The sequence below is a fragment of the Shewanella sp. ISTPL2 genome, assembly GCF_013283205.1.
Lineage (GTDB): Bacteria > Pseudomonadota > Gammaproteobacteria > Enterobacterales > Shewanellaceae > Shewanella > Shewanella oncorhynchi.
Window position 1 is genome coordinate 3,964,308 of record NZ_JAAPAV010000001.1, and the last position, 115,343, is coordinate 4,079,650.

101 protein-coding genes and 9 tRNA genes (2 of these 110 cut by a window edge) are annotated in these 115,343 nt (G+C 45.5%); 67 read left to right on the top strand and 43 right to left on the bottom strand.

From position 1 onward, the window contains the following. From HUB64_RS17430 to HUB64_RS17450, 5 genes are all read left to right on the top strand, one after another. On the top strand, nucleotides 1-153 hold the 3' end of the coding sequence (locus HUB64_RS17430) for an ATP-binding cassette domain-containing protein (protein ID WP_173497491.1). It extends 630 nt beyond the left edge of the window; only the last 153 of its 783 coding nucleotides appear in the window; its start codon lies beyond the left edge, outside the window; it ends in the stop codon at nucleotides 151-153. Beyond that, nucleotides 150-1,151 (top strand): siderophore ABC transporter substrate-binding protein, encoded by a 1,002-nt coding sequence (locus HUB64_RS17435; RefSeq protein ID WP_368039639.1) that lies wholly within the window; start codon nucleotides 150-152, stop codon nucleotides 1,149-1,151. Before HUB64_RS17430 ends, HUB64_RS17435 begins: the two co-directional genes overlap by 4 nt. A gap of 154 nt (nucleotides 1,152-1,305) precedes the next feature. After that, entirely contained in the window at nucleotides 1,306-1,596 is a 291-nt protein-coding gene (locus tag HUB64_RS17440) for a DUF2607 family protein (RefSeq protein ID WP_028761491.1), read from the top strand. Between the two features lie 85 nt (nucleotides 1,597-1,681). After that, a complete protein-coding gene (locus HUB64_RS17445; protein ID WP_173497492.1) occupies nucleotides 1,682-3,853 on the top strand; it encodes a TonB-dependent siderophore receptor in 2,172 nt (723 codons plus the stop codon). Next, nucleotides 3,843-5,099: a DUF1624 domain-containing protein gene (locus HUB64_RS17450; protein ID WP_168822774.1), complete on the top strand. Its 1,257-nt coding sequence runs from the start codon at nucleotides 3,843-3,845 to the stop codon at nucleotides 5,097-5,099. Before HUB64_RS17445 ends, HUB64_RS17450 begins: the two co-directional genes overlap by 11 nt. Nucleotides 5,100-5,193: 94 nt before the next feature. On the opposite strand, the gene dpsA is transcribed toward HUB64_RS17450, so the two are convergent. After that, nucleotides 5,194-5,661 carry a DNA starvation/stationary phase protection protein DpsA gene (gene dpsA, locus HUB64_RS17455; protein ID WP_028761488.1) on the bottom strand — a complete coding sequence of 156 codons (468 nt, stop codon included), beginning with the start codon at nucleotides 5,659-5,661 and terminating at the stop codon, nucleotides 5,194-5,196. Between the two features lie 243 nt (nucleotides 5,662-5,904). On the opposite strand from dpsA, the gene HUB64_RS17460 reads away from it, so the two are divergent. Beyond that, nucleotides 5,905-6,270: a hypothetical protein gene (locus HUB64_RS17460; RefSeq protein WP_173243221.1), complete on the top strand. Its 366-nt coding sequence runs from the start codon at nucleotides 5,905-5,907 to the stop codon at nucleotides 6,268-6,270. Nucleotides 6,271-6,425: 155 nt separating this feature from the next. Next, nucleotides 6,426-6,905, top strand: coding sequence for a GNAT family N-acetyltransferase (locus HUB64_RS17465; protein WP_173248570.1), 480 nt, complete (start codon nucleotides 6,426-6,428; stop codon nucleotides 6,903-6,905). Between the two features lie 176 nt (nucleotides 6,906-7,081). On the opposite strand, the gene lipA is transcribed toward HUB64_RS17465, so the two are convergent. The 14 genes from lipA to leuS all read right to left on the bottom strand — a co-directional run bounded on the left by lipA (nucleotide 7,082) and on the right by leuS (nucleotide 21,244). After that, nucleotides 7,082-8,047, bottom strand: coding sequence for a lipoyl synthase (gene lipA, locus HUB64_RS17470; RefSeq protein ID WP_063883372.1), 966 nt, complete (start codon nucleotides 8,045-8,047; stop codon nucleotides 7,082-7,084). Next, the gene (lipB, locus tag HUB64_RS17475; protein ID WP_173243224.1) at nucleotides 8,044-8,697 is read right to left on the bottom strand and encodes a lipoyl(octanoyl) transferase LipB; all 654 of its coding nucleotides are present in this window, start codon (nucleotides 8,695-8,697) and stop codon (nucleotides 8,044-8,046) included. The genes lipA and lipB overlap by 4 nt, the downstream gene beginning before the upstream one ends. A gap of 93 nt (nucleotides 8,698-8,790) precedes the next feature. Next, the gene (ybeD, locus tag HUB64_RS17480) at nucleotides 8,791-9,057 is read right to left on the bottom strand and encodes a DUF493 family protein YbeD (protein ID WP_006082758.1); all 267 of its coding nucleotides are present in this window, start codon (nucleotides 9,055-9,057) and stop codon (nucleotides 8,791-8,793) included. A gap of 121 nt (nucleotides 9,058-9,178) precedes the next feature. After that, nucleotides 9,179-10,354 carry a serine hydrolase gene (locus HUB64_RS17485; protein WP_028761483.1) on the bottom strand — a complete coding sequence of 392 codons (1,176 nt, stop codon included), beginning with the start codon at nucleotides 10,352-10,354 and terminating at the stop codon, nucleotides 9,179-9,181. Nucleotides 10,355-10,495: 141 nt separating this feature from the next. After that, on the bottom strand, nucleotides 10,496-11,341 hold the full coding sequence (locus HUB64_RS17490; RefSeq protein ID WP_131523223.1) for a septal ring lytic transglycosylase RlpA family protein: 846 nt from the start codon (nucleotides 11,339-11,341) through the stop codon (nucleotides 10,496-10,498). Continuing rightward, nucleotides 11,325-12,401: a lytic murein transglycosylase B gene (mltB, locus tag HUB64_RS17495; RefSeq protein ID WP_173497493.1), complete on the bottom strand. Its 1,077-nt coding sequence runs from the start codon at nucleotides 12,399-12,401 to the stop codon at nucleotides 11,325-11,327. Before mltB ends, HUB64_RS17490 begins: the two co-directional genes overlap by 17 nt. Nucleotides 12,402-12,417: 16 nt before the next feature. After that, nucleotides 12,418-13,524 carry a rod shape-determining protein RodA gene (gene rodA / locus HUB64_RS17500; RefSeq protein WP_028761480.1) on the bottom strand — a complete coding sequence of 369 codons (1,107 nt, stop codon included), beginning with the start codon at nucleotides 13,522-13,524 and terminating at the stop codon, nucleotides 12,418-12,420. After that, the gene (mrdA, locus tag HUB64_RS17505) at nucleotides 13,521-15,377 is read right to left on the bottom strand and encodes a penicillin-binding protein 2 (RefSeq protein ID WP_168822786.1); all 1,857 of its coding nucleotides are present in this window, start codon (nucleotides 15,375-15,377) and stop codon (nucleotides 13,521-13,523) included. Before mrdA ends, rodA begins: the two co-directional genes overlap by 4 nt. A 61-nt stretch (nucleotides 15,378-15,438) precedes the next feature. Continuing rightward, the gene (gene rlmH, locus HUB64_RS17510; RefSeq protein ID WP_006082752.1) at nucleotides 15,439-15,909 is read right to left on the bottom strand and encodes a 23S rRNA (pseudouridine(1915)-N(3))-methyltransferase RlmH; all 471 of its coding nucleotides are present in this window, start codon (nucleotides 15,907-15,909) and stop codon (nucleotides 15,439-15,441) included. Beyond that, entirely contained in the window at nucleotides 15,909-16,238 is a 330-nt protein-coding gene (rsfS, locus tag HUB64_RS17515) for a ribosome silencing factor (protein WP_006082751.1), read from the bottom strand. The genes rlmH and rsfS overlap by 1 nt, the downstream gene beginning before the upstream one ends. 107 nt (nucleotides 16,239-16,345) lie before the next feature. Continuing rightward, entirely contained in the window at nucleotides 16,346-16,996 is a 651-nt protein-coding gene (gene nadD / locus HUB64_RS17520) for a nicotinate-nucleotide adenylyltransferase (RefSeq protein WP_173497494.1), read from the bottom strand. Nucleotides 16,997-17,020: 24 nt separating this feature from the next. Beyond that, entirely contained in the window at nucleotides 17,021-18,052 is a 1,032-nt protein-coding gene (gene holA, locus HUB64_RS17525) for a DNA polymerase III subunit delta (protein WP_173497495.1), read from the bottom strand. A gap of 17 nt (nucleotides 18,053-18,069) precedes the next feature. Next, a complete protein-coding gene (gene lptE / locus HUB64_RS17530; protein WP_028761476.1) occupies nucleotides 18,070-18,564 on the bottom strand; it encodes an LPS assembly lipoprotein LptE in 495 nt (164 codons plus the stop codon). 100 nt (nucleotides 18,565-18,664) lie between these two features. Then, on the bottom strand, nucleotides 18,665-21,244 hold the full coding sequence (gene leuS / locus HUB64_RS17535) for a leucine--tRNA ligase (protein ID WP_173497937.1): 2,580 nt from the start codon (nucleotides 21,242-21,244) through the stop codon (nucleotides 18,665-18,667). 121 nt (nucleotides 21,245-21,365) lie between these two features. On the opposite strand from leuS, the gene HUB64_RS17540 reads away from it, so the two are divergent. Next, complete coding sequence (locus HUB64_RS17540) at nucleotides 21,366-21,866, top strand: zinc ribbon-containing protein (RefSeq protein ID WP_173497496.1); 501 nt, start codon at nucleotides 21,366-21,368, stop codon at nucleotides 21,864-21,866. Between the two features lie 104 nt (nucleotides 21,867-21,970). Here the strand turns inward: HUB64_RS17540 and HUB64_RS17545 are convergent, their stop codons facing one another. The 7 genes from HUB64_RS17545 to miaB all read right to left on the bottom strand — a co-directional run bounded on the left by HUB64_RS17545 (nucleotide 21,971) and on the right by miaB (nucleotide 28,974). Beyond that, nucleotides 21,971-22,630: a methyltransferase gene (locus tag HUB64_RS17545; RefSeq protein WP_173497497.1), complete on the bottom strand. Its 660-nt coding sequence runs from the start codon at nucleotides 22,628-22,630 to the stop codon at nucleotides 21,971-21,973. Between the two features lie 188 nt (nucleotides 22,631-22,818). Continuing rightward, entirely contained in the window at nucleotides 22,819-23,322 is a 504-nt protein-coding gene (locus HUB64_RS17550) for a type II secretion system protein (RefSeq protein WP_173497498.1), read from the bottom strand. Between the two features lie 10 nt (nucleotides 23,323-23,332). After that, a complete protein-coding gene (gene lnt / locus HUB64_RS17555) occupies nucleotides 23,333-24,907 on the bottom strand; it encodes an apolipoprotein N-acyltransferase (RefSeq protein ID WP_173497499.1) in 1,575 nt (524 codons plus the stop codon). 6 nt (nucleotides 24,908-24,913) lie between these two features. Next, nucleotides 24,914-25,789 (bottom strand): CNNM family magnesium/cobalt transport protein CorC, encoded by an 876-nt coding sequence (gene corC / locus HUB64_RS17560; protein WP_006082742.1) that lies wholly within the window; start codon nucleotides 25,787-25,789, stop codon nucleotides 24,914-24,916. Nucleotides 25,790-25,829: 40 nt separating this feature from the next. Continuing rightward, nucleotides 25,830-26,291: an rRNA maturation RNase YbeY gene (gene ybeY, locus HUB64_RS17565; RefSeq protein WP_105251690.1), complete on the bottom strand. Its 462-nt coding sequence runs from the start codon at nucleotides 26,289-26,291 to the stop codon at nucleotides 25,830-25,832. Beyond that, the gene (locus tag HUB64_RS17570) at nucleotides 26,281-27,330 is read right to left on the bottom strand and encodes a PhoH family protein (RefSeq protein WP_173243248.1); all 1,050 of its coding nucleotides are present in this window, start codon (nucleotides 27,328-27,330) and stop codon (nucleotides 26,281-26,283) included. The genes ybeY and HUB64_RS17570 overlap by 11 nt, the downstream gene beginning before the upstream one ends. Nucleotides 27,331-27,549: 219 nt before the next feature. Continuing rightward, on the bottom strand, nucleotides 27,550-28,974 hold the full coding sequence (miaB, locus tag HUB64_RS17575; RefSeq protein WP_173243250.1) for a tRNA (N6-isopentenyl adenosine(37)-C2)-methylthiotransferase MiaB: 1,425 nt from the start codon (nucleotides 28,972-28,974) through the stop codon (nucleotides 27,550-27,552). Nucleotides 28,975-29,339: 365 nt separating this feature from the next. Here miaB and HUB64_RS17580 point away from each other — a divergent pair, with 365 nt between their 5' ends. From HUB64_RS17580 to HUB64_RS17625, 10 genes are all read left to right on the top strand, one after another. Next, on the top strand, nucleotides 29,340-30,617 hold the full coding sequence (locus tag HUB64_RS17580) for an FAD-dependent monooxygenase (RefSeq protein WP_173497500.1): 1,278 nt from the start codon (nucleotides 29,340-29,342) through the stop codon (nucleotides 30,615-30,617). A gap of 165 nt (nucleotides 30,618-30,782) precedes the next feature. Beyond that, nucleotides 30,783-31,370 (top strand): aminoacyl-tRNA hydrolase, encoded by a 588-nt coding sequence (gene pth, locus HUB64_RS17585; protein ID WP_028761467.1) that lies wholly within the window; start codon nucleotides 30,783-30,785, stop codon nucleotides 31,368-31,370. Between the two features lie 139 nt (nucleotides 31,371-31,509). Beyond that, entirely contained in the window at nucleotides 31,510-32,601 is a 1,092-nt protein-coding gene (gene ychF / locus HUB64_RS17590; protein WP_173497501.1) for a redox-regulated ATPase YchF, read from the top strand. Between the two features lie 208 nt (nucleotides 32,602-32,809). Continuing rightward, a tRNA-Met gene (locus HUB64_RS17595) sits at nucleotides 32,810-32,886 on the top strand. Between the two features lie 94 nt (nucleotides 32,887-32,980). Then, nucleotides 32,981-33,065 (top strand) — tRNA-Leu (locus HUB64_RS17600). Between the two features lie 60 nt (nucleotides 33,066-33,125). Further along, a tRNA-Gln gene (locus HUB64_RS17605) sits at nucleotides 33,126-33,200 on the top strand. 24 nt (nucleotides 33,201-33,224) lie between these two features. Then, nucleotides 33,225-33,299 (top strand) — tRNA-Gln (locus tag HUB64_RS17610). A gap of 2 nt (nucleotides 33,300-33,301) precedes the next feature. Further along, a tRNA-Met gene (locus tag HUB64_RS17615) sits at nucleotides 33,302-33,378 on the top strand. A 75-nt stretch (nucleotides 33,379-33,453) separates the two neighbouring features. Next, nucleotides 33,454-33,538, top strand: a tRNA-Leu gene (locus tag HUB64_RS17620). A 40-nt stretch (nucleotides 33,539-33,578) separates the two neighbouring features. After that, nucleotides 33,579-33,653, top strand: a tRNA-Gln gene (locus HUB64_RS17625). A gap of 208 nt (nucleotides 33,654-33,861) precedes the next feature. Here the strand turns inward: HUB64_RS17625 and HUB64_RS17630 are convergent. Beyond that, entirely contained in the window at nucleotides 33,862-34,578 is a 717-nt protein-coding gene (locus tag HUB64_RS17630) for a hypothetical protein (protein WP_173248574.1), read from the bottom strand. A 469-nt stretch (nucleotides 34,579-35,047) separates the two neighbouring features. Here HUB64_RS17630 and HUB64_RS17635 point away from each other — a divergent pair, with 469 nt between their 5' ends. The 7 genes from HUB64_RS17635 (at nucleotide 35,048) to secF (ending at nucleotide 41,760) form a co-directional block, all read left to right on the top strand. Beyond that, nucleotides 35,048-35,644 carry a PepSY-associated TM helix domain-containing protein gene (locus HUB64_RS17635; RefSeq protein WP_173243256.1) on the top strand — a complete coding sequence of 199 codons (597 nt, stop codon included), beginning with the start codon at nucleotides 35,048-35,050 and terminating at the stop codon, nucleotides 35,642-35,644. 16 nt (nucleotides 35,645-35,660) lie between these two features. Further along, entirely contained in the window at nucleotides 35,661-36,173 is a 513-nt protein-coding gene (locus HUB64_RS17640; protein WP_173243258.1) for a DUF2271 domain-containing protein, read from the top strand. A 55-nt stretch (nucleotides 36,174-36,228) separates the two neighbouring features. Continuing rightward, nucleotides 36,229-37,047, top strand: coding sequence for a DUF4198 domain-containing protein (locus HUB64_RS17645; RefSeq protein WP_028761462.1), 819 nt, complete (start codon nucleotides 36,229-36,231; stop codon nucleotides 37,045-37,047). A gap of 298 nt (nucleotides 37,048-37,345) precedes the next feature. Then, nucleotides 37,346-37,822 (top strand): transcription elongation factor GreA, encoded by a 477-nt coding sequence (gene greA / locus HUB64_RS17650; RefSeq protein ID WP_028761461.1) that lies wholly within the window; start codon nucleotides 37,346-37,348, stop codon nucleotides 37,820-37,822. A gap of 398 nt (nucleotides 37,823-38,220) precedes the next feature. Continuing rightward, a complete protein-coding gene (locus HUB64_RS17655; RefSeq protein ID WP_173243261.1) occupies nucleotides 38,221-38,814 on the top strand; it encodes a hypothetical protein in 594 nt (197 codons plus the stop codon). Nucleotides 38,815-39,040: 226 nt separating this feature from the next. Next, nucleotides 39,041-40,855, top strand: coding sequence for a protein translocase subunit SecD (gene secD, locus HUB64_RS17660; RefSeq protein ID WP_173243264.1), 1,815 nt, complete (start codon nucleotides 39,041-39,043; stop codon nucleotides 40,853-40,855). A 2-nt stretch (nucleotides 40,856-40,857) separates the two neighbouring features. Beyond that, nucleotides 40,858-41,760 carry a protein translocase subunit SecF gene (gene secF, locus HUB64_RS17665; RefSeq protein WP_173497502.1) on the top strand — a complete coding sequence of 301 codons (903 nt, stop codon included), beginning with the start codon at nucleotides 40,858-40,860 and terminating at the stop codon, nucleotides 41,758-41,760. Between the two features lie 89 nt (nucleotides 41,761-41,849). On the opposite strand, the gene yhbY is transcribed toward secF, so the two are convergent. Beyond that, the gene (gene yhbY / locus HUB64_RS17670; protein ID WP_006082725.1) at nucleotides 41,850-42,149 is read right to left on the bottom strand and encodes a ribosome assembly RNA-binding protein YhbY; all 300 of its coding nucleotides are present in this window, start codon (nucleotides 42,147-42,149) and stop codon (nucleotides 41,850-41,852) included. Between the two features lie 90 nt (nucleotides 42,150-42,239). On the opposite strand from yhbY, the gene rlmE reads away from it, so the two are divergent. From rlmE to rpsO, 14 genes are all read left to right on the top strand, one after another. Further along, entirely contained in the window at nucleotides 42,240-42,869 is a 630-nt protein-coding gene (gene rlmE, locus HUB64_RS17675) for a 23S rRNA (uridine(2552)-2'-O)-methyltransferase RlmE (RefSeq protein WP_006082724.1), read from the top strand. Between the two features lie 29 nt (nucleotides 42,870-42,898). Then, nucleotides 42,899-44,869, top strand: a complete 1,971-nt coding sequence (gene ftsH / locus HUB64_RS17680) for an ATP-dependent zinc metalloprotease FtsH (protein WP_049821780.1) — start codon at nucleotides 42,899-42,901, stop codon at nucleotides 44,867-44,869. 212 nt (nucleotides 44,870-45,081) lie between these two features. Continuing rightward, complete coding sequence (gene folP, locus HUB64_RS17685; protein ID WP_028761455.1) at nucleotides 45,082-45,915, top strand: dihydropteroate synthase; 834 nt, start codon at nucleotides 45,082-45,084, stop codon at nucleotides 45,913-45,915. An 80-nt stretch (nucleotides 45,916-45,995) separates the two neighbouring features. Then, nucleotides 45,996-47,333, top strand: coding sequence for a phosphoglucosamine mutase (gene glmM, locus HUB64_RS17690; RefSeq protein ID WP_028761454.1), 1,338 nt, complete (start codon nucleotides 45,996-45,998; stop codon nucleotides 47,331-47,333). Between the two features lie 194 nt (nucleotides 47,334-47,527). Further along, a complete protein-coding gene (tpiA, locus tag HUB64_RS17695; RefSeq protein ID WP_006082720.1) occupies nucleotides 47,528-48,310 on the top strand; it encodes a triose-phosphate isomerase in 783 nt (260 codons plus the stop codon). A 1-nt stretch (nucleotide 48,311) separates the two neighbouring features. Then, on the top strand, nucleotides 48,312-48,647 hold the full coding sequence (gene secG / locus HUB64_RS17700) for a preprotein translocase subunit SecG (RefSeq protein ID WP_028761453.1): 336 nt from the start codon (nucleotides 48,312-48,314) through the stop codon (nucleotides 48,645-48,647). Nucleotides 48,648-48,658: 11 nt separating this feature from the next. Continuing rightward, nucleotides 48,659-48,745 (top strand) — tRNA-Leu (locus tag HUB64_RS17705). 82 nt (nucleotides 48,746-48,827) lie between these two features. Beyond that, nucleotides 48,828-48,904: transfer RNA gene (locus tag HUB64_RS17710), tRNA-Met, on the top strand. A gap of 173 nt (nucleotides 48,905-49,077) precedes the next feature. Then, nucleotides 49,078-49,533 (top strand): ribosome maturation factor RimP, encoded by a 456-nt coding sequence (gene rimP / locus HUB64_RS17715; RefSeq protein WP_006082718.1) that lies wholly within the window; start codon nucleotides 49,078-49,080, stop codon nucleotides 49,531-49,533. Nucleotides 49,534-49,562: 29 nt separating this feature from the next. Further along, nucleotides 49,563-51,062 carry a transcription termination factor NusA gene (gene nusA, locus HUB64_RS17720; protein WP_028761452.1) on the top strand — a complete coding sequence of 500 codons (1,500 nt, stop codon included), beginning with the start codon at nucleotides 49,563-49,565 and terminating at the stop codon, nucleotides 51,060-51,062. Nucleotides 51,063-51,087: 25 nt separating this feature from the next. Then, the gene (infB, locus tag HUB64_RS17725) at nucleotides 51,088-53,730 is read left to right on the top strand and encodes a translation initiation factor IF-2 (RefSeq protein ID WP_173497503.1); all 2,643 of its coding nucleotides are present in this window, start codon (nucleotides 51,088-51,090) and stop codon (nucleotides 53,728-53,730) included. Between the two features lie 57 nt (nucleotides 53,731-53,787). After that, nucleotides 53,788-54,246 (top strand): 30S ribosome-binding factor RbfA, encoded by a 459-nt coding sequence (rbfA, locus tag HUB64_RS17730; protein WP_105251700.1) that lies wholly within the window; start codon nucleotides 53,788-53,790, stop codon nucleotides 54,244-54,246. Then, nucleotides 54,246-55,211: a tRNA pseudouridine(55) synthase TruB gene (gene truB / locus HUB64_RS17735; protein ID WP_173497504.1), complete on the top strand. Its 966-nt coding sequence runs from the start codon at nucleotides 54,246-54,248 to the stop codon at nucleotides 55,209-55,211. The genes rbfA and truB overlap by 1 nt, the downstream gene beginning before the upstream one ends. A gap of 148 nt (nucleotides 55,212-55,359) precedes the next feature. After that, the gene (gene rpsO, locus HUB64_RS17740; protein WP_028761447.1) at nucleotides 55,360-55,629 is read left to right on the top strand and encodes a 30S ribosomal protein S15; all 270 of its coding nucleotides are present in this window, start codon (nucleotides 55,360-55,362) and stop codon (nucleotides 55,627-55,629) included. A gap of 191 nt (nucleotides 55,630-55,820) precedes the next feature. Here rpsO and HUB64_RS17745 read toward each other — a convergent pair whose 3' ends face one another. After that, nucleotides 55,821-57,875: a bifunctional diguanylate cyclase/phosphodiesterase gene (locus tag HUB64_RS17745; protein ID WP_173497505.1), complete on the bottom strand. Its 2,055-nt coding sequence runs from the start codon at nucleotides 57,873-57,875 to the stop codon at nucleotides 55,821-55,823. Between the two features lie 195 nt (nucleotides 57,876-58,070). Between HUB64_RS17745 and pnp the strand changes: the two genes are divergently transcribed. From pnp to deoD, 11 genes are all read left to right on the top strand, one after another. Then, on the top strand, nucleotides 58,071-60,170 hold the full coding sequence (gene pnp / locus HUB64_RS17750; RefSeq protein WP_105251702.1) for a polyribonucleotide nucleotidyltransferase: 2,100 nt from the start codon (nucleotides 58,071-58,073) through the stop codon (nucleotides 60,168-60,170). 192 nt (nucleotides 60,171-60,362) lie between these two features. Continuing rightward, nucleotides 60,363-61,265 carry a lipoprotein NlpI gene (gene nlpI / locus HUB64_RS17755; RefSeq protein WP_168822816.1) on the top strand — a complete coding sequence of 301 codons (903 nt, stop codon included), beginning with the start codon at nucleotides 60,363-60,365 and terminating at the stop codon, nucleotides 61,263-61,265. Between the two features lie 99 nt (nucleotides 61,266-61,364). After that, the gene (gene prfC / locus HUB64_RS17760; RefSeq protein ID WP_105251704.1) at nucleotides 61,365-62,945 is read left to right on the top strand and encodes a peptide chain release factor 3; all 1,581 of its coding nucleotides are present in this window, start codon (nucleotides 61,365-61,367) and stop codon (nucleotides 62,943-62,945) included. 91 nt (nucleotides 62,946-63,036) lie between these two features. Then, complete coding sequence (locus HUB64_RS17765; protein ID WP_173497506.1) at nucleotides 63,037-63,240, top strand: hypothetical protein; 204 nt, start codon at nucleotides 63,037-63,039, stop codon at nucleotides 63,238-63,240. Between the two features lie 10 nt (nucleotides 63,241-63,250). Then, nucleotides 63,251-64,015: a TatD family hydrolase gene (locus HUB64_RS17770; protein WP_173497507.1), complete on the top strand. Its 765-nt coding sequence runs from the start codon at nucleotides 63,251-63,253 to the stop codon at nucleotides 64,013-64,015. 176 nt (nucleotides 64,016-64,191) lie between these two features. Continuing rightward, complete coding sequence (locus HUB64_RS17775; protein WP_105251707.1) at nucleotides 64,192-65,487, top strand: NupC/NupG family nucleoside CNT transporter; 1,296 nt, start codon at nucleotides 64,192-64,194, stop codon at nucleotides 65,485-65,487. Nucleotides 65,488-65,834: 347 nt separating this feature from the next. Continuing rightward, the gene (locus HUB64_RS17780; RefSeq protein WP_113939307.1) at nucleotides 65,835-66,674 is read left to right on the top strand and encodes an outer membrane protein OmpK; all 840 of its coding nucleotides are present in this window, start codon (nucleotides 65,835-65,837) and stop codon (nucleotides 66,672-66,674) included. A gap of 421 nt (nucleotides 66,675-67,095) precedes the next feature. Beyond that, nucleotides 67,096-67,866 (top strand): deoxyribose-phosphate aldolase, encoded by a 771-nt coding sequence (deoC, locus tag HUB64_RS17785; protein ID WP_173497508.1) that lies wholly within the window; start codon nucleotides 67,096-67,098, stop codon nucleotides 67,864-67,866. Between the two features lie 184 nt (nucleotides 67,867-68,050). Continuing rightward, nucleotides 68,051-69,382: a thymidine phosphorylase gene (gene deoA, locus HUB64_RS17790; RefSeq protein WP_173243376.1), complete on the top strand. Its 1,332-nt coding sequence runs from the start codon at nucleotides 68,051-68,053 to the stop codon at nucleotides 69,380-69,382. A gap of 9 nt (nucleotides 69,383-69,391) precedes the next feature. Beyond that, nucleotides 69,392-70,606, top strand: a complete 1,215-nt coding sequence (locus tag HUB64_RS17795) for a phosphopentomutase (RefSeq protein WP_006082702.1) — start codon at nucleotides 69,392-69,394, stop codon at nucleotides 70,604-70,606. A 91-nt stretch (nucleotides 70,607-70,697) separates the two neighbouring features. Continuing rightward, nucleotides 70,698-71,408: a purine-nucleoside phosphorylase gene (gene deoD / locus HUB64_RS17800; RefSeq protein WP_113939310.1), complete on the top strand. Its 711-nt coding sequence runs from the start codon at nucleotides 70,698-70,700 to the stop codon at nucleotides 71,406-71,408. A gap of 183 nt (nucleotides 71,409-71,591) precedes the next feature. Here deoD and HUB64_RS17805 read toward each other — a convergent pair whose 3' ends face one another. Beyond that, nucleotides 71,592-72,662 carry a YtjB family periplasmic protein gene (locus HUB64_RS17805; protein ID WP_217363104.1) on the bottom strand — a complete coding sequence of 357 codons (1,071 nt, stop codon included), beginning with the start codon at nucleotides 72,660-72,662 and terminating at the stop codon, nucleotides 71,592-71,594. A gap of 43 nt (nucleotides 72,663-72,705) precedes the next feature. Here HUB64_RS17805 and serB point away from each other — a divergent pair, with 43 nt between their 5' ends. Further along, entirely contained in the window at nucleotides 72,706-73,686 is a 981-nt protein-coding gene (gene serB, locus HUB64_RS17810) for a phosphoserine phosphatase SerB (RefSeq protein ID WP_173497509.1), read from the top strand. Between the two features lie 115 nt (nucleotides 73,687-73,801). Continuing rightward, nucleotides 73,802-74,788 carry an alpha/beta fold hydrolase gene (locus tag HUB64_RS17815; RefSeq protein WP_173497510.1) on the top strand — a complete coding sequence of 329 codons (987 nt, stop codon included), beginning with the start codon at nucleotides 73,802-73,804 and terminating at the stop codon, nucleotides 74,786-74,788. Here the strand turns inward: HUB64_RS17815 and HUB64_RS17820 are convergent. Further along, nucleotides 74,785-77,166, bottom strand: a complete 2,382-nt coding sequence (locus HUB64_RS17820) for a PilZ domain-containing protein (protein ID WP_173497511.1) — start codon at nucleotides 77,164-77,166, stop codon at nucleotides 74,785-74,787. The genes HUB64_RS17815 and HUB64_RS17820 overlap by 4 nt on opposite strands. A 100-nt stretch (nucleotides 77,167-77,266) precedes the next feature. On the opposite strand from HUB64_RS17820, the gene radA reads away from it, so the two are divergent. Then, on the top strand, nucleotides 77,267-78,631 hold the full coding sequence (gene radA / locus HUB64_RS17825) for a DNA repair protein RadA (RefSeq protein ID WP_113939314.1): 1,365 nt from the start codon (nucleotides 77,267-77,269) through the stop codon (nucleotides 78,629-78,631). 81 nt (nucleotides 78,632-78,712) lie between these two features. Here radA and HUB64_RS17830 read toward each other — a convergent pair whose 3' ends face one another. Next, nucleotides 78,713-79,084, bottom strand: a complete 372-nt coding sequence (locus HUB64_RS17830; protein WP_173243387.1) for a PilZ domain-containing protein — start codon at nucleotides 79,082-79,084, stop codon at nucleotides 78,713-78,715. 694 nt (nucleotides 79,085-79,778) lie between these two features. Here HUB64_RS17830 and HUB64_RS17835 point away from each other — a divergent pair. After that, the gene (locus HUB64_RS17835; protein ID WP_105251716.1) at nucleotides 79,779-81,131 is read left to right on the top strand and encodes an NCS2 family permease; all 1,353 of its coding nucleotides are present in this window, start codon (nucleotides 79,779-79,781) and stop codon (nucleotides 81,129-81,131) included. Between the two features lie 62 nt (nucleotides 81,132-81,193). On the opposite strand, the gene HUB64_RS17840 is transcribed toward HUB64_RS17835, so the two are convergent. The 3 genes from HUB64_RS17840 to HUB64_RS17850 all read right to left on the bottom strand — a co-directional run bounded on the left by HUB64_RS17840 (nucleotide 81,194) and on the right by HUB64_RS17850 (nucleotide 84,723). Further along, nucleotides 81,194-81,625, bottom strand: a complete 432-nt coding sequence (locus HUB64_RS17840; protein WP_113939315.1) for a CBS domain-containing protein — start codon at nucleotides 81,623-81,625, stop codon at nucleotides 81,194-81,196. A gap of 115 nt (nucleotides 81,626-81,740) precedes the next feature. Continuing rightward, on the bottom strand, nucleotides 81,741-83,627 hold the full coding sequence (locus HUB64_RS17845) for a lysophospholipid acyltransferase family protein (RefSeq protein ID WP_173497512.1): 1,887 nt from the start codon (nucleotides 83,625-83,627) through the stop codon (nucleotides 81,741-81,743). Continuing rightward, nucleotides 83,617-84,723, bottom strand: coding sequence for a UDP-2,3-diacylglucosamine diphosphatase (locus HUB64_RS17850; protein WP_173497513.1), 1,107 nt, complete (start codon nucleotides 84,721-84,723; stop codon nucleotides 83,617-83,619). Before HUB64_RS17850 ends, HUB64_RS17845 begins: the two co-directional genes overlap by 11 nt. Before the next feature lie 860 nt (nucleotides 84,724-85,583). On the opposite strand from HUB64_RS17850, the gene HUB64_RS17855 reads away from it, so the two are divergent. Beyond that, complete coding sequence (locus tag HUB64_RS17855) at nucleotides 85,584-86,000, top strand: hypothetical protein (RefSeq protein WP_173497514.1); 417 nt, start codon at nucleotides 85,584-85,586, stop codon at nucleotides 85,998-86,000. Between the two features lie 179 nt (nucleotides 86,001-86,179). Here the strand turns inward: HUB64_RS17855 and HUB64_RS23085 are convergent, their stop codons facing one another. Together HUB64_RS23085 and HUB64_RS17860 are read right to left on the bottom strand one after the other, a co-directional pair. Beyond that, nucleotides 86,180-86,320 (bottom strand): hypothetical protein, encoded by a 141-nt coding sequence (locus HUB64_RS23085; RefSeq protein ID WP_217363105.1) that lies wholly within the window; start codon nucleotides 86,318-86,320, stop codon nucleotides 86,180-86,182. A gap of 483 nt (nucleotides 86,321-86,803) precedes the next feature. Further along, complete coding sequence (locus tag HUB64_RS17860; protein ID WP_173497515.1) at nucleotides 86,804-88,162, bottom strand: YjiH family protein; 1,359 nt, start codon at nucleotides 88,160-88,162, stop codon at nucleotides 86,804-86,806. 706 nt (nucleotides 88,163-88,868) lie between these two features. Here HUB64_RS17860 and HUB64_RS17865 point away from each other — a divergent pair. Next, complete coding sequence (locus HUB64_RS17865; RefSeq protein WP_173497516.1) at nucleotides 88,869-89,582, top strand: hypothetical protein; 714 nt, start codon at nucleotides 88,869-88,871, stop codon at nucleotides 89,580-89,582. A gap of 36 nt (nucleotides 89,583-89,618) precedes the next feature. Here HUB64_RS17865 and HUB64_RS17870 read toward each other — a convergent pair whose 3' ends face one another. Next, complete coding sequence (locus HUB64_RS17870; RefSeq protein WP_173497517.1) at nucleotides 89,619-90,506, bottom strand: U32 family peptidase; 888 nt, start codon at nucleotides 90,504-90,506, stop codon at nucleotides 89,619-89,621. A gap of 37 nt (nucleotides 90,507-90,543) precedes the next feature. Then, the gene (locus HUB64_RS17875; protein WP_173497518.1) at nucleotides 90,544-91,554 is read right to left on the bottom strand and encodes a peptidase U32 family protein; all 1,011 of its coding nucleotides are present in this window, start codon (nucleotides 91,552-91,554) and stop codon (nucleotides 90,544-90,546) included. 138 nt (nucleotides 91,555-91,692) lie between these two features. Here HUB64_RS17875 and HUB64_RS17880 point away from each other — a divergent pair, with 138 nt between their 5' ends. Next, nucleotides 91,693-92,226, top strand: a complete 534-nt coding sequence (locus HUB64_RS17880; RefSeq protein ID WP_173497519.1) for an SCP2 domain-containing protein — start codon at nucleotides 91,693-91,695, stop codon at nucleotides 92,224-92,226. Between the two features lie 109 nt (nucleotides 92,227-92,335). Here the strand turns inward: HUB64_RS17880 and HUB64_RS17885 are convergent, their stop codons facing one another. From HUB64_RS17885 to yegQ, 3 genes are all read right to left on the bottom strand, one after another. Next, a complete protein-coding gene (locus tag HUB64_RS17885; RefSeq protein WP_173497520.1) occupies nucleotides 92,336-94,225 on the bottom strand; it encodes a S8 family peptidase in 1,890 nt (629 codons plus the stop codon). Nucleotides 94,226-94,746: 521 nt separating this feature from the next. Continuing rightward, nucleotides 94,747-94,998, bottom strand: a complete 252-nt coding sequence (locus HUB64_RS17890; RefSeq protein WP_006082676.1) for a YfhL family 4Fe-4S dicluster ferredoxin — start codon at nucleotides 94,996-94,998, stop codon at nucleotides 94,747-94,749. 4 nt (nucleotides 94,999-95,002) lie between these two features. Further along, nucleotides 95,003-96,370, bottom strand: a complete 1,368-nt coding sequence (gene yegQ, locus HUB64_RS17895) for a tRNA 5-hydroxyuridine modification protein YegQ (protein ID WP_105251727.1) — start codon at nucleotides 96,368-96,370, stop codon at nucleotides 95,003-95,005. A 328-nt stretch (nucleotides 96,371-96,698) separates the two neighbouring features. Here yegQ and HUB64_RS17900 point away from each other — a divergent pair, with 328 nt between their 5' ends. Both HUB64_RS17900 and HUB64_RS17905 read left to right on the top strand, forming a co-directional pair. Next, nucleotides 96,699-97,541, top strand: a complete 843-nt coding sequence (locus HUB64_RS17900; protein ID WP_028761421.1) for an HDOD domain-containing protein — start codon at nucleotides 96,699-96,701, stop codon at nucleotides 97,539-97,541. A 90-nt stretch (nucleotides 97,542-97,631) separates the two neighbouring features. Beyond that, complete coding sequence (locus tag HUB64_RS17905; RefSeq protein ID WP_173497939.1) at nucleotides 97,632-99,125, top strand: bifunctional diguanylate cyclase/phosphodiesterase; 1,494 nt, start codon at nucleotides 97,632-97,634, stop codon at nucleotides 99,123-99,125. 206 nt (nucleotides 99,126-99,331) lie between these two features. On the opposite strand, the gene HUB64_RS17910 is transcribed toward HUB64_RS17905, so the two are convergent. Next, the gene (locus tag HUB64_RS17910) at nucleotides 99,332-99,763 is read right to left on the bottom strand and encodes a thioesterase family protein (protein ID WP_173497521.1); all 432 of its coding nucleotides are present in this window, start codon (nucleotides 99,761-99,763) and stop codon (nucleotides 99,332-99,334) included. A gap of 351 nt (nucleotides 99,764-100,114) precedes the next feature. On the opposite strand from HUB64_RS17910, the gene HUB64_RS17915 reads away from it, so the two are divergent. Next, nucleotides 100,115-101,095, top strand: coding sequence for a chemotaxis protein (locus tag HUB64_RS17915; protein WP_105251730.1), 981 nt, complete (start codon nucleotides 100,115-100,117; stop codon nucleotides 101,093-101,095). Between the two features lie 152 nt (nucleotides 101,096-101,247). Here HUB64_RS17915 and HUB64_RS17920 read toward each other — a convergent pair whose 3' ends face one another. Continuing rightward, nucleotides 101,248-102,504, bottom strand: coding sequence for an adenylosuccinate synthase (locus HUB64_RS17920; protein ID WP_173497522.1), 1,257 nt, complete (start codon nucleotides 102,502-102,504; stop codon nucleotides 101,248-101,250). Nucleotides 102,505-102,644: 140 nt separating this feature from the next. Here HUB64_RS17920 and HUB64_RS17925 point away from each other — a divergent pair, with 140 nt between their 5' ends. Then, nucleotides 102,645-103,535, top strand: coding sequence for a LysR family transcriptional regulator (locus tag HUB64_RS17925; protein WP_028761417.1), 891 nt, complete (start codon nucleotides 102,645-102,647; stop codon nucleotides 103,533-103,535). A gap of 28 nt (nucleotides 103,536-103,563) precedes the next feature. On the opposite strand, the gene HUB64_RS17930 is transcribed toward HUB64_RS17925, so the two are convergent. Both HUB64_RS17930 and HUB64_RS17935 read right to left on the bottom strand, forming a co-directional pair. Next, nucleotides 103,564-104,388, bottom strand: a complete 825-nt coding sequence (locus tag HUB64_RS17930; RefSeq protein ID WP_173497523.1) for an ABC transporter substrate-binding protein — start codon at nucleotides 104,386-104,388, stop codon at nucleotides 103,564-103,566. A 316-nt stretch (nucleotides 104,389-104,704) separates the two neighbouring features. Beyond that, nucleotides 104,705-105,139: a PACE efflux transporter gene (locus HUB64_RS17935; protein ID WP_168822865.1), complete on the bottom strand. Its 435-nt coding sequence runs from the start codon at nucleotides 105,137-105,139 to the stop codon at nucleotides 104,705-104,707. Nucleotides 105,140-105,229: 90 nt separating this feature from the next. Here HUB64_RS17935 and HUB64_RS17940 point away from each other — a divergent pair, with 90 nt between their 5' ends. Beyond that, nucleotides 105,230-106,117 carry a LysR family transcriptional regulator gene (locus HUB64_RS17940; protein ID WP_105251732.1) on the top strand — a complete coding sequence of 296 codons (888 nt, stop codon included), beginning with the start codon at nucleotides 105,230-105,232 and terminating at the stop codon, nucleotides 106,115-106,117. Nucleotides 106,118-106,210: 93 nt separating this feature from the next. Here the strand turns inward: HUB64_RS17940 and HUB64_RS17945 are convergent, their stop codons facing one another. After that, complete coding sequence (locus HUB64_RS17945; protein ID WP_028761413.1) at nucleotides 106,211-106,834, bottom strand: TetR/AcrR family transcriptional regulator; 624 nt, start codon at nucleotides 106,832-106,834, stop codon at nucleotides 106,211-106,213. A 418-nt stretch (nucleotides 106,835-107,252) separates the two neighbouring features. Between HUB64_RS17945 and HUB64_RS17950 the strand changes: the two genes are divergently transcribed. The 5 genes from HUB64_RS17950 to HUB64_RS17970 form a co-directional block, all read left to right on the top strand. Then, nucleotides 107,253-108,491 (top strand): efflux RND transporter periplasmic adaptor subunit, encoded by a 1,239-nt coding sequence (locus HUB64_RS17950; protein WP_173497524.1) that lies wholly within the window; start codon nucleotides 107,253-107,255, stop codon nucleotides 108,489-108,491. Between the two features lie 13 nt (nucleotides 108,492-108,504). Next, complete coding sequence (locus HUB64_RS17955) at nucleotides 108,505-111,663, top strand: efflux RND transporter permease subunit (RefSeq protein ID WP_173497525.1); 3,159 nt, start codon at nucleotides 108,505-108,507, stop codon at nucleotides 111,661-111,663. A 443-nt stretch (nucleotides 111,664-112,106) separates the two neighbouring features. Next, nucleotides 112,107-112,784, top strand: coding sequence for a methylamine utilization protein (locus tag HUB64_RS17960; RefSeq protein WP_173497526.1), 678 nt, complete (start codon nucleotides 112,107-112,109; stop codon nucleotides 112,782-112,784). Then, nucleotides 112,774-115,080, top strand: a complete 2,307-nt coding sequence (locus HUB64_RS17965) for a GGDEF domain-containing phosphodiesterase (RefSeq protein ID WP_173497527.1) — start codon at nucleotides 112,774-112,776, stop codon at nucleotides 115,078-115,080. The genes HUB64_RS17960 and HUB64_RS17965 overlap by 11 nt, the downstream gene beginning before the upstream one ends. A 76-nt stretch (nucleotides 115,081-115,156) precedes the next feature. Beyond that, nucleotides 115,157-115,343, top strand: the beginning of a protein-coding gene (locus HUB64_RS17970) for a DUF3034 family protein (RefSeq protein ID WP_173497528.1). 695 nt of this gene lie beyond the right edge of the window; only the first 187 of its 882 coding nucleotides appear in the window; it begins with the start codon at nucleotides 115,157-115,159; the stop codon falls past the right edge of the window.

Genomic DNA, 115,343 nt, shown 5'->3' on the forward strand with positions numbered 1-115,343 from the left:
CAAGGCGTTGTGCACTGCGCTGGACCCGTTGAAGAGGTCGTCACAGCACAAAGGTTAAAAGCACTGTACGAACTGGATCTTGAGGTGCTGAAAACGAACCAAGGAACAGTATGTAACTATTTCAACTTCAACTTACAAGGAGAATACAAGTGACGTCGAAATGTAAAAGCGGTACTAAAGTGATGGCGATTCTGTTATTTAGCTCGGCTTTTTTGCTGGCCTGCGATAATAAAACCGAATCAGTACAACTTGCATCATCGGATACGAGTGCTTCAACGGCTGAGTTGGATTTTGCCCCGATAGAGGTAGAGCATAAGCTGGGCACTACTGTTATTACAAAACGGCCAGTACGCGTTGCGGCCCTAGATATGAATGAAGTCGACTATCTCGAACAGTTGGGTATTCCCATTGTCGGTATGCCAAAGGATTTTGTTCCTTATTACCTGAAAGATTACAGCAACAATAGTGATATCGTTGATTTAGGTGCTATCGTTCAACCCAATATGGAACGTATTTATGCACTTAAACCCGATTTGGTGCTGATGTCATCCGTTCAAGCTAGTCATTATCAAGCGCTTTCCAATTTGGCACCAACCATTCATTTGGATATTGATTACCAAGACAGCAACAGCGATTACTTTGATATAGTCACAAAACACTTATTGATGCTGGGTAAATTATTCGATAAGCAAACCTTGGCAAAACATAAAGTGGATGAACTGGAAACTAAGATCCAAGCCGCCAGAATGGTCATTAAGGACAGGCCAGAAAAAGCATTGGTGGTGCTACATAATAATGGCGCTTTTCGATTTTTAGGTATTCGTTCACGCTATGGGTTCATTTACAGTGCGCTAGGGGTTAAACCCGCTAGCTTATCAGAGCAGATGGGATTGCACGGTCAACCTGTATCAAGCGAGTTTATTCTTGAAAACAATCCCGACATCATTTACGTGGTTGACAGAACCGCAGTGATGGAGCGAAGCCCAGTATTGGATAAACAGTCCATAGATAACCCTCTCTTGCGTGAGACCAATGCTTGGAAGACGGGGAATGTTATTTTTGTGGATCCAGAGGCTTGGTATATCACAGGTGCGGGCATAACATCCCTTAATATCATGATTGATGATGTGTTAAAGGGTTATGTAAAGTAGCAGGCTGCAAATAGTCTATGGACGGCATAGCTAATGACTCATGAGATAAGTTACCTCTTGTAACATTTAAGCCCTACGGCTTAGGTAAATCGGTTTGCAACTTTAGTAGTGCTTAACATACAATCGCCTGCCAAATTATCTGAGGAAGTAGGGTTTGAATAGTGTGATACAAACAAGACGCACCCTAGCAATATGGCTTGCAGCCATATTGGTGCTATTGTCTGTTGCCATTGCTGTTCACAGTGTTTCCCATGCTAGTGAAGACTCCAAGGCCAATTGTTCGCTGTGCTTACATCAGCACCAGTTGCAACATGCGCTAACCAGTACACCCTTTCATTTTCAACTCGCTCAGCAGGGTTATATCTCGGTTGAGTTTCAGGCCGTTTCCTTTAAGCGACCTTTTAGTCGTTTCTTCAATAGTCGTGCTCCGCCCATAACAGCATAAGTTACTGTTTATTCAATTTATCTTAATTAACTTTGAGCGCCTTGGCTTAGCTAAGGCGCCCATGCTGTTTATTTTCGGAGTGAAAATGACTTCTTTTTATGCCCCTAAGCGCACTGCGCTGTTGCTGGGCGCTTTGTTTGTGCTCAATCCTATTTCAATGTTGTTGGCCGCAGAAAGCAGCCAATCGAGTTCACAAGCTATTGATACTGTGAGTGACGCAGTGCTTGACACTGATATTGAACGTTTAAGTATCCACTATCGCCAAGCCTATCGTGGCAATGTGTCCTCAACTGAACTTCCCCAAGCGATCAGTGTGTTAGACGAGCAATTGATAAAAGATGCGGGGCTGACGCGGTTTCAAGATGTACTGGACTATTCTGCCAGTGTGGCGCGGCAAAATAATGGCGGCGGCTTATGGGATAGTTTTTCCCTACGAGGCTTTCCGGGCAACGAAAACATGCCATCGGGGTATTTAATCAATGGCTTTAATGGTGGCCGAGGTTTTAGTGGTCATAGAGATTTATCAAACGTTGCCTATGTCGAGATTTTAAAAGGCCCAGGTTCGGCACTTTATGGCCGCTCGGAACCCGGTGGCACAGTCAATATTGTGACTAAGAAACCTCAGTATCAAACCAGTGGTTATTTAAAAGCATCGGCTGGGAGTTTCGACCAATATCGGTTAGAAGGTGATGTGACCTCAGGTTTAACCGATAACTTGGCATTTCGGATTAATGGCGCTTGGCAGGAACACGATAGTTTTCGTGATTATGTGTTTAGCGATAAAAAAATCGTTACGCCGTCTATGCGTTGGCAGATTTCCGAAAAAGCTTCCTTGCTGTATGAAATGGAATACCTCAAGCAGGAACAGCTATTCGATCGCGGCATTATTGTGCTCAATAACGATATTAATACCGTACCACGCTCGCGTTATTTAGGTGAACCTAATGATGGCGCAACGGAGGTGAATGCCACAGGGCATCAGCTGACCTATGACTATGAATTAAATGATGATTGGTCATTAACTGCTGGCTATAACTATCGAGACTCTAGCTTGAAGGGGTATTCGTCTGATGCCGAGTTAGCAAAGGGGCGGCAATCGCTATTTGATGATGATCGCACGCTGACTAGGCAGCACAGATATCGTGACTACGCCTCTGAGGATAATTCGCTGCGTCTAGAGTTAAGTGGTCATGTGGATACGGGTTTTATTCGTCATAATTTGCTGCTTGGTGCCGATGCCTATCACTACAATTTGAAGACAGGACTGTATCGTTATCGGGGCAAAAAAGGTGAATACGCCATCGATATCTATACCCCTCAATACGGTGGGCCTCAGCCAGAGGTGAGTTTGTTGTATGAGAATAACGAGACTCAAAAGGCGTGGGGGACCTATCTGCAAGATCAAATGGATTTAACTGAAAAGTGGAAGCTGCACCTTGGGCTAAGGTTCGATAGTTATCAGCAAGATATCAGTGAAGTCGCGAAAGATACTCTGTCAGAGCAAACCGATAGTCGAGTCAGCCCCAAGGTAGGTCTGGTGTATTTATGGTCCGATGCCTTAAGTTTCTATAGCTCTTATTCTGAAGGCTTTTTACCGCTTTCTGGAACTGACTTTGCGGGTAAGCCCTTCGAAGCGGAAGAGAGTCAGTCGGTTGAACTGGGGATGAAGTTTAATGGTACTTGGTTAAACGATCTTCCTATAAACGGTAGTTTAGCCGTGTTCGATGCTCAAAAGAGCAATATCTTGACCTCAGATCCTATCAATGTTGGTTTTTCTGCCACCTTAGGTAAAGCTAAAAGTAGCGGGGTTGAACTCGATTTAGCCGCCGAACTGACGGAGGATTTACAAGCAAAATTATCCTATGCCTATCTTAATACCCGTACCGCCAATGACAGCTTGAATCCTGATTGGGGCGTGCTCATTCCTGCAGGCAGTCCACTGGTGAATGTGCCAAAGCATACCGCGAGTGTGATTCTGAAACAGGATTTGAATAGGCTTTCTATTGATGGTCATCTAGGGCTTAGCTGGCGTTATGTGGATTCGCGTCTCGGTGATTCTGCCGATCCGAGTTTTCAATTGCCTTCTTATCAGTTAGTTGGGTTGTTTATGAACACCCACTTAAGCGACAACTTAAGCCTTGGAGTGAATCTGGATAACTTACTGGATGAACATTACATCGCGAGTAGCTATTCCGCTCTTTGGGCCGTGCCGGGTGAGCCACGTAGCATTAAAGTGAGTGTTAGCTATGAATTCTAATATCAGCGCTAACCCAGCGTTATCTTCAGGTTTTGCTGAGCAAGAACTGGGTCGTTCTATTGGCCGCACCCGGATTAATAGTATCGATATGATGCGCGGCATGGTGATGCTTATCATGTTACTCGACCATGTGCGGGAGCGGTTTTTCTTTCACATGCAGGTGAGCGATCCTATGGATTTGAGTTCGACCTCTTGGGGGCTTTTTGTGAGTCGCTTTGCCGCCCATTTTTGTGCGCCGGTCTTTGTGTTCTTAACCGGGGTTTCTGCATGGCTTTATGCCAATCGTAGCCATGGCGAGCCACGTTCAGCACGTATGTTTTTGATTAAACGCGGGCTGTTTTTAATCGCGCTGGAAATTTTAGTGATTAACTTCTCTAACCTCTCTTGGATGGTCAGCTATTACACCCTTTGGTTGCAGGTGATTTGGGTGATTGGTCTGAGTATGTTAGCGCTCGCTGCGCTGATAAACCTGCCTAGACCTTGGATGGCCCTTTTAGGATTTGCGATTGTTTTTGGCCATAATCTGTTGACGCCAATTGGTTTTCAGCCCAATGAGTGGGCTTACGGTCTGTGGACCATATTGCACGACCGCGGTTATCTCGTCAGCGAAGGTGCGCTTAGGGTTAAGGTGAGTTATCCCGTGCTGCCTTGGATTGGGGTGATTTTACTGGGTTATGTTGCAGGGCCTCTTTTTAGTAATAAACCGAACGGAAGCCATCTTGATACATTGGCTCGCCAGCAAAAGCTGCTGTTTTTAGGGATCAGCTGTTGGGTACTTTTTGCGGTACTACGTGGGTTTAACCTTTATGGCGAAACCTTGCCTTGGCAGTCGGGGGCACATTTGGGTGAAACCTTAATGTCGGTATTCAATTTAACGAAATACCCGCCATCATTAAGCTTTTTACTGGTGACCTTAGGCGGCATGTTTTTTTGCTTAGTGGCCTTTGAGCGGTATTTTGCATCAAGTGGGAAAGTGGGTGGGAGATTAGCGCGAGTGGGCCATGGGTTGTCTGTGTTTGGCTCAGTCCCTATGTTCTTCTATATCTTACATTTGTACGTGCTGTTACTGCTTTATACTTTAGCGAAATTCATCTTTGGCGCAAACCATGGTGAGTACTTTGGCGTGAGCAATATAGGATGGGTTTGGTTTATCGCGGGCGTGTTAGCCATCGCATTGTATTATCCCGTTAAGCGATTTAGCGAGTATAAAAAACACAGCACTCAGGCTTGGATTAAGTACCTCTAATCTATTCTGTTTGATCAAGCTTTAAAGGCAAAAGTCGCCAAGTGTTTACTTGGCGACTTTTTTGCTTTGGTCAGAGCAATAATCTATTTAGCAATTATTCTGCGAGTAAGCTGCGTAGCATCCAGGCATTTTTCTCATGCAGTTGGATGCGCTGGGTGAGTAAGTCCGCAGTCGCCTCATCATTCGCTTGATTTACCAGCGGATACAAGGCTCTGGCATTGCGGATTACTAGCTCCTGATCGCTTAATAGTTCGCGGATCATGGTTTCGGCTTGAGTGACACCTTGATCTTCTTTTATCTCGGTTAGCGCGGCATAGGCTGAATATGAGCCGAGTGCTCTGGCGCCTAATGCACGTACACGCTCTGCGATAAGGTCGACCGCAAGGGCAAGTTCGGTATACTGCTGTTCAAATAGCAAGTGTAAGCTAGTGAACATTGGGCCAGTAACGTTCCAGTGAAAGCTATGGGTCTTAAGGTAAAGACTGTAGCTGTCAGCCAATAGTTGGTTTAGCCCTGCGGCGATTTCTTCTCTGTGAGCTTGATTGATACCTATGTTAATCATGGCGTTTTCCTTCTATTGTCTTACTGAGTGTGTTTAGTCTAATCTTCTGATATTAAATGTAAAATGAGTAAATTAGATTTTGTAAATCTATAAATTCGATTGAACTTCCGAGTGTTAAATCTCGTAAGCGATAAAGCCAGATATCATCTCCTTTCGCCGTGCTGCAGTAACAATGCCATGGCAGAACTGCTATCCTAGCGGCATATTGTGAGTCGATACTTTAATTGAATAAAACTGACCTTAATGAATAAATCAGCCTATTTAACCGCCATGAATGTGACAACTTGGCGAGTGCGCGACACTAAGGTGAAACCTTATTTAGTGATTTGGGATGAAAACGGTGAGTTACCAGAAGCAGAGCCGCTTATTGACGCTGTGCTAAAGCTTATCGACATAAAGCGTGACGAATGTGATTTTGACTGTGAGCCCCATACGGGTAAACAGATCGTTTGGGATCTGCGACGTCACAAAGTTAGGCCACGTACCGCATGGTTAGTGTCTGAGCCGTTGGCCGATTTATTGGTGGGTTGGCAGGCTAAAAGCGCGCTCTGGCAGCAGATTTACCAATGGCGCGACCAAGTTAGCGGCCAAGCGCCAAGCAAGTCTTAAGCTCTACTCGTAAATACATTAATAACCAATACTTTGGAATACCGGCGTTGAACATCCCACCAGTAGATAGTCTATTCACAACACCATTCGCAGCACAATTGACAGCAGGTTTGCCTGTTGAGCTTGTGGCTCTCACGCTTGAAGATGTTCCCCAAATGGCGCAGCTTGAATCCTTGGCCCATAGCCATCCCATGAGTGAGGGGAATCTTGCCGATTGTTTTGGTCACTTGTACCGTGTCCTAGGTTTAAAGTTGAGTGCTCACTTAGAGGTAGATGTAAATACTGAGGCAAATATTGACGTCGTTTCGGATTCAGATACTTATCACGTCGAAGGACTCTTAGGGTTTGCGATAGTGCAGCAAATTATCGATGAAGTGACTTTATTGGATATTTGCCTATTACCGAGTCAGCAGGGCAAAGGTTACGGCAAGTTATTACTTAAGGCTGTGATGATATCGGCCAAGGTATCGGGCGCTGTGGTGCTTATGTTAGAAGTGCGAGAGTCTAATCTCGGCGCCCGTGCTTTATATCAAAAGGCTGGCTTTATTGAATCGGGACGTCGCAAAGGTTACTACCCGATAGAGGGCGGTAAAGAAGATGCTATCTTGATGGATTTAGCGATAACCCAAGAATAAGCAGAGCATTAGCGTTCATGTCGTATAACGACAGCTATACGAACCACTCTTCATAAACAACAGTCATAAATAATAGTCATAAAAACAGCCAATAAAAAACAGCGCCTAAGCGCTGTTTTTCTATTTTAATAACCTTGAAATCTACATCACCTAAGCTCTGTATCTAAGCAAGAAGGTTATTTCACTTCTTTACCTTGGGCTTGCAGGTCCGCATGGTAGCTTGAGCGCACTAATGGGCCACAGGCTGCATGGGTAAAACCTAACTCATCGGCTAAGGCTTTAAGCTCATCAAATTCCGCTGGCGGCACATAACGTTCAACCGGTAAGTGGAACTTAGACGGCTGTAGGTATTGGCCTAAGGTCAGCATTTCAACGTTGTGGGCGCGCAAGTCACGTAATACTTGAGCGATTTCTTCGTTGGTCTCACCCAATCCCATCATCAGGCCTGATTTAGTCGGCACATTGGGATGACGTTCTTTAAAGCGTTTGAGCAGATCGAGCGACCATTGGTAATTCGCACCTGGGCGCGCTTTACGATAATGCATGGGCGCCGTTTCTAAGTTGTGGTTAAACACATCAGGCGGCTCAGTCGATAAAATATCTAAGGCAGCATCGATACGACCACGGAAATCAGGCACTAAGGTTTCGATCTTGATGTCAGGATTTAGTTTGCGGATCTCACGGATACAATCGGCAAAATGCTGGGCGCCACCATCACGTAAATCGTCACGATCTACAGAGGTAATCACCACATATTTTAGCTTCATATCGCGGATAGTTTGCGCCAATTTAACTGGCTCTTCAGCATCAGGCTTAAGCGGACGACCATGGGCCACGTCGCAGAATGGGCAACGACGAGTACAAATCGCACCCAAAATCATAAAGGTTGCTGTGCCGTGGTTGAAGCATTCAGCGAGGTTAGGGCAAGAGGCTTCTTCACAGACAGAGTGCAGGCCATTTTTACGCAGCGCTTGCTTGATGTCTAAAATGCGTTGATTCGATGCCGGCAGTTTAACCCGTAACCAATCGGGTTTACGCAACATAGTGTCGCGCTCTGATGGGACGATTTTGACCGGAATACGAGACACTTTATCGGCATCTCTTAGTTTTACTCCGGGTTGTAAACGTTCAGGCCTATTCATGACGCTGCTAATCCTTGATGATGAACTAGGTGTTGATAGCCCAGTAATTGGCTAAAAGTAATAGTAAGTTGCTCGCCCGCTTCAATCACGGTTTGTGGTCCGCCAAGTGCTTTGCATTGCACCATTTCAAGACCGGCATAACCACAAGGGTTGATGCGGCGAAATGGTGCTAAATCCATATCGACATTAAGGGCTAATCCATGGAATGAACAGCCTTTACGGATGCGTAATCCGAGGGAGGCAATTTTACGTTCATCCACATATACGCCCGGCGCATCGGCCTTGGCATAAGCGTTAATTTCGTACTTGGCGAGCATATCGACAATGCTTTGCTCTATATGAGTAACGAGTTGACGCACGCCGACTTTACTACGTTTTATGTCGAGAAGAGGGTATACCACTAGTTGTCCAGGGCCGTGGTAAGTGACTTGGCCACCACGGTCCACTTGGATCACAGGAATATCGCCAGCATTCAAAATATGCTCGCTTTTACCAGCTTGGCCTTGGGTAAACACGGGTGGGTGTTCTACTATCCACAGCTCATCTGGGCTCTCACTATTACGCGTGTCAGTGTAGTGCTGCATAGCATGCCACACTGATTCGTAATCTTGTTTTCCAAGATGCCGAATGTGCAAAGTCGTGTCTTGCAAGGGCAACCTCTCCCCTTAGAATTGAGTGGCGCTATTATACGCCTCTTGACCATAAATGTAAGACAGATCACATTTCATGGCCTTGAGGAATATTTATAGTACGCGGCGTACGCCTTCGATGGCGGCAAGTTCAGTGTACAAAATTTCGATATGGTCTTTGCTGGTCACTGTCACGCGGATAGTAATGGAGTGATAGCTACCTTTGCTCGACGTTTTTGTCGAAGGTGAATAATCACCCGGTGCATGTTTTTGTACCACAGCCACGACTTTGTCAGTTAGCGTTTCGTGGGCTTCACCGACGACCTTAAAAGGAAATGCGCAAGGGAAATCCATCAGTTCATCAAATTTAGTGTCTAACATACTCAGTACTCTTAGCGGCTATATTGGGATATATATGGTGGCGATTATACCCGATTCAAGGGCGATGCACTCCCCAAAAAAATAAAGCCACCCTAAGGTGGCTTTATTTATGGGACTTAGCTTAGCTAAACCATCCAGAAAACATCTGCTTAAAGTAATCGACTAATTTACTAAACCAGCTACCTTCGTTGACTTCTTGCAACGTCACCAGTGGGAACTGGGCAATGTCTTTACCATCTAGTTGGAAGAATAGACGGCCTACAGTTTCACCTTTTTTCAACGGTGCATCTAATGGCTTAGTCAATTCGAAGTTTGCTTTCAAGTCTTTACCGCGGCCACGGCTGATCGTAATAGGTGTATCAGTTGCGACGCCTAAATCAACAGTGCTCTTGTCACCGTACCATATTTGTTGGGTTGTGAAGCTATCACCCGCTTTGTAAGGCGTGACAGTTTCAAAGAAACGGAAGCCATAGGTCAGTAACTTTTTACTTTCAGCTTTACGGGCTGATTCACTTTGAGTACCCAGAACCACAGAAATCAAACGCATGCCGTCTTTGGTTGCAGATGCGACTAAGTTGTAACCTGCACCAGAGGTGTGGCCTGTCTTGATACCGTCCACGCTCATGCTGTTATCCCACAACAAACCATTACGGTTATATTGTTTGATACCGTTGAAGGTATAAAATTTTTCGCTATAGATGCGGTATTCTTCTGGAACGTCGCGGATTAAGGCTGCACCTAACAATGCCATATCATAGGCAGTTGTTTTGTGGTTTTCTGAGTCTAATCCATGGGAGTTTTCGAAGTAGCTATCACGCATACCCAGCTGTTTTGTCCATGAGTTCATCATGTCAACGAAGGCGCCTTCGGTGCCAGCGATATGCTCTGCCATAGCTACACACGCATCGTTACCCGATTGGATGATGATACCGCGGTTTAAATCCCCGACTTTAACGGTAGTTCCAACTTCAATGAACATCTTAGAGGAGTCAGAGAAGTTTTTAGACCAGGCATTTTTACTGATAGTCACATCATCATCGACCGAGACATTGCCCGCTTTGATTTCTTGACCTATGACATAACTGGTCATCATTTTAGTTAAGCTGGCTGGGTTAAGGCTTTCATAAGCGTTACTCTCAGCGATAATCTGGCCCGAATTATAATCCATCAAGACGAAAGCCTTGGCGGCCACTGCTGGTGCATCAGGTGTAATAATAGGCTGCGCAGCATAAACGGGGAGAGACACACTGGAAATTAGCAGCAATGTTTTAATGGGACTTTTTACAAAATTCATCATTAACTTGGCACGTCTTTTGGTTGTATTAAATGGAAAGGATTCGAGAAGATCTCCAACAGTGTACCACTTTCTGACTGTGGGTTTTAGTGAAGGTTCCTTCATCTCTATTTTTAAATCAATTCTGGTCCGAGCAAACAGTGATTACTCATGGACTATATAGCCCTCAGGAAACCCATTTTGCTGGACGTTATTGAGCAGTTTGTCTGCTAATTCAGGTTGGCCTATGGGGCCGAGCTGTAGTCTAAACATATTGTTTGCGGCTTGTACACGGGTCTTTACCTGATATTTTCGCTCCAGATTTTTCGCCATGGTATTGAGTTTGGCTTTATCTTTCGATGCGACTAACTGAATGTAATGATTACCTGTATCTTGCGCGCTGGCAATAGCCGAATTAGTGGCCGCGACACTGCCGACATACACCACATCGAGTTTGATCCGCGCGGTTCCTTTGCCGAGCATGCCGAGTTTATAGGCCGCGGCGTAGGAGACGTCGAGAATACGGTCTGAGTGGAATGGCCCGCGATCGTTGATACGAATGATCACTTGCTTATTGTTATCTAAGTTAGTGATCCGAGCATAACTTGGCAGTGGCAGCGTTTTATGGGCACCTGACATGGAATACATGTCATAGGGTTCGCCATTGGATGTCTCATAGCCATGAAATTTTTCACCGTACCATGAGGCACGGCCCGTTTCACTAAAACCTTGGCCTGTGTTCATCACAGTGTAAGACTCGCCGTAAACCGTATAAGGCTTGTTACCGCGGCGACTATAGGGCTCGTACTTAGGCGTGGCATTTGGCACATGATCCACATTGGGTGGATTGAGTGGCAGCTTGTCATTCTTTAGCGAATAGCGCCCCTTGTTGGGGTCCATATTTTTTTTGTTTGTGCTGGAGCTAGCTTGGTTTGGGCTCGAAGAACACGCAACAAGTGTGAAGCACGCAACCAAAGCGACAAGCTGTAAAAGATTATTTTTTAGCGGCATGCTGTTCCTTTAATTGTTGGCTAAATTGATAAACGGCCATTGAATACAAAGGACTGCGATTATAGCGAGTGATTACATAAAAATTGTTTAAGCCAAGCCAATAATCATCGTGATCGGCTTGTTCCAGTTTAATGAGTAAGGCTTTTTGCGAGACATCCAAGTCCCTCGCATCAGCCAAGGACAAGGTTGGCGTTAGAATATTGGCGACTTTATAATTGAGCTTTTCGCCTGCCCATACTTTCGCTTTTGGCGCTGTTTGGCTGCTATTGACCAGCGGCAAAGCAACGGGTGCATTGGCTTGCCAACCGTGTTCATGGAAATAATTGGCAACACTGCCAATCGCATCCTCTGGGCTTTGCAATAAATCGCGGTTACCACTGTTATCGAAATCGACGGCGTAATGGCGGTAACTTGAGGGAATAAACTGCCCATAACCCATGGCACCCGCATAGGAGCCTTTGAGGGTATTGATATCTAAGTGCTCTTCTTTGACTAATTTCATCAACTCACCAAATTCCTTGCGGAAAAAGGTGGCGCGAGGCGGATAGTGAAAACCTAAGGTATAGAGGGAATCAATTACAGGGTAATTACCTGTGAACTGGCCGTAGAAGGTTTCAATCCCAATAATGGCAACGATAATCTGTGGGTCGACTTGGTACTTAGCCGCCGCTTTAGCAATGGTTTTCTCGTGTTTTTTCCAAAAAGCGAGCCCAGCATCAAGACGTTTTTCTGTTAAAAAAATCGGGTAATACACATGCCAAGGTTTTGCTTCCCATGGACGGGTCATCGCATCGATAACCCCTTGGTTGTATTTTGCTTTGTCTAGAAAAGCGAGCACTTCTGTCCGAGTAAAACCTTGTTTTACTTGAGCTTGGATAAACTCTTCTTTGAGCTCAGCGGGAGTTGCGGGTACTAGTACTTTATCCACTGCGGGAGCCACTGGGGTGCTTGAAGCGGGTGCCTGCGCGGGTGTCGGTTCATTTGCCGTGGTGCATGCGACTAAGTATGAACTTAAACACAGTAAACCGAGTGGAGCCAAATAAGCTCGGAGAGTAGGCATAAAAAAGTCCCTAAAATTATCTATCTACGAAACGTCTATGGGTATGAATGCTCATAAGAATGCCAAACCCTGTCATCAATGTCAGCATGGAGGTTCCACCATAACTGACAAGGGGCAGTGGTACACCTACCACGGGCAGGATACCTGAAACCATGCCAATATTCACAAAAACATAAACGAAAAACGTCAGCGTGATACTGCCAGCCAGTAGACGAGCGAAACTGGTTTGTGCGCGGGAGGCGATGACTAACCCACGCCCTATGATGTAAAGGTACATAATTAACAGTAAGATACTGCCAATTAAACCAAATTCTTCACCGATCACCGCAAAGATAAAGTCGGTATGGCGCTCGGGAATAAACTCAAGCTGTGATTGAGTGCCTTCGAGCCAACCTTTGCCCCAAAGTCCACCTGAGCCGATAGCGATTTTCGACTGGATAATGTGATAACCCGCGCCGAGGGGATCTTGCTCTGGATCGAGCAAGGTTAATACCCGCGTTCTTTGGTAATCGTGCATCAAGAAATACCAAAGGATAGGCAGGAAGGCGAGTACTGCTGCGATAAAGCTGCCAACAATAATCCAGCTCATGCCCGATAAAAACAGCACGAAAATCCCCGATGCAGCCACCAAAATTGAGGTGCCTAAGTCGGGTTGTTTAGCGATCAATAGGGTTGGTACGAGTAAAATCACTCCTGCGCCAGCGAGGTAACGTTTCTTGGGGGGAAGAGGGAACTTACTGATATACCAAGCCATAGTGATGGGGAAGGCGAGTTTAATAAGCTCTGATGGTTGGAACTCCATAAAGCCTAAGTTCAACCAGCGCTGCGCGCCTTTATTGATTTCACCGAAAAAGTGTACCCCAAGCAGCAAGACAACCCCCGCAAGATAAATGGGTAATGCCCAACGTTTAAGCGCTTCAGGATTGATTTGTGCCATGGTAAACATGATGCCTAGCGACAACACCATACGGAATAGTTGTCGTTCCATCATTTCTAAATCTGCACCGCTGGCAGAATAGATGACAAACAGGCCAAAGCCCATCACAGCTAATAGTCCGAGCAATAATGGCAAGTCTATGTGCAAGCGTTGCCAGATGTTTTGATATTGGCTATGGGTACTCATGGTATGGGTTTCCAAGTATCTCTAAGCATATATTCATCGAGCATAGCTCGAGCGACTGGGCCAGCATTTGCGCCGCCCCAACCTGCGTTTTCCATCACGACGGCGAGGACGATTTTAGGATCCTCGAAGGGCGCATAGGCCACAACTAAGGCATTATCGCGGAAATGTTCGGCAATTTTACTGGCATCGTATTTAGTATTTTCCGCCACGCCGATGACCTGTGCAGTACCGGTTTTCATTGCGGCAGTGTAAGTGGCATCGGTAAAGCGTGACTTATTTGCAGTTTGGCGCATAGCTTCGTTGATGATGTTCCAGTTACGGGGATTTTTAAGTTCAATTGGCGGTAACTCATTAATCGGTGAGTCAATTTTGGCGGTATTGTCTTTAATGGATCTCAGCAGATGTGGCGGGAGACGGCGGCCTTTGTTGGCCATAATCCCAACGGCATTAGCGAGTTGTAATGGAGTTGCCGTCCAATAACCTTGGCCAATACCTACGGAAATGGTGTCGCCTATATACCAAGCTTGATTGTACTTTAAGCGTTTCCATTCTTTGGATGGCATATTGCCAGCCGATTCTTCAAAGATATCAATCCCTGTATTTTGGCCAAAGCCAAATTGTTCCATAAAGCGGGCGATATGATCGACACCGACCTTATAGGCTAACTCATAGAAAAAGGTATCGCAGGATTCTACAATCGCGCTATAAACGTTGACCCAGCCATGCCCCCAGCGTTTCCAGTCGCGGTATTTACGTTCAACACCAGGTATTTGCCAAAAACCGGGATCCCACACTCGGGTACTCTCGCTAATGGCTTTCTCATCAAGGCCTAACAGTGCGAGGTGAGGCTTGATGGTAGACGCAGGTGCATATTGACCTTGAGTCGCACGGTTGATCAAAGGGCGGGATTTATCATTGAGTAACGCACTGTAATCTTTGCTATTAATGCCTTGTACAAACTGGTTTGGATCATAGCTTGGGCTCGATACCATAGCTAATACTCCACCGTCACGGGGATCGATGGCAACAATAGAACCGCGCAGACCTGTGAGTAGTTCCACCGCTTTTTGTTGCAGCTTGAGATCTAAGGTGAGGTAAATATCTTGCCCCGGCTCTGGCGGAACAATTTTTAAGGTGCGAATGGCGCGGCCGCGGTTGTTCACTTCTTCTTCTAAGTGTCCGGGTTTACCATGCAGCAAGGATTCATAAAATTTTTCAATGCCTTGCTTACCAATGTCTTTGGTTGCCGCATAGTTTTTCCACAGATCGCTGCGTTCAAGTTGGGCGCGATCTCGGGTGTTAATTTTGCCTACATAGCCCAGCACATGAGTGATTTGCGCGCCGTAGGGATAGTTACGTTTAAGACCCGCTTCGACCGAAATACCCGGAAATCTGTGTTGGTTAACACTGAAAATGGCCACTTGTTCTTCGGTGAGCTGGTTTTTGAGTGTTAGCGGTTTGAAACGGCGATGAAATTTCAGGGCGTCAGTAAAGGTTTCGCGCTCGTCATCGCTGATCTCAATTAACTTGCCGAGTTCATCTAAGGTCTCTGACATGTTACTGATTTTTTCGGGCACGAGATCGAGGGAATAAAAGGGTAAATTTTCAGCTAAAAGTATGCCGTTGCGATCGTAAATGAGACCACGACTAGGGGCAATTGGAACAACACGGATGCGATTATCATTTGAGCGAGTTGCATAATCTTTATAGGATTCAACCTGTAAATGATAAAGGTTGGTGACTAGTACGCTAAATAGAGCGAAAACGCAAAAAAAAGTGAAAAGCGCCCTGCGCTTAAAAAGAGACGCCTCGGCGGCGTGATCATGCATTGTTATCCGCTTTTTTGGCGACACTTATGCTATCTCCGGCTGATCCCATGACGGGTGGTTGACACTCGTTAACATCAAGATCCCGCTATTCTCTATGGTAGGGGTGATTCGTGTTCACGCTCCACGCGCGGTACAAACTTTCGGCAACCACCACCCGTACGAGTGGGTGAGGTAAGGTTAATGCCGAAAGACACCAACTTTGGTTTGCCGCTTCTTTGCAAGCTGGCGCTAATCCTTCAGGTCCACCAATCAGTAAACTGACGTCGCGACCATCGAGTTGCCATTTAGTCAGCGCGGTTGCTAGCTCGGGGGTCGTCCAGTTTTTGCCGGGGAGATCTAAGCTAACAATATGATTGCCTTTGGGAATGGCCGCCAACATTTGTTCGCCTTCTTTTTGAAGTATCCGGACAATGTCGGCATTTTTCCCCCGCTTTCCAGCGGGTATTTCGATAAGCTCCAGCGCCATATCACGGGGAAAACGGCGCTGGTATTCTTCGAAACCACGGGTAACCCAATCGGGCATCCGTGTTCCTACTGCGATGAGCTGTAACTTCATCAGTCTTGCTTTTCTGACCAGAGCTTTTCAAGCTGGTAGAAATCACGGGTTTGATCTTGCATAACGTGCAGGATCACATCGCCCATGTCCACAAGAACCCATTCGCTGCTTTCGCGGCCTTCAACACCTAAAGGTGGAATACCGGCTTTTTTCGCTTCAACCACAAGGTTTTCAGCGATAGCTTTAACGTGAGTCTTTGATGTACCTGAACATATGACCATGTAGTCAGTGATGTTAGATTGCTTGCTGACATCCAGAACAACAACGTCTCTGGCTTTCAAGTCGTCGATCTTGTCGACAACAAACTGTTTTAATTCCGCGCTCTGCACGCTGGCGTACCTCATTAATTTTAAATAGCGCGGTAGTATACCAGTGTTGCTGCTGGGAATACATTGTCATTGGCAGTTGAGTTGGCGATATCTGCTTACGGTTCGAGCTAAGGTAAGTAAAGTCGTTGATTTTTGATGTAATCTAGCGTGACGGGCATGAGTAAATCGGTGGGCATTTCGCCTTTTGCCAGTTGTTCGCGGATTTGAGTTGAAGAAATATCCTGTGGCGTAATTGTCACAGGGAAAATCTGCCCACAGTTTTTATGGACACTGCGAGTACGACCTTCCACTGTCCCTTGGGGCGCTTGACTGCGGGCCGTCAATACCTGTTGCATAGGATGCTCTGCATCGAGCTGCCAACCCGGGCGCTGGCAGACAACGAGATGGGCAAAGTCGAATAGGCGTTGCCACTCATGCCAGCTTTTTAATTGGATGAAAGAGTCCATCCCCATGATAAAAAACAGCTCATCTTCAGGATGTAAGGCTTTCAGTTGCTCAAGGGTGACCACTGTGTAGGAAGGCGTGTCGCGTTTGGCTTCGATGTCGCACAGTGCAAATCCGTCGAGTTGCTGACAGACATCAGCTACCATTTTGAGGCGCTGTGTTGTGGTTAAGTTCGGCTGCTGTTTATGGGGCGGAATATGGTTCGGCATCAGCAGGATTTTATCCAAGGCTAATGCTTGCTTCACTTCAATCGCAGGACGGATATGACCATAGTGTATCGGGTCAAAGGTGCCGCCTAATATACCAATACGCATATCAACTCTTTGGTTAATCAATGATTAGTCTATGGCTATATGTGCTAGGTGCCGATGGGCTCTAGGATCAAATAACAGACACAGGTGGCTCAGACCAGTCCAATCCTCTTTACCCTGCTGCTTTAAGTTGAGCTCAAGTTTCGAGGCAAGGGCGAGCATATGTTCGAGTTGTTCAAGGCTGAGTCGTTGCAGCGCCGCTTGATACAGTGGTTTACGTTTATCCCAAATTCGATGTTTACCCCAGAGTGCACTCAGCGCAACGCCTTGGGTTTGCTCGCATTTCAAATTGAATAACAAACCGAGTTCTTTAAACAAGGCCCACAGCAGGATAGGTAAGGCAGTGCCTTCGCCATTGAGCTGGGCTAGCATGTGCTGCGCGCTATCCTGTTTATTATTTAATAATGCATCCGTGAGTTGGAATACGGTGAAGCGCGACTGATCTTCAAAATAGTGGCCCAGTTCGTCAGCACTGACGGGTTTTGTTGGGCTCAGGAGTTGCAGCAACTGCATGGCTTGATCGGCAGCCAGTAAATTCCCTTCATACAGAGAATGCAGCATAGCACGGGCATCAGGCTGCAGATTGAGCTTAAAGTGCTTGATGCGGCCATCGAGCCAGCGCATAAACTGCTCGCCCTCTGGCGTGGCGCAGGGCAGATACATGCCATGGGCATCTAAGGTCTTAAACCATTTACTGTTGGTTTGCTCTGTGGCGAGCTTTGGCCCTTCGATAATCAACAGCATATCGGGATTGGGCGTCTGCAATAGGGCTTGCAGTGTGCTTGAGCCTTCGGCACCGGGCTTAGCTTGGGGAAGGGTTAGCTCAATCAAGCGTTTACTGGAAAACAGGCTCATGGCCTGCCATTCCTGAGTCAGATCGTTCCAATTAAAGCCCGTCTCTTGAATGAGTTGGACTTTTTCATCGAATCCCTGACGCTTGGCGAATTGGCGGATCTGATCTTTGGTGGTTTCAATCAACCAAGGATCATCCCCAAAAATCAGATAACAAGGAAATAACTGGTTAAGGTGGCGGGAGAGTTGGTCTGGATAGACTCTCATTTAATGATAGCCCCGCATTAATTCACCTCAGTACTGGCCATTGCCTGCAGAATACGATCGGCAGCTTGGATACGCATTTCCTTCGTCAGCAATTCCATTTCACGACTCTTTGCCAATGCGGTACGCGGATCGTCTAAGTAGTCGCGGCGAATTTCAACCTTGAAAGGCTGCGCTTCTTTGCCCGGCAGTGCCACAGCAAATTCGACTAAATAAATTAGCTCATACTCGGCGACGTTACCTGTGGGGTACAAAGATAATGTCGAGCGTTCAAGGGAGTCGGTGATTAGCCTTAATACTGGAACGTCATCGGCGGCGTCGACAACTTGGATATTGTTCAAGCGCAGGCGTTCACGCACCAGACGGGTGAGTTCACTGTATTCATCCACGCTGCTCAAACTCAAATGATTGAGGGCATCAGGGATCTGATAACTGCGTTGAAGCTTAAAACCGCAACCAGCACTGGTCATAATGACCAGTGCCATGATTGCGAAGCATATGCGTTTGATTAGCATAGATTTCGCGGTTTCCTATTCGTGGTATACCCTACAGGCTTGAAGTTGCAGCTATGCTGCAACTTCATTGGCTTTGAGTATAGCGAGTTATTAGCAGCCGTTAATTGGCCACTATGCTGAGCAGTTTGCCCGGCACATAGATCACTTTACGTACTGTCAGGCCGTCTAGGTATTTGATCACGTGTTCATCACTCATGCCTAAGGCTTCTACTGATTCTTTATCAGCGTCGGCGGCTACTGTGATTTTTGCGCGAACTTTACCGTTAACTTGCACAACGATGAGCTTGCTGTCTTCAACTAGCGCAGCTTCATCAACGACTGGCCATTGGCTGTCTTCGATGTTGCTTGCATTACCTAACTCGTTCCACAGGTTAAAGCTCACATGCGGAATGATAGGGTACAGCAAACGTACGATGGCCGATAAGGCTTCGCCAATAATGGCGTTGTCTTGACCTGTGGTTTGTGGTGCTTTTTGCAGATGGTTCATCAGTTCCATCACGGCGGCAACCGCAGTGTTGAACATCTGACGGCGGCCGATATCGTCGGTCACTTTCGCGATCGTCTTGTGGACCTCACGGCGCAGCGCTTTTTGCTCGCTTGTTAACTTGCTGACATCTAAGGCTTCGCTATTGTCTTGGGCGATATACTCGCTTGCAAGTTTCCACAGACGTTTAATGAAGCGGTGTGCGCCTTCAACGCCAGACTCTTGCCATTCCAGAGTTAATTCTGGTGGTGAGGCGAACATCATAAATAGGCGAACCGTATCTGCGCCGTATTTTTCGACCATGACTTGAGGATCGATACCATTGTTTTTCGACTTAGACATCTTGCACATGCCGGTATAAACCAGCTCGTTGCCGTCTTTGTCGATAGCCTTAGTAATACGGCCCTTGTCGTCTTTTTCTGTAGTCGCTACATCTAAAGGCGAAACCCATACACGGGCGCCTTTTTCGTTGATGTAGTAGAAAGCATCGGCCAACACCATGCCTTGGGTCAGCAGTTGTTTGGCTGGCTCGTTAGAGTTAACCAGACCTGCATCACGCAGCAACTTGTGGAAGAAGCGGAAATATAACAAATGCATACAAGCGTGTTCGATACCGCCAATGTATTGATCCACAGGTAGCCAGTAGTTGGCTTTAGCAGGATCTAACATTTCGTCTGCATGCGGGCTGCAATAACGGGCGTAATACCAAGACGATTCCATAAAGGTATCGAAGGTATCGGTTTCGCGCAGCGCATCTTGGCCATTAACTTGGGTTTTTGCCCATTCTTTATCGGCCTTGATTGGGCTTTGAATCCCGTCCATCACGACATCTTCTGGCAGCAATACTGGCAGTTGATCTGCTGGCGTTGGGATCACAGTGCCGTCGGCTAAGGTCACCATAGGGATTGGTGCGCCCCAGTAACGCTGACGTGAAACACCCCAATCGCGCAGGCGATAGTTGACTTGGCGCTTGCCTTTACCTTCGGCGACTAACTTGTTAGCGATGGCATTAAAGCCCGCTTCAAAGTCTAAACCGTCGAACTCACCCGAGTTAAACAGTACGCCTTTTTCGGTATAAGCGGTTTCGCTAATGTCCACTTCGCCATCAACAGGCTTGATCACAGCTTCAATCGCTAGACCGTATTTTTTTGCAAATTCAAAGTCACGTTGGTCGTGGCCTGGAACTGACATCACAGCGCCTGTGCCATAGTTCATCAACACAAAGTTAGCTGCCCAAATTGGGACTTGCTTACCAGTGATCGGATGAATGGCGAAAAGCCCTGTAGCGACACCGCGTTTTTCCATGGTCGCGAGTTCGGCTTCAGATGTTGTGCTGTTTTTGCACTCATCGATAAAGGCGGCAAGCTCAGGATTGGTTTGCGCGGCGATTTCAGCTAATGGATGACCTGCGGCAATCGCCACATAGGTCACGCCCATTAAGGTATCTGGACGCGTGGTATAGATATCGAAGCTTTTATCGTGACCTGCGACGCCGAAGGTCATTTCCACACCTTCGCTGCGACCAATCCAGTTGCGCTGCATGGTCTTAACCTGTTCAGGCCAGCCATCTAAGGTATCGATATCGTTTAATAATTCTTCTGCATAGGCAGTGATCTTAATAAACCACTGTGGAATTTCTTTTTGTTCCACAGGGGTATCACAGCGCCAGCAGCAACCGTCTTGAACTTGCTCGTTCGCCAGTACGGTTTCATCGTTTGGACACCAGTTGACTGAAGCTGTCTTTTTATAGACTAGGCCTTTCTCGTACAACTTAGTGAAGAACCATTGTTCCCAGCGATAATATTCAGGGGTACAAGTGGCGATTTCACGGCTCCAATCGTAACCAAAACCCAGCAATTTCAGCTGGTTCTTCATGTATTCTATGTTTTCATAGGTCCATGGTGCAGGCGCAGTCTTGTTGTTAATTGCGGCATTTTCTGCGGGCAAACCAAAGGAGTCCCAACCAATAGGCTGGAGCACGTTTTTGCCTTGAAGACGTTGAAAGCGTGCAACTACGTCACCTATGGTATAGTTGCGTACGTGTCCCATGTGGAGTCTGCCAGAAGGGTACGGAAACATCGAAAGGCAATAAAACTTTTCTTTGTTTGCGTCTTCAGTGACTTCGAAGGTTTTGTTGTCATGCCAGTGCTTTTGCACTAAGGCTTCAATTTCTGAGGGATTATATTGCTCTTGCATCACTCTATTTCCGGCAGTGCCGCCTATTATTGGATCTAACGCCATATCAGCGCGAGTAAGATCTGCATAGAATAAACTAGAAGCGATGCATTAAAAAGGTTCGTATGAAGGAGTATTGGTTATGAATGATAGAAGTAACGCGTTACTAGGACTGTATCAAGCCTTAATTACCGAAGTGAAATCTCAATTTTCAGAAGATAACACTATGACTGTAAAGAACTTATTCAATTCTGTCACTCAAGGTAAGGAGTATTTACGTCTTAAAGAACAGGCAGGGGAAGATGAACTCGCTTTAGTCGAACAATTCTTAAAGCGTGATATTACGAGTTTTCTCCGTGAGCAGAACGCGGATAGTTTGAGTCATAGCCCAACCGTGATTACTTTAGAGAATACGCTTTGGCATTGGCTCAGTGAAATCACCGACCGCAGCCAAGTAGAATGGCATGAGTTAACGCAAGATTTTAAGCACCAAGGCTACTACAAAAGTGGTGACATAGTGAATCAGGGCATCATGGTGTGCACTAACTGTGGCAATGAAATGAGTATTGAATTTCCAAGTCCCATCCCAGATTGTCCAGAGTGTGATCATGAAGAATTTACCCGCGAGCCGCTAACGCCTTAATCAAGGTGATGATGTTATGCAGCTAAAACGACGCCTCTGCGTCGTTTTTTTTAGAGTTCTATTAGACCTAAATGGCTCATATCTGCATTAATTAGGCTGTTATATCAATTGTTGGTACGAGAGTAGTTGAGGATTTGACCGCCAAAGGGCGCTAATAAAAATTCAGTGTGAATGGGTTTATGTTGCGTGTGTTCGTAACCTAAGGTCACCATACGTTTACTGAATTTTGCATGATTACCACGGCCTGGATCGACTAAGACTACATCACAAACCGGTTTAGCATGCTGCTCAATAAATTGTGACAACAGATCGGCATGCTCTTGTTCGTACAAGAGATCGCTACCGATGATCAGATCAAATAAGCCTAAATTCGTTTGTGCATCTGCCCATCCTGTTCGAACAAACGGAATCGCACGACCATGATTTAAATCGACATTTTGCTTAAGGAAATTTTCCGACTCGGGGTGATAGTCGGTTGCTGTGATGTCGGCATGTCTGTGGTTTAGCACTAGACTTGCCAGCCCTATACCGCAGCCAACTTCAAGAATGCGTTTATTATCAATTTGATAATCGGCCATATGATGGGATAGCACTTGGCTAGACGGCCAAACTATGCCAAATAATGGCCAAGTTGCGGAGGAAATACCGAGCTTTTCAGCTTCGCCATCTAGGTCTTCAAATTCTTGGTTATTTCTTAGGGTTCTGACATGAATGTCGAGATCCCCAAATTCGTGGGTTTGGTAGCGCACGCGAAGCTGTGCCATAGAGTTGCCTTGACTATGTACCTTGGTTAAGGAACGAGGTAATGGTACCAATCATATTGGCTATGCAGACACAGTCACTGTGATTGGTATAAGGCCACGTCTAATCGTTCACCTTAACGTGGAACGCGCAATCAGCCTAATGTATTCGCAGACAATTGCGGGATAACACAGGTCAACTGAGTGTCAGCCTAACAACCTTGGGTGCTGATATCATATTGCGGCGCAGTGTTGGCATCGCTGGCTTGGGTGTAGCGGAAATAGCATTGGTCATCATTCACTAAGGAATTGTTGTTAAGATCGTAACCTATGTAAGTGATATCAACGCCTTGATATTGGATGATAAGTTTATCATCTGAGGTGATCCAGTTTTCCACATCAGTATTATCGAGGTAACCCCATTTCAATCTGGTATCGGGCGTGCCATCACCATTGAGGTCGATATCAATAATATCATCGCGCCCAGCTACCGCTTGGCTTAGTAGGCTAGGCATTTGGGTTTTTGAGTAAGCAAGCATATTGGCTGTTTTAACGCTGGCTTGTACTTGGCTTAAGGTTTGTACCCGCGCTTCTTTACTTAAACCGATAAATCTAGGCGCGGCGATCACAGCCAAGATCCCAAGCACAATAATCACAACGACAAGTTCAATTAAGGTAAAACCTGCCACATCTTGTTTATTGACTTGGTAATGCATGGCCTCAATCCTATTGCGTTTTAAAACGTCGGGCAAGACCGAGTAGAACGATTAAACCACAGAGTATCAGTAGGGGCATTTGGCCTAATTTTGCAAACCAAGTTTGTCCTGTGACTAATGGAATAGTTGCACTTAGCACGCCTATTTCAAACTGTGGTAATGACGCTGTGATATTGCCATGCTCATCGACTATGGCTGTCACGCCATTGTTGGTTGTGCGTAATAGAGGCCGACCCAATTCAACCGCGCGCATTTGAGCGATTTCCATATGCTGTAATGGCCCATTTGAGCTACCAAACCATGCATCGTTAGAGACAGTTAATAGTATATCTGTCCCTTGATTAACGTTGTCGCGCAACTGTTCCGGAAAGGCTATTTCATAACAAATCGCGGGCGCGATTTTATGGCCTAGGGCGCTGAGGTTCGGCTGTTGATATTCGCCTCGTGTAAAGGACGACATGGGCAAATTAAAGAAAGGTGCTATCGGGCGCAGCAGCGTTTCAAAGGGGACAAACTCGCCAATTGGCAACAGATGGTGTTTCTTAAATTGATTGCTACCATCGCCCTCATAGTCTGGGCCTGCTTGTTGTTTCTGATTATGATTACCAAGCACAATCAATGAATTATAGAACTCATTGTTTTGATGGCTAATAATGCCTGTGATAATTGAGGTATGGTTTAGATTGGCGACTTTATTGGCGTTATCTAAAAAGTCCTGCACCATAGATTCTGGCGCTGGAATTGCTGCTTCTGGCCAAATAATGATATCGGCATCCAGATGTTCGCGGGATAAATCCATGTATTTTAACAGCGTCGGCCACAGGGCATCGGGTTCCCACTTCATGCTTTGGGGAATATTGCCTTGTACCAGTGCCACTTTAACATTTTCACCCGTAGGATGAATGTCCCAAAGTTTAGGCGCAGCCCACACGGCCAGAATGCTGAGCGGCAGTAAAAGCAGTAAGCTCTTATAACGCTTAGTAAAACAAAGCGCTAATGCACCAGCGAGCATGGCCAATACAAAACTTATTCCCAGTGTGCCTATGATGCTGGCAAGGGGTTTTAGCGGCCCTTGAGTTTGCGAGTAACCCGCCCATAACCAAGGGAAGCCTGTCATTACCCAGCCACGAGCCCATTCGGTCAAGGTCCATAACGCGGGGAATAGGGCGAGATTACGCCAAAGACCAAATCGAGTTTCACCATCATGGCTCAGCGTTTTAGTTAACCAAACCAGCGCTAAACCAGTTAGCGCGGGATACAAGGCTAAATACAAGGCTAGCAAGGCCATTAACCCAACGGAGGCAATGAGCGGCATACCACCAAAGGTATCCATGCTCACGTGAACCCAGCTGATCCCTACGGCAAAACAGCCAAATCCAAAGCTTAACCAATAGTAAAAGCTTGCCTTAGCGCTCAGCGTTCGGCTGTGCCAGAGGGCAATCGCCATGGCAAACGGATAGATTATCCAAATGGAATAAGGCGCAAATGAAAGCGCCGTACTGGCGCCAAGGGCAAATGCCAGTACGAGTCTCAAAGCACTAGGTTGGGACTGTTGTTGGGCAAAAGCCCTGATTTTTTTTAGCACGAGTGATTATTCTACGTCTTCGCCAGTATTAGGATCGGGGAGTTTAACTCTGAGTTGGATTAAACGCCTAGTGTCAGCATTGATGACTTTAAATTCTATGCCTTCAATGATGATGCTCTCGTTACGTTCTGGCAGATGGCCAAAGGCGTGTGAGACTAAGCCACCGACGGTATCAAACTCTTCATCGCTGAATTCAGTGTTGAATTCTTCGTTGAAATCTTCGATTGGCGTCAAAGCTTTAACCATATAAACCGTGTTACCAACTTTGCGGATCTCGGTTTCTTCAGTGCTATCGTGGTCGAATTCGTCTTCAATTTCGCCGACAATTTCTTCAAGAATATCTTCGATAGTCACAAGACCCGATACGCCGCCGTACTCGTCAACCACAATCGCCATATGGTAGCGTTGAGAGCGGAATTCTTTTAGCAGAACATCGACGCGTTTGCTTTCGGGCACAACCACGGCGGGACGGATCACGCGATCCAGTGAGAAGGGCTCATCACTGTTGGAGAAACCGTAAGGGATCAAATCTTTGGCAAGCAATATGCCTTCGATATGGTCTTTATCTTCGTTAACGACGGGGAAGCGCGAGTGACCTGAACCAATCACAGTCGCAAGTAACTCTTCGACCGAGTTGTCTATCTGGAGGGCGACAATTTGAGCTCTTGGGATCATGATATCCCGAACACGCATATCAGAAACGTCTAATACACCTTTTATCATCTCGCGGGTGTCTTGGGTGATCAAATCGCGCTGCTCGGCACCATCAATCACATCAACTAGATCTTCGCGATTTTGAGGTTCGCCCTGAAATAGCTGACTTACTCTATCAAACCAACCTTTCTTGTGGGCGTTCGTACTAGGGGGGATATCGTCACTCATAGTTTTCTCATTAGCTTTTGATAGGGATTATCTTAGCTAATTATTGTTCCTTATATGGGTCAGTAAAACCTAAGCTTTCAATGAGTTGAGTCTCTAATGACTCCATCTCTTCGGCTTCTTCATCATCGATGTGATCATACCCTAGCAGATGCAAGCAACCATGTACAACCATGTGTGCCCAGTGCGCTTCTAGTGGTTTTTGTTGTTCACGGGCTTCATTTTCAACGACTGCCGCGCAAATGACAAGATCTCCGAGTAAAGGAAGTTCAATTTCTGGTGGTGCTTCAAAGGGAAATGACAGTACATTGGTCGGTTTGTCTTTACCGCGATAGGTATTGTTGAGCATTTGGCTCTCGCGGCTATCGACGATACGTATGGTTAATTCAGCTTCATCCATGCTATTGCCAATTGCGGTAGTGACCCAAAGGGCGAATTGTTCGTCCGTTGGCAGCCACTCACTGGTGCTGGCATGTTGAATATCTAAGGCTAACTCAAGACTCATGTGTTGCGGCTTCCTGCTGTTGCTTTTGGTACTGGCTTTCTTTTTTGGCTTTTAAGGTTTGCTCTTTTAACTCGAAGGCTTCATAGGCTTCAACGATACGGGCAACCACAGGATGGCGCACTACATCTTGGGAGACAAAAAAGTTAAAGCTGATTTCTTCGACTTGGCTTAACACTTCAATCGCGTGACGTAGTCCTGACTTTTGATGTTTAGGTAAGTCGGTTTGAGTGATGTCGCCTGTGATCACCGCGCGGGAGTTAAAGCCGATACGGGTAAGGAACATCTTCATCTGCTCGATTGTGGTGTTTTGGCTTTCATCGAGAATAATAAAGGCATCGTTCAAGGTACGACCGCGCATATAGGCAAGCGGTGCCACTTCTATTACATTTTTCTCGATGAGGCGTTCCACTTTTTCAAAGCCAAGCATTTCGAACAGGGCATCGTAGAGCGGACGCAAATAGGGGTCTACCTTTTGACTTAAGTCACCGGGTAAGAAACCGAGTTTTTCACCCGCTTCCACTGCAGGGCGAGTCAGCAGAATGCGGCGCACTTCTTGGCGCTCTAACGCATCTACTGCCGCTGCTACGGCAAGGTAGGTTTTGCCCGTTCCTGCAGGACCAATACCGAAGGTAATATCGTGACGCGTAATATTGGCCACATATAAGCTTTGATTCGGATTGCGTGGCTTAATGACACCGCGGCGGGTTTTGATATTAATACCGCTGTCGTCGTTAGCGTCTGCTTGCTCTAGGGCAATGGCCGCTTGAATGGCGATATGGACTTGCTCAGGCTCAAGATCGGGCGTGCTGCCTTTCACCGTTTGGGTCTCGATGTAGAGTTCTTTGAGTAAGTTGTTGGCGCTTAAACAATTGCGTGGCAGTCCGGTGATCTGGAAATGATTGTTCTTACGGACGATTTCAACGCCAACGCGACGTTCTATCTGCTTGATATTGTCATCGAATGGACCGCACAGTGAAGCCAAACGGCGTGTTTCTGCGGGTTCGATATACAGATTCATGGTAGTTAATTTACTGGACAAATAGCACTCCCAATAGCGAATAAGAAAGCAAGGTACGAGGTTGGTTAACCATCGCAAGATAATTTTAGTTTACGAGCCATAGCCGATAATTGCTAACGGAAAATAGCAATTGCCTCGGTAGACTTAAATAAAAGTGCGTTAAAGCAAAAGGGCGACTAAGTCGCCCTTCTTTATATAGGTACTGATATCGGTACTGTTTAAGTTAAGCCGATTTAACGCTTATGGCTTAAATTGAGTCACACCCAGTTCATCATCTTGCTTGCGCTTGGCCAGAATTTCTGCAGGGCGCAGGCTACGACGTAGATCCATTTCATCTTCGCCGCGAATAAAAGTACCACGCAGTGAGTTAGTGTAAACGTCGACGATTTCGACATCCACGAAAGTACCAATGTGTTTTGGCTGACCTTCGAAGTTCACCACTCGGTTGTTCTCAGTACGGCCGCGCAGTTCCATAGGATTCTTCACCGATGGTCCTTCAACCAGAATACGTTGCACTGTGCCCATCATGTGGCGGCTGTAGCGCATGGCTTGCTGGGTGATGCGGTCTTGCAGAATCGCCAGACGTTGTTTTTTCTCTTCCATATCGACGTTATCGGGTAAATCTGCCGCTGGCGTGCCCGGACGTGCGCTATAGATAAAGCTGAAGCTGTGGTCGAAACCTATGTCTTCAATTAACTTCATGGTATCGGCAAAGTCTTCTTTGGTTTCGCCAGGGAAGCCAATGATAAAGTCCGAGCTGATTTGAATCCCTTCACGGGCTTTACGCAGGCGGCGGATGATTGACTTATATTCAATCGCCATATGGCCGCGTTTCATCGCTGTGAGAATACGGTCAGAACCCGATTGCACTGGCAAGTGCAAGAAGCTTACAAGCTCAGGGGTATCTTCGTAAACGTCGATGATATCTTGTGTAAATTCAATCGGGTGACTCGTCGTGAAGCGGATACGGTCGATACCGTCGATGGCTGCCACGAAGCGCAGTAATTCCGCAAAAGTACAAATTGCGCCATCGTGAGTTGCGCCGCGATAGGCATTCACGTTTTGGCCTAGCAAGTTTACTTCGCGCACACCTTGCTCTGCCAATTGGGCGATTTCAAGGATAATATCGTCCGATGGACGGCTGACTTCTTCGCCGCGAGTATAAGGCACAACACAGAACGAGCAGTATTTGCTGCAACCTTCCATGATAGACACAAACGCGGTTGGGCCTTCGGCGCGTGGCTCTGGCAGACGGTCGAATTTTTCGATTTCAGGGAAGCTGATATCGATAACCGCTTTGTCGCCACGGCGCACTTGCTCGATCATCTCGGGCAGACGGTGCAATGTTTGTGGTCCGAAAATAATGTCGACACATTGGGCTCTGTCTTTAATGGCTTTGCCTTCTTGTGAGGCAACGCAGCCGCCCACGCCAATAATCAAATTGGGATTTTTATCTTTAAGCGTCTTCCAGCGTCCTAGCTGATGGAACACTTTTTCTTGCGCTTTTTCGCGGATAGAACAAGTGTTGAGCAGGAGAATGTCTGCCTCAGACGCTTCTTCAGTCAAGGTATAACCTTGGTATTCGCCTAACAGATCAGCCATCTTGGATGAGTCATACTCATTCATTTGACAGCCCCAAGTCTTGATATGGAGTTTCTTACTCATCAGTTGTGTCGCCCTAAGATGACCAATAAAAATAGCGCGACATTTTACCTGCTGTTACGGCTGCTGACCAGCTTTGTCCACACTTTTAGCTGTTGGCTTTTGCCAAGGGCGATACCCTCACAAATGCTAGGTTTTTATTGTTCGGCTGCATTTGGGCAAGATTAATATTGTTAACAGGTTGAGCTTTCGTTATTTCCAGCAAACTATTCGGGCTTGAATGCCTATGTCTTCACGGATTTCGAATCGAAATGCGCTCAACATTTCCGTGGTATCTTGATATAAGGCATAATCAAGCGGGTTTGTGAAAAGTCGCTTAAGCAGAAATACAGAAGGGCTTAAAGGTGGTAACTAAGGTGGAAAGTAGGATGAGCCAGATTGAAGAGACACATGCACAGATGATATCCGACACCACAGATTCTAACGTGACTCATTCTGACGTTACTCATGCTGAAGGCACTCATGCTGAAAGTACTGAGTTCGACGTCATTCTTGTCGGCGGCGGCATGGTTGGTGCGGCGACGGCAATTGGATTAGCCCAACAGGGTTTGCAAGTGGCGGTGATTGAATCTTTTGCGCCAGAGGCTTATCAAGCCGAACAGCCATTAGATGTGCGAGTCTCGGCCATCAGTGTTGCTTCTGAAACGCTGCTTGAACGTCTTGGCGCCTTGGACTCATTGCTCAAGATGCGTAATGTACCTTATTTGGGCTTAGAAACTTGGGAGCTCGATGGCTGTATCACCCAATTCCACTGTTCGCAAATTGGTGCCAGCCATTTAGGTCATATAGTCGAAAACCGTTTAATCCAACTCGCCCTGTGGCAACAGATGACACAATTAGCTGGCATCACCTTATATTGTCCCGATAAAGTGGTGGCATTTGCCCGCGATAGCGACGGTGTGAGCGTGCACTTACAGTCAAATAGTAAACTGACCGCTAAGTTGTTGGTTGGCGCCGATGGTGCTCACTCGCAGGTACGTCAATGGGCGGGAATTGGCATTTCGGGTTGGGATTACGCTCAATCGGCCATGTTGATTAATATCAACACCGCACAGGGGCAACAGGATGTGACTTGGCAGCAGTTTACGCCCAAAGGACCGCGTTCATTATTACCTTTACCTGGCAATAACGCTTCGCTGGTGTGGTACGACGATGCCAATCGAATTAAGCAGTTAATGCAGCTTAATAATAAACAGCTTGCAGATCAGATAAGAGTGCATTTCCCAGCGCGTTTGGACGCTGATTTTACCGTTGAGAATAAAGGCAGTTTTGGCCTCACTCGTCGGCATGCCCAGCGCTACTATAGTCAGAACGTGGTGATTTTAGGCGATGCCGCCCACACCATTAATCCCCTCGCTGGCCAAGGGGTGAACCTTGGGTTTAAGGATGTCGAAGCGTTTTTGGCGGTCATCAAGGATGCATTAGCCCAAGATAATATCTGGTGGTCGAATGAGGTGCTTGCCCAATATCAGCGCAAACGTTATCGCGATAATCAATTGATGATGACGGCGATGGATTTGTTTTACGCCGGTTTTAGCAACGATTTTCTGCCGCTAAAGCTGCTGCGTAATGGCGCGTTAAAGTTGGCAAACATCAATTCTCCGCTCAAAAAGACTGTCCTTAAATATGCTATGGGGCTTAATTAACGCTTTGTTGTTCTGTGTTCTGACCTTATGTTCTGCTCCTGTCCGATGACGTGGCATTTGTTGACTTGGGGTTTGAGTGCTAAAATGCCGCGTTTTTAGCTGGTATGGTCAGTTCAGTTGGCGCTTTGCGCGGCTGTCATCGACGAAATAACGATATTGAGTGTCATGAGCGAAATAAAATTAATAGTTGGTCTGGCTAATCCAGGTGCTGAATATGCACACACTCGCCATAATGCGGGGGCTTGGTACGTTCTTGAGTTAGCGAGAATTTGCGGCGTGACTTTAGTGGCCGACAGTAAGTATTTTGGCTTGACTGCCAGAGCCGTATTGCACGGTAAAGATGTCCGCTTATTGATCCCAACGACTTATATGAATTTAAGCGGTAAAGCGGTTGGCGCTTTGGCGAATTTTTTTCGTATCACGCCGGAAGAGATTCTGGTCGCTCACGATGAACTCGATCTGCCGCCCGGTGTGGCTAAGTTTAAGCTCGGTGGCGGTCATGGCGGCCACAATGGTCTGAAAGATATTATTGCTAAACTGGCTAACGATAAAAACTTCTACCGTTTACGCTTAGGTATCGGTCATCCCGGTGATAAAAATCAAGTGAGTGGTTACGTACTGGGAAAAGCACCTGCTAAAGAGCAAGAACTTATCGAGGCGGCGATAGATGAAGCCGTGCGTTCTACCGAAATTTTGTTTAAACAAGACATGGTGAAAGCCATGAACAGATTACACTCCTTTAAAGCGGAGTAGGTTTTGCCTTTGGCGAGACTTAAGTGTTAAGTGATTCAAGTGATTTAATTATTCAGTAATGTGCTGCCATAGGGCAGGACGACTAAACCTCGCTGATGAGTGTGACTTGTCAGCCAATAATCGAGAGAAAGGTAAGCATATGGGTTTTAAATGCGGCATTGTTGGTCTTCCTAACGTAGGTAAATCAACGCTTTTTAATGCGTTAACTAAGGCTGGCATCGAAGCGGCTAACTTCCCGTTTTGTACCATTGAACCTAACACTGGTGTTGTACCTGTGCCGGATCCACGTCTGGATGCGTTAGCTGCGATTGTGAATCCACAACGTGTGTTACCTACCACCATGGAATTCGTGGATATTGCGGGTCTTGTGGCTGGCGCATCTAAAGGCGAAGGCTTAGGTAACAAGTTCCTCGCTAACATCCGTGAAACCGATGCCATTGGTCATGTAGTACGTTGTTTTGATGATGACAACATTGTTCACGTTGCTAACAAGGTTGACCCAGCTGGCGATATCGAAGTCATCAATACTGAATTAGCGTTAGCTGACTTAGACAGTTTAGAGCGTGCGGTTCAGCGTCAGCAGAAACGTGCTAAAGGTGGCGATAAAGACGCTAAGTTTGAAGTAGAAGTATTAGAAAAAATGCGCCCCATTTTAGACGAAGCTCAAATGTTGCGTTCAATGGATTTATCGAAAGAAGAACTGGAAGCGGTGGCTTACCTGAACTTCTTAACCTTAAAGCCGACCATGTATATTGCTAACGTTGCGGAAGATGGTTTTGAAAATAACCCGCACTTAGATGCCGTTCGCGCCATTGCTGCCACTGAAAACGCTATCGTTGTTGCAGTATGTGCGGCGATTGAATCTGAACTGGCCGAGATGGAAATCGAGGAGCGCGATGAGTTCATGGCGGATCTGGGTATCGAAGAACCAGGTTTAGATCGTGTGATCCGCGCAGGTTATGAATTACTGAATCTGCAAACCTATTTCACCGCAGGCGTGAAAGAAGTGCGTGCTTGGACTGTGCCAGTGGGTGCGAGTGCTCCGCAAGCGGCAGGCGTTATCCATACCGATTTTGAACGCGGTTTTATCCGTGCCCAAGTGATGGCATTTGACGACTTTATTGCCCACAAAGGTGAAGCTGGCGCGAAAGAAGCCGGTAAGTTACGCGTGGAAGGTAAAACCTATATTGTTAAAGATGGCGATGTGATGCATTTCCTGTTTAACGTATAACAAAGCTTATTCACGCTGTAAGTCTCGATAAATTAAGCTAAGTATGGGCAACAAGGTGTTATTTAGCACATCTGTTGCTCAGTTTGGTGAAGTAATAGCCGAACAGCTTAACCTAAGGGAAATAGCGAAAAAAAGCTGTTGACCTAGATACCTCGAATAAGCATAATACGCCCCGTTCCTCGCTGAGAGGGGCGCGTAATATCGATGTGGCAATGTAGCTCAGCTGGTTAGAGCACAGCACTCATAATGCTGGGGTCGCAGGTTCAAGTCCCGCCATTGCTACCATTTTATTTAAGATAAACTTCTTATATAAAATGAATCACGATTTTACTCTAGCATTGATTGCTAGCATCTCTTCACGATGTAAACATGAAGCTGTGCGGGAATGGTGAAATTGGTAGACACGCCAGATTTAGGTTCTGGTGCCGCAAGGTGTGAGAGTTCAAGTCTCTCTTCCCGTACCATTTTTTAGATATATGAATTTAGAAACATCGGCGATAGCGGATGTTTGAAACAGAGTTAGTTGGGGTATCGCCAAGTGGTAAGGCACCGGGTTTTGATCTCGGCATTCCAAGGTTCGAATCCTTGTACCCCAGCCATTTTTTCTCAGTTTCCAAGTTGATTGGGGTATCGCCAAGTGGTAAGGCACCGGGTTTTGATCTCGGCATTCCAAGGTTCGAATCCTTGTACCCCAGCCATTGGCAATGTAGCTCAGCTGGTTAGAGCACAGCACTCATAATGCTGGGGTCGCAGGTTCAAGTCCCGCCATTGCTACCATATTTAACTCTGTTAAAGTGATTTATCAGAGAAAAATCCAAAAATGTTGAATAGACAATTTTGGTACATTTTGATGCGGGAATGGTGAAATTGGTAGACACGCCAGATTTAGGTTCTGGTGCCGCGAGGTGTGAGAGTTCAAGTCTCTCTTCCCGTACCATCAAAATGCAATCTTCGATAGAAGATTAAACACAGTTTATTGGGGTATCGCCAAGTGGTAAGGCACCGGGTTTTGATCTCGGCATCCCAAGGTTCGAATCCTTGTACCCCAGCCAAAAAGTTAAAAAGCCTGTCTTCGGACAGGCTTTTTGCTTTTTAACTTTTAACTATTTTCAGCTTAGCGTTATTTTGCTTTCAGTTTCCCTTCAATATTAGCCCTTCCAGCCTTTCCCTTGTCTCTATAATTCCCGTTGGTTGTGGCAATTCAGCTATTTTCAAAGTTAATCCACAGTGCCATTTGAGCTGGCACTGTGGTGATCCGTTTTATTGCTTTTTGACTTCAGGAGTAACAGGTGGCGATTTTATTTCTGCTGGAGCCGCTGGAACGGCGACTTTTGCAGCCGCTTCAGTGCTATTGATTGGCATTGCAGCATTCTTAATGACGGCATTCTCTGTGACCGCACTATCAATAACGGCACCTTGGGCCGCTTTAACATCACCTGTTGCAACGGCTTTGACAGCATCAGGTATTGCTAATTGTTGCTGTACTTGATTTGCGCCCGCTTCTAAGGCTTTTTGTTGTAACTTCTGTGGATCGGTATAGTCGGCTAATTCCTTCGGCCAACTTGGGACCCGTTTTTCTACCTGATTACTGAGTTGCTCAGAAATCACTAAGGGTGCACCGCCTTTCATCAGCATGACTGCCATTTGGTTGGTGTCTGAGTTCCAAACAAGACCCGCTTTTTCGGCCATTTCGGGGACAGGGGTGTAAGTTGACACTAAGTAGATGAGTGGACCTTCCTGTTGGATCTTGTCGGCCGTTTTGAGCAGGGATAGGGTGGTATCGTAATTTTTACCCAGCAATTCCTGCATACGGTTTTTGATGAGCGGTTGTTCGAATAATCCGACATCGTTCGGATCTAAACCGACAAGGGGTTTAAGCAGGGCCCACATGAGCTGGCCTTGAGGTGACATTAATAATAGTGGTGCAACGCAGGCGTTGAGCATTAATGCGAGCCACACAATATGCAGGCAGCGCATTTTTTTGAGCAGAGATGTACTCAAGATGATATTTCCTTGGAAGTACCAGCAAGTCGCCGGCGGCGGATTGTAGCTGATTGGCATAAGGTAAACGAGAGGGTGGCAAAGTAAATTTTAAGGAAAAAAGTTAGCCCAAATGTTGAATTTTATCCTTATGAATTTTATAGGTATTTACAGGTGATACAATAGATTGTTTGCTGCTAATTTAATCGAAGGTAATGGTTTTTGAGTGCTAAAAACAGATTTACCCCTAAGTGCTTTATTTTTAGCACTTATTTTCTTCTTACTTTTTAACTTCTTTTTCAGTATTGAATATGTAAAGTTTGTAAACTTTGTTCTGTTTGATAATCGATCTCATTTAATCTCGGCGCATTAAATTAGTTTAATGCAGCTCATTTCTATCCTTAGCTGCATAGGGAAAGCAGACTCTGGAGGTATTTCTCTTCGGTTTGTTTTTGAGAGTGCATCATTGAAATTAAGAGTCAGTAAGTCGTCTTTGTCCTTTGCCCGCATTATTCATGTTTATGTGTCTATGGCTTTATTGTTGCTGATGCTGTTTTTTGCGGTGACAGGTATAACGTTAAATCATCCTAATTGGTTTTCTCAAGCTGATCAGGAACCTAAGCGGGAGCAAGTGCCAATCCCGGCCTATTTGTTACCCGTTAATGCCCAAGACTCACAATGGCGTCTGGCTGCGGGTCATTGGTTGAAAAGTGAATGGGCTATGGATATGGCGAGTGCCGATATCGATGAAGATGAAATTAGTTTAGTCAGCAAAGGGCCCGGCACTTACCGCAGCCTGACTTTGGACTTACTCGACAGCCAAGCCTATGTCGAAACCTTAGATTACGGTGTCGTTGCCGTAGTGAATGATTTGCATAAGGGCCGTAACACAGGAGCAGCTTGGGCTTGGATACTCGATCTCAGCGCTGTGCTTATCATTTTATTTTCGCTTACTGGGGCTTATTTGTTGCTGCCTCAAACCAAGCGCCTCAAAAAGTCATTGTTATACATGGTACTCGTCAGCAGCAGTTGCGGGTTTGTGTATGTTTATTTTGTTCCATAAGGAGTGTAGGCCGAGTATGCGTCATCTTATTCGCACCATTACGGTGAGTGCTTTGTTTGTCAGTTCTGTGGCGTTTGCGACGCCTAAAATGACAGTCGATTTAACCTTGCCTGAAATTACCGAAGGGCAATATCACAGACCTTATGTGGCCGTATGGGTTGAGGATGCCAAGGGGCAAACGGTTAAAACCTTAAGCCTTTGGGTATGGGATGAAGGCCATAAATGGTTGAAAGATATCCGTCGTTGGTGGCGTAAAGCCGGACGCGAAGATATGAGCTTTGTTGACGGTATTGCATCTGCGACACGTCCCGCGGGTCATTACAAAATCGATTGGGATTTAAAAGATGAGGCGGGAAAAGTGCTTGAACCTGCCACTTACACTGTATTTATTGAAGTGGTGCGTGAACACGGTGGTCGCGATCTTGTACGACAAAATATCGATTTAGCTGCAGGAGATTTCTCTGTGCAGTTGCCCGCCACGACAGAAACTGGCGTTATCGACATACGCTTAAGCGGCATGGCTCGTTGAGTCAATCCATTAAATATTTAGCCCGTATATTAATCGTTAAACTTAAGGAAAAGGCATGAAATTACGTCTTATTACATTACTTGGCACACTTTGTATTAGCCCATTGGCAAGTAGCCACGACAGATGGATTTTACCTAGCCACTTCAACGTTTCGGCTGAAAGTGAAGAAATTGTGTGGATTACTTCAGATGTGTCTGCCAGCAATCAAGTGTTTATGATGGATAAACCTTTTAGTGCCAGTGATGTGCGTGTGTTACAGCCAAATGGAAAACCAACGTCTCCAAGCTCAAGTTATACGGGCGGACGTAAGTCGGTGTTTGATGTGCAACTGATGCAAGATGGCACTTATAAGTTTGAAAAAGAAGTTTCACCTCGTTATTTTTCTCAATATAAAGTTAAAGGAAAAGAAGGGGTTGTACGCAGCCGTATGGATAAAAAAGCCACAACTGCTGCTATGCCAAAGGGAGCCTATGAACTTGAAAGTTCTTTAAATGTGTCGCGGGTTGAAACCTATGTCACACGTAATAAGCCAACTGAGGAAGTGTTAAAGCCTAAGGGGGAATATTTAGAACTAGTGCCTGTGACTCATCCTGCAGATATTGTTGAGAATGAAGCTGCTACCCTGCAATTTGTTTTCGATGGTAAGCCCGTTGAAGGCGTTAAAGTCGCCATTATGAAAGACGGTAGCTTATATCGAAACAAACCAGAGGAAATCGAATTTACCTCAGATAAAGACGGTAAAGTTTCAATGATCTTACCTTCAGCAGGACGTTATCTCTTACATGCGGCAATTGAGCGCCCTAATTCAGATAAATCCCTTGCTGATAAAACGGTTAGTGAAATCTTTTTGACCTTTGAGGCAGGGCTTGAATAAATGAGTTAACCTCTATTTGAGGTTTTTGCTTTGAGTCTTAATGCCCACAGTCTAAATGGCGAGTGGGCATTTTTGTACCCATTTCGAGCTAAAAATTGTGCGAAATTTCCTTATGTATACAGATTTGAATTTGATTACTGGTAACTCTGCTTAAGGTTGGGTAAGCTGCGTCAATGCATTGTTCTTGGTGCATCAAAAGCGCATAACGATTAGAATAGCGCAATTCCACCCTCATTTGACTGTGTTGACCTTAGCGTTGGCACGGGTTGCTTTTGTTTTAAAGGAGACGAAAGAAGTTATGACTAAGGTTCCTATGACAGTTGTCGGTGCAGAGCAGCTGCGTAAAGAGTTAGATATTCTCAAGTTTGACCGTCGTCCTAAAATCACTGAAGCAATTGCTTCAGCGAGAGAGTTAGGCGACTTGAAAGAAAACGCGGAATACCATGCGGCTCGTGAGGAACAAGGTATTTGTGAAGCACGTATCCGTGATATTGAGGGTAAGTTATCTAACGCGCAAATTATCGACGTCACTAAGATGGTGAATAACGGTCGTATCATTTTTGGCGCCACTGTGACTATTTTAAATCTTGATACCGATGTCGAAGTGACTTATCGCATAGTCGGCGATGACGAAGCGAATATTAAAGAAAACCTGATTTCAGTGAATTCACCAATAGCTCGTGGCTTAGTCGGCAAAAATGAAGGTGATGAAGTGTCTATTACTACGCCAGGTGGTATGACAGATTACGAAATCATCTCAGTACAGTATTTATAATCTGCTTATAATACTTTGCTTATAGTGTTGTGAGCGTGACTCATGCGATATCGCTAAAACCGTCCTAGGGCGGTTTTTTGTTATCCGCGAATTAAGTTTGTTTACGGCTTGAGTTTAGGGCTCGAATTTAGTGCTTTAGCCAAGGATATCGACCGCGCTTCAGCGTTGAATTCGGGGTAAGATGGACAAAGTTTAATTTGTCTCTTTGTAGGTTTTTGCCTAAGCTGCCATCCTAGCAAATTCAACATTGGCGAAATGTGTATGTTGTTTTTTTGCGCGAGTTTCACTTTATGGACCCACAGTTAAGCATCAAAAGCTAACAATGAATAGGTTCATCTTTAGTTTGATAATGTTTTATAAGAGGGCACGCTTTGGTCAAACATTGGCGTACAGGATTGATGTTAGTTTGCGTGGCGATCATGTTGATTGCGCACTCGGCTAGCTATGCGCCAAAACCCTCAGTACAGCGCAGTGATGCAACTCGCCATTATGCTCAGATGCATACTGTGAGTCTTGATAGCTCGACTCCCCATACAAAGCGAAGCGCTGAGCCTCAAAGCTTGCCCGATGCCGATGTTATCGCCCAAGACAATGCACAGCTCAATGCCCAATCTAATGCACAGTCTGATGCGCAAACCGTTGAAAGCTGCGGCTCACCGAATAGTCATGATACCGATCTAGTCAATTCAGAATTAGAATCACAGCCAGCACCTTGTCCGAGCTCTGACTATGTAAGTCATTCTGATGACTTAGATTTTGCCCCGATAAATTCGCCGCGATTTATCAGTCTTGCCCAGCACGATGTGCGTGAGGTCAAGCCAGTATATGTACTCGCTGTAGACTTTACTGCCGAACCGACATCCAATGTTGTTGAACCCACCGATCTTGATATCACATCAGATTGGACGCTTTCTGCTGTTTCTTCCCCCGCCCGAATTTCGGGTTGGAAAGTCTCAAATCTTCAATATCGATTTAGCCAACAAGCCGCTTAACTCGCCTATTTAGGCATGATGTTGATAGGAGCCTACTCTTATCGATTTTTCATGCTGTTGCCTTTTTGTACTCACCGAAACTTTTTATAGCTGCTTAAGTAAGCAGTGATGATTTGAGCCTTACGAGCTTAGCCGCTGGTACTCAATTACGGGTTTCGGACTGATATCAATATGTTCGCTTAGCGATTTGATTTAAATGCTGAGCGTTAAATAGCGAGTTAATCCCATGGAAAGAAAACCCAATCAACGGCTGCTAAATCACTATTCAGCTTGGAAATACTTAGTGCTTATCGTCACTATTATCGTGATGCTATTTAGTGCTTTGCCGACATTTTACGGTGAGGATGCGGCGGTGCAGGTGGGCGCGAAGGCGGGGTTAACGCTCACACCTATTGCCCTTCGAGATAAGCTACAAGCTGAAGGCGTGACGGTAAAACGTATCGACCAAAAAAATGGTGAAACCATAATTGTCCTCGATGCAGATAACCAACAAACCTTAGTCAAAACTTTAGTCTCTTCTATGGTCGCAGAGCCAAAAGAGTTGACTTTATCCCTTGCCAGTGCGGCGCCAAGTTGGTTACAAAACTTAGGCTTTCAGCCGATTAAACTCGGGCTCGACTTGCGCGGTGGCGTACAGTTCTTACTCGATGTTGATATTGATCCTGTTTATCAAACTCAGGCCGAGACGCTTGTTGATTCGCTACGTCAATTCATCCGTGAGCAGAAAATTCGTGGTGCTAGCGTGCATTTGGACCAAAGTCATCAGTTAAACATGACGTTGCCGGATAATGACGCCCGTGCAGCTGTGCGTCAAATGATGAAAGAGTCCTATCCTCATTGGCAGCTATCCAATGCAGATGGCGCGGGTTTACTGATTAAGTTGAGCCAAGAAGAGCAAACGAAACTGCGTAATTTGACAGTGCAGCAAAACTTACAAGTGATGCGCAGCCGTATTGAAGAACTCGGTATCACTGAAGCTTTAGTGCAGCGTCAAGGGGAGCATCGAATTCGGATTGAATTGCCTGGAGTACAAGATCCTGCAGCCGCTAAAAACGTTATCGGTGCTACGGCGAGTCTGGCCTTTTTCGAGGTTAAAGAGTCTGGCTCCGTTAATGCTATGGTGCTCAATGACAAGTCTGGTAAGCCTATTTATGTGAGCCGCACACCAGTGCTGGGTGGCGATCATATTGTCGATGCGAGGGCGAGTTTAGGCGAGATGGGCATGGCGGAGGTGAACATTAACCTTGACCGTGTGGGCGGGCAGAAAATGTCTGAGTTTTCCCGTACCAATATCGGCAAACCTATGGCGACGTCTTACAGCGAATACAGCCGTGATGAGCAAGGTAAGGCAAAGCAAACACAAGAGATTATCAGTGTTGCGACGATTCAATCCCAACTTGGAGATCGTTTTCGCATTACGGGTGCAGGCTCCTATCAAGAAGCACAACAATTAGCTTTGTTACTGCGAGCTGGCTCTATGACGGCGCCAGTGACTATTGTTGAAGAGCGCACTATTGGCCCGACGCTGGGTGCTGAAAACATTGAAAACGGTTTTGCTGCCCTTGGTTTAGGGATGGGGATTACCTTGCTGTTTATGGCGCTTTGGTATCGCCGTCTCGGTTGGGTGGCGAATATAGCGCTGATCTCCAATATGGTGATCCTGTTTGGTTTACTGGCGCTTATCCCTGGCGCTGTGTTGACCTTACCTGGGATTGCGGGTTTGGTGTTAACAGTCGGTATGGCTGTCGATACCAACGTACTGATTTTCGAGCGAATAAAAGATAAGTTAAAGGAAGGTCGCAGTTTTGCGCTGGCAATTGATACGGGGTTTGATAGCGCGTTTTCTACCATTTTCGACGCCAACTTCACTACTATGATTACTGCTGTGGTGCTTTACTCCATAGGTAATGGTCCAATCCAAGGTTTTGCCTTGACCTTAGGCCTAGGTCTATTGACCAGCATGTTTACCGGTATCTTTGCTTCAAGGGCCTTGATCAACTTAGTTTATGGACGTGATGCTAGCCGTCATGTAAAGGTATAACTATGAAAAATATCAATCTAACTAAATGGCGTTATGTTTCGAGTGCTATCTCAATTTTGTTAATGCTAGTGTCATTAACCATAATCGGCGTGAAAGGTTTTAACTGGGGCTTAGATTTTACTGGCGGTGTCGTCACCGAAGTGCAGATCGATAGAAAAATTACCAGCAGTGAATTGCAACCTTTACTCAACGCCGCTTATCAGCAAGAAGTGAGTGTAGTCTCCGCCAGTGAGCCGGGACGTTGGATGTTGCGCTATTCCGATATAAAGAGTGCCGATACAGAGCAAGGTAATATCGATATTCAGCAGGTATTAGCGCCGCTTAACTCTGAAGTGCAAGTGCTTAACAGCAGTGTTGTCGGGCCGCAGATTGGTCAAGAATTGGCAGAGCAGGGCGGTTTGGCGCTGTTAGTCGCTATGCTGGCGATATTAGGTTATTTAAGTTACCGCTTCGAATGGCGACTCGCATCGGGTGCACTATTCGCGTTAGTGCATGACGTAGTGTTCGTGCTGGCATTTTTCGCGTTGACTCAGATGGAGTTTAATTTAACGATACTTGCGGCTGTGCTGGCGATTTTAGGTTATTCCTTAAACGATTCGATCATTATCGCTGACCGTATTCGTGAATTATTGATTGCTAAGCCAAAGCTTGCTATTCAAGACATTAACAACCAAGCAATTGTGGCGACGTTTTCTCGCACTATGGTGACCTCAGGAACAACCTTAATGACGGTCGGTGCGCTGTGGATCATGGGCGGTGGGCCGCTGGAAGGATTTTCGATTGCAATGTTTATCGGTATATTAACCGGCACATTCTCTTCTATTTCAGTTGGTACCTCATTGCCTGAGTTATTAGGCTTAACGCCAGAGCATTATAAGGAACAAGTGATTTCTGAAACACCTTAGGGCTATGCTAATCGCTTAAATTAACAGCGAAAACAAAAAGGCCACTCGATTGAATGGCCTTTTTGTTAACACGATAAAATCAAGAAAAATTACTTTGCCTTTGGCAAAGCAATTTTCATTTCTGGTGATTGACGATAAATCACCAGAATATGACCAATAAGTTGCACTTTTGCGGATTGAGTTTCACGTACTATGGCATCAACGATGGCATTTTTTAGCTCTCTGTCGGCAGAGGCTACTTTCACTTTAATCAGTTCATGATAAGCGAGTGCGCTTTCAATTTCAGCGAGTACGCCTTCAGTCAATCCATTGGCACCAAGCAGCACCACTGGCTTTAGCGGATGCGCTAGACCTTTTAAATGCTGTTTTTGTTTGGTTGTTAAGTTCATTTCTACCAACTTTTGCTGAGTTACTGTTGAAAAACGGCTATTCTACCCTTATATAGCCTTTGTGTAACTCTCAATTGTTGCGGATTTTAAATGTCAGGTATAAAACGTACGGCCAGTTCTAATCGCTGGATGCTAGAACACTTTGATGATCACTATGTCAAACTCGCCCAAAAAATGGGCTTGCGATCTCGCGCTGCGTTTAAGCTTGAGGAGATCCAGCAAAAGGATCAACTGATCCGCCCAGGCATGACTGTGGTTGATCTCGGTGCCGCTCCGGGAGGTTGGTCTCAAGTGGCAGTTAAATTAGCGGGAGATAGAGGTAAAGTCATCGCCTGTGACATTTTGCCTATGGATCCCATCGTCGGCGTCGATTTTTTGCAAGGGGATTTTCGTGAAGATAAAGTCCTTCAAGCATTACTTACTCGCGTCGGTGATGCTAAAGTTGACGTTGTGTTGTCTGATATGGCACCCAACATGAGTGGTTCAGATAGTGTTGATCAGCCCCGTGCCATGTATTTAGTGGAATTGGCGTTAGATATGTGCCATCAAGTATTGGCTCCTAATGGCTGTTTTGCGGTAAAAGTCTTTCAGGGGGAGGGCTTTGACGAATACATGAAAGCGGTAAAAGCAGTGTTTAAAGTCGTTAAAACACGTAAACCAGACTCTTCACGGGCTCGTTCCCGCGAAGTCTATCTTGTGGCGACTGGGTACAAGTTGTAGTAACCTAGCGTTAATAATCGCAAGACTTAATGAGGTCTAGTAATTTGAGTGACATGGCAAAAAATCTAATACTCTGGGTTGTCATCGCCGTTGTGCTGATGTCAGTGTTTCAGGGTTACTCCCCCTCTTCTTCGTCATCGCAGAAGATGGATTATTCTACCTTCTTAGATAATGTCCGTGATGGACAGGTCGCAACTGTTGAAGTTAAGAGCGACCAACGTACTATTGAAGGTGCTAAACGAACTGGTGAAAAATTCACTACTATCATGCCGTTATATGACCAAGATTTAATTAATGATCTTGATCGTAAAGGCATCACTATGAAGGGCCAAGAAGCCGAAGAGTCAGGGTTCCTTACCCAAATCTTCATCTCTTGGTTCCCAATGTTATTGCTTATCGGGGTATGGATTTTCTTCATGCGCCAGATGCAAGGCGGCGGTGGCAAAGGCGCTATGTCCTTTGGTAAGAGCAAAGCCAAGCTGATGAGCGAAGATCAGATTAAAACTACTTTTGCCGATGTTGCTGGTTGTGACGAAGCAAAAGAAGAAGTGAAAGAGCTGGTTGATTACCTGCGTGACCCAACTAAATTCCAAAAATTGGGCGGCCGAATTCCAACGGGCGTGCTTATGGTGGGTCCTCCAGGTACAGGTAAAACCTTGCTGGCGAAAGCCATTGCGGGTGAATCTAAAGTACCTTTCTTCACTATTTCAGGTTCTGATTTCGTGGAAATGTTTGTTGGTGTCGGTGCATCCCGTGTGCGTGACATGTTTGAACAAGCGAAAAAGTCGGCACCTTGTATTATCTTCATCGATGAAATCGATGCGGTCGGTCGTCAACGCGGCGCGGGTTTAGGTGGTGGTCATGATGAACGTGAGCAAACACTGAACCAAATGCTGGTTGAGATGGATGGCTTCGAAGGTAATGAAGGCGTTATTGTTATCGCGGCAACTAACCGTCCAGACGTACTCGATTCTGCGTTATTACGTCCGGGTCGTTTTGACCGTCAAGTGGTCGTTGGTTTACCAGACGTGCGTGGTCGTGAGCAGATTTTGAAAGTGCATATGCGTAAAGTGCCGCTTTCTGAAGATGTGAAGGCGAGTGTGATTGCTCGTGGTACGCCAGGTTTCTCGGGTGCTGATTTAGCTAACTTAGTGAACGAAGCTGCCCTGTTTGCGGCTCGCGGAAATCGCCGAGTTGTAGGCATGGAAGAATTTGAGCGTGCAAAAGATAAAATCATGATGGGTGCTGAGCGCCGTTCTATGGTGATGTCTGAAGCCGAAAAAGAAATGACCGCTTACCATGAAGCAGGCCATGCGATTGTGGGTTGTTTAGTACCAGAGCACGATCCTGTGCACAAGGTGACTATCATTCCTCGCGGCCGTGCCTTAGGTGTGACTTTCTTCTTACCTGAAGCTGACTCAGTGAGCCAGAGCCGTCGTAAGTTAGAAAGCCAAATTTCGGTCGCCTACGGTGGTCGTTTAGCAGAAGAGCTTATCTACGGTACAGAGAAAGTGTCGACTGGCGCATCACAGGACATCAAATACGCGACATCTATTGCGCGTAACATGGTGACTCAGTGGGGCTTCTCGGACAAGTTAGGTCCATTGCTGTATGCAGAAGAAGATGGTGAAGTCTTCTTAGGTCGCAGCATGGGTAAAGCTAAAGCGATGTCTGATGAAACTGCAACCATTATCGATGCTGAAGTAAAAGTCTTTATCGACAAAAACTACGCTAGAGCTAGACAGATATTGACGGATAACCTCGATATTCTGCACTCAATGAAAGAAGCTTTAATGAAGTATGAAACCATTGATTCACTTCAAATTGACGATTTAATGAAACGTCGTGAAGTGCGTCAGCCTGCTGATTGGCAAGTGGATGACAATGGTTCTAACGATAAAGGTAATGGTCATGGTGAACCAGCAGCGAAAGCTGAAGACAGTGTGACTGCACCTGCTGATCCAGAACTGAAAGATCCTGATGAATCTCCAGCTAAGTAATGTGTTGTGAAACCAAAGAAAACCCCGTAAAGGGGTTTTCTTGTTTTACCTTGTTAGCAATTTGACTGCGCTGTCATTGATACTCTCTGCCACCATTGATATTTATCTTCTGACAGTTAGTCATTTCGGATAGAAAATGAAGGCTTGAAATTAATGACGCAAGTTATGCCAGTGAGTAAAATCGTAAGTGTTCGTATTACAGGAGTAAATGCGTGTTTGAACTGATTGCTGGCACTAAACGCCTCGCGTTATCTTCGCCCATTGTGATGGGTATACTTAATGTCACTCCCGATTCTTTTTCCGACGGTGGTCAATATTCTTCCTATGAGCTTGCCTGTCAGCATGCCGATGACATGGTGGCTCAAGGCGCGGGAATGATAGACATTGGCGGTGAGTCGACAAGACCTGGCGCCGCCGAGGTGAGCTTAGCCGATGAACTTGCGCGGGTGATCCCGTTGGTGAAATATGTTGCGGCGCACCATGATGTGTGGATTTCGGTCGATACCAGTAAACCTGAAGTCATGCGTCAAGCTGTTGCTGCGGGCGCACATTTGATTAACGATGTGCGCGCCCTGATGGAACCCGGTGCGCTTGAAGCTGCTGCAGAGTTGCAAGTCCCCATATGCTTAATGCATATGCAAGGTGAACCCAAAAGCATGCAATTTGCACCGACTTACCATAATGTTATTGAAGAAGTTTCTGCCTTTTTAACTGAGCGGATTGAAGCTTGCTTGCGAGCTGGGATCCCCCGTGAATTATTAATACTCGATCCGGGATTTGGTTTTGGTAAAAGCTTAGAGCATAACTATGAATTACTGGCGAAGCTCGACTGTTTTGCCCAGTTTGATTTACCGATATTGATAGGATTGTCTCGTAAGAGCATGATAGGAAACCTCTTAGCAAAACCGACCTCAGAACGTCTTGCTGGGAGCCTTGCTGGCGCTATGATAGCGGCCCAAAAGGGTGCTCATATCATTCGTGTGCATGATGTTACTGAAACTGTGGATATGCTCAAGGTGTTACAAGCGACACAAGCGTATTTTTAAGCATCGTTATGCTCTCGTTAAGCATTTAATTAATATTATGATCCCAAATCATTGGGACACATTTGAGTTTGTGGAGCGATATGAAAGAACGTAAATTTTTTGGAACTGACGGTATTCGGGGAAAAGTCGGTTCAGGTCAAATGACGCCTGAGCTCGCGCTTAAGTTAGGTTGGGCGGCGGGGCGCGTGTTATCCCGCAGTGGTACCAAAAAGGTGATTATAGGTAAAGATACCCGTATTTCGGGCTATATGTTTGAGTCGGCATTAGAAGCTGGCCTTTCTGCTGCAGGCCTTAATGTGATGTTAATGGGACCTATGCCAACACCAGCTGTAGCCTATTTAACGCGCACGTTTCGCGCCGAAGCTGGGGTGGTGATCAGCGCGTCACACAATCCGTATTACGATAATGGTATTAAGTTTTTCTCCACCGACGGCAGTAAGTTAGACGATAACCTAGAGCTAGAAATTGAAGCCGAGCTTGAAAAGCCCCTCGTTTGTGTTGAATCGCATCTATTGGGGAAGGTATCGCGTATTGAAGATGCCCGTGGCCGTTATATTGAGTATTGCAAAGGTAATTTTCCTGCAGAACACACGTTAACTGGGCTAAAAATTGTGGTTGATTGTGCCCATGGCGCAACTTATCACATAGCGCCAGCAGTGTTTCGTGAGTTAGGCGCCGAGGTGATTGCCATTGGTGATAAACCCAACGGGATGAACATCAATGATAAAGTGGGCGCGACGTCCATGGGCAAAATTTGTGAAACCGTTCTAGCCGAAAGTGCCGATTTAGGCATCGCACTCGACGGTGACGGTGACCGTATTATGATGGTCAACAGCAAAGGTGAAGTGATCGACGGCGATCAAATTTTATATATTCTGGCCTGTGATGCGAAATCCCGTGGCGTATTACGCGGTGGTGTAGTTGGTACGTTAATGTCAAACCTTGGGCTTGATCTCGCCTTGCAAGCATTAGACATCCCCTTTGCGCGTTCGAAAGTGGGCGACCGTTATGTGATGGAACTACTTAAAGAACTCGATTGGCGCATCGGCGGTGAAAATTCAGGGCATATCCTCAATCTTGATCACGGCACAACTGGTGATGGCATAGTTGCGGGGATTTTAGTGTTAGCGGCCATGCGTCGTCAGAATGCTACGCTAGAAGAACTGACTTCTGCGATGGAAATGTTGCCGCAGGTGTTAGTCAATGTGCGCTTTGAAGGCGAGCACGACCCTCTTAAGTCAGATAAAGTTAAAGCGGCGCAGGCACAGGTTGAATCTCAACTGGGCGTGCGTGGCCGAGTATTATTACGTAAGTCAGGTACTGAACCTTTGATCCGTGTCATGGTTGAAGGTGACGATCATAGTGCAGTATTGGCGCACGCAAATTTGATTGCGGATGCGGTAAAATCGGCAAGCTAATATTTGCTAATTTTGTAATGAGTGCGGCTGATACCAATTTAAAATTAGGGTGTTAGCTGCACAAATGAACAGAAAACAGCTTTGGCGTGTAAAAAATAAGCATTCCAACCTGATATCTGAAAAAATTCGAATTTAGCTATTGTAACTTAATAAGTGGTTCGCTATTATTCACGCCGCTTTCAGAGGAGACAGTGATGGCACTCAGACGTCCTATGGTAGCTGGCAATTGGAAGATGAACGGCAGTGCGGCATTAGCCCAAGAGTTGTTCAAAAAATTTGCCTCTAAGCTCCAAAATGATTCAGCTGAAGTGGTTTTATGCCCGCCTTCTATCTATCTAGAGAGCGTTAGGCAACTGCTAGAAGCAAACAAGGAAGCGTTAGACGGTTCACTTGTTAGGATGGGCGCACAGAATTTAAGTCAGCATGACTTTGGCGCTTATACCGGAGAAGTTTCAGGTCAGATGCTCAAAGATTCAGGATGTCGATATGTAATTATCGGGCATTCAGAACGTCGCCGTATGTACGGAGAGACGAGTAATATCGTAGCGGAGAAATTCGCCGCTGCACAAAAGCATGGCTTAACTCCAATTTTATGTGTGGGTGAGTCAGGTCCAGCACGTGAAGCAAGACGCACCTTTGAGGTGATTGCTGAAGAGTTGGATATAGTGATCCAAAAAAATGGCACTATGGCTTTTGATAACGCTATTATCGCCTACGAGCCGCTTTGGGCTGTAGGAACAGGTAAAAGTGCTACACCAGAGCAGGCACAAGAAGTTCATGCGTTTATTCGCAAACGCCTCTCTGAAGTGTCTCCGTTTATCGGAGAAAATATCAGGATTCTCTACGGTGGTAGTGTGACACCGAGTAATGCTGCAGATTTATTTGCCCAACCTGATGTTGATGGTGGACTGATTGGCGGTGCTAGCTTAAACTCTAGCGAGTTTTTAAGTCTGTGTACCATAGCGATGAGCGCATAATATGTATGAAGTTCTAGTAGTTATTTACTTGTTGGTTGCATTAGGTCTAATCGGCTTAGTATTAATTCAGCAAGGTAAGGGAGCTGACATGGGGGCCTCTTTTGGCGCCGGTGCATCAGGTACTCTTTTTGGTTCAAGCGGTTCAGGTAACTTCCTGACACGCAGTACGGCGATTCTTGCCATTGCGTTTTTCACTTTAAGTCTGCTTATTGGTAACTTAAGTGCAAACCACGCAAAAAATGAAGATTCATGGAAAGATTTAGGTTCAGACACTGAACAGGTTACCCAACCTGTTGAGCAAGGAACCCAAAAGTCAGAAACGAAAATTCCTGACTAGTAAAAGGTGTCGCCGAGGTGGCGAAATTGGTAGACGCGCAGCCTTGAGGTGGCTGTGACCTAACGGTCGTGCGGGTTCAAGTCCCGCTCTCGGCACCAAATATAACTAAGATAGACGAGATAAGTTCTCTCTTAGTTATTGCAAGAAATGATGATAGTCAATATACTTGCACACAGTTGACGCGGGGTGGAGCAGCATGGTAGCTCGTCGGGCTCATAACCCGAAGGTCGTCGGTTCAAATCCGGCCCCCGCAACCAGCTCCTAGTAACGAATAGTGTTTGAATTCGTTATGGTTTACAGGTTCTTGAAATTAATGACCTCGTGATTACGGGGTTTTTTGTTATCTGGGACTTTTAAATTTGTCGCATACTTCGTATGTGGCGTTGTACTAGGGCTATTAAGCCCTTTTTTGTTTTTTCGGGGGTCAATCTTGGCAACGTTAGAATTCAGACTGGCAGAAATGCTCAAAGTACCTGTGGAAGCATTAGGCTTTCAGCTGTGGGGCATTGAATATGTTCAAGCGGGTAAGCATTCCACACTGCGAGTGTTCATTGATGGTGAGAATGGTATCAATATTGAAGATTGTGCCAATGCAAGTCGCCAAGTCAGTGCTGTACTCGATGTTGAAGATCCTATTTCTACAGAATATACCCTAGAGGTTTCTTCGCCAGGCGTAGATAGACCCTTATTTACTGCTGAGCAGTACGCGGGCTATGTAGGCGAGGATGTAAAGCTTCAATTGACTATGCCGGTTGACGGCAGTCGTAATTTAAAAGGCGCCATCACTGCGGTCGACGGGCAAATGCTCTCGCTGAAAGTGAATGGTAAAGAGTTAGTTGTCGCATTGGATAATATCCGCAAAGGCAACTTAATCGCTAAGTTTTGATGGTTTCAAGGTGAACGAGGCAAGACGAGATGAATAAAGAGATTCTGCTAGTCGCTGAGGCGGTTTCAAATGAAAAGGCCGTTCCACGCGAGAAAATTTTTGAAGCGCTAGAGATTGCTCTGGCCACAGCAACCAAGAAAAAGTACGAAGGTGATATTGACGTTCGTGTTGCTATCGACCGTAAAACCGGTGGTTATGATACTTTCCGTCGTTGGATGGTAGTTGATGATCACGGTGAAGCGTTAGAAAACCCTTATCGTGAAATCACGTTAGAAGCGGCACGTTACGAAAATCCGGACATCCAGCCTGGCGAGTTTATCGAAGACGATATCGAGTCAGTGGTGTTTGACCGTATTACCACTCAAACCGCTAAGCAAGTGATCGTACAGAAAGTACGTGAAGCTGAACGTGCGCAAGTAGTTGAGCAGTTCCAAGATCAAGAAGGTGAGTTAATCACTGGTGTGGTCAAAAAAGCGACTCGCGAGAGCGTAGTGGTTGACTTAGGTAATAACGCTGACGGCGTATTGTTCCGTGAAGACTTAATTTCACGCGAATCTTTCCGTCCTGGTGACCGTGTGCGCGCATTATTGTACTCAGTACGTCCAGAAGCTCGTGGTGCACAGTTATTCTTAAGCCGTACTAAACCTGAAATGCTGATCGAGCTTTTCCGTGTTGAAGTGCCTGAAATCGCTGACGAACTGATTGAAATCATGGGCGCTGCTCGTGATCCAGGCGCTCGCGCTAAGATCGCCGTTAAGTCGAATGATCGCCGTATCGATCCTATCGGTGCGTGTGTGGGTATGCGCGGTGCGCGTGTACAAGCCGTTTCGAATGAACTGGGTGGCGAACGTGTTGATATCGTGTTGTGGGATGATAATCCAGCACAATACGTGATCAATGCCATGGCGCCAGCCGATGTTGCCTCTATCATAGTCGACGAAGATAACCATTCTATGGATATCGCTGTTGAAGCCGATAGTTTGGCACAAGCCATTGGACGTAATGGCCAGAACGTACGTTTAGCAACACAACTGACTGGTTGGGTTCTGAACGTTATGACAGTGGAAGATATGAATAAGAAACATCAGGCAGAAAGTGCCAAGGTGGTTGATTTATTTGTTAACTCACTGGATGTCGATGAAGATTTTGCACAAGTACTGGCAGATGAGGGCTTTACGTCGCTCGAAGAAGTTGCCTATGTGCCTGTGTCTGAACTATTGGCGATTGACGGTTTTGACGAAGATCTCGTCGAAGCTTTACGTGAACGTGCAAAAGCGGCGATCTCAACTCGAGCTCTCGCTACTGAAGAAGCACTGGATGGTGTGGAGCCAAGTGAAGAGTTGCTAGCACTTGAAGGTGTTGAAAGACACTTAGCCTATGTTTTCGCTAGCAAAGGTATTGTGACTCTAGAAGACTTGGCTGAACAAGGCATTGATGATTTGATCGAAATTGAAGAATTGACAGAAGAAAAAGCAGGTGAGCTCATCATGGCAGCCCGCAATATCTGTTGGTTTGGCGAAGAAGCATAAGTCGATCAACAGGGGGATTTAACTGATGGCAGATACTACCGTAGAGAAATTGGCCACGGAAGTGGGTAAAAGTGTTGAACGTCTGATTGAGCAATTCTCTCAGGCTGGAATTAAGAAAGGCCAAGCTGATAAAGTGACTGAAGCTGAAAAGCAGCAGTTACTGGATTATCTGAAAAAGCAGCACGGTGGCGAAAATGCGCCAACGAAAATGACGCTGCAGCGTAAAACCGTATCGACCCTAAGTGTGGCCGGTAATGGTGGTCAATCTAAAGATGTTAAAGTTGAAGTTCGTAAAACACGAACTTTCGTTAAGCGTGATGCTAATGAGGCTACTCTGAAGGCTGAAGAAGAAGCGAAAGCCGAAGCAGAAGCTTTGGCAAAAGCAAAGGCCGAAGCAGAAGCTGCTGCGGTAGCAAAAGTGAAAGCTGAAGCAGATGCTAAGGCAAAAGTGGAAGCAGAAGCCAAGGCGAAAGCTAAAGCAGCAGCCGAAGTGAAAGTGGTTAAAGATATGTCACCAGAAGCAGAAGCGGCTCGTCTAGAAGCTGAACGTTTGAAAGCGGCGCAAGAAGCGGCAACTAAACGTAAGCAAGACGAAGAAGCGGCTAAAGCGGCAGAAACTGCTCGCTTACTCGCTGAAGAACATTCTAAGCGCTGGGCCGAAGAAGAGCGCCAACGTTTAGAAGCCGAGAAAAACGGTGATCATCACATCACGACATCTAAAGTAGCTCGTGCTGCTGAAGATACCTCTGATCTGGATGAAGAAAAACGCGGACGTCGTGCTCGTAACAAGAGCAACGCGAAAAAACGTGGCGGCAAAGATGCCCGTGACGGCCGTGAAAAACACATGCGTAACCGCAGTACTGCACCTGAGTCTATGGCGCATGGCTTCAATAAGCCTGTGGCAGCAGTGAGCCGTGATGTGCGTATCGGTGAAACTGTTACTGTTTCTGAACTTGCGCATCTAATGGCAGTGAAAGCGACTGAAATCATCAAACAGATGATGAAAATGGGTTCTATGGTCACGATCAACCAAGTGTTGGATCAAGAGACTGCCCAGCTAGTTGCTGAAGAAATGGGTCACAAAGTTGTGCTTATCCGTGAAAACGAGCTTGAGCACCAAGTGCTACAAGACCGTGATGATGAAGATGGCATCAAGCTAGAATCTCGTGCACCGGTTGTGACTATCATGGGTCACGTTGACCACGGTAAGACTTCGTTACTCGACTACATTCGCCGCGCTAAAGTGGCTGCTGGCGAAGCCGGTGGCATTACTCAGCATATCGGTGCATACCATGTTGAAACTGAAAATGGCATGATCACTTTCCTTGATACTCCTGGTCACGCCGCGTTTACCGCAATGCGTGCCCGTGGTGCTAAGGCAACGGATATTGTTGTGCTAGTTGTTGCTGCCGATGACGGTGTAATGCCGCAAACAATCGAAGCTATTCAACATGCTAAAGCCGGTAACGTGCCATTAATCGTGGCTGTGAACAAGATGGATAAACCGGAAGCGGATATCGATCGCGTTAAGAGCGAATTGTCACAACACGGTGTTATGTCTGAAGATTGGGGTGGAGACAACATGTTTGCCTTCGTTTCAGCTAAGACAGGTGAAGGCGTTGATGAACTGTTAGAAGGTATCTTACTGCAAGCTGAAGTTCTCGAACTGAAAGCGGTACGTGATGGTATGGCTGCCGGTGTGGTCATTGAATCACAATTGGACAAAGGTCGCGGCCCTGTGGCTACTATTCTGGTTCAAGAAGGTACGCTGCGCCAAGGTGATATCGTTCTGTGTGGTCTTGAGTACGGTAAAATTCGTGCAATGAAAGACGAAAACGGTCGTTCAATCACTGAAGCGGGTCCATCTATTCCTGTTGAAATTCTAGGTCTGTCAGGCGTTCCGTCTGCAGGTGATGAAGCAACAGTTGTACGTGATGAACGTAAAGCTCGTGAAGTTGCCCTGTATCGTCAAGGTAAGTTCCGTGATGTGAAACTGGCACGTCAGCAAAAATCTAAGCTAGAAAACATGTTTGCGAACATGACAGACGGCGAAGTGAAAGAACTGAACATCGTTCTTAAAGCAGACGTACAAGGTTCACTCGAAGCGATTACTGATTCGTTAACAGGTTTGTCTACCGACGAAGTGAAAGTGAACATCATCGCTCGCGGTGTGGGTGCACTGACTGAAACGGATGCAACCTTAGCGGCAGCCTCTAACGCTATCATGGTTGGCTTTAACGTACGTGCCGATGCACAAGCCCGTAAGACTATCGAAAGTGAAAGTGTTGATTTACGTTACTACAGCGTTATCTATAATTTGATTGATGAAGTTCGTGCAGCGATGACAGGTATGCTGTCTCCTGTGTTCAAACAACAAATTATCGGTCTGGCTGAAGTTCGTGATGTGTTCAAGTCACCTAAGCTGGGTGCAATTGCTGGCTGTATGGTGACCGAAGGTACCATCAAGCGTAGCGCGCCAATTCGCGTACTACGTGATAACGTTGTTATCTACGAAGGTGAACTCGAATCGCTACGTCGCTTTAAAGACGACGTTGCTGAAGTTCGCAATGGTATGGAATGTGGTATTGGCGTTAAGAACTACAACGATGTTCGCGTAGGCGACCAAATCGAAGTATTCGAAACCGTCGAGATTGCTCGTACTCTGTAACGATAATAAGGGCGGCTTTAGCCGCCCTTATCAATTTAAGCTATGGTAAGAAATATTATGGCAAAAGAATTCAGTCGTACTCGTCGAATCGCTCAGCAGCTTCAGCAAGAACTTGCTCAAGTGCTACAGCGCGACATGAAAGATCCTCGTATTGGCTTTGTGACTGTGAATGACGTCGACGTCTCTCGCGATCTCAGCTATGCCAAAGTGTTTGTGACTTTTTTTGAAGAAGACAAAGCTGTCGTTCAAGAAAAGCTAAACGCTTTGATCAGCGCAGCTCCTTATATCCGCACTTTAGTGGCGGGTCGTATGAAGCTGCGTGTCATGCCTGAACTGCGTTTTATCTACGATAGCTCGCTGGTTGAAGGTATGCGCATGTCTAACTTAGTTAGCCAAGTGATCAACCAAGACAAAGCGAAGCAACAGCAATTTGGCAGCGAAGACGCATCGGTTGAAGATGAAGTCTTAGGTGATGATATTGCTGATGACGCAGATGAAACGGAAGGTAAAGATTAATGGCTCGTCGTCCAAAAGGTCGTTTTATCGATGGGATAGTGCTGCTGGATAAATCCACTGGCATGAGTTCTAACTTTGCATTGCAAAGGGTAAAGCGCTTTTTTAATGCGAATAAAGCTGGGCATACGGGCGCACTCGATCCGTTAGCGACAGGTATGTTACCTGTATGCTTAGGCGAAGGGACTAAGTTTTCTCAGCATCTATTGGATGCCGATAAACGCTACTTAGTCACGGCAAAGCTTGGCGAACGGACAGATACCAGTGATTCCGATGGTGAAGTGGTGCAAACCCGCGCCATTGATTTTACCGAGGCGCAGCTATTAACTGCGCTTGATTTCTTCCGTGGTGAAACTCAGCAAGTGCCTTCTATGTATTCCGCGCTGAAATATCAGGGTCAGCCCCTGTATAAATATGCTCGTGAAGGCATAGAAGTGCCGCGTGAATCTCGCCCTATTACGGTATTTGAGCTAAATTTCATCGGTCTTGAAGGCGATGAGCTGACCTTAGACATTCATTGTTCTAAGGGCACTTATATTCGCACTATCATAGACGATCTCGGTGAGATGCTCGGTTGTGGCGCACATGTGATTATGCTGCGCCGCACCCAAGTTGCACAGTATCCCTATGCCAGAATGGTCACTTTAGAACAACTTGAAGCGCTAGTTGCTCAAGCACATGAACAACAGATAGATCCGAGCGTATTACTCGACCCTCTGTTATTGCCTATGGACACGGCCGTGGCCGATTTTCCAGAGGTGAATGTGCCGGATGCGATAGCTCCTTACTTAATGCAAGGTCAAGCGGTTCGTGTATCGGTTAATGCAGAATTGAAAACCGATGAGTTGGTACGTATCACTTTAGGTGATATTCGCCGGTTTGTGGGGATTGGCACAATGAACGAAGATGGCTTATTAGCGCCGAAACGACTCATTGTTATCCATGACGAACCTGCAGAAACGCATTAGCCCGCTATCCATCGACAAATGATTAAACTAGTTGATGCATTAGTCCCCGCCTTTTATTGCGCTAGGGTGGGTTTATGGGTAGAATAGCGCGCCCTCTGGCTGAGTTAGTGATCGGCTAGAGATTCATATTATTTATTTGGAGATATACATGTCACTAAGTCCTGAAGCAAAAGCAAAAATTTTGGCTGATTTTGGCCGTTGTGAAAACGACACTGGTTCAACTGAAGTTCAAGTTGCTTTGTTAACTGCGCAAATCAACCATTTGCAAGATCACTTCAAAGAGCACATTCATGATCACCACTCACGTCGTGGTCTGTTACGTATGGTTAGCTCACGTCGTAAGTTAACTGCTTACTTGAAACGTACTGATTTAGCACGTTACACTGCTCTGATCCAAAAGTTAGGTCTACGTCGTTAATTTCGCGTCGACTAACGTGAAAAAGGAGGCTTAGCCTCCTTTTTTATTGCCTAAAATTCAACAGAATATTTATTGTGCAAACGAGAGATATACAGAAGTTACAGCCAAAATCAGTCTAATGTTTAGGTCTGTTACGCTGAGCTTGATGTGATTAAGCATCGAATCGAAACTTAAGTGCCAATGTCAGTATCCTAAGCCCCACGTAAACCATCAAGACTGCTTATTATTGCTGTTTGTGTTGCTATATACAGCGCTTCAAATTCTGCTTGGGGTAGAGGCTGACTAAAATAGAAACCTTGGCCGACTTGGCACTGATTTTCTTTCAACCAATCCAATTGCTGCTCGTTTTCAATGCCTTCGGCCACAATGGTCAAATTAAGCTGCTTTCCCAACATTAAAATGGTCGATGCAATTGCACTATCCCCTGGTAGATCGGAAACGAAACAACGATCGATTTTCATGGTAGTGATAGGCAAATGGCGCAGGTAAGAGAGTGAAGAATACCCTGTGCCAAAGTCATCGACTGCAATACCAAATCCGGCTGATTTCAATTGTTCCAGCTTAGCGATAGCGAGTTCAATGTCGTTCATCAACGAGGTTTCAGTGATTTCAATTTCCAGCAACTCGGGTTGGATTTGATAGCGTAATGCCATCTGTTTGATATCGGGAACTAAACTAGCATCGGCAAATTGCTGTGAGGCAACATTAATCGCAATTGGGATGGCATAGTTATATTTTTTCTGCCATTCCCTAAGTACTTTACAGCTTTGCTCTATCACCCAACGACCTATAGGAATGATGATACCGGTCTCCTCCGCGACGGGAATAAAGGAAATGGGGCTGATGAGTCGTCCGTCTTTTTGCCAACGGATCAAGGCTTCACAGGCGATGACTTTGCCCGTTTGCAGATCAAGTTTCGGTTGGAAATACAGTAAAAATTCATTGTTTTTTAACGCATCATGTAAAGATGCTTCAGTGCGTAAACGAACTGCTGCTCGCTCAGTCATCTGTTGTTTAAAGAAGGCCCATTGATTCGAGCCTGCAGCTTTCGCGCTGTACATGGCAATGTCAGCGTGACGGATCAAATCTTCAGCGCTGTTACCGTCTTCGGGATAAATAGAAATCCCAATCGATGCCGCTGGATGAATTGCATGTTCATTTAATTGAATCGGGACATTGAGCTGGATCAGTAGCTTATCTACAAAATCTGCTGCTTGGTCTGGGGTGTGAACTGTATCGGCCAGAATAACAAATTCATCGCCACCTAAGCGGGAAACTGTGCCTTTATCACCAACGAATCGTTCGAGAATGCGGGCGATACGAGCGAGGAATTGATCGCCTAATGCGTGGCCAAGGGAATCGTTGATATTCTTAAAACGGTCTAAGTCGATAAACATCAATGCAAAGCTGCGTTTGTGTACTCGCGAGCGTTGGATAGTGACTGCGATAGTTTCAAGTAATAATGTGCGGTTAGGTAAACCCGTTAGCGGATCTCGGGTCGCCATTTTGCGCAGTTTGGACTGGGTTTGGCTAAATTGAATAAGAATTTGGTTGAATTTTGAGGTTACTAAGCCGAGTTCATCATCCTTGTGTGCGTTGGACATAGGTAAGAGATTTTCATCCGGAGAGTCGGGTTCGATCTTATCGATGGCCTCACTGATGCGTGCGATAGGCTGAGTCAGGAAGCGATGGAATACCACGGACAGTACTAAGGTGAGTAAGAGTGCACGAGCGAGAGTAGCAAAAAAACTAAATCTTAACTGCGAGAAGAGGGTGTTTGTGAGTTCTTGGGTATCGTAGAAAACCGTTAATGTACCAATGAGTTGCTGTTGTTGGGTACCTTCAAAATAAAAAGGCCTATACAAAGGGCGAGAAATTTCTTTGAGATCATCAAATAATTTATTACTTAAACTGATAAAAGTCTGTGAGTTATTCTGCTTATTATTACTGACAGAAACAAACATTGAGCCATCGTCCAGCTCAATCACCGCCGAGCCAACATGTTCGACTTTGATGGCACCCTCTAAAGTTTGACGGGCTAAATTATCATCTAATGCCCATACAGCATTTGCTGCAGGTTGTTCAACTGAATCAAGGAGTTCTTGCTGAGTGGTCGTGAGTTGTTGTTTGGTTGATACGACGACTAAAGCGATTTCAACAATAAAAATGGCAATGGCAAAAAATAGGGCAGTAAATACGACTAGGTTAGTTTGTTTCCACGTCAGTGACTTAAAACGGCCTGTCATCGGGCGCATCCTTCATGATAATTATTCACCATCGGCGAGATTTTCCGTATCAATATAAACCGCAACTCTTTGTTGATTTAACCACTTTAGTGAAAAGTTACGTATTTGTCATCATTATCTGCTCTTTATCTATTGATCCGAATTGCAGTATACTTACGCGCGTAATTCAAGGTCATTAATTAAGGAATGGGTCACGTGAATCCTATTGTAAAGAGTTTTGAGTATGGTCAACATACAGTCACCCTGGAAACAGGTGTTATAGCGCGTCAAGCTGATGCAGCCGTTTTAGCGAGTATGGGTGACACGACAGTGTTAGTCACTGTTGTCGGTAAAAAAGATGCAGATGCAGGCCGTGACTTTTTCCCTCTGACTGTTAACTATCAAGAAAAAACCTACGCAGCGGGTAAAATTCCTGGTGGTTTCTTTAAGCGTGAAGGCCGTCCTTCAGAAGATGAGACATTAATCGCTCGTCTGATCGACCGTCCAATTCGCCCTCTTTTCCCTAATGGTTTCAAAAACGAAGTTCAAGTTATCATTACCGTAGTATCTGTCGATCCACAAATCGAGCCAGATATCATCTCCATGATCGGTACTTCTGCGGCACTGGCTATTTCTGGTATTCCATTCAGCGGTCCTTTAGGTGCTGCACGTGTGGGTTACATTGATGGCGAATACGTGTTGAACCCAAGTGTTGCACAACTTGCAACCAGCCAACTGAACTTAGTGGTTGCTGGTACTGCTGGTGCAGTATTAATGGTGGAATCAGAAGCCCAAGCATTACCAGAAGAAGTGATGTTAGGTTCTGTAGTTTACGGTCACGATCAACAACAAGTGGTTATCAAGGCGATTGCTGAATTTAAAGCAGAAGCCGGTAAACCAACTTGGGATTGGACTGCACCAACGCAAGATGCCGATTTAGTTGCCCAAATCAAAGAGCTTGCTGAAGCTGGTTTAGGTGATGCGTATAAAATCCAAGTTAAACAAGATCGTTATGCTCAAGTTTCTGTTGTTAAAGCAGCAGCAAAAGAAGCCTTGTTAGCGAGCAATCCAAGCGTTGATTTACGTGAAGTTGACAACTTACTGGGCAGCTTAGAGAAGAAAGTGGTTCGTGGTCGCATCATCCGTGGCGAGCCACGTATCGATGGTCGTGAACCAGACATGATCCGTGCCTTAAGTGTGTTAGCGGGCGTATTGCCACGTACTCACGGTAGCGCATTGTTCACTCGTGGCGAAACTCAAGCGTTAGTCACTTGTACTTTAGGTACTGAACGTGATGCACAGAAGATCGACAGCATCATGGGCGAGCGCACTAACCGTTTCATGCTGCACTATAACTTCCCTCCATACTCTGTTGGTGAAACAGGCATGGTGGGTTCACCTAAGCGCCGCGAAATCGGTCATGGTAAGTTAGCTTGGCGCGGTATCAACGCTGTTATGCCTTCAGCGGCTGAATTCCCATACAGCGTACGCGTTGTATCTGAAATCACTGAATCTAACGGTTCAAGCTCTATGGCGTCAGTATGTGGTACTTCTCTCGCGCTGATGGATGCCGGTGTACCTATCAAGACTTCTGTAGCGGGTATCGCTATGGGTCTTGTGAAAGAAGGCGATGATTTCGTTGTTCTTTCTGACATCTTAGGTGATGAAGATCATTTAGGTGACATGGACTTTAAAGTGGCGGGTACACGTGATGGTATTACTGCATTGCAGATGGATATCAAGATCGAAGGTATTACTAAAGAAATCATGGATATCGCACTGCAACAAGCCTATGGTGCACGTGTACATATTCTAAACGTGATGGATCAAGCGATTGGTTCACACCGTGATGATATTTCTGATCACGCTCCACGTATCACTGTTATCAAGATCAACCCAGAAAAAATCCGTGACGTTATCGGTAAAGGTGGCGCAGTTATCCGTGCTCTGACCGAAGAAACGGGCACTACGATTGAACTGGAAGATGATGGTACTGTGAAAATCGCTTCTTCAAACGGCGAAGCAACTAAAGAAGCTATCCGTCGTATCGAAGAAATCACTTCAGAAGTTGAAGTGGGTCGTATCTACAATGGTAAGGTTATCCGTATCGTTGATTTCGGCGCATTCGTGAATATTCTGCCGGGCAAAGACGGTTTAGTACACATTTCACAAATCAGTGATGAACGTGTTGCTAACGTGTCTGATCACCTTGAGCTGAACCAAGAAGTTGCCGTTAAGGTGATGGAAGTGGATCGTCAAGGCCGCGTACGTCTGTCAATTAAAGAAGCACAAACGAAAGAAGCTGCTGCTGAATAATGAGTCTTTGACTTATTTATAGGCACACACTTTTTAAGTGATTGCATCAAAAGGAGATCAAATGATCTCCTTTTTTGTTTTGGCATTAAGAAAGTCACTATTAATCTTAATTCCCTAATAGCGGTCCTGTGGTGGGATTGCTATCATGAAGATTCTTCTGCGTATGTTGGGAATCTAAAAAGGTAGAAATGGATGAGTCTTAAAATTAGAACCGCTGTCGTTGCTGTGCTGGCGAGTGCCAGTCTGTTGTTAGCCGGATGCGCAACCACCCAGTCTCCTTTAGATAACCATAATGATGTTGAAGGTAAATTGGTTGTCGCGCCTGTCATGCCTGATTATAAAGTCGAAGTGACACTGGCAAAACTCAACGAGATTTTGGCTACGGTCGAACTGACGAATGAACAGAGAGCTAGATTTCATTACGATCGTGGTGTGATTTACGACAGTGTAGGCTTAAGACTGCTCGCACGGATTGATTTTATGCAAGCGTTAAAACTTCAGCCTGATCTCGCTGATGCCTATAATTTCCTTGGAATTTATTACACCCAAGAAGGTGAATACGACAGCGCCTATGAAGCCTTCGATGGCGTATTAGAGTTAGCACCTAATTATGATTATGCCTATTTGAATCGCGGTATTGCTTTGTACTATGGTGACCGTATTGATTTAGCGACTAAAGATATGCAGGCGTTTTATGCCGGCGATAATAAAGACGGTTATCGGGCATTATGGTTGTATTTGATTGATTTGAAAGCTGACTCCGTTGAAGCTAAAAAACAGTTAGCGCAGCATCGTCAGAATTTAGAAAATGATGCTTGGGCGACCGTTATCGTCGATTATTATTTAGGTAAAAAAAGCCGTGACGAGGTGTTTTCTGCGGCTAAAGTAGGCTTAACTTATCCGAAAGAATATGCTGAACGTTTATGCGAAGCTTATTTTTACCTTGCAAAAATGGCGATAGAAACTAAGCAATATCAAGATGCTGCAAACTATTTTCGCTTAGCATTGGCAACCAATATCTATGATTTTGTCGAACATAGATATGCGCGTATTGAACTCGCCAAAGTCAAAGGTTTGCTCGAAGCCACAAAATAACCTCTCTCAGCCCGAGTTCATCTCGGGCTTTGCCTAGCCAAGCTCGAACTGAGGCGCTATAATTTGCGCCTTTTTAGCGATACAAGTGCATAGGTTAACATGTCAGGCAATAAAGTAGAGGTCGATAAACGTCGCACCTTCGCGATCATATCGCACCCCGACGCGGGTAAAACAACCATTACCGAAAAAGTGCTGTTATTCGGAAACGCTTTGCAGAAAGCGGGTACGGTTAAAGGCAAAAAATCGGGTCAGCATGCTAAGTCTGACTGGATGGAAATGGAGAAAGACCGTGGTATTTCTATTACTACGTCTGTCATGCAATTTCCCTATGGTGGCGCCCTTGTTAACCTACTCGATACGCCTGGTCACGAAGACTTCTCTGAAGATACTTATCGTACTCTGACGGCCGTTGACTCATGTTTGATGGTGATCGACTCTGCTAAGGGTGTTGAAGACCGTACTATCAAGTTGATGGAAGTGACACGTCTGCGTGATACGCCGATTGTGACCTTTATGAACAAACTCGACCGCGATATCCGTGATCCTATTGATCTGATGGATGAAGTCGAAAGCGTGCTGAATATTGCCTGTGCACCTATTACTTGGCCTATTGGCAGCGGTAAAGAGTTCAAAGGTATTTACCACATACTGCGTGATGAAGTGGTCTTGTATCAAGGCGGTATGGGACACACGATCCAAGAGCGTCGTGTAATTAAAGGCATTAATAATCCTGATCTTGAGAAAGCGATTGGCAGTTATGCCGCTGATTTGCGCAATGAGATGGAATTAGTGCGCGGTGCGTCGCATGAATTTGACCATGCAGCTTTCTTGAAAGGCGAGTTGACGCCAGTGTTCTTCGGTACTGCGCTAGGTAACTTTGGTGTGGACCATATTCTTGACGGCATCGTCGAGTGGGCACCTAAGCCATTACCGCGCGAAAGCGATACACGCGTTATCATGCCTGATGAAGAAAAATTCACCGGTTTCGTGTTCAAGATCCAAGCAAACATGGATCCAAAACACCGTGACCGTGTCGCCTTTATGCGTGTGTGTTCTGGCCGTTACGAGCAAGGCATGAAAATGCACCATGTGCGTATTGGTAAAGATGTTAACGTTAGCGATGCATTGACCTTTATGGCGGGCGATCGTGAGCGTGCTGAAGAAGCTTACCCAGGCGATATCATCGGTTTACATAACCATGGCACTATCCGTATTGGCGATACGTTTACCCAAGGTGAAAAATTCCGTTTCACTGGCGTACCTAACTTCGCCCCTGAAATGTTCCGCCGTATTCGTCTGCGTGATCCGCTTAAACAGAAGCAACTCTTAAAAGGCTTAGTACAGTTATCTGAAGAAGGTGCTGTACAAGTATTCCGCCCAATTGATACTAACGATTTGATTGTTGGCGCTGTGGGTGTACTGCAGTTTGAAGTGGTTGTTGGTCGTCTGAAGAGTGAATATAACGTCGAAGCTATTTACGAAGGTATTAGCGTGTCTACCGCTCGCTGGGTTTATTGTAAGGATGAGCGTAAGCTTGAAGAGTTCCGCCGTAAGTGTAGTCAAAACTTAGCACTCGATGGTGGCGATAACCTAACCTATATAGCACCAACTATGGTTAACCTGAATCTTTCGATGGAAAGATATCCTGATATTGAGTTTGCGAAAACCCGCGAACACTAATAGGGTTCGGTTTAGAATAGTTGTTGAAATGGCGGTGAATTCACCGCCATTTTTGTATCTAATGAAAACTAAAAATCGGTTCTGGATGTAAATGATGGCGAATTGGATCACAAAAACATGGCAGGCTTATATTCATTGGTGCGACCGAATGGGGCTGACACCTGAAAATCGTCGCTGTTGCATGCCGCGCCTTGAAGATCCTCCATTAGCGGTAAAATGCGTTAAAGCTTTGGTGGTTGACACAACGGTATCGCCACCCGAACTTCATTCAATTGGTAAATCGACCGCAGAGTGAGGAATTTGCTGTGATTGATACCCACGCCCATTTGGATTTTGCTGAGTTTGATGTTGACCGCGACGATGTGGTGTTGCGAATGCACAGTGTTGGCGTAGATAATCTGATTATTCCTGGTGTGTCCCCGCGGCACTGGCACAAACAGCTTGCCGTTGCCGAACAATACCAAACTTATTTTGCCCTCGGTATTCATCCTTGGTTTTGTCCAGAGGATGTTGATGCTGGGATCTTAGCATTAACATCTCAAGTTTCGGCGTTACTAGAATGTCCTCGCTTTGTTGCTATTGGTGAATGTGGCTTAGATAAGCTCTATTCCTCAACGTGGTCTCAGCAGCTCGCATTTTTTGAGGCACAATTAGCTTTAGCTAAGTCCGTTAATCTGCCAGTTATTATTCATAGCGTAAAAGCACATTCAGAGGTTTTAGGGTGTTTGAAAAAGTATCAATTGCCTAGAGGCGGTGTGATACATGCTTTTTCTGGCAGTACTGAAATTGCACTGGAATATATCAAATTAGGTTTTAAGCTGGGAATTGGTGGTTTGATTATGAACCCTAATGCCAAAAAATTGCTTAAAACTGTCAGCGAATTACCACTTCAGCACTTCATACTTGAGACTGACTCTCCAGCAATGACACCGATAAATGTTACTGAAAAACGTAACCAGCCCGCTAACCTTGTTCTTTTTATAGACAAAATTGCCAATTTGCAAAAAAAATCAAGTGTTCTAATATCAGAACACTTGGTGTCGAATGCAATGCAACTGTTTGACCTTTAGCTGTTTTTAAATAAACAGGTGTAGGTCGCACTAGCATTCTGCACTAAGCGATTGAAATTAAACTCCAAAAATATGATCAAAACGACGATTTTCGACTTTGCCTCGGGTATAATCTGACTCGGAAATAGGTTGATTAACAACATAATTAAAAAGTGTTAACAATAGGGTGATGGTTAATGGATATATTAATGAGTTTAGTAGGGGTGGTCACCCTACTTGCGATAGGTTTCCTCCTATCGAATAACAAAAAAGCAATTAATTTACGTACAGTGGGCGGCGCGTTAGCTATCCAAGCTGCCTTCGGTGGTTTTGTACTGTATATTCCTGTTGGTAAAGACATTCTGAAAGGAATGTCTGATGCGGTTTCTAGCGTTATTGGTTACGCACAAAACGGTATCGGTTTCCTGTTTGGTGATTTAGCTAACTTCAAACTTGGCTTTATCTTCGCAGTTAACGTGTTACCCGTTATTGTGTTTTTCTCTTCTCTGATTGCGGTTCTATATTACTTAGGCGTTATGCAGTGGATCATCCGTATCATCGGTGGTGGTTTACAAAAAGCATTGGGCACAAGCCGTACTGAATCTATGTCAGCAACTGCTAACATCTTCGTTGGTCAGACTGAAGCCCCATTAGTGGTTCGCCCATTCATTCCAACTATGACGCAGTCTGAACTGTTTGCGATCATGGTGGGTGGTTTGGCATCAATCGCGGGTTCAGTATTGGCTGGTTACGCGCAGATGGGTGTACCTATCGAATACTTAGTTGCCGCTTCATTCATGGCAGCACCAGGTGGTCTATTAATGGCTAAACTGATGCACCCTGAAACTGAAGCAGCTAAAAATGACATGAGCGATTTACCAGAAGATCCTGACAAACCAGCTAACGTATTAGACGCCGCTGCTGCAGGTGCTTCATCTGGTATGCATTTAGCCTTAAACGTAGGCGCTATGTTGTTAGCCTTCGTTGGTTTGATCGCTATGGTCAACGGCATTATTGGTGGTGTGGGTGGTTGGTTTGGCGTTGAAGGTTTAACACTTGAACTGATCCTTGGCTATGTGTTTATGCCATTAGCATTCCTTATCGGTGTGCCTTGGAATGAAGCATTAGTAGCAGGTTCTTTCATCGGTCAAAAGATCATTGTTAACGAATTCGTTGCTTATTTAAACTTTGCTCCATATATCTCTGATGCTGCCACGGCTTGTACAGCAGTAGCTGCTGAAGTTGTTAAAGGCCTGCCGTTATGCGTTGCTGAAACTCAAGCTGTGATGACTCATAGAACACAAGCGATTATTTCGTTTGCTCTGTGTGGTTTCGCTAACTTGTCTTCAATCGCGATTCTGCTTGGTGGCTTAGGTGCTATGGCTCCTAACCGTCGTCATGATTTAGCTACAATGGGTATTCGTGCGGTTATCGCCGGCTCTTTAGCTAACTTAATGAGCGCAACACTTGCTGGTTTGTTCTTAGCTATCTAAGTAGCAACAGTAGGGGGAAACCCCACTAACTGGGTCCTGACCATGCAGGGCAGGGCCTAAGTTAATTCAACCATTTTCCAGTAGTGATTCCTGTAGTGAATAGTTTCTCCAATTGAAAAACACAGAATGCAACTGAAGTGTAGCTCTCATTCTGTCTTAAATGTCGTGAGTCTACGGTTACGTTAATTAATCGTAATGCAGAAGTCGCGACTTTGTTCACAATTAAGAATTTTGTGTTTGTGATTTTACGCTAGATTATTGAGATTTTTTTTAATCTAGGTAGAATGCGAACGCCACAAAAAGAACGCTACCCTCGATGGTAGCAAACAAGATAAATGGGGTTGATGATGAAAAACGTTAAAACTTTAGCTTTAGCCGCTACTGCAGTAGCAGCAATCTCTGGCAACGCATTTGCTGCTGATCGTACTGATCTTCACGGTACTGATTATAAGTGGATGCAGTTCAACGCTATGTACTCTATTGGTGAAAAGCCAGATAACCCAGCAACAGGCGATCAACACAACTACTTAGAAATGGAATTCGGCGGTCGTTCTGGCGTATTCGATCTATACGGTTATGTTGACGTATTCAACTTAGCAAACCAATCAAGCAGCAACGGTGACAAGAACCCAGGTTCTGGCACAAGCAAAATTTTCATGAAGTTTGCTCCACGTGTGTCTATCGATGCTTTGACTGGTAAAGACTTATCTTTTGGCCCAGTTCAAGAAGTTTACTTCTCTACTCTGTTCAACTGGGATGGTCTGAATGGTGAAGGCGTTAACTCTTCATTCTGGGGTGTTGGTGCTGATGTAAACGTGCCTTGGTTAGGCAAAACAGGTATGAACCTATATGGTTTCTACGACCTGAATGCTAAAGAGTGGAACGGATATCAGTTCTCTGCTAACTGGTTCAAACCTTTCTACTTCTTTGATAACAAGAGCTTCCTGTCATTCCAAGGTTACATCGATTATCAATTCGGTGCAGATGAAGACCAAGCTGCTTTCGTACCAAAAACGTCAAACGGTGGTAACATCTTCTTCGGCCTATACTGGCATTCAGATCGTTATGCTCTGGGCTATGGCTTGAAAGGCTTCAAAGACGTTTATCTGTTAGAAGATGGTGCTGGTGCTCTAGCTCTAGAATCAACAGGTTGGTCACACTACCTGTCAGCAACTTACAAGTTCTAATCTCTTGTAATTATTGCTTGTTGGAGCCGCATTATGCGGCTCCATCTTTAGTTTTACCATGAGTCTTTATCTAAGCCTATTAGGCTAACAAGTGGGTTTATATAAAGGTTTGTGTTTTTCTCGCGCTAAAATGGATTTTTCGCGGAAAAGTAGGAGCAAGATTTTATTCGTATCCTCTCTTCCGGTCTTCAAGGATTCAAGTCGTGGTCACTTATAAGTTATTTTAAGTGTCAGGATGCCTATTGCTCTTTATGACTTAGGCAAGATTGAATACCTACAACAAGGTAGTTTGTACAAGCAAATTACTCGGCACCGCCTGAAGGCCCGGCCATATAAAAATAATCAAAATAATGCCACCTCTCAAGCGTTGCTTTTATGCGACTGATTTCTATTCATTTAATTTTTATTTTGGAGAGCTATTATGACTGATTTAAAAAAAGCAGCACAACGCGCCATTGAGTTAATGGACTTAACGACTTTGAATGATGACGACACAGATCAAAAAGTGATCGACCTGTGCCACAAAGCGAAAACGGCTGCGGGCAATACTGCCGCTATCTGCATTTACCCACGTTTCATCCCGATTGCACGCAAGACGTTAGATGAAATCGGTGCTGAAGATATCCAAATCGCCACTGTGACTAACTTTCCCCATGGCAATGATGACATTGCCATTGCTGTGTTAGAAACTCGCGCCGCTGTTGCCTATGGTGCTGACGAAGTTGACGTGGTATTCCCATACCGCGCACTGATGGAAGGCAATGAAACAATTGGTTTTGAATTAGTTAAAGCCTGTAAAGAAGCCTGTGGTGAAGTCTTGTTAAAAGTCATCATCGAATCTGGCGTGTTAGCTGCTCCTGCACTTATCCGTCGTGCATCTGAGCTTTCAATCGATGCAGGTGCTGACTTTATTAAAACCTCTACTGGTAAAGTGCCTGTAAACGCCACACTTGAAGCAGCTGAAATCATGTTAACTGTGATCAGCGAGAAGAATACCCAAGTAGGCTTCAAGCCTGCCGGTGGTGTGCGTGATGCTGCACAAGCGGCTGAATTCCTCGGTGTTGCTGAGCGTATTTTAGGTGCTGATTGGGTTTCACCACGTACCTTTAGATTTGGTGCTTCAAGTTTACTAAACAGCTTGTTACACACACTAGAATTAGCTGATGCGCCTAAGCCGACTCAAGGCTATTAATTGCAAACTATCGCTGATTAATACTATCAGCGTATAGCGAGCCTAATTAAGTGTGACCTAAATCTATTTGGCAAACTCAAAACTTCGATAGTATGAACTTGTAATATTGCTACAGTTTTGATGTTTCATTGCAAAGATAAGCACTAGCTACAAGGTTGTTAGTGCCTATCTTGGAGGCAGTATCATGTTTCTAGCTCAAGAGATTATTCGTAAAAAACGTAATGGTTTAGCGCTAAGTTCCGCAGAAATACAGTTTTTTGTTCAAGGTATCACTACTAACGCAGTGTCCGAAGGTCAGATTGCCGCATTAGGCATGGCTGTGTACTTTAATGACATGAACATGGATGAAAGAATCGCTTTAACGACAGCGATGCGTGATTCTGGCACTGTACTTAATTGGCAGTCATTGGGACTCAATGGCCCTGTTATCGACAAACACAGCACTGGCGGCGTGGGTGATGTGATTAGCCTTATGCTTGGCCCTATGGCTGCGGCTTGTGGTGGTTATGTGCCTATGATTTCTGGGCGTGGCCTAGGTCATACGGGCGGCACGCTCGATAAGTTTGATGCCATTCCGGGTTATCAAACTGAGCCATCAAGTGAATTGTTCCGTAAAGTGGTTAAAGAAGTCGGTGTGGCGATTATTGGCCAAACAGGCGATCTCGTTCCTGCCGACAAACGTTTCTATTCTATCCGCGATAATACCGCCACCGTTGAATCCATTTCCCTCATCACAGCGTCGATTCTGTCTAAGAAATTAGCCTGTAATTTAGATGCACTAGCGATGGATGTGAAAGTCGGTAGTGGTGCTTTCATGCCAACCTATGAAGCATCGGAAGAATTAGCTCGCAGTATTGCAGCTGTTGCTAATGGCGCGGGCACTAAAACGACAGCTTTGCTTACCGATATGAATCAAGTGCTTGCATCTTGTGCCGGTAACGCGGTTGAAGTGAAAGAAGCCATCGACTTTTTAACGGGTGCTTACCGTAACCCGCGTTTATATGAAGTCACTATGGGTCTTTGCGCTGAGATGTTGCTTCTGGGCGGTCTTGCAAGCAATGAAGCCGACGCTCGCGCTAAACTGAATCGTGTGCTCGATAATGGTCGCGCTGCAGAACTTTTTGGCAAGATGGTGTCGGGTCTTGGTGGTCCAGTCGATTTTGTTGAAAACTACAGTAAATACCTACCGCAATCACAAATTATTCGTCCAGTTTTTGCCGATATGCAAGGTTATGCCTATAGCATGGATACCCGTGAATTAGGTTTAGCGGTTGTGACCTTAGGTGGCGGCCGCCGTAAGCCCGGTGATGCACTAGACTATAGTGTTGGCTTAACTCAAGTGTGTGCTTTAGGCGATAAAGTAGATTCATCGACTCCGATTGCCGTTATCCATGCACAATCTGAAGCCGCCTTCGCGGAAGCGGAACTTGCGGTGAAAAAAGCGATTCACATTGGTGAAACCGCTCCAGAAAAAACACCTGAGATCTATGCCTATATTCGTGCATCGGATCTTTAAGGAAGAATTATGAAACGTACCATTATTATGATGTTGGACTCCTTTGGAGTCGGTGCTTCTGCTGATGCAGCAAGCTTTGGTGATGTAGGTTCCGATACCTTTGGTCATATTGCTAAAGCATGTGCTGAAGGCAAAGCCGATATTGGCCGTGAAGGCCCACTTAAATTACCTAACCTAGCGCGCTTAGGTTTAGGCCATGCGGCGATGGAAAGTACTGGCGCCTTTGCCCCAGGTTTTGGTGACAATGTTGAGCTGATTGGTGCTTATGGTCATGCCCAAGAGTTAAGTTCGGGTAAAGATACCCCGAGCGGTCACTGGGAAATGGCGGGCGTGCCCGTACTATTCGAATGGGGTTATTTCAGCGAGCACCAAAATTCTTTCCCTAAAGAACTGACGGATAAGATTTTAGCCCGTGCGGGTCTGGATGGGTTTTTAGGTAATTGTCATGCTTCTGGCACAACTATTTTAGAAGAGTTAGGCGAAGAGCATATGCGCTCTGGCATGCCTATTTTCTATACCTCAGCCGATTCTGTATTCCAAATCGCCTGCCATGAAGAAACCTTCGGTTTAGACAATCTTTATCGTCTTTGCGAAATAACCCGTGAAGAGTTAGAACCTTACAATATAGGTCGCGTTATTGCCCGTCCATTTGATGGTACTGGCCCAAGTGACTTTGCCCGTACTGGCAATCGTAAGGATTATTCGCTCGCGCCACCTGCAAAAACCGTATTAGATAAGCTGAATGAAGCGGGCGGTGAAGTGGTGAGTGTGGGCAAGATTGCCGACATTTATGCTTACTGCGGTATCACTAAAAAAGTGAAGGCGAACGGCTTAGAAGCGCTTTTCGATGCGACCTTAGCCGAAGTGAAATCTGCGGGCGATAACACTATAGTGTTTACTAACTTCGTGGATTTTGACTCTCATTATGGTCATCGCCGTGATGTGGCAGGCTACGCTAAAGGGTTGGAATATTTCGATGCCCGTTTGCCTGAAATGCTCGCATTATTGGGTGAAGACGATCTGCTGATTTTAACGGCGGATCACGGTTGCGATCCAACATGGCAAGGTACGGATCATACTCGTGAATATGTGCCAGTATTAGCCTTTGGCGCTGGATTGAAAGCAGGTTCTTTGGGGCGTCGTAAGAGCTTTGCCGATATCGGTCAATCTATTGCTAGCCACTTTAAGCTTGAACCTATGGCCTATGGTGAATCTTTCCTTTAGGCAAATTAGCATTTATTTCGATTTGGCGGCTGACATTTGCCGCCAGTAAACAAAGACTTAAGTCTTAATAAAATAAACAGGGGTTATTTCGATGGCAACACCACACATTAATGCTGTAGAGGGCGCATTCGCTGAGACAATGCTGTTTCCAGGCGATCCATTACGTGCAAAATATATTGCTGAAACATTCTTAGAAAATGTTGAGCAAGTGACTGATGTTCGAAACATGCTAGGTTTTACTGGTACTTACAAAGGTAAGCGTATTTCAGTAATGGGTTCTGGCATGGGTATTCCTTCATGCTCTATCTATGCAACTGAATTAATTCGTGATTACGGCGTTAAGAACCTGATCCGTGTGGGTACTTGTGGTGCGATCAGCACTGACGTTAAAGTACGTGACGTGATCATCGGTATGGGTGCATGTACTGACTCAGCGGTTAACCGTTTACGTTTTAAAGGCCAAGATTTTGCCGCTATCGCTAACTATGAGCTGATGAATGCGGTTATCGAATCTGCGAAAGCTCGTGGCACTAAAGTTCGCGTAGGTAACATTTTCTCTGCGGACCTTTTCTACACTCCTGATCCACAAATGTTTGACGTGATGGAGAAGATGGGCGTATTAGGCGTAGAAATGGAAGCGGCTGGTTTGTACGGTGTTGCCCATGAGTTTGGTGCGCGTGCCCTGTGCGTTGTGACTGTATCTGACCACATCCGCACCGGTGAAAAGACTTCTGCAGAAGAACGTCAAACCACATTCAACGACATGATCATCATGACATTAGAAGCGGCGATTACACTCTAACTGTGTAAGAGTGTGCTACTGCAAAAAGGGTTCGCATTGCGAGCCCTTTTTTATGCTAATTTTTAGCGGCTGTTCTATTCGACTTTGTTATTAATGGTTTGGTTATTAGAAATTGGTTGTTTATGGCTTATCTAGAGCTTAGCTATCTAGGTGTAGTGATTTTCCTATCTATTGAGATCGAGATTAACCTGTTGAATCTGTGTCGAGATCACTTGGTTCACTGGGTGTTTTTGGCGTCGAGGTTTCGGCCGCAGCGGCTGTTGCTTTAGTCGCGTGTTTTACCCGACGGACACTTTTGACTTTAGGTTTAACCTTAACAGGTACCACTTGTTCCGCATCGTTTGCCGCGTTTTCAACTGTTGTATTATCCTGTAATTCCAATGATTTTTCTGACGTTTTTTCGGCCTTAGTTTGCACGCTGGTCTGAGTGAGCTTATCGGTATTTGCCTCTGTCACTGCTTTTGGTGCCTTAGTGGGCTTAGTCACTTTCTCTTGTGGGTTATCAGTGGTTGCCACCGGTTGATCTTCGGTTAGCTCTTGCGCCAAACCATCATTAACACTTTCTGATGGCTCTTTAGCTAATGATCGTTTCTCAGGTTTTTTCGGCGCTTGACGCAACTTAACCCGAAAGCGACGGCGGTCGAAGTCGGCACGTTTGAAAGACAAAGAGCGCGAAAGTAACATACCAATCAAGCCTGCAACCAACAGCATGATTTGTTGTTGCTCCATGTTTAAATTATGGGCTTCTTTGATTTCGTTGAAAAATAACTTGGTATCAAGCCTGACTTCGACATAACCTAGATTTTTCCCTTCTTGGATCACGGGCTCTACATAGGGAGGATATTTGCTTAGCAGCAAATTCATTTCTTCCGAGTCAGGATCAACTACATCCTTAGTGATGCTTTGAGCGAAGGATAGCCGCATGCCTTGGTCACTGAAGATGGCGGCGGACATCACCTTAGGATCTTCCACTAAAGCGCTGGCGAGCCATTGCAACTGCTCATCATTTTGCAGTTGTAGCGCGGGCGCGGCACCATAAGCGGTTTGCTGTACCAGTAATCTGGCCATCTTTTGAGTTTGGGACTTTAGAAGCAGCTGACCTTGTAGTAGGCTTGTTTGCCACAATTGCACTAAGCCGAATATTAAGGCGAAGGCGGCGGCAATTTGGATCAGTCTACTGATTTTATGGCTTTTCTTTAGCCCTTTAAGATATAACACTTTGACCCTTAAAATGTAGAGCGCTTGCCTAATCATAATTGATTCTGAGTGAGCCCGATAGTTGGAGAATTTAAGTCCGATGGAAAGCTTGAACCAAGATGCGCTTTTTTTGTGGTTAGTCTCTGACCATTCCCCAAGGTTTGAACGCCAAGGGCAAGTGTTTGAACGTTATCAAGAGTCAGCAAACCCCGCTGGTGTTTCACGTGTGCGAATTATTTATCAAGATGCCGCGGTAGAGGCGACAATATCGGCCTGGATAGCGCAATTGCCTCAGTCTAACGTTATCGGTATCGCCCATATCGAACGCCAAGTTGGTTTACATTGTATCGAGTTGGCACTGGTAAATTTGCCTTCTCAGGCGCAGTTAGCGGCATTCCCGCAGTCTTTAGCTGAATTGCATGTCATCAATTTTGATTTGCCTTGCTTGAATCATCCCGGTTTATTAGTGATGGACATGGATTCAACGGCGATTCAGATTGAATGTATTGATGAATTAGCGGCTATGGCGGGCGTTGGCGAGCGCGTGGCGGCGATTACTGAACGTGCTATGCAAGGTGAGCTAGATTTTGAGCAGAGTTTGCGTCAGCGTGTGGCGCAGCTTAAGGGCGCTGATGCCAGTATTATCACGACCTTGTGCGACAACTTGCCTTTGATGCCTGGGCTTGAGCTTATGCTTTTAGAGCTTAAATCCCATGGCTGGCGTTTAGTGGTTGCATCTGGCGGCTTTACGCCTTTTGTTGGCCATTTAAGGCAGCTTTTAAACTTAGATGCGGCCTTTGCTAATGAGTTAGTGATCACTGACGGTAAACTTGCGGGTGAAGTAACAGGTAAAGTTGTGGATGCGCAGTTTAAGGCGGATGTGGTTGAGCGTTGCAGTGAGCAGTGGCAAATTCCAAAAGGCCAAAGAGTCGCGATCGGCGATGGCGCGAATGATATTCCTATGGTGATGGCAGCGGATTTTGGTATCGCTTTCCATGCCAAACCTAAGCTGGCAGCGGCGGCGGATGCCAATATTCGTCACCTCGACCTGCGAGTTCTACCTTACCTGCTACAAATCTAGATTATTCATTTATTTAAATATAAGTCTGGATAGAGACTGAGTTAGAGTAAGGACTCTTGTCTTTTATTGATGAGCTGGTAGTTTAGGGATATTGATAAACTACCAGTGACTTATTTTGACTCAGCTCGCCCAAGGCTCAATTTCGACCATTTCACAGTCTTCAATCTATCTGCCGTACCGCGATGGTCAACTGCATCTACGCCAGTTATTACCGGCTGCGCCTGATTTTTCTAAAACGCCTATCCTCATGCTCCATGGTGCTATGTCTAATGGTCGGGTGTTTTATAGCCAGAGTGGCCGTGGTCTTGGTTGTTATTTAGCGAAGGCGGGATTTGTGGTGTATGTGCTGGATACTGCAGGAAGAGGGCTCAGCTTGCCTAAAATCGATCGTGATTTTACCTTAGGGCAAGGGGAAGTGATCCGCGAGCAGTTACCTTTAGTGCAGCAGGCTATTCTCGATTTACATCAAAAAGTCAGCCAAGAGCAGACGACTCATAAAGCCGTGGCGCCTTCGCAGGTGCATTGGTGTGCCCATTCATGGGGCGGCGTGTTGATGGCGAGTAGTTTGGCCCGATATCCTGATTTGCAGCAAAGCGTTCGTTCACTGCTTACTTTCGGTAGCAAACGGACAATTCGGGTTAAGTCCTTCAAAAAGTGGTTAATGGTTGATGTTTTTTGGAATCGTTTAGCGCCAGGTTTAGCGATGGGCCAAGGTTACCTCGCCGCCGATAAGCTGCGTATTGGGATGGATAATGAGAGCCGCGCTTCATTAGTTCAAAGTATCGATTGGGTACAGGGTGATTGGATCGATCACGATGATGGGTTTGATTATGCGAAAGCGGCAAAGCGCGCTCATTGGCCACCGGCTTGGTTTATCTCAGGGCAAAACGATACTGTGTTGGGGCATCCAGAAGATGTGGCGGATATGGTCGTAGAGTGTGGCTTTAAACGGGTTAAATCGACGCTTCTCTCTAAGGATAATGGCTTTAAGCATGACTATGGCCATGCAGATATGCTGACGCATTTAGATGCCACCAGCGATCATTTTCCTAAGATAAGGGATTGGTATTTAAGTTTTGATCTGGCGGTATTGAACAATTAAGACTGCTTTTTATGAAGTACTGGGTATCTTAATTCGACTTCTTGGGTAATATCTAACAGTTCGCCGACACCAATCACACGCCATAACTGTTCTTCTAACTGTTTAGCTTTATGGTTTGCATGAATATTAATGTATTCCAATTCACGGCGTAGGTAGTTCATATCAGGCTTCTCTGTCGCGCCGCGATAAATCCGTAGGGCGAGGAATCTGCCTAATGCTTTGCTCTGATTGATAAAGGTTATCTGTGCTTCGACATCACCGATTTCAGTTGCAAGAGTGCACTTTAAAAAGATTTTTCCGCGAGATTGGCGAATTAACTGAATAAACACTTCAATAAAATCCATGTCCTGTTGGGGTTTCATTTGGCGGATAGGTTCGAGAATATCTCGCTTAAAAAAACCGTCTTTTAGCAGTGGCGCTAAATTATATTGCAGAGTATCTGAGGTGCCCGCGGCAAAAATATCGCTGATCTCATCCTGTTGTGTACCAACGCCTAAACAAGCGACTTGGGCAGATTTTGTCGTTTTTTCAACAAAATAGGGCACAGAATGTAAATCATGCATCAAAATATTTTTTAAACCATCGGCAAGTTCTTTGATTTCACTATTGTTTTCGGTGAGTTGCTCTAATTTTTCTTTGTTATGGGCAATAAGTTTATTTAAAAATTCGACCCCAACATGGGGCGTATGGCCCATAACGGCGGTTAAATGCAAGGTTACACCATTCTTGCGGGTACGCACTAAGCGGTAGGGGAGGTTATCTAGCTGTGTTTTGCCTGCAATGGTTTGGAGCTTTGGGAAGCTTAACAGTAGTGGTTTATTTGATGAAAAATCTGCAGGATTATCCAAGGTTAATTGCATGCCTCGGCTTGAAATATCTAAAGTAATGCCCGTGGCTTTGTGCTTGTCTTGAGTCACATTGACTAAGGTTTTAAAGGCGAAACGCGCTTCTTGGCGTCGCTCGCTAAACTGCATGGAAACTAACTTAATTTGATTGGTGGTCAGTCTTTGTTGACCAAAGGTTTTTAGGGCGTTGGCATTGCTATCGTCTTGCCAAGCTTTGTAATGGCCTCTGGTATCTTCGTTGCTGATTTCGATGAGCTGAAGCAAATGACTAAATTGTGATAATTGTTGTTCGACCAATGGGCTAAATTTTGCTTCATCTCCTGGGAGGGTCGCACGTCGATAACCCTTATCATGATAAATTTTATCTTGGGTGACTTTGAAGATCCGCCAGCTGGGCTTGGTCGATGCAAAGCCTAAAAATAAAGGCATCATGCCCTTAGCTTTAAGCTCTGCTAAGGTGGCAGAGTAAAAATATAAGCAACCTTGGGCATTATAGGTAAAGCTAAAAAACAGCCCATGGTCGGGATTTTCAGGATGATTAAGTAGCTCAGATAAACGGCTTGGTGTCAGCATAGCTGGTAACTGGCTCACATCATTTTCATCTTGAAAATAATGCACTATCTGCTGGTTATCTCGGCTGAGTAGCATGTGGCTCAAACCTTGAGTTTGAGTATTGAAATATAAAGGTAAGTGCGGTAAATGGGGTAAATAATGACGCTCAAATCCAAGCCCTGTTGCTGTGACTATCACATCATTCACATCTACTTTGTAACGCAGTTTGTAGCCGCGGATTAAATTGCCAAGCATTTCACTTAAGGCTTCGCTGCCCCCAATACGCTTGAGTCTTAACCAAATATATTCACCATTGGTTTGGCTATCGACAACCTCATAGTCAACACCGAGCTGGAGATCTGGATAGTAAAACTCTTCACTGAGTTCCAGTAACTTTATTTTTAGAGGATGGTCGAGATCGAAGGGATGGTTAGCTACAAGACGAATACGGGCACCACCTACGGATAAATCTGCAGTTATCCCTTGTACTTCACCACGGCCGGTTTGCGATGCTGCGATGCGAATACTGTAATTCATCCGCTCTTCTGTGCGGTTGAAATAACTGCCTAATACCACGCCGGGCACCATAAAAGGCTCTGATTCTGCGGCCTCTACCTGCGTGACACTTTGGCGCAACTTTAACCGACGTTGTTGGTGAGCATTGAGCACATACTCGTATACTCCCAAGGTATATTGGTTGCGAAACAGTGACATGGCCTCATGCATACTGTTTTTGGCGGGTTCATCTAAAAAATGTCGCTGTTGACCTAACATCACTTCAACACAAGGAAGCTCAGATTTATCCCTGAGATCGATAATTCGCGTGCATGGTGAAGCCAAACGACTGAGTTCCATTTTCACTAGAAAACGGGTCGAATTGGTTTCATCTATCGTCAGCTGATGGAAAATCTCTTGGAAGTTAGGTTCCATGAGCAATGGCTTGAGCTGTTCGATGAGTGCACTATGGTTATCTAGACTCATGTAGGGTTCTTTTTAATGCTTATTTTGTATTGGGCTGTTAGTCTTATGTCGGCAGTATTCGCAGTTACTTAAATTGATTTTATACAGATTTTAATGAGTTATGGCAAAGAATAAAACGGCGTACGTATGTAATGAGTGTGGACAAGACTTTCCTCGTTGGCAAGGGCAGTGTAGCGCTTGTCAGGAATGGAATACGATCACTGAGGTGAGGCTCGGTGCAGCTTCGCCTGGGCGCAGCACTAAGTTTGTCGGTTATGCCGGAGCAAGCAGCAATGAAGTGAAGACATTAGATCAAATCGATCTCAATGCCTTACCGCGGATCTTGAGTCATTTTGGCGAATTAGATCGAGTGCTCGGTGGTGGGATTGTACCAGGTTCTGCCATTTTGATTGGTGGACATCCAGGCGCTGGTAAGAGTACGCTTTTATTGCAAACTCTGTGTCATTTGGCCGAGCAAATGCCTGCACTGTATGTCACGGGTGAAGAATCGTTGCAGCAGGTAGCTATGCGTGCCCATCGTCTTGGTTTGCCAACCAATAAATTGCGGATGTTGTCTGAAACCAGCGTCGAGCAAATTTGCGACGTTGCCCTTAAAGAATTGCCTAAAGTCATCGTTGTTGACTCGATTCAAGTGATGCATATGAGTGATGTGGCATCGAGCCCTGGCAGTGTGTCGCAGGTGCGTGAATCCGCTTCTTACTTAACCCGTTTTGCGAAAGAAAATGGCATTGCCGTGATTATGGTCGGCCATGTAACCAAAGATGGCAGTTTGGCTGGGCCCAAGGTATTGGAGCATTGTATCGACTGCTCTGTGATGTTCGAAGGGGATAGCGATAGTCGTTACCGCACCTTGCGCTCCCATAAAAATCGTTTTGGCGCGATCAATGAATTAGGCGTATTTGCCATGACAGAGCGCGGCTTAAAGGAAGTCGCCAATCCTTCGGCAATCTTCCTTTCTCGTGGTGAAGAAGAATCATCTGGTTCGCTTGTCATGGTGGTTTGGGAAGGCACGCGGCCCTTGCTGGTGGAGCTGCAAGTGCTGGTGGATAACTCGGCCATGTCTAACCCGCGCCGCGTGGCTGTGGGTATGGATGCAAACCGTTTGGCCATGTTGCTTGCCGTAATGCACCGCCATGGTGGTTTGCAGATGTCGGATCAGGACGTGTTTGTTAACGTGGTGGGCGGCGTGAAAGTGACTGAAACCAGTGCCGACTTAACCTTGCTGCTTGCTATGGTATCGAGTTTTCGTGGTGATATTTTGCCTAGCGATTTAGTGGCCTTTGGTGAGGTCGGGTTGTCCGGTGAAATTCGTCCTGTGCCTAATGGGCAAGAGCGATTAATCGAAGCCGCTAAGCATGGCTTTAAGCGAGCAATAGTGCCCAAGGCCAATGTGCCGAAAAAGCCTCCGGCTGGGATGGAAGTGGTGGGTGTTTCTAAGTTATCTGAAGCGCTAGAAGCGATTTAGCATCAAATGCTCGCGAGTGAGATTAACACCAGCAAGCAAAACAGCGCCATTAGGCGCTGTTTGTGTTTGTGAGCGAGTGTCTTAATCTGTGATATTGTGTTTTTCGATAAACAACATAAGTTCACGATTTAGCAAAGAAGCATCACCTAGGTTCAGTTCCACCATACGTTTTAGGTGGCTGATACTATCAACATCGATAAAGTTACACTTCAAACCTAATTGGGCATTTTTTTGATGGACCAACTCAGTTTCCATACGGATCTCAATGTCAGATTCTGGTAAGGCAAAACTGAGGGTAATAGCATCACCCGAATTAATAAAATTTTGCGGTTCTTCAACCAAGGCGCCATTTAGACTCAAATCGAGAATGGTCGTCTCCCACTGTGCACCACCTTGTTGTAGATGTGCGCTCGTGGCAAATAGAATCCGCGAAAACTTACGCCTTTCGTCCATACCCAATCCTTTTTCTTTCATAGTCAGCTAAGTGTAGTCCCATCAGTGCCTCTAAGCATAAGTCATATTGATGTGACTGTAAAAGCAGAGTAATTTTTTGTTCAATAAAGCTACCAAGATCGCATATTCACGCAGGCGGTGTGAATGACGAGGTGTTCGTTACATAAAGCGTGAGTGTGGCTCCTTGTACAACAACCCCTGTAACATTAATACACCAAGTATCAATACACTAAGTATCAAGGTTTGGTTGACTTGCCATATTCTAATATTGGGAGATGAAGGAGGGGGGAAGTTAGCGTACGTTTACGCGGCACTGGCAGACTCTTATCGTGATTAATGTGATATTAAGTAGCAGTTATTACATAGGTTTAGGCGTTTTTTTAAACAACAGATTTCAGTTTTTGCCGCTAATTTTTTATCGAAGTGTAGGCGATGTCTTAGCTATCTTTGGGAGATTCCAGTATCATCCGCGGCCAACAACGGCTGCGTCTACATGGTTAATGGCTTTTTAATCATCGCGAGGCATCACTGCTTGCAGATCATGGATTTTTCCCACAGTAGGAAAATGATGTGGATCTCTCACCCAAGTCTGATGGATTTGGGGCTCTAATCTGCCGCAGCCAGCGTCGCCAATTGCGTTTTAGGGTAATTGGTACCGACCCCATTTTAAGAGATCACAAGGTATAACAATATTATGTCTGAGCAATTGAGTTCAACAGCCGTATCCTCTGGTTCGTTTCTAGACCGTTATTTTTCTATTCAACAACGTGGTAGCACAGTTCGCCAAGAAGTAATTGCGGGATTTACAACCTTCCTCGCTATGGTCTACTCAGTGATTGTGGTGCCAAACATGTTAGGCCAAGCGGGATTTGATCCCGGCGCCGTGTTTATCGCCACCTGTTTAATTGCTTCATTTGGTTCTTTGCTCATGGGTTTATGGGCAAACTTACCTATGGCGATTGGCTGCGCGATTTCGCTCACGGCCTTTACTGCGTTTAGCTTAGTTCTAGGTCAGGGAATGTCGATTCCAGTCACTTTAGGCGCTATTTTCCTAATGGGTGTGACCTTCACGCTTGTGAGTGTGACAGGTATTCGCCAGTGGGTGCTGGCGAATTTACCAAAGGGCATAGCCCACGGTACAGGCATAGGTATCGGCTTGTTTTTACTTTTGATTGCGACTAACAGTGTGCAGTTGATTGTGGCCAATAGCGCAGGCTTACCTGTGAAGTTAGGCGACATTAACAGTTTACCTGTTATCGCTACCGTTATAGGTTTAGCGGCGACAATTGGTTTAGAGCGCCGCGGTGTACCAGGCGGTATTTTGTTGGTGATTATCGCGCTATCGGTATTTGGTTTAGTGTTCGATCCGAGCGTTAAATACCAAGGTTTGTTCGCCTTGCCTGATTTTACCTCAGAGCATTCACTGATTGGTCAGCTCGATATTATGGGTGCCTTTAATCCTGTGGTCTTGCCTATCGTATTAGCGTTAGTGATGACGGCGATTTTCGATGCGACCGGCACTATTCGTGCTGTGGCTGGCCAAGCGAATTTACTCGATAAAGACGACAATATTGTCGGCGGTGGTAAAGCCTTAACCTCAGACTCAGTCAGCAGTATGGTGGCAGGTTTAGTCGGCGGTGCACCAGCGGCTGTGTATATCGAGTCGGCGGCGGGTACTGCAGCGGGCGGTAAGACAGGTTTAACGGCTACCATAGTTGGCGTACTGTTTTTATTGATGATGTTTTTAGCGCCATTAAGTTATTTAGTGCCAGCCTATGCGACAGCACCTGCTTTGATGTATGTGGGTTTGTTGATGCTGAGTAATGTGGCGAAACTCGACTTTGACGATAAAGTTGATGCCATGTCGGGCTTAACCTGCGCTGTGTTTATCATCTTAAGCTGTAATATCGTTACCGGTATTATGCTGGGTTTTGTGACACTAGTGGTAGGCCGTATTTGCAGTGGCGAATGGCGCAAACTGAAGTTAGGCGTGCTTGCCATCACCTTAGGTTTAGTGGTGTTTTATATGGGTGGTTGGGCGATTTAAGTTAGGCAAACTGAGTGATTTTAACTGAGTTATTGAGAACAGAAGCGAGTGCAGTCTTAGGATTAGCACTCGCTTTGATTTTGTGCCCTGTACTCACAATAGGCACGTAATAAGTCTTTCCAAGTAACAATCCCAACCAATTTACCGTCCTCTAACACGGGTAAGCAGCCTATATTGTTATCTAATAACATGCGGGTCGCCGTATCTAAATTGATGTGAGGTGCGACGGTAACCGGATTACGCGTCATCACTTGATGCACACGTTTTTGTAGGGTTTCTAAGTCTCTTGCGGTTTCGGCGCTACTGCCCAAGTTCGGGCTAATCGCACGCAATAGATCCCGCTCCGATAACACGCCTTCAAGTTGGTACTCATCGACGACCAACAAGTGATGAAAGCTCGCTTGGTCGAAGATTTCCTTCGCCACAGTTAATCGATCGTCCATTTCAACCGTGACGACTCGGGTACTCATAATATCGGCGATAATGATCGGCATGATGATCCCCTGTTAAGCTTGCGCATCCTAAGATGCGCTCTGTTAATGCGCTGCATTACAGTTACTTATAACAGAGTGGTGCAAGTTTAGCCAACACCCATTACAAAGTTTTAACTCAAAGATCTTGGATCTCTGGCTCATCATCTGCTGTGATTTGCATCCGCTCCGATTCGGGCAAGTGTGCGCCTATGTAGCGTTGATACTTTTTGCCTTTCAGTTTGTGGGTGTCCACCAGTACTAAGCCATCGATACAATCGCCAAAGTCGGCGTCAATACCAAAGGCGAGAAACTTAACCCCATCCGCTTTACACAGTTCACCATATTGTTTGTAGAGCGTAGGTACGGCCGCCCCCATACTCGCGAGCACTTGTTTGAGTTGCTTAAAGTTACTCTGATAATCCTCGGAGAAATACAAGTCATCTAACTTAGCTTTTTGGGATTTAGATAAGCCAAAGGGTGACATGGAAACTGCCATCTGCTGCGCAGGTGCAAATTCCCGCGCATAGAAGTGCACTAGCATTTCCCTAGCACTTCCAGGCAGTTGATTACTGATGGACACAGGGCCAAATAGATAACGATATTCAGGATGCTTGGCGAGATAAGCTCCAATGCCAAACCACAGATAATCTAAACTGCGTTTACCCCAATATTTAGGCTGCACAAAACTGCGACCGAGTTCTAACCCTTGCTTCACAAAGGGCATAAAGCTGTCGGCGTATTGGAATAGGGATTGGCTGTAGAGTGCGTTGTCGCCATATTTTGCTAAGACTTGCTCACCACTGGCAAAACGATAGGCGCCGATAATTTCAAACTGCTCTTTATCCCACAACACTAAGTGTTGGTAGTAGGAATCGTATTTATCGATATCGCGGCGCTTGCCCGAACCTTCGCCTACGGCGCGAAAGGCGATTTCCCTCAGGCGGCCAATTTCCCGCATGATGGGATTACTGTCGTGGTGTTGGTAGAGATAAATCAACTTGTTATCTTGCGTTTCCCCTAGAAGTTCACATTGTTGCAGTGCCGCTTGCAGTTCACGGCGCGATTCGGGGTGGGCGATAGCGCTCTGGGTGATAAACAGTGGATCTTTATCTTTGCCGATACGATACAAGTGATTTTTAAGCAGTTTTATCTTGGTCTTGAGTGGAAAGTCCATTGAGCGTACGGCTTCATTGGGAATGAGCTCGCCAATGCGGATCGGCATATTACGTTTAGCCTGCTTGAACATTTCCTTCACTAGCAGCAGTGTCGCAAGTGGCTTGTAAATCATAGATGCGCCGTAGAAAGTGGCAGAGTTTTTGGCATCTAAAAATATTGGCAGTAGGGGCGCATTGCAGGAAATCGCCATCTTTAAAAAGCCTGAGTGCCATTGGGTATCACGCACGCCGTTAGGGCGCAGACGCGAGACTTCGCCCGACGGGAAAATCAGCACTGCGCCTTCGTTACGCAGGTGCTGGTGGATTTTTTCTAAATGTTGTTTCGGTGTGCCACCAGTCATATTGCGTACCGGCAGTAGGATTGAGTGCAGCGGTTCCAGCGCCATCAAGAGTTCATTCGCGACGACTTTAATATCAGGGCGAACTTCACTGATGAGTTTGATGAGCGCTAATGCATCGAGTGAACCTATAGGATGGTTCGCGAATATGACCACTCGGCCTTCACAGGGAATATTTTCTATCTCGTTGGCGGGCACGGTAAAACTAAAGTCAAAACTCGTCAGCATTTGTTCGACAAAGTCTACGCCCTGTAAATAGGTATATTGACTGGCGATATCGTTGCACTGTTTTTCATTGAGCAGGTAACGCAGCATGGCCTTGGCAGGTTTAGCGAGCCAAGGTTTGTCATTGATCGCTGGCAGATTTTGTTCAACCACATTATCAACGGTAAAAATCATGTTATTCGCCTTAAACGGCACAGTATGCTTGTTATGGCTAAGGCTGCTGTTTAGCATTTTTTCATTGTATTCCATAGCGTTATGTAATTGATTCATAGTGTTAGGCAACATCCCTTGGGCGAGTTTCGCCGGTGTTTATGTCTGGCATTTGCTGCGCTGCCGTTTTTTGTTGCTTGTCTTTGTGCGTCTCAGGCGGCTGTTGTACCAGCGCTATACTGTTGAGAATATCGAGCTTGAGCGTTTGCTCGTTCCAGCGGCAAAGTTGTAATTCGCCGCTTAAGGTTTCTGTGATTAAACTGCAGTTTTCGACCCAGTCACCGTCGTTGGCGTAGATGATCTGCCTCTTTTCAAGGGGACTGAGTGGTGAGTAATATTGGGCTGCTCTGGGGTGAGTCGAGAGTTCGGGCTGATGGATATGACCGCAGATCACACCGTCAACATCAAAGTGCTGGGCATAGTTGAGTACCGCTTGACGGTAATGTCCAATAGCCGCTTGAGCCTTGCCCACTTTGGACTTGATATAACTTGCCAGTGACCAATAGGGATAACCTAAGCGTTCCCGCAAGCTATGGAGATTGCGATTGAGGAACAACAATAGGTCATATAAATGGTCGCCCAATATGGCGTAGAAACGGCCGACACACACATCGGCATCAAACTGATCCCCGTGGAGCATCAAGAGTTTATGGCCGCCGATTCCGTGGTGAATATGTTGGCGGGCAATTTTGATATTCCACAGGCTTAGTTCGGCATAGGGTTTAATCAGTTCGTCGTGGTTGCCCGGCAGATAAATCACTTGGGTGCCGTTTTGTGCCAGTTCAATGAATTTTTGCAGCACCTTATTGTGGCTATCGGGCCAGTGCAGCTTACGTTTCAACGCCCATAAATCGACTATGTCACCGACCAGATACAAGTGCTGACAATGCACGGTTTCAAGCAAACTGAGCAGGTAGTCGGCCTTGCAATCTTTACAGCCTAAATGGATATCCGATAGCCAGAGGGCGTTAACTGTGATGATTGGTGTATGGGGTGATGCCGTCTGGTCTGAAGTTAATGCGGATGGGGTAATAGCGGCACAATTGGATTGATTTGAGGATGTTGGTGCTAATGTTGGCGTTGAGCGATTAAAGATGGGAGGGGAAAGGCTGGGGTCATTTATCTCTTCCCGCGTAGACCTCTCAAGTTTCCTGAAATTAAATCCTGTCATCTCGTATTCACCCCATTAGGCTGTTAACGAATATGAGCTTAGTGGGGGGCTTTGACCGAATGATGAAGTTTAGATGACATGCAGATGACAAAAGGTGGATTAGCCTAGACTGAACCTGTCAAGATTCACATCAGGATGCAATTAGATCCGATAGGTTGGTTTAACTTACTTCTGCCCCAAAGCAAGATAACTTTGTTGTCAGTTTGCAGCATAATTGTCATTGTTTTCCCTGTGACACGCCGCCCTTGCATTTAACAAGAAGCGACCCTGAGGGCTCGACGACGGCATCCATGCCGCCAACGGTCACAGTTGCAACAATGCCAATCTTAATTAACACTTCTGCTGTTCGTTTAGCTAAAAAGCTATTGCCCAAAGTTTGTTTCAAAGTTAAAAATGCAAGTAGGGCGAATAAAGCCGTGGCTATAGAAAAGCTAATATGATGAGGTTACTTTAAACCTAGAAGTCATGCCCGTCCTATATTTCAAAAGCCAGCCAGGATAGCCACGCCCTCAAGATGAAGCGGAATGGCTGACAGCGAAAAGTAGCCAAACTTATAGGCGCAAGCCTGTGAGGGGGGCTGTACGAACATCAGCCTGAATGTGAGGTCAGAATGCTGTTAACCAAGGTCAATAATCAGTCGAAAGTGAGCGTAAAAGCATGAGAAAGCTAAAACGATATCAAGTGATTACCCATCAAATTGTATAAAAAACCGCTACCGCAAAAAAGCAAATGCCTATAGCATCATTTGTACCAATTGACATGGATGTGGCAGCGGCCAAGTCCAACAAGCGATTTATGCCCTGCAAATAGCGTAGTGCACAAATACTAAGACGTTATGTGAAAATGGAGATAGTCTTCGAATGAGAACACCAACTGATTTAGAGGTGCTTGAAAGTATTTATTCTAAATATTATCAAGACTTTACTGCATACGAAGAAGATGAAAGCATTCGAGCTAGCAAAATATATGTTCCAATTTCTTGCGATGAAATAGCTAAAAAATTAAAAGTTGATGGGGATATTGTCTTTGGTCGTCTTTATTATCATATGGAGAAGAAATACGGCTATAAACAAAGCGATGGAAGTAATGTTCATTTCTTCGCTTTTCGAGTTGGTAAAGAAAGCCATTGTGTAAATTTTCCACTTTTGTCGTCTGTGTTGGCTGGGCTTCAACAAGAAAAACGAAAGTTTGTCTTAGCAACAACTATATCCGTCGTGTCGCTATCAATATCCATAGTTTCTATTGGAATTGCTTTATGGTCCAAGTTAAGCACATAACAAGGCGCTGTTGTCGCCACTATCGTGGCTGGGACGGCTTGCGCTGCGCTCCAGCCGCCCCAACGCTTTGCGTTAAACACATAGAAATGTTAATCCGAAATTCACTAATTCGAGCTAAAAATCTAACACGATTTTGTCCCAAAGCTTGCTGGGTATCTCCTTCATACAGACTGGTTACACTATTGCCCAAAAGGTGAGCCATGGTGATTGGCGAGACGACCGTCCGCCCCATGGACGGGGCGGTCGAGCATCCAAGGACGGACTGGCTGCGAGTCGACGAGCGAATGCCATGGCAAGCCTGTGAGAGTGGATATCAGCAAACGCTAAACTGCTAACAACTAAAATTACTGGTCCCAAACATTAGTCTCCAACACATATCGGTCCAAAAGTATGTTGCGTATGTATTTAAATCTACAGATTACGCGAATGCACGAAAGGTGGAACCATGGTGATTAGCGAGACGACCGTTCGCCCTATGGCCGTTCTTTGGCGTCCATGCCATCGCGGCATTTGTGAATCTTTTCATATCAGACGGGGCGGTCGAACATCCACGGATGGACTACTGCGTGTTGCCGAGCAAATGCCATGACTCATCCATCCATCAGATCCAGCTTTTAAGTGTCCAAAAGTGAGTTGTGTGGTGTCGAGTGGAGATTGTACGATTAAGTCACGCTATATAATCAAAACGGTCAGTTTGTGTATGAGTTAGTGCAAAAAGGGGAGTCAGTTAATCTGACTCCCCTTTTTTAGAACGTTTGTTGGACTTACATTAAAACCTACGTTAGGCCCAAACTTGCGTAATGTTAGAACAATAAATGGGCTACACCTGCGATAACAGGTAGTGTCACTAAGGTGCGTAGAATAAACACCACGAAAAGCTCAACGAAGTTGACGGGAATTTTACTGCCGATAAGCAGTGCACCGACTTCACTCATATAGATCAACTGAGTCACAGATAAGGCTGCAATTACAAAGCGGGTCATATCTGATTCAATTGAGCTGGCAAGGATTGACGGAATAAACATATCCGCAAAACCGACCACGATTGTTTTAGAGGCTTCAGTGGCTTCTGGAATATGCAGTAATTCGAGTAATGGAATAAACGGCATACCCAAATAGTTAAATATGGGCGTGTGCTCGGCAATAATCAGTGCCAGCGTACCAATTGCCATTACCACAGGGATAATACCAAACACCATATCGACAACGTTTTTAATACCTTCATTTAAGACCGCTTTTATGCCACCGGCACTTGCGGCTTTTTCTAAGGCTTTATCAAAGCCCCAAGATAAGGCGCCATGTCCTGCAGGGATCAGCTCATCATCTGGCATGCGTGGTGTGTCATCTATGTAGTTGTCTTTCTTCCACGATAATGGTGGCAACTTAGGCACAATCACTGCGGCGGCAAAACCCGCGAGGCACACAGTCAAATAAAAGGGCACAAACATATGCTCTAACTTAACTTGTGAGATCACCACTAAGCTGAAGGTAATCGATACCGCCGAGAAGGTTGTACCAATAACTGCGGCTTCTCTCTGGGTATAAAAACGGGCTTCGTATTGTTTGCTGGTCAGCAAAATGCCGACACTGCCATCACCTAACCATGAGGCCATACAATCAATAGCACTACGGCCCGGTAGATTGAACACGGGACGCATGACTTTCGTTAAGAGTGTGCCAAAGAGCTCGAGTAGGCCGAAGTTCAGCAGCAGCGGCAGTAACATACCCGCAAAGATAAATACCGAGAACAACACAGGTAATAAGTCGTTTAAGACTAATGCGCCAGTGCTCGAGGAGTTGATGATCTCTGGACCTAAACCTAAGTAAGTCAGTACGATAAACACTGCACCTAAGATCCGAGTCGTCAACCACATAGGGCTGACATTCAATAAACCATTAAGGAAGTGATTTTGCGTAACGAATGTGGGCTTAAACACTTTTGACAGCAAAGAGGACAGCGCCGTAGTCACAACAATAATAGTCACTATGAGGGTTAGCACACCGCTCAATGCGCCTTGCAGTGCTTTAGATATGATAGCGATAGGAATTGTGATCGCATCGTTGTAGCTGATAGGGGTCATAAATAACAGCAGACCAATCAGCGAAGGGACGATAAAGGTGAGTATCGTCTTAATGTTTCGGTTTTTATTTTCAGTAGCCAATGTTGTACACCTTAAAGTACGAGTCGTACATGGTAAATTTGAATAAATAGCCGCACGTAACAAGCTGTCGACGCTAATTAAGGTGCATTTAAATTCAACTCAAAAACGAGAATGGGGAAGATTACTCGCTTAGCTTCTCTATGTAAAACGATTCGCTAGTTAGTTTGATATAAGCAGCAAAACAGCATAGTTATTTTACTTTAGTTGTCGATAAATTAAGAGTGGTTATATTGGCTTGCATTACTGCAAAAGCATTATTAAACAAGGCCTTATCATCAATCGCTCGAGGTGGGTTAACGACTGGTTAATTACTTGTTTACTGATGTGTGTGAAACTATCTAGATGTTATTTCTGCACAAAAAAACATCAGCAACTTTAGCGCTACCGCTATGTTGGCTGGTTTTCTGTTCGATTTGAAAGTGCAATAGAGATAACTCTGGCTATATAGCGTTGGCGAGAACCTGTTGTGCATATCGCGGTAATGTTAAGGAGCCTTGGGCACTAGGACACATTTTTATGCGATAAGCCTTTAAATCGACTTATCTCTAAAAGTGACCTTCTCCATTATCTTGATGCTTTTGTGATTGACTAAAAAGTCGCAAATAACGATGAAAGTAAAAATATTATTCATAAAGCGGATACCCGCCGCTTTAAATCTTCTCATTTCCATGTAAGTTAGTATTACTCCCATCCAGCTCTAGTATTCATGATCGCAAAAGTACAGAAGGTTACGATTAAAGGCGGCTCAACACTGGCCATTAAGTTTGGTTTTTTGGGGATCTTTGGGCTTTTAATTGGCATTGTTATTACTGTTTTGGGGTTCGATGATTCTGAATTCCATCGCTTCAATTTTTTGAATCACACCTTAAGTGAATTAGGGACTTATGGTCATTCGTCTTTCGCTGTCATTCTCAACGGTGGGTTGTTTTTTGGCAGTTTAAGCCTCGTTTTCTATTGTTTGTCTTCTTTGCAGCAGGTAACTTCTTGCTGGGGATACCCTTTCTTTATCAGTTTGGCTCTCACTTTTCTGGCTTTAGCGAGCGTGGGATTATTTCCGGTGAACGTGTATCACTTGCATGTTCTTGGGCTGAAATGGTTTTTCTATCTGGGGAGTTTGAGTTCGATCTTCTATTTAGCCTTGGTCTGTTTCGGCAAGTCTAACTTTGGCCGTTGGACTGGGTTGTTGGCGTTAATAGTCTTATGTAGCATGTTGACGTTTCTGTATGCGCCACAGCTCAATTTAGGTTTGACCGAAGGCGATAGACCGTTTTATCAGGAGATGGTATTGCAACTGCCGCGTCCTACTTTGTGGTGGCCAGCCCTACTAGAATGGATTGGACTGGGAAGTTTATTGTGTTGGACAAGTGTGCTGCTTTTTAGCCAGTTAAGCTTCAGCCAAGATCCCAAAATCATTGGCTGAGTTATCTTTGAATTTAGACTTATCTTCAGCTCTAGGCTATGGATTCACATGCACAGCAAGGCCCGCTTCACCAAACCAATAACCGTTGCACTGGGTTATACCAAGTTTGCTATTCATCGAAAAATCCTGAACATTTTTAGTCGCTTGAATCGTATCGACCAAAGCATTGGCTTTAATGATGCAGTCAAGACTACTGGGTGATACTCGAAACACATCGACCCCCATTTGTGTCATTACCGCTATTTCACTGCGTAAATCTAAACAGCTAGCGGATTGGGTTTGAATTCCATTGAGCCTGAGTAAAGGTTGCTGCTCTTGGGTTTGCGCGAGTAGTCCTTTACTGTATTCACGGCATACCGTTTCGCAATGATCTTTCGTGAGCTGTTTGTGTCTAGCGGTAAAGCAGCGCGCCGAATGGGCGAGTGGTAAATAGCCGTGGCCGAGCACTTCCACCTCAAATAATGGCTGCTCTTGAATTACTTGTTGTAACCAAGCCTTAGATAGCTCCACTGGCATCACAAATCTTTGCATTCCAAACCGCTGCAAGATGTCTAAACTAGCACGATTGTAGTTATTGATACTCGCGCCGCAGACAAAGGGTAACTTACGCTCTTTGGCAAGATACACTGCCGCCATATCGTTTGCTTCGACGATAAATTCACCGTTATCGACCTGGCGTTTGAGCTCAGTATATTCAGATGGCGCTTCGATTAAGGCCAGCGTCGAAAGCACGACTTCTTTACCCGCCTGCTTGAGCATTTGCGCCAGCTCTAGATAATCGCCCCACTTGAGTTCGCGTCTGCGGCTACAAACCGCCTCACCTAAATACACTAAGGGAATTTGACTGCCGGCGACTTGCTGGTAAAAGTCAGCGACTTGCTGTTTCTGCCAGCAATACAACAGTGGTCCTAGGGAAATCTTCATAAGGTGTCCTTTGTCAATCTTGCTCTCTATTTACCTTTTATTGCCAATCGCGCTCGTAGGCGCCAAGCGTAGTGATCTGACCCTCGGATACTTTCGCTAGGGCTTGTTCCCAATGGGGTTGATTTTGGCTTTGTGAGTACAGCGCTGGATTATTTAGATAGGTGTCTATGGCTTGACGCCATACTCGAGTGACTTGTTCAACATAGGCTGGGCTGCGTTGACGTCCTTCGATTTTCAGCGACACTATGCCCGCCTTGGCTAGCTCTGGAAGTAAGCTTAAGGTATTCAAACTGGTTGGTGATTCGAGTAAATATTGCGGCGAATCTTGATCTGCTGTGATGTAACGGCCTTTGCATACCACGGGATAACCCATTTGTTCGTCGAGGGCCGATTTATCAATTAACACATCGTTGAGCCGGGTTAATCTGTTCTGTCCTTCTTCTTGCCAGCGTACGTGTTTTGCTGGTGAACAAGATCCACCAGTGTTGGGCGATTGGCCTGTTACATAGGATGACAGCTGGCAACGCCCTTCGGCCATAATGCACAGACTACCAAAGGCGAATACTTCCAAATCCACTGGGCTGACTTTAGCAAGATCCCGTACTTGTTTCATGGATAACACCCGTGGCAATACTACTCGGGCGATGTTAAAGGCTTCCTTATAAAAGCTCAGCGCACCCAGATTGGTTGCACTGGCCTGCACCGATAAATGCAGTGGCAGGTTTGGATAGTGCCTATGGGCATAATCGAGTAAAGAAAGATCGGCAACAATTAATGCATTTATACCCAGTTTTGCCGCTAAATCGATAGCCTGATACCAACGATGCTCTTCACCGGGCTTTGGAAAAGTATTTAAGGTTAAAAAGATTTTTTTGCCGTGCTTTTGCGTCAACTCAGTGGCTTCTTGCAATTTTGCGGGGGTGAAGTTTAATCCTGCAAACGAGCGCGCGTTGGTGTCGTCTTTTAACCCTAGATACACAGCGTCGGCTCCGGCATGTAATGCCGACTTTAGCGAGGCCAGATTTCCTGCTGGACACAACAGCTCCATAGTGATGCTCCCGATAAAATGATAGCCGCTGAGTGTAGGTAAGATTGAATGGCGATGAATTGATTTAAAACAGGTTTAAGATCATAAAATCCCGATAAACTGGGATATATCATGTTTTATTCTTGTAGGGTTCCCGCTATGTCCGCTGTTTTTTTCGCAAAATTTGCTCAGCAACTTTTAGAGTTCACCCCAAAAGCCATCGGCTTTCCCCTTGCTAAGATGCCGTTTAGCCTCAAAGCAAAAGCCATCAGCCAATTGCTTGAACTCTTACTTGCCGAGCAAGCTGCTGGCGATGAGCTTGGATTTTTGACGGATAAATGGGTCGCGATTCGAGTGGAAGATATAAACTTAGCCTTCGAAGTCAGTTTTAATGGCAAGTGGCAAGTCAGAGAGCTCACCAATGCGCAGGTGACCTTCAGTGCCAACTCTGCTGAGCTAGTGTTAGTGGCGGCGGCGAAGGAAGATCCCGACACGCTATTCTTCCAGCGTAAGCTGAGTATTCAAGGTGATACAGAATTAGGACTCGAAGTGAAAAACCTGCTGTTAAGTATCGAATTTGCCAGTATGCCAGCCCCAATTCGTTTTAGTGTTGAAAAGCTTGCCGCTGTGATTGAGCGTCTGCAAATTGAAGCGAAACCGACAATTATTCTCGCCAAATCCCCAAGCTTTTAACGTTATGTAGTGAGACTACACACTGCTAATTCCATAAAGAAGCCCGCTAAGTTGTTATCTTAGTGGGCTTATTTTTATTTAAACTTTACTGTATGGTTTGGTCAATGAGTTAGTAGCTTGCACTCAGTTGTAGTCCCGAGTAGCTCGAATAAGCGCGTAACATCACATGGTAAGTTCCCGCTTGAGTCACGGTAATCGAACAGCTTTCATTGTTCCCGTTTTTATAGGGACGGCAATCATAGCTGGTGGTCGTTGGGGTAGTGCCTGCTTTAACATACAGGTCTACATCTCCAGTTCCGCCACTGGTGGCAATGTTGAGTTGGCTATTGGCTGGAACCACTATCTTATACAGTTTCTCTGTTGCCGTTGCCCCGCTTAAATTCGTGACAGGTACGCCATTGGTTAAGCAGTTTGCATCGGTGCAGCTTCCGCCGCCATTCAGGTTATAGCTGGCTGTCAGTTGGGCATTGGCGTAATTATTATAGCCTTGCACCATCACATACCACCGACCCGCCATAGGTGTGGTGAAGTTACAGCTCTCGTTGTTGCCATTTTGATAGGGGCGGCATTGGTAGCTTGTTGTCGTCGGTTTTTGTCCTTGGCTGACATAAATATCCGCATCACCAGAACCACCCGCTAGATTGATCCCTAAACTTGCCGCATTGACTGGGACATCGATGTAGTAATACGTCGCAGAACCTGTGGCACCACTGATTGCGACACCCACATTATTTTGCAGCGGTGTTTCATCGACGGGGCAATTATTGCCACAGCCACCATCATCGCCTGCGAGTGAAAAGAGTAATTTATTGGGTGAACCTGTTTTAGCGTCTGTAACTTTATTTGACGTGGCGCGTGTCGTAAGTAAGTTTGTCACCTGTGCGGGAGAGAGATTTGGATTTTCATCTAAGTATAATGCGGCAACGCCTGCCACATGTGGGGCTGCCATTGAGGTACCACTTATGGTATTAGTCGCTGAATTCGAGTTATACCAAGCGGACGTAATGCTCGAACCTGGCGCATAAATATCAAGGCAAGTCCCGAAGTTAGAAAAACTCGAGCGGGAATCGTTACTGGTGGTTGAACCAACCGTGATGGCATTTACCGCCCGTGCGGGTGAGTAATTACAAGCGCTACTGTTGTCGTTACCCGCCGCCACTACGAAAGTGACCCCTGCGGCAACTGCGGCATTGACTGCATCATCAGTTGCTTGGGAGGCGCCGCCTCCTAAACTCATGTTTGCGACGGCGGGGCCGGAAGCATTGTTTTTCACCCAGTTTATCCCTGCAATCACGCCAGAGTTACTGCCTGAACCTGAACAGTTGAGTACTCTGACTCCCACAAGATTGACGTTTTTCGCGACACCGTAGGTTGAACCGCCAATCGTCCCCGCCACATGGGTACCGTGACCGTTACAGTCAGTCGCATCGTAATCATTATCCACAAAATCATAGCCACTGCTGGCGCGACCACCAAACTCATTGTGAGTATTAAGCACGCCAGTATCGATCACAAAGGCGGTGACACCAGAGCCGTCGAAATCCGTGTGATAGTTACTATCCAATGGCAAGTTTCGTTGATCGATTCTGTCTATGCCCCAGGTCGGACTCGGTTGATTGGCATTGGCTTCAACCATAGGTGTTACTGACATGATTTGATCTTGTTCTATGTATTTCACATTTGGATCTTTACGCAGTGCTTTAATCTGTTGGGCGCTGGCCTTGATGAGTACACCATTGAGCACATTGCCAAAGTTTTTCATTACAGTGACATCATATTGGTTGACTAAACTCTCGGCTTTTTTCGTCGCGAATTCAGCTATGGTGTTGTTATTACTTAGATTAAGAACGCTTGGGGTATTGAATACAACAATGTAAGTATCTTTGATGGCTTTAGATTGCGGGACACTTACCATACTCGCTTGGTATTCATTAGCGTTAACAGGGAAGTAAGCAAGTCCAGTTGCGACCGCGACTGCAATTAAATGTTTCTTATGCATGTTGAACTCCATTTTCTTTTTATGTCTCCACGGACTTCGAGACATAATTCAATGTAGAAGGTATTTTCAACCTGCCCAGTTCGATGCTTAAGGTATATCTAATTCATAGGGTTGAAATGTAACACTTGATTTACAATTTGACCGTGGGTGACTTTTTACTTAGCTAAAGAGTGAGGTGTACAAATAAGCGTCAAAATAATAACTATTAGTCTATTAAAACAACCGAGTTTGTAAAAGTGGTGATTTATCAAGCGACATTTAGTCCGAATCATAAACTGTGAAGCAGCGATAAATTCCGTCTGCTACTTTTTTGACATTCACCGCTGAAAAGAAGTCAGTCTAAAGTAGTGTTTTGACTAATGCTGAAATAAAGGCTTGGATTTAAGCGATTTAAAGGTTTTCCATACTGTTAAATGCATCTTTATTGTGATTTTTTATGCGGGTTGTTTTGCGCAGGTTATGGCAGGTATTAGAGCAGATTTGACCGAGAGGCATTATAGCCACTCGGTCAGGTGACGTGATTAAGCTTTTTGCGTTAACACGGCAAATTTCACTAACAATTCGTCGTTAGATTCGACACGGTTTGGATCTGGGTCGATGCAATCAATGGGGCAGACAGACACGCAAGTCGGTTTGTCGTAGTGACCCACACATTCGGTGCAACGGTCTGGATCGATTTCATAGATCTCTTCGCCCATAGTGATGGCCTGATTAGGACATTCAGGTTCACACATGTCGCAATTGATGCAGCTATCGTCGATCAGTAGTGCCATGATCTTAACCTAGTTCATGTGGGTTGCGAGTATCCTGACCTTGGGGCAAGTTACGCAGCAAAATTCCGTGGCTCAAATCGACTTCTTTCGGCACGGGTAGATATACAGTGTGCCCCGAACCTAAACCGGCTTCAACCGCTTCAGCTTTGCGATTTTCGAGTTGTTCAATCGTCAAACTGATATTGCCTTGCGGCGTCATCAGTTCAACACTGTCGCCAACGGAGAACTTGTTTTTTACTTCAATTTCGGCCAATCCTGCAAGATTACGTTTTCCCGTCAGTTCACCTACAAATTGTTGGGTGTCACTAACTGAGTAGCCATAGTCATAATTTTGGTATTCATCATGCACATGGCGACGTAAAAAGCCTTCGGTATAACCACGGTGGGCTAGGCCTTCTAATTGATTCATTAGACTGCGGTCGAAATCTTTACCCGATGAAGCATCTTCAATCGCGCGGCGATACAGTTGTGCTGTACGGGCAACGTAATAGAAGGACTTAGTGCGGCCTTCAATTTTGAGCGAGTCTATGCCCATTTTAGTCAGGCGCTCAACGTGCTGAATGGCCCGTAAGTCTTTAGAGTTCATGATATAAGTGCCGTGCTCATCTTCGAAGGCGGGCATGTATTCGCCGGGGCGATTGGCTTCCTGTAGTAGGTAAATTTGATCTGTGGGGGCGCCTGCGCCTAAGGTCGTTGGCGTTTCAATTTGCACCGCATTTGGCATGGCAATGATGTCACCGCTGTCATTTTGCTGCGCTTCGTGTACATCGTATTTCCAGCGACAAGCATTAGTGCAGGTGCCTTGGTTAGGATCGCGTTTGTTGATATAACCCGAGAGTAAACAACGGCCTGAATACGCCATACACAGGGCGCCGTGCACAAACACTTCAAGTTCGATATCGGGGCAGCGCTGACGAATTTCTTCGATTTCATCTAAGGACAATTCGCGTGACAGGATCACGCGTTTGATGCCTTGGGTTTGCCAAAACTTTACCGAGGCCCAGTTGATGGCATTCGCTTGCACGGATAAATGCACCACTTGATCAGGAAACGCTTCACGCACCATCATGATTAAACCGGGATCGGACATGATCAGTGCGTCAGGCTTCATCGCCACTACGGGTTCCATGTCCTTGATATAGGTTTTTAGCTTGGCATTGTGGGGCGCGATATTGCTCACCACATACAGCTTTTTACCGAGTGCATGGGCTTCTTCAATCCCAGTGGCAAGGTTTTCCATTTTAAAGTCATTGTTACGTACCCTTAGACTATATCTTGGCTGACCGGCATACACGGCATCTGCGCCATAGGCAAAGGCGTAGCGCATGTTCTTTAAGGTTCCAGCTGGAGACAGCAGCTCAGGTTTAAACATAATCACTCTCAAATGGGTTAATAAATGACGCGGTGCGCGGGGGCGGCATTTTACACAATGAAAGTAGGGGTATGCAAATTGCCTTAGTTAACTTTAGCTGTACTTCACATTTTACGAATATAGTGAGTTTGGCTTAGATCAACTGGAGCGGAGTATTTCAACTTGAGTGATGATTGAGGTCGATGATCAAGACAGATAAGTAAGGCAAAATTGATAACGCAATCATACAAATTATTAACGTCTGCTGTTTTTTCTACGCATCTAATGACAGCCAACTGATATACTCCAACAATCCAATGTTGATGTTTACAGATTGATGGGAGTTAAGATGTCTACCGAACATCTACTGTTAGTCAGTTTATTAAAAAAACTAAAAGACGATGCCTTAGTACTACCGACCTTGCCTGAAGTGGCGATGCGGGTGCAAGAAGTGGTTGGACGCTCCGATGCGAGCCTTAAACAAGTGGCAGAAGTGATCGGCCAAGATGCCGCGATTTCTGCGCGTATTATTAAGGTCGCCAACAGCGCGCTATATAGCCGAGGCGTACCCGCTGAAAGTATCAACAGTGCGGTTTCTCGTATTGGTTTAATTCAGATTAAAAGCATTGCCACTTCGGTGGCGATGGAGCAATTGTTCATTTCCACCAATGAAATGGTGTGGGAAGTCATGGACGAAGTGTGGCGTACCTCAATCGATGTAACCGCTGCGTCTTGTGCCATGCTGCAGATGTACAATAAGCGTCATTCAACCAGTCGGTTAAATTTTGATACCTTAACCTTAGCTGGACTCGTGCATAACATTGGCGCTTTACCTGTTTTGACAGAAGCAGAGGCACATCCCCATTTATTCACTAGCATTGATCAATTACGCGCACTCGTACGTAAAATGCAGGGGCCTTTGGGTCGTGCTGTTTTAAAAAGTTGGGATTTCTCTACCGAAGTGATGGAAGTGGTTGAGCGTTGGGCTGATTTACCTTATCTACCCGATCATGTCACCTATCTCGACTTTATCCGTGCAGCGGCCTTTTATACCGGTGAATTGCGAGCGGGCACTGAACTAGAGCAACGTCTCGGTGTGTTTGTCGCCCGTGGATTACCTGTGACGACCGATGATTTAGCCAGTGATGAGTTTATGGAAAAATTCCATTCAATTAGAGAAAGTTACCAATAATCGTTAGGCCTAAATGGAATTCAAATGGCGCTGATATCTTTTATCGTGTCATTTGAGAAAAAGCTTACGTGGTATGGCAGAGGCCAAGGTATGTTCGTAATCGGGTTAGTTGTCGCTTCTCTCGCTTTATTGATATTCTCATTGTATATCCTGCAGGCAAAATACAGATCTTTACGGTCGCAGCAAAAATTCTTAGCACAGCTTTGTACCCAGCTAGAGCAGCAAAAGGTTGAACGCCAAGCTTTAGACATTGGCATCGTCCCCCAAGCGTTTGCTCCTCTCTACCATACCTTAGATGAATTATTAAAGGCGTTACCGGCAAGTGTGGGTAAGGATAAGCTAACAGGACTAGTTAATCGTGTCGGCTTGAAACGTACTCTTACTGGCATGATGCCGCTGACTCAAGGGACATTAGTGCTAATTGATATTTATCGATTTCGCTATGTGAATGATCTCTTTGGTTTTGTGTTTGGCGATATCCTGCTGAAGCAATTTGCCGAACGCTTAAACTGCTTAAATTTATCCCCGAGATTAATCGCACGCCTCAATGGTGATGAATTCTGTTTATATTACGAGCAAGCGTTGACTGAGGAGCAATTAGTCCACTTAAGAGGGCGGTTGCAAGTGCCTTTTAGCATTAAGAACACACCCGTCAGCGTTAAGCTTCAAATCGGCTGTCTGCATTTACAAGAACACCACGCCGACACGAGTCAGATGCTACGTCGAGTTGATTTGGCGCTGAAGAAAGCCCGCCATTCTCGTAGCGCGATTGCATACTATGCCCAAAATGATGATATTCGTCAGTTAAGGGAACTGAAAATTATCGATAGTTTGCCTAAAGGTTTGCAACGTAATCAAGTATATATGGTGTATCAAGCTAAACAGGATATTGCCACGGGTCGATGTTTTCAGGTTGAAGCCTTGATGCGTTGGGATCATGACGAACTCGGGATTATTTCTCCGGGAGAATTTATTCCCTTAGCTGAATATGCTGGCATGATTGATTTAGTCAGCCAATGGGCACTCGATCAGGTTTTAGCACAGCAGGCAAAATGGCGCGCGGCGGGGATACAATTGTGTGTTGCAGTTAACCTGTCGACACGGGACCTTGACAGTGAAACCTTACCCCAAGAAATTGCTGCAAGATTAGCCTATTACCAGCTCCCACCCGAATCCTTGATGATCGAAATTACTGAAAGCACCTTAATGGCGGATTTAACTAAGGCGGTTGAGACGTTAGGAAAGATACGTGCCTTAGGGGTTAGGCTTGCAATTGATGATTTTGGTACGGGTCATTCTTCCTTAGCTTATTTAAAGCATTTACCCGTTAATGAAGTCAAAATCGATAAAGCCTTTTTAAAGGATCTAGAGCAGGATAAACCGTCGGAATACATCCTCGAAGCCAGTATTAATATTGCCAAAAAACTCGGTTACGAGGTAACTGTTGAAGGAATTGAAACGCTTGAGATTAGAGATAGGTTAGTGGCTATGGGGGTTGATACTATACAAGGTATGTATTACGCGAAGCCCATGAGTGCCGCCGAACTCGAAATGAACTGGGCCCAACTACATAATACAATCTAAACCTTGTGCTCATTAAAGTAAGCGCTCGTTAAATCAAATGCTCGTTAAATCAAATGCTCGTCAAATCAAGAGTATTAAGGCTTACAGCCGCGCCTTAATACTGTCCAGTTATCGCTATTTGAGTTGTACTTCTTTGAGTGATTTTTGTTGCCTTTGCTTATGTCAAAATAAGCTCAGGAAATCGCGCGTACTTGTATGTAAGAGTATTATCTTTGTTCGCTTGATGTGAAACCCTGACTTAAGACGGTGATTAACTCTGCCGGCATAGGCGCTAATTGACGGGCTTGATTCATACACACCATTTCAATGGTTGCCGTAACAGCAGGCTTTTTGCCCTGCGGGCGCCAAATCTCCTGCTGCCACACAGTGCGGTACTTGCTCTCAAAGTAAAACTTAGTGCGAACATCGATAATATCGGCAAATTCCACCCCCTCATGGCACAGCATATCGCTACGATACACAGCAAAACCCAGTTGGTTTTGTTGCCATAATGCACTTAAACGCTCAGCACCAATCACATGCTCACGGGCTCGCTCGAAGTATTTCAAAAAGTTGGGGTGATACACCACGCCAGAAAAATCAGTATCTTCATAGTAGATTTGCACTGGGAAAGAAAAGGTCGGGCTAAATTGCGGCATGGGGTACGGCTATTCTAGATAGTTTTATTGCGCAATAGTTTAGCGGCTTATCTCTTAAAACAAAACCTCTAATGCGGAGAGACAAAAGCGTTGTTAAGGGAAATGTGCAGGCTACTTTAGGTCGGCAACGGCGATGCTTAATTTGGAGATGATTGACAATGTGACGACTGAAATCGTCATTAGATTCGATTATGTGACGTTTTTCTGCTTATAGATAAAATGCTTGTTACCCAAAAATATCACGCTAATCAGGCAGTAAAATCACACTATCGTGCCTAATTCGTTAATCCCTTCCTATACTGATAACTGCAATCCCTTTCTTACGTTGATTTGCTAGGTTGAGAGCTTTATATGAGCGAAATTAAAAAATCAGAAATATTGACTGAGAGTGGCACAAATGAACTCGAAATTATTGAGTTTCATCTACATAAGACACTTCCCAATGGTGGCCATAAAGTGTGCCATTACGGTATTAATGTCGCCAAAGTGAGAGAAGTCATTAGGGTGCCAGAAACGTCAGATTATCCCAATGCCCAGCGGCACATGGTTGGGGTGTTCTCGCTGCGAGAAAAGTTGATTCCTTTGGTCGATCTTGCCGGTTGGCTCGGAATATCGACACCTGAGGATTTAACCCACAAAGTGGTCATAGTGACTGATTTTAATAAGATGATTAATGGGTTCTTAATCGATAGTGTTCGTAGCATCCATAGAGTGTCGTGGGAGCAAGTTGAATCGCCGAGTCAATTTTTAGAAGCGGGTGAAAATGATTGTGTCGTTGCCGTAGTGCGCCGTGATGGCATGCTCATTATGATATTGGATTTTGAGAAGATTATTGCCGATATCAATCCTGAACTGAGTATGGATAAGTACGATGTCACGCTCGATAGAAGTGTACTGATCAATGATAAAATGCTGGCGAAACGTGAAGCGAAAACGATTTTAATTGTCGATGATTCCGCTTTTATTCGTAAGATGATCGAAAATACCCTTCGCAGCGCAGGTTACAACATTATCACAGCCAAAGATGGTGGTGATGCCCTTGAAATGCTGATGGAATTTGAGAATCTTGCTGACCAAGATAATGCTTCTATCTCTGATTTTGTCAGCGCCATTATTACGGATGTTGAGATGCCTCGCATGGATGGCATGCATTTGGTGAAACGCTTAAGAGAATCCAAGGCGTATCGACAAATGCCAATTGTGATGTTTTCCTCTTTAATGAGTGAAGATAACCGCACAAAGGCGATGGCATTAGGTGCTAACGATACCATTACTAAACCAGAAATTGGTCGTATGGTCGGTATGATAGATAAATACGTATTCGAAGAGTAATGCTATTTCACTTAGCGGCGATATTTGAATATGGGGTATTCGAGTCATTGCTATCAACGTCTTGAGTGATTCTTCAATGACAAACCATATCAAAGTAAAAAGCCATATTCACCGAGGCGAATATGGCTTTTTTGTAGGGTAAACGTTGTTTACTAGCGAATGATCATTTGATCGCGCTCTGGTCCAACAGAAACCATGCTAACGCGTACACCCATTAGGGCTTCAATACGTTCAACATATTGTTGTGCGGCGACAGGCAGGCTTTCGAAGGTGCGACAACCAGTAATATCTTCGCTCCAGCTTGGCATTTGCTCATACACTGGGCTTAACGCAGCAGTTTGTGGCCAAATTGGGTTCTCAGTGTGTTCACCAGCATAGGCAACACAGATTTTTAGATCTTTCATACCAGAAAGACAATCAATCTTCGTCAGGGCAATTTCGGTTGCTGCTTGTAGCTCAACACCATTACGGGTGGCAACAGCATCAAAATATCCCATGTCACGTGGACGGCCTGTCGTTGCACCAAACTCGTTGGCATTTTCGCGGAAGGCGTCTTGCTCTTCCATTGCGGTCACTAACGTGCCCGTGCCGACTGATGAGCTAAAGGCTTTTGCGACAGCAATTACGCGCTCTGGACGCAGAGCTGGTAAACCGCTGCCGATACCCGCGTAAGCCGCAGTCACGTTTGAAGATGTGGTATAAGGATATTCGCCGTAGACTAAGTCGCGGCCAGCACCTAATTGCGCTTCAAACAGTAAGCTCGCATCTTGTTTTTGTAATGCTTTTAATGGCTCTGTCACGTTACAAATAAATGGACGCCAAGGTGCCGTCACTTCTAATAACCAAGCGGTCATTTCGGCGGCGGTTTGATTAAAATCGCAACTTGGATAAAGTGCTTTTAACTGCGGTAATTTCCAGTCGAGCATAAATTGAATGCGCTCTTGCAGCACTTCAGGTTGGTTTAACCAGCCGACTAAAATACCTTTTTTCATCACGCGATCGCCATAGGCTGGTGCAATCCCTTGACGGGTTGAACCATAGGCGAGGTCGCCAAGACGTTGTTCTTCTAAGGTATCTTCTAATGCATGTAGAGGTAAGCACAAGGTAGCACGGTCAGAAATGCATAATTTGACTTCAATGCCAGCCGCTTGCACTTCAGCAATTTCTACACTGAGTTTTTCAGGGCTGATCACCATACCAGGGCCTAAAACTGCAACGCAGTTAGGGTTGAAAATGCCACTCGGTAATTGGTGTAATTTAAAGGTGCCATAGTCGTTGACTACGGTATGGCCAGCGTTGTTACCACCTTGAAAGCGAATACTGGCAGCGGCATCCGCGGCTAAATAATCTACGATGCGGCCTTTGCCTTCATCACCCCAATTTGCACCCACAACCACGATCGACGGCATAACAACATCTCCTCATTGATTAAGACGCTATGCTAGACCCGTCATTTGAATAAGAGAAATTAATTATGGTTATCATCCCAATAAGAATTTCATATATCATTGGCTATCATTAACTCTAATACTTTGCAAAAGGTGACGTGATGCTCGATATCCATTGGTTAAAGACCTTCGTGACTTTGGCTGAATACAAGCATTTTGGGAAAGCGGCCACAGCGCTGCACATGACGCAGCCCAATGTTAGCTTGCATATTAAGCAGTTAGAGCAAAGCACTCGAGTCAAGTTGATTGACCGTAATCCCTTTCGATTAACGCAAGCGGGATTTCGCCTGTTAGAGAGCAGTCAGAAGACGTTAATGGAGCTGCAAATTTGTCAGGCGGATCTCAATGCGATTAATGACCTTAGCCAAGGCACCTTGACCATTGCCGCCAGCGATATTATCTCGCGGTTATTATTGATCCAGCCGTTTCAGCTCTTTAAGGCGGAGTTTCCGGGAATAGATTTCTCACTGCTCAACACTACCTCATCACAAGCCTCTGAATTGGTGAAAAATGCCGAGGCCGATTTAGGGTTTGTGATTGCGCAGAAGGAAAGTCAGCCACTGCATTTTACTGAGCTACAACAGATTAAATGGTGCGCAATCGGAGATAATTTACAGCAATGGCAGCAGGCAAAACCCTCTGTGGATACGCCCTTAGCCGAGCAACCGACGTTGATTTTATTAGGACACGATACGCGAACCCGCGAATTATTAGATCCCGCATTGCCGTCGCTGAACTTATCGAATTACAGAATAATGGAAGTCGGCAGTGTTGACGCGCAAATCGATTGGGCTGAGGCGGGATTTGGTGTAGCGATCGTACCGGAATTTTCGGTTTACACTAAGGCGAATCTCACCACTAAAGTTACTCCTCTACCGCAATTCCCTACTACGAGTTTAGGTTATATTGTGCGCCAGAATCAGATCCTGTCGAAGGCTATTAAGCAGCTGTTATATTGGGTGAATCAAGAGATCATTCGCTCGCAGCGGTAATCTATCATTCGCTTGTAGCGATAGTGGATTAGTCAGCAACTAAGAGCAGTTTGTCGTATTGGCCTGTGGCTTTTAGCTGTGATAAGCCAGCGTCGAGTTGGCTTGCTAAGGTTTGTGCTTGCGGATTTCCTTTCGAGAAGGCCAAAAAAATATCGCTGCTGTGGTTAGCAAATGCAGGAATAATCTCATCATCTACCCCCATTTTTTTCAGGTTTTCCTTCGCGACTAAGTCGAACATCAAGGCGGCATCTATGCGACCAATCAACAATAAATTGATCAGCTGTTGTTGGTTGGCGACGGTGACGATATTGAGCTGTTGCTGTTTAACTAATGTGGGAAACTCATCGCCATATTCATAGCTTTTAATCACGCCGATAACGGTGCCTTTAGGTAGCGCCCATTTATTGTCTGCCAGAATAGGTTTTTGTTTCTTTTGATAAAAAGAAGCCGTGGCGATAAATAATGGGGTGTTTCCAAAGATGAAGCGTTGCTCAGTACTGTTCTCGCGGGTGACGTTAAACACTCCATCAACTGCACCTTTTTCCGCCATCATTAAGGCACGGGAGTAGGGTACAACTAAGCTATTCACTTCAATATGCGACTGTCTAAATGCGGCTTGGATTAAACGATGGGAAATACCTTGACCAAACTGATTGGCGAAAGGTGGCCAACTGTCTTCTGCGGCTAAGGTTATGGCTTGAGGTTGCGATTCTGCTGGTATTGCATTGCTTTCTTTAGCGAGTGCCATGTTGCAAATAATGGATATGAGCAATAAAACGATGCTAAGTATCAATGCTGACGGCAAATTTAATGCCTGCTGCATCCTGAGCCTCATTCTGTTCCCTGCACGCATTTTGCTTCCATCTCCCCGCTTAATATATGGTTTTTATAGCATAAAGAATTATATCTAGACTAATGATTTGAATATTAATTACTGATAGTTAGTCCTTTTGTGATGCTTATAGGATATTTCAACAACCTCAGTTTACTGTGTGCGGGTTTATTATTTTTATGTACTGTGTTTAAGGGGAATTTTACGCTGGGCAACACATGAACTGGCTTTAAGTAGAAGAAATTGAAATGGATAAGTTTCAATGTTGCCATCAAACGAATCGCTAAATTGTTTAGTGAGGTTCATTTGATGGTGATGTGTGTTGATCTTAGCTGCGCTATTTGACCTTAGTGGCTTGCATAGTAATCCAAGTCTTATAGGGCTGATACTTGTCATAGCACCAATGGAATAGGGTGCTGTAGAAGAAGAAAAAGATCAAAAAAACCGCTTCTAAGCCCATGGCTGCCAACCAACCTATCTGTAGAAACCAGGCGATGGTCGGTATGCTAATGAAAATAAGTCCCCCTTCAAATCCAAAGGTATGCAGTATTCTGGTTTTCAAAGTGCGTTGCTCTCGATTTGCCCCAAATACCCTGTCGAATCCTAGGTTGTAGAAGTAGTTCCATACCACGGTATAAAGACTCAAAGCGATACCAACTATGACAAGTTCACTGGTTCCCTTGCCTGATATAAGGGCAGAAACGGGGATAATAATAGCGAGTGCAATCGCTTCAAAGAGTAAGGCGTTAAAGATACGTTCTGTCGTTTTCATGGCTATTTCCCATTCATTTAATGTGACTATGGCCATGATTTTATCTAGTATAGGGATAAGTTATAGTTAGATAGTATCGGTAAAAGCGATATGTTTAGTCTCGAACAACTCGAAGCCTTTATGGAAACCGTAGAATCGGGTTCATTTTCGAATGCTGCAAGGCAACTTAAGAAAGCACAATCCGTGATTAGCCAGCATGTGATGAATCTTGAAATTGACTGTGGGGTTGAGTTATTTGACCGTTCGGGTCGTTATCCTGTATTAACGGCCGAAGGTAGTAAATTACTGCCCTACGCAAGAGCGACGATTCTTCAACATCGTAGGCTCAAACATACCGCCTTATCGCTCTTCAGTAGTCAATCTTCAGAAGTGTGCCTTGCGATGGATGAAGGCATTCCGATACAGAGAATATCTGAAATTATTCGGTTGTTAGAAGGTGATTTCCCTAATATCGAACTCGAGTTTCTCAGTGCCTCAAGTATAGATATTATCGACATGGTGCATTCGGGAAGAGCATCTACAGGATTGATTTTTAGTGAATTATCTATGCCAAGTAGTATAGATTTTGAGAGTATTGGGGTGATTCAATTCGATCTTTATGTGGCGAGTTCGCATCCCTTAGCAAAATCAGTTGCACCGAACATGGACTCATTGCGACTGTATCGACAATTACTCATCCGCTCACGGAATACTAAAACCAGTAGTTTTCAGCAGGCGTTCAGTCCTGATGTTTGGTATGCCGATAACTATTACGTGTTATTGGAGCTCGCATTACAGGGCCATGGTTGGTGTCTATTGCCCGAGCATATGGCGTCCAATTTAGTTTCATCGGGTAACTTAACTCGCGTCCCCATAGAATTTGAGCAGATAGGCTGGCATGCAAACGTCGATGTGATCCAGCATCAAGATAAAAGCAGCCTGCCATTATTGAAACGACTCAGGCAACTGTTTAGAGAACTCTTGGTTGGACAGAAATAAATGGTTGGACAGAAATAAAGCAAAGCATAAATAAAACCCCAGTTAAGTGAGTACTCTACTGGGGTTTAGTTTTTGTGGATCAGGATTTGTGAATCAGGATTCATCATTACGCGGAAAGTTAGCCAGCACTAGCTCGGCCACTTTGCGCAGTTCATTCGGGCAAATTCCACTGGTCGCTTGTACGGCCATACCTTGCAATACAGTGCCTATATAACGGGCAAGCAGCAAGGGATCGGCGTCAGCGGGCAAATCACCTTCATCTTTGGCGCGTTGCAGTCGTTCGCACAGGGCTATTTCACCGTCGCGGCGACGATTAATCAAAGTGTCTTTAATCGCTTGCCCTGCTTCACTACAGGTGAGTGCCCCTTGAACAATCAAACATCCCTGTGGATGGCTTTTATCCACCAAAGAGCTTGCCGCACCGAGTAGCATTGACTCGATAACCTGATAGGCGGTTTTCTGTTCCAGTGCCGGGTAGAAAAACGCACAGGGGCGCTGTTCATACAATTCTATCGCTTTGAGAAATAACTGTTCTTTATTACCGAAAGCGGCATAAAGGCTAGGTTTATTAATGCCCATAGCTTGGGTGAGATCGGTTAACGATGTACCTTCAAAACCTTTGAGCCAGAAGACTTCTAAGGCTTTTGCTAATGCATCGTCAGTGTCAAAAGCTCGTGGGCGACCAACACAGGGCGTCTGGGTGACGGTTGACATCATTAGGCTCCTCAATTCTCAATTGCCCCTAGGATAGACATGGGTTTAGTCCCTGTCCAGCCACACTTGCTACCTATGACGGACTTAGGGGGATATGTCTACTTAGTCATTCAAGGTGTCACCTAAGTTCAGCATGTTATCTGCGTTAGTCAGTGTTTGCTTCAATATTCATCAAAATGCTTTGCCGTTCAAACTCGTAGCCTTTTGCCTCTGGACGCATTGTATGCCTAGGGTAAGTGCACACTTTTAATTAAATACCGTTCGGTACATAAATTTGTTGACAGCATCATTTTACGCTATATATTACCGTCCAGTACAGAATATTTTTTACCAATCGGTATTTAATTGGTTTGGTTTGTAACACAGCTGCATGTGTGTGGTTCGAACAGCGTGAAATGCCCGCCACTTTGAGGATAGTAATATGATGAGTAACAAACCTTTACGAATAATGATGTTAACGGCTGTGGCTGCTTTCGTCCTTTCAGCTTGTGGTGAGCAAACTGCGCAGCAGGGACCAGCACCGAGTGCACCTAAGGTGGATGTCGCTCAGGTATTGCATGAGCGAGTCACCGAATGGGATGAGTTTACCGGTCGTTTACAGGCGCCAGAAAGTGTCACCCTTATCCCGCGGGTGTCGGGCTATATCGACTCAGTAAATTTTAAAGAAGGCGCCTTAGTGAAAAAAGGCGAAGTGTTATTTCGCATCGATCCAAGCGTGTTTGAAGTGGAAGTGGCCCGGTTAAAAGCAGATCTTGCTAGCGCACTCTCTGCTGAGCAACTGGCCACTAATGATTTTGAACGGGCACATAAGTTATTTGACCAAAAGGCGGTCTCGGCCGAATTACTCGATACCCGTGAGTCGAACAAACGTCAGACTGCAGCCGCAGTCGCTTCGGTGAAAGCAGCACTCATGCGCGCCGAGCTTGATTTAGCTTATACCCAAGTGCAAGCGCCGATTGATGGCCGCGTATCCTACGCTAACGTCACTGCGGGTAACTATGTCACCGCAGGGCAGAGTGTGCTGACCAGCTTAGTCTCTACCGCCAGCATGTATGCCTATTTTGATGTGGACGAGCAAACCTACCTTAAATACGTGAAGTTAACTGCGCAGAACAAACGTAACGATCCCCGTGCTGGCGATAATCCTGTTTACATGGCTTTAGCCAATGAGCGCGATTATCACCATATTGGCATGGTCGACTTTGTGGATAATGCGATGGATAAGCAGACGGGTACTATTCGAGTTCGTGCGACTTTTAACAATGAAGACAATAACCTATTGCCAGGCTTGTTTGCGCGTCTTCGTACTGCGGGCAGTGGCGCCTATGAGGGGATCTTGATTGACGATAAAGCGGTTGGCACAGATCTCAATAATAAGTTTGTGCTGGTCGTCGGTCATGATGGCACGGTCGAATATCGCGGTGTGACCTTAGGCGAAAAAGTCCAAGGACTGCGCATTGTAACCCAAGGCTTGATGGCCGAAGACAAGATCGTCGTTAATGGTATGCAACGCGTACGCCCTAAGATGCAAATTGAGCCAAACATAGTGGACATGGTCGACAGCGACAAGCTCGAGGCGCTACGCCAAGCCCAGTTAATACTCGATAAAAACCAAGAGCATTTGACGGCGCAAGCGGTCGAAACGGCGAGCCGCGGTTAAGGAATAACACACTATGTTGTCGCAATTTTTCATTAAAAGACCGATATTTGCAGCCGTGCTGTCATTGCTGTTTCTTATCACTGGGGCGATTGCTGTTTGGCAGTTGCCTATTACCGAATATCCAGAGGTAGTGCCACCTACGGTAGTGGTCACTGCTAATTATCCTGGCGCAAATCCTAAAGTGATTGCCGAAACTGTGGCTTCACCGTTGGAGCAGGAAATTAACGGCGTTGAAGACATGTTGTACATGTCATCGCAGGCGACGTCCGATGGACGCATGACCTTGACCATCACCTTTGCGATTGGCACGGATGTGGATAAGGCACAAACCCAAGTGCAGAGCCGAGTGGATCGCGCTATGCCCCGTCTACCGCAGGAAGTGCAACGTCTTGGTATTGTTACTGAAAAATCATCGCCAGACTTGACCATGGTGGTGCATTTGTTATCGCCGGATAACCGTTACGACATGTTGTATCTGTCTAACTATGCGGCGCTAAACGTCAAAGACGAGTTAGCGCGGATCAACGGTGTCGGCGCTGTGCGTTTGTTTGGCGCCGGCGAATACAGTCTAAGAATTTGGCTCGATCCCAATAAAGTCTCGGCGCTGGGTTTATCACCCGCAGACATTATTGCTGCCGTACGTGAGCAAAACCAACAGGCAGCAGCGGGCAGTTTAGGCGCGCAGCCCAGTGGCAGTGCTGACTTTCAACTTTTAATTAACGTGAAAGGCCGTTTAACTGAACTGTCTGAATTTGAAGATATCATCATCAAAGTTGGTCAGAATGCTGAGGTGATCCGCCTTAAAGATGTCGCGCGGGTGGAACTCGGGGCAACGAGTTATGCGCTGCGCTCTTTACTCGATAATAAGGATGCGGTCGCTATTCCTGTATTCCAAGCATCGGGCTCTAACGCGATTCAGATTTCCGACGATGTGCGCGCCAAAATGGCAGAGCTGTCTAAAGGATTCCCTGAAGGACTCGAATACGAAATCGTTTACGACCCAACAGTGTTCGTGCGTGGCTCGATTGAAGCTGTGGTAAAAACCCTGTTCGAAGCCGTGTTACTGGTGGTGTTAGTGGTGGTACTGTTCCTGCAAACTTGGCGCGCATCGATTATTCCGCTGGTGGCCGTGCCTGTGTCTTTGGTCGGTACCTTTGCCTTTATGCATTTGCTCGGTTTCTCGTTAAATGCCTTGTCGCTATTCGGGCTGGTGCTCGCCATCGGGATTGTGGTTGACGATGCCATCGTGGTGGTGGAAAACGTCGAGCGTAATATTGCCGCAGGGTTAAGCCCAGTTGCGGCAACGCAAAAGGCAATGAAGGAAGTGACTGGCCCGATTGTGGCAACTACCTTAGTGCTGGCGGCGGTGTTTATTCCAACGGCCTTTATGAGCGGTTTAACCGGGCAGTTCTATAAACAGTTTGCCTTGACTATTACTATCTCGACCTTTATCTCGGCGATTAACTCACTCACTTTGAGTCCGGCATTATCGGCGCTGTTACTCAAGAGCCATGATGCACCTAAGGACGGCTTAACTCGTCTAATGGATAAGTTGTTTGGTGCTTGGTTATTTGTGCCTTTTAATCGCTTATTTAACCGTGCATCCGATGGTTATGGCTGGTTAGTGCGTAAGGTTATCCGTTTTGGCGGCATTATTGGTCTAGTGTATTTAGGCATGGTGGCGTTAACGGGTGTGCAATTTGCCAATACACCAACGGGTTATGTGCCCGGCCAAGATAAACAGTATTTAGTGGCCTTTGCTCAGTTGCCCGATGCGGCATCCCTTGAACGTACGGATAGTGTGATCAAGAAGATGTCTGAGATTGCGCTAAATCACCCCGGAGTCGCGCACTCGATTGCTTTCCCTGGCCTTAGCATCAACGGTTTTACCAATAGTCCTAACTCAGGCGTGGTGTTTGTTGCGCTCGATGATTTTGACTCTCGTACCAGTCCTGAACTGTCGGCGAATGCCATTGCAGGACAATTGAATCAGCAATTTGCTGCTATTCAAGACGCGTTTATTGCCATCTTCCCGCCGCCACCTGTGCAAGGCCTCGGCACTATAGGAGGGTTCCGTCTGCAAATTCAAGACAGAGCCAACCTTGGTTATGAGGCCTTGTATCAGGTGACCCAACAAGTGATGTACAAGGCGTGGGCCGATCCTCAGTTAGCTGGCGTTTTCTCTAGCTATCAAGTGAACGTGCCACAACTTGAACTGGATATCGATCGGACTAAAGCGAAACAGCAGGCAGTGTCGCTCGATCAAATCTTCCAGACATTACAAACCTATATGGGCTCGACCTATGTCAACGACTTCAATCGGTTCGGTCGAACTTATCAGGTGAATATGCAAGCCGACGAGGCGTTCCGTCAAAGTCCGCAACAGATAAGTCAGCTAAAGGTGCCGAATCTGAATGGTGACATGATCCCGCTAGGTTCGTTCATCAACGTCAGCCAAAGTTCAGGCCCAGACAGAGTGATGCACTATAACGGTTTCACGACCGCTGAAATCAACGGTGGTCCAGCGCTCGGAGTGAGTACAGGCCAAGCGCAGGCGGCGATTGAGAAAATTTTGGCTGAAACGTTACCTAATGGTATGACTTATGAGTGGACCGAGCTGACTTATCAGCAAATTCTCGCGGGCAATACGGGTCTTTTGGTTTTCCCGCTGGTGATTATCTTAGTGTTTATGGTGCTAGCTGCCCAGTACGAGAGCTTAAGCTTGCCACTGGCGATTATCTTAATCATCCCAATGACACTGCTCTCGGCGCTCAGTGGTGTGTTGATTTACGGTGGCGATAATAATATCTTCACCCAAATTGGCCTGATAGTGCTGGTGGGGCTGGCGACTAAGAACGCTATCTTGATTGTCGAGTTTGCAAAGGAGAAACAAGACCATGGTATGGCACCTATGGAGGCGATATTAGAGGCAGCAAGATTACGTTTACGTCCTATCTTGATGACATCTATCGCCTTTATTATGGGAGTGGTGCCTATGGTGTTCTCCACTGGCGCGGGCGCCGAGATGCGCCAAGCCATGGGGGTGGCAGTATTCGCCGGTATGATTGGGGTGACTGTATTTGGTCTTATCCTAACGCCGCTGTTTTACTATGCCTTAGCAAAGAGAGGCAGTAAAAAAGCCGATGAGCATAAAGAGATAACAGTCGGTTAAGCTTGTTTTCTAGTTGAAAAACACATGAAAGGTCTACATTGAGTAGGCCTTTTTTGTTTATTCACGGCGAGAGCGATTAGATTTGACTATCTTTAGCTGGGGTTAATTAACATTAGGTCAATTGATGTTTAGTGATGGTATTGCTCGCCAGATTAAAACTAAAACCAGAAATGAGGAATATCGTTGGTATTTTCTGGATCATCAATAAGAAACAATGAATAACTATTACCGGACCATTCTGTTAGCTTATAACTTATTGCCACTTGAGCGCGTCATTATCACAGTATGATTAGAATGGTTACTGTTTTACGACTTTTCTATATAATTTGATGATTATTCAATACATTAGTAATGTACAATGCTAGATGAATCTAGATCGTTTTTTTACGCAGAACTCAGCTAAGGTACTTGTTGGCCTTGCATCACTATGCCCGAGGTAACGGATGATCCTATATCGCGTTTTATATGCGTTAGTACTTTGCGTTTTGATCTATTTCACGCCTCAAGTCATGGCTGCTGAACTCAATATTAATGTAGTAGATCTGCAACAACAGGCCATTGCCGATACTGTCGTGGAGCTGATCCCTGCAGTGATGCCCGATAATGCGATACCTGTCGAACATTATGAAATGTCGCAAAAAAATCGAACCTTTATCCCCTTTGTACTGGCGGTGCCTAAAGGTGCAAAGGTGGATTTCCCCAACTTAGATCGTACTCGCCACCATGTGTATTCTTTTTCAGAAGCTAAACCTTTCGAACTTAAATTGTATGTGGGTCAGGCCGAAGCGCCGATTCAGTTTGATAAACCCGGTTTGGTCGCGCTTGGCTGTAATATTCACGATTATATGCAGGCATTTATCTATGTGGCAGATAGCCCTATTGTCGCGGTGACGGACGAAAAAGGTGAGATCCAGTTTAAGGGACTTATCGCCGGTCAATATAAAGTTAAGCGCTGGCATCCATGGCAGAAGGCGGCATCAGACCCAACGGATTTACTGATAGTTAATGGTCCTAATCAACTCAGTCTGTCCTTAGACATTGAGCGTCAAGCTAAACCGTCGGCTCCGCCGTCGGGATTTGGTCACTACGATTCTGAAGGTAAGCCATTACATGCTAAATAGTTTTCGCGCTCGGCTGATTTTAGTTTTCTTTATTGTGCTGACGTTAGTGCAATTTGCCACGGCATTTTCCGTGTTGACAGCGACCGAAAAAGATAACTTTTTACAGCAACAGAAAAGCCTCGATATTGGCGCGAATGTGTTTCTCGAAGTGTTATCGAATCGCGGTATTCAGCTCAGTCAAAGTTTGTCCGTACTCAGTGCCGATTTTGGTTTTAAGCGCGCGATTGCTACTGGTGAGCAAGAAACCATTGAGTCAGTGTTATCTAATCACGGCTCTCGTATTGGTGCCGACGCCGCTGTATTGTTATCACCTAAAGGGGAGCTCTTGACCTCGAGTTTGCCCGGACTCACTCAGGATGATATTCAATCCTTATTTAATATGACCACCAGCAATCATAATGCGTTAGCTATCCTTAATTTTGATCATGCTAGCTATCAGTTTGTGCTGCAGCCGGTGAAGGCGCCGACCTTAATCGCTTGGGTTGGCATGGGTTTTTTATTGGATGAGAAGGTCGCCCAACAAGCTAAAGCTATTACGGGCATCGATGTGAGTTTTGTCAATCAGGCAACGGGCCGCACTGAAATAGCTTCAACCTTATCAGATAATGAAAAGTTAAGCGTAATTGAGCAGGCGAGCTTATTGCCTAGCTTGCTGAAAATGCCTAGTGAAAGTATTCCCGTAGATCATCTGTCTATGGGCATCAAACTTTATGATCACAACGGCAGCCAATTAGCGCTACTACACCAATCAAACCTCAAGTGGCAGCAAAGTTATCAGCAACTACGCAATAATATGCTGCTGATTTTTGCTTTGACCTTAGCACTGGCGATTGCGATTGCGATTTGGTTGTCGGGCAGTTTGACTGAACCCGTGCATCAACTTGTGAATTATGCCCGCAAAATCGGTCAAGGTAAGCAGCCTGCCAATATTCAAGGTGCGCCAGCAGAGCTGAGGGTGTTGGCCAAGAGTTTGTCCTTAATGCGCGATGATATTGAAGCGCGGGAAAAGGATTTAGTCTACCAATCTCGCCACGATAGCTTGACAGGTTTACTCAATCGTTTTGCCGCAAAACAGCATTTGGCGGATCTTAACGATAAATTATCCGGTGCTATGGTGTTGTTAGATATTAAACATTTCCGCCATATCAACGATATTATTGGTTTTGCCAATGCCGATACTTTGTTACTGCTTTTTGCTCGTCGCCTAGAGCAATTAGCACCCACTCCGGATTTACTGGCGCGTTTAGACGGTGACTCATTTTTACTTCTGTATAGTCAAGGTATTCGCCCCGAACATTTACTGAAGTCATTGGATATGTTGGAGTCACCTTTTCCAATCCAAGGCTCAAACATTTCTCTTACCGTGCGGGCGGGATTACTCGAAATCGATGGTAATGGTGCTGATATCGATGTGTTAGTGCGCCGCGCCGAAATTGCCCTCAATCAAGCCTGTCTCGAAGAGCAACGTATTGTCAGTTATCGTCAAGGCGCCGATGAAAAGTATCAGCGTGAGCTGACGATTATCCGTGATTTGCCTATAGGTTTAGCGCAAAACCAATTGTATTTAGTGTTCCAACCTAAAGTGGATTTACGCCTAAACCAGTGCACTGGCGCCGAGGCATTGATCCGTTGGCAACATCCTACGCTAGGGTTTATTCCGCCCGATGAATTTATCCAACTGGCTGAAAATTCAGGCAACATTGATATTGTTAGCCAGTGGGTATTGAAGCAGGCAATTCAGCAATTAGTGACATGGCAGCGGCGGGGTATAGTGCTAAAACTGGCTATTAACCTGTCGGCCCATGATTTAGTCGATACTCGCTTACCGAATCAAATCGCCATTTTACTGAAAGACAATAATCTGCCAAGCGGTGCACTCTGTATCGAAGTCACTGAAGGCGCCGTGATGAAAGATGCACAGACTGTGGTGAGTGTATTACAGCGATTCCGTGACATGGGCGTGTCTGTTGCCATTGATGATTTTGGCACAGGTCATTCATCATTAGCCTATTTGAAAATTTTACCCGTTAATGAAGTGAAAATTGATCGCAGCTTTATCAAAGACATGCTCACGGATAGCCAAGATGTGATGATAGTCGATACGAGTATTAAATTGATCCATGGCTTAGGTTTTACCGTAGTAGCCGAAGGCGTTGAAGAACAAGAAGGTGTTGAGATATTGCGCAATCTTGATTGCGATATCATTCAAGGTTACGTGTTTTCGAAACCCTTAAAAGCGGCTGAATTTGATCTGTGGTTCGAGGCGTTTAACCATCCAAATACCTCTGATACATAAGCGCGTTTACTCAAGTCAATATGCAAAGACGCTAGACTAACGAGTCATCGTCGAAAGAATTAGAGCGGAGCATCAAGTGAACATTTCCATAAATGCATTGAAGTTGAATTCATTAACTTGGAATTATGTTAAGGCTTTGTTTTGCCTATTTTTACTATTGGACACTGTTCCTACGTTTGCTGAAGGTAGCCGTGTGGTCGGGACTGGCGGCGGGACGATGATTGAAGGCAGTGCTGGCGGTGGCATAGTGCCATGGGCCGTGA

Bases quoted from the DNA above. Each gene is read 5' to 3' on its own strand.
- HUB64_RS17445 (WP_173497492.1), top strand. From the start codon at position 1,682: ATGACTTCTTTTTATGCCCCTAAGCGCACTGCGCTGTTGCTGGGCGCT.
- HUB64_RS17450 (WP_168822774.1), top strand. From the start codon at position 3,843: ATGAATTCTAATATCAGCGCTAACCCAGCGTTATCTTCAGGTTTTGCT.
- dpsA (WP_028761488.1), bottom strand. From the start codon at position 5,661: ATGATTAACATAGGTATCAATCAAGCTCACAGAGAAGAAATCGCCGCA.
- HUB64_RS17460 (WP_173243221.1), top strand. From the start codon at position 5,905: ATGAATAAATCAGCCTATTTAACCGCCATGAATGTGACAACTTGGCGA.
- HUB64_RS17465 (WP_173248570.1), top strand. From the start codon at position 6,426: ATGGCGCAGCTTGAATCCTTGGCCCATAGCCATCCCATGAGTGAGGGG.
- lipA (WP_063883372.1), bottom strand. From the start codon at position 8,047: ATGAATAGGCCTGAACGTTTACAACCCGGAGTAAAACTAAGAGATGCC.
- ybeD (WP_006082758.1), bottom strand. From the start codon at position 9,057: ATGTTAGACACTAAATTTGATGAACTGATGGATTTCCCTTGCGCATTT.
- HUB64_RS17485 (WP_028761483.1), bottom strand. From the start codon at position 10,354: ATGATGAATTTTGTAAAAAGTCCCATTAAAACATTGCTGCTAATTTCC.
- HUB64_RS17490 (WP_131523223.1), bottom strand. From the start codon at position 11,341: ATGCCGCTAAAAAATAATCTTTTACAGCTTGTCGCTTTGGTTGCGTGC.
- mltB (WP_173497493.1), bottom strand. From the start codon at position 12,401: ATGCCTACTCTCCGAGCTTATTTGGCTCCACTCGGTTTACTGTGTTTA.
- rodA (WP_028761480.1), bottom strand. From the start codon at position 13,524: ATGAGTACCCATAGCCAATATCAAAACATCTGGCAACGCTTGCACATA.
- rlmH (WP_006082752.1), bottom strand. From the start codon at position 15,909: ATGAAGTTACAGCTCATCGCAGTAGGAACACGGATGCCCGATTGGGTT.
- nadD (WP_173497494.1), bottom strand. From the start codon at position 16,996: ATGCGTATTGGTATATTAGGCGGCACCTTTGACCCGATACACTATGGT.
- holA (WP_173497495.1), bottom strand. From the start codon at position 18,052: ATGAGAGTCTATCCAGACCAACTCTCCCGCCACCTTAACCAGTTATTT.
- lptE (WP_028761476.1), bottom strand. From the start codon at position 18,564: ATGCTAATCAAACGCATATGCTTCGCAATCATGGCACTGGTCATTATG.
- leuS (WP_173497937.1), bottom strand. From the start codon at position 21,244: ATGCAAGAGCAATATAATCCCTCAGAAATTGAAGCCTTAGTGCAAAAG.
- HUB64_RS17540 (WP_173497496.1), top strand. From the start codon at position 21,366: ATGAATGATAGAAGTAACGCGTTACTAGGACTGTATCAAGCCTTAATT.
- HUB64_RS17545 (WP_173497497.1), bottom strand. From the start codon at position 22,630: ATGGCACAGCTTCGCGTGCGCTACCAAACCCACGAATTTGGGGATCTC.
- HUB64_RS17550 (WP_173497498.1), bottom strand. From the start codon at position 23,322: ATGCATTACCAAGTCAATAAACAAGATGTGGCAGGTTTTACCTTAATT.
- corC (WP_006082742.1), bottom strand. From the start codon at position 25,789: ATGAGTGACGATATCCCCCCTAGTACGAACGCCCACAAGAAAGGTTGG.
- ybeY (WP_105251690.1), bottom strand. From the start codon at position 26,291: ATGAGTCTTGAGTTAGCCTTAGATATTCAACATGCCAGCACCAGTGAG.
- miaB (WP_173243250.1), bottom strand. From the start codon at position 28,974: ATGAGTAAGAAACTCCATATCAAGACTTGGGGCTGTCAAATGAATGAG.
- HUB64_RS17580 (WP_173497500.1), top strand. From the start codon at position 29,340: ATGAGCCAGATTGAAGAGACACATGCACAGATGATATCCGACACCACA.
- pth (WP_028761467.1), top strand. From the start codon at position 30,783: ATGAGCGAAATAAAATTAATAGTTGGTCTGGCTAATCCAGGTGCTGAA.
- ychF (WP_173497501.1), top strand. From the start codon at position 31,510: ATGGGTTTTAAATGCGGCATTGTTGGTCTTCCTAACGTAGGTAAATCA.
- HUB64_RS17630 (WP_173248574.1), bottom strand. From the start codon at position 34,578: ATGCGCTGCCTGCATATTGTGTGGCTCGCATTAATGCTCAACGCCTGC.
- HUB64_RS17640 (WP_173243258.1), top strand. From the start codon at position 35,661: ATGCGTCATCTTATTCGCACCATTACGGTGAGTGCTTTGTTTGTCAGT.
- HUB64_RS17645 (WP_028761462.1), top strand. From the start codon at position 36,229: ATGAAATTACGTCTTATTACATTACTTGGCACACTTTGTATTAGCCCA.
- greA (WP_028761461.1), top strand. From the start codon at position 37,346: ATGACTAAGGTTCCTATGACAGTTGTCGGTGCAGAGCAGCTGCGTAAA.
- HUB64_RS17655 (WP_173243261.1), top strand. From the start codon at position 38,221: ATGTTAGTTTGCGTGGCGATCATGTTGATTGCGCACTCGGCTAGCTAT.
- secD (WP_173243264.1), top strand. From the start codon at position 39,041: ATGGAAAGAAAACCCAATCAACGGCTGCTAAATCACTATTCAGCTTGG.
- secF (WP_173497502.1), top strand. From the start codon at position 40,858: ATGAAAAATATCAATCTAACTAAATGGCGTTATGTTTCGAGTGCTATC.
- yhbY (WP_006082725.1), bottom strand. From the start codon at position 42,149: ATGAACTTAACAACCAAACAAAAACAGCATTTAAAAGGTCTAGCGCAT.
- rlmE (WP_006082724.1), top strand. From the start codon at position 42,240: ATGTCAGGTATAAAACGTACGGCCAGTTCTAATCGCTGGATGCTAGAA.
- ftsH (WP_049821780.1), top strand. From the start codon at position 42,899: ATGAGGTCTAGTAATTTGAGTGACATGGCAAAAAATCTAATACTCTGG.
- glmM (WP_028761454.1), top strand. From the start codon at position 45,996: ATGAAAGAACGTAAATTTTTTGGAACTGACGGTATTCGGGGAAAAGTC.
- tpiA (WP_006082720.1), top strand. From the start codon at position 47,528: ATGGCACTCAGACGTCCTATGGTAGCTGGCAATTGGAAGATGAACGGC.
- secG (WP_028761453.1), top strand. From the start codon at position 48,312: ATGTATGAAGTTCTAGTAGTTATTTACTTGTTGGTTGCATTAGGTCTA.
- nusA (WP_028761452.1), top strand. From the start codon at position 49,563: ATGAATAAAGAGATTCTGCTAGTCGCTGAGGCGGTTTCAAATGAAAAG.
- infB (WP_173497503.1), top strand. From the start codon at position 51,088: ATGGCAGATACTACCGTAGAGAAATTGGCCACGGAAGTGGGTAAAAGT.
- rbfA (WP_105251700.1), top strand. From the start codon at position 53,788: ATGGCAAAAGAATTCAGTCGTACTCGTCGAATCGCTCAGCAGCTTCAG.
- truB (WP_173497504.1), top strand. From the start codon at position 54,246: ATGGCTCGTCGTCCAAAAGGTCGTTTTATCGATGGGATAGTGCTGCTG.
- rpsO (WP_028761447.1), top strand. From the start codon at position 55,360: ATGTCACTAAGTCCTGAAGCAAAAGCAAAAATTTTGGCTGATTTTGGC.
- HUB64_RS17745 (WP_173497505.1), bottom strand. From the start codon at position 57,875: ATGACAGGCCGTTTTAAGTCACTGACGTGGAAACAAACTAACCTAGTC.
- nlpI (WP_168822816.1), top strand. From the start codon at position 60,363: ATGAGTCTTAAAATTAGAACCGCTGTCGTTGCTGTGCTGGCGAGTGCC.
- prfC (WP_105251704.1), top strand. From the start codon at position 61,365: ATGTCAGGCAATAAAGTAGAGGTCGATAAACGTCGCACCTTCGCGATC.
- HUB64_RS17765 (WP_173497506.1), top strand. From the start codon at position 63,037: ATGATGGCGAATTGGATCACAAAAACATGGCAGGCTTATATTCATTGG.
- HUB64_RS17775 (WP_105251707.1), top strand. From the start codon at position 64,192: ATGGATATATTAATGAGTTTAGTAGGGGTGGTCACCCTACTTGCGATA.
- HUB64_RS17780 (WP_113939307.1), top strand. From the start codon at position 65,835: ATGAAAAACGTTAAAACTTTAGCTTTAGCCGCTACTGCAGTAGCAGCA.
- deoC (WP_173497508.1), top strand. From the start codon at position 67,096: ATGACTGATTTAAAAAAAGCAGCACAACGCGCCATTGAGTTAATGGAC.
- deoA (WP_173243376.1), top strand. From the start codon at position 68,051: ATGTTTCTAGCTCAAGAGATTATTCGTAAAAAACGTAATGGTTTAGCG.
- HUB64_RS17795 (WP_006082702.1), top strand. From the start codon at position 69,392: ATGAAACGTACCATTATTATGATGTTGGACTCCTTTGGAGTCGGTGCT.
- deoD (WP_113939310.1), top strand. From the start codon at position 70,698: ATGGCAACACCACACATTAATGCTGTAGAGGGCGCATTCGCTGAGACA.
- HUB64_RS17805 (WP_217363104.1), bottom strand. From the start codon at position 72,662: ATGATTAGGCAAGCGCTCTACATTTTAAGGGTCAAAGTGTTATATCTT.
- serB (WP_173497509.1), top strand. From the start codon at position 72,706: ATGGAAAGCTTGAACCAAGATGCGCTTTTTTTGTGGTTAGTCTCTGAC.
- HUB64_RS17820 (WP_173497511.1), bottom strand. From the start codon at position 77,166: ATGAGTCTAGATAACCATAGTGCACTCATCGAACAGCTCAAGCCATTG.
- radA (WP_113939314.1), top strand. From the start codon at position 77,267: ATGGCAAAGAATAAAACGGCGTACGTATGTAATGAGTGTGGACAAGAC.
- HUB64_RS17830 (WP_173243387.1), bottom strand. From the start codon at position 79,084: ATGGACGAAAGGCGTAAGTTTTCGCGGATTCTATTTGCCACGAGCGCA.
- HUB64_RS17835 (WP_105251716.1), top strand. From the start codon at position 79,779: ATGTCTGAGCAATTGAGTTCAACAGCCGTATCCTCTGGTTCGTTTCTA.
- HUB64_RS17840 (WP_113939315.1), bottom strand. From the start codon at position 81,625: ATGCCGATCATTATCGCCGATATTATGAGTACCCGAGTCGTCACGGTT.
- HUB64_RS17845 (WP_173497512.1), bottom strand. From the start codon at position 83,627: ATGTTGCCTAACACTATGAATCAATTACATAACGCTATGGAATACAAT.
- HUB64_RS17850 (WP_173497513.1), bottom strand. From the start codon at position 84,723: ATGACAGGATTTAATTTCAGGAAACTTGAGAGGTCTACGCGGGAAGAG.
- HUB64_RS17855 (WP_173497514.1), top strand. From the start codon at position 85,584: ATGAGAACACCAACTGATTTAGAGGTGCTTGAAAGTATTTATTCTAAA.
- HUB64_RS17865 (WP_173497516.1), top strand. From the start codon at position 88,869: ATGATCGCAAAAGTACAGAAGGTTACGATTAAAGGCGGCTCAACACTG.
- HUB64_RS17870 (WP_173497517.1), bottom strand. From the start codon at position 90,506: ATGAAGATTTCCCTAGGACCACTGTTGTATTGCTGGCAGAAACAGCAA.
- HUB64_RS17875 (WP_173497518.1), bottom strand. From the start codon at position 91,554: ATGGAGCTGTTGTGTCCAGCAGGAAATCTGGCCTCGCTAAAGTCGGCA.
- HUB64_RS17880 (WP_173497519.1), top strand. From the start codon at position 91,693: ATGTCCGCTGTTTTTTTCGCAAAATTTGCTCAGCAACTTTTAGAGTTC.
- HUB64_RS17885 (WP_173497520.1), bottom strand. From the start codon at position 94,225: ATGCATAAGAAACATTTAATTGCAGTCGCGGTCGCAACTGGACTTGCT.
- HUB64_RS17890 (WP_006082676.1), bottom strand. From the start codon at position 94,998: ATGGCACTACTGATCGACGATAGCTGCATCAATTGCGACATGTGTGAA.
- yegQ (WP_105251727.1), bottom strand. From the start codon at position 96,370: ATGTTTAAACCTGAGCTGCTGTCTCCAGCTGGAACCTTAAAGAACATG.
- HUB64_RS17900 (WP_028761421.1), top strand. From the start codon at position 96,699: ATGTCTACCGAACATCTACTGTTAGTCAGTTTATTAAAAAAACTAAAA.
- HUB64_RS17905 (WP_173497939.1), top strand. From the start codon at position 97,632: ATGTTCGTAATCGGGTTAGTTGTCGCTTCTCTCGCTTTATTGATATTC.
- HUB64_RS17910 (WP_173497521.1), bottom strand. From the start codon at position 99,763: ATGCCGCAATTTAGCCCGACCTTTTCTTTCCCAGTGCAAATCTACTAT.
- HUB64_RS17915 (WP_105251730.1), top strand. From the start codon at position 100,115: ATGAGCGAAATTAAAAAATCAGAAATATTGACTGAGAGTGGCACAAAT.
- HUB64_RS17920 (WP_173497522.1), bottom strand. From the start codon at position 102,504: ATGCCGTCGATCGTGGTTGTGGGTGCAAATTGGGGTGATGAAGGCAAA.
- HUB64_RS17925 (WP_028761417.1), top strand. From the start codon at position 102,645: ATGCTCGATATCCATTGGTTAAAGACCTTCGTGACTTTGGCTGAATAC.
- HUB64_RS17930 (WP_173497523.1), bottom strand. From the start codon at position 104,388: ATGCGTGCAGGGAACAGAATGAGGCTCAGGATGCAGCAGGCATTAAAT.
- HUB64_RS17935 (WP_168822865.1), bottom strand. From the start codon at position 105,139: ATGAAAACGACAGAACGTATCTTTAACGCCTTACTCTTTGAAGCGATT.
- HUB64_RS17940 (WP_105251732.1), top strand. From the start codon at position 105,230: ATGTTTAGTCTCGAACAACTCGAAGCCTTTATGGAAACCGTAGAATCG.
- HUB64_RS17945 (WP_028761413.1), bottom strand. From the start codon at position 106,834: ATGATGTCAACCGTCACCCAGACGCCCTGTGTTGGTCGCCCACGAGCT.
- HUB64_RS17950 (WP_173497524.1), top strand. From the start codon at position 107,253: ATGATGAGTAACAAACCTTTACGAATAATGATGTTAACGGCTGTGGCT.
- HUB64_RS17955 (WP_173497525.1), top strand. From the start codon at position 108,505: ATGTTGTCGCAATTTTTCATTAAAAGACCGATATTTGCAGCCGTGCTG.
- HUB64_RS17960 (WP_173497526.1), top strand. From the start codon at position 112,107: ATGATCCTATATCGCGTTTTATATGCGTTAGTACTTTGCGTTTTGATC.
- HUB64_RS17965 (WP_173497527.1), top strand. From the start codon at position 112,774: ATGCTAAATAGTTTTCGCGCTCGGCTGATTTTAGTTTTCTTTATTGTG.